Annotated in this window: 112 protein-coding genes and 5 tRNA genes (1 of these 117 running past the window's edge); 72 read left to right on the forward strand and 45 right to left on the reverse strand. The window is 39.6% G+C overall.

The annotated features are described in order from the left end of the window. The 11 genes from AC1M9H_RS07855 to AC1M9H_RS07905 all read left to right on the forward strand — a co-directional run. Window positions 1-515 (forward strand): EF-Tu C-terminal domain-related protein (locus AC1M9H_RS07855; RefSeq protein ID WP_481613126.1); only part of this gene is annotated, 515 nt, incomplete at its 5' end. Between the two features lie 47 nt (window positions 516-562). Then, window positions 563-638 (forward strand) — tRNA-Trp (locus AC1M9H_RS07860). A gap of 77 nt (window positions 639-715) precedes the next feature. Next, window positions 716-1,156: a preprotein translocase subunit SecE gene (gene secE, locus AC1M9H_RS07865; RefSeq protein ID WP_035265936.1), complete on the forward strand. Its 441-nt coding sequence runs from the start codon at window positions 716-718 to the stop codon at window positions 1,154-1,156. A 7-nt stretch (window positions 1,157-1,163) separates the two neighbouring features. Then, entirely contained in the window at window positions 1,164-1,697 is a 534-nt protein-coding gene (nusG, locus tag AC1M9H_RS07870) for a transcription termination/antitermination protein NusG (RefSeq protein WP_035265938.1), read from the forward strand. 115 nt (window positions 1,698-1,812) lie between these two features. Further along, window positions 1,813-2,241, forward strand: a complete 429-nt coding sequence (gene rplK, locus AC1M9H_RS07875) for a 50S ribosomal protein L11 (protein ID WP_004813566.1) — start codon at window positions 1,813-1,815, stop codon at window positions 2,239-2,241. Window positions 2,242-2,244: 3 nt separating this feature from the next. Further along, window positions 2,245-2,940 carry a 50S ribosomal protein L1 gene (gene rplA / locus AC1M9H_RS07880; protein ID WP_035265940.1) on the forward strand — a complete coding sequence of 232 codons (696 nt, stop codon included), beginning with the start codon at window positions 2,245-2,247 and terminating at the stop codon, window positions 2,938-2,940. Window positions 2,941-3,241: 301 nt separating this feature from the next. Beyond that, window positions 3,242-3,748: a 50S ribosomal protein L10 gene (rplJ, locus tag AC1M9H_RS07885; protein WP_035265941.1), complete on the forward strand. Its 507-nt coding sequence runs from the start codon at window positions 3,242-3,244 to the stop codon at window positions 3,746-3,748. 51 nt (window positions 3,749-3,799) lie between these two features. Next, window positions 3,800-4,171 carry a 50S ribosomal protein L7/L12 gene (gene rplL, locus AC1M9H_RS07890; RefSeq protein ID WP_035265942.1) on the forward strand — a complete coding sequence of 124 codons (372 nt, stop codon included), beginning with the start codon at window positions 3,800-3,802 and terminating at the stop codon, window positions 4,169-4,171. A 305-nt stretch (window positions 4,172-4,476) separates the two neighbouring features. Beyond that, on the forward strand, window positions 4,477-8,565 hold the full coding sequence (rpoB, locus tag AC1M9H_RS07895) for a DNA-directed RNA polymerase subunit beta (RefSeq protein ID WP_481590119.1): 4,089 nt from the start codon (window positions 4,477-4,479) through the stop codon (window positions 8,563-8,565). Window positions 8,566-8,709: 144 nt separating this feature from the next. Continuing rightward, complete coding sequence (gene rpoC / locus AC1M9H_RS07900; RefSeq protein WP_035265945.1) at window positions 8,710-12,903, forward strand: DNA-directed RNA polymerase subunit beta'; 4,194 nt, start codon at window positions 8,710-8,712, stop codon at window positions 12,901-12,903. Window positions 12,904-13,100: 197 nt separating this feature from the next. Further along, entirely contained in the window at window positions 13,101-13,457 is a 357-nt protein-coding gene (locus AC1M9H_RS07905) for a DNA transfer protein p32 (RefSeq protein WP_481613127.1), read from the forward strand. Window positions 13,458-13,518: 61 nt separating this feature from the next. On the opposite strand, the gene AC1M9H_RS07910 is transcribed toward AC1M9H_RS07905, so the two are convergent. Next, a complete protein-coding gene (locus AC1M9H_RS07910) occupies window positions 13,519-14,007 on the reverse strand; it encodes a DUF4442 domain-containing protein (protein ID WP_035265952.1) in 489 nt (162 codons plus the stop codon). A gap of 124 nt (window positions 14,008-14,131) precedes the next feature. On the opposite strand from AC1M9H_RS07910, the gene AC1M9H_RS07915 reads away from it, so the two are divergent. The 6 genes from AC1M9H_RS07915 (at window position 14,132) to AC1M9H_RS07940 (ending at window position 20,360) form a co-directional block, all read left to right on the forward strand. Next, complete coding sequence (locus AC1M9H_RS07915; protein WP_481613128.1) at window positions 14,132-15,010, forward strand: alpha/beta fold hydrolase; 879 nt, start codon at window positions 14,132-14,134, stop codon at window positions 15,008-15,010. Window positions 15,011-15,102: 92 nt separating this feature from the next. Further along, window positions 15,103-16,473 carry a Na+/H+ antiporter family protein gene (locus AC1M9H_RS07920; protein WP_092766629.1) on the forward strand — a complete coding sequence of 457 codons (1,371 nt, stop codon included), beginning with the start codon at window positions 15,103-15,105 and terminating at the stop codon, window positions 16,471-16,473. A 309-nt stretch (window positions 16,474-16,782) separates the two neighbouring features. Continuing rightward, entirely contained in the window at window positions 16,783-17,367 is a 585-nt protein-coding gene (locus AC1M9H_RS07925; RefSeq protein WP_092766630.1) for an OmpW/AlkL family protein, read from the forward strand. Window positions 17,368-17,498: 131 nt separating this feature from the next. Beyond that, the gene (locus AC1M9H_RS07930) at window positions 17,499-17,846 is read left to right on the forward strand and encodes a lysozyme inhibitor LprI family protein (protein WP_035265964.1); all 348 of its coding nucleotides are present in this window, start codon (window positions 17,499-17,501) and stop codon (window positions 17,844-17,846) included. Window positions 17,847-17,938: 92 nt separating this feature from the next. Continuing rightward, the gene (htpG, locus tag AC1M9H_RS07935; RefSeq protein ID WP_092766631.1) at window positions 17,939-19,858 is read left to right on the forward strand and encodes a molecular chaperone HtpG; all 1,920 of its coding nucleotides are present in this window, start codon (window positions 17,939-17,941) and stop codon (window positions 19,856-19,858) included. Window positions 19,859-20,078: 220 nt separating this feature from the next. Beyond that, window positions 20,079-20,360, forward strand: coding sequence for a hypothetical protein (locus AC1M9H_RS07940; RefSeq protein ID WP_481588578.1), 282 nt, complete (start codon window positions 20,079-20,081; stop codon window positions 20,358-20,360). 59 nt (window positions 20,361-20,419) lie between these two features. Here AC1M9H_RS07940 and AC1M9H_RS07945 read toward each other — a convergent pair whose 3' ends face one another. Continuing rightward, on the reverse strand, window positions 20,420-21,616 hold the full coding sequence (locus AC1M9H_RS07945; protein WP_481613129.1) for a hypothetical protein: 1,197 nt from the start codon (window positions 21,614-21,616) through the stop codon (window positions 20,420-20,422). Between the two features lie 428 nt (window positions 21,617-22,044). Continuing rightward, the gene (locus tag AC1M9H_RS07950) at window positions 22,045-22,758 is read right to left on the reverse strand and encodes a DsbA family oxidoreductase (RefSeq protein ID WP_481587402.1); all 714 of its coding nucleotides are present in this window, start codon (window positions 22,756-22,758) and stop codon (window positions 22,045-22,047) included. 298 nt (window positions 22,759-23,056) lie between these two features. On the opposite strand from AC1M9H_RS07950, the gene AC1M9H_RS07955 reads away from it, so the two are divergent. After that, entirely contained in the window at window positions 23,057-23,851 is a 795-nt protein-coding gene (locus tag AC1M9H_RS07955) for a hypothetical protein (RefSeq protein ID WP_481613130.1), read from the forward strand. 54 nt (window positions 23,852-23,905) lie between these two features. Here AC1M9H_RS07955 and AC1M9H_RS07960 read toward each other — a convergent pair whose 3' ends face one another. Further along, window positions 23,906-24,901, reverse strand: coding sequence for an Lnb N-terminal periplasmic domain-containing protein (locus AC1M9H_RS07960; protein WP_481613131.1), 996 nt, complete (start codon window positions 24,899-24,901; stop codon window positions 23,906-23,908). A 257-nt stretch (window positions 24,902-25,158) separates the two neighbouring features. On the opposite strand from AC1M9H_RS07960, the gene AC1M9H_RS07965 reads away from it, so the two are divergent. Next, complete coding sequence (locus AC1M9H_RS07965) at window positions 25,159-25,668, forward strand: hypothetical protein (protein WP_481593354.1); 510 nt, start codon at window positions 25,159-25,161, stop codon at window positions 25,666-25,668. Between the two features lie 95 nt (window positions 25,669-25,763). Here AC1M9H_RS07965 and AC1M9H_RS07970 read toward each other — a convergent pair whose 3' ends face one another. From AC1M9H_RS07970 to fadB, 3 genes are all read right to left on the reverse strand, one after another. Further along, complete coding sequence (locus tag AC1M9H_RS07970) at window positions 25,764-26,507, reverse strand: hypothetical protein (RefSeq protein WP_481613132.1); 744 nt, start codon at window positions 26,505-26,507, stop codon at window positions 25,764-25,766. Window positions 26,508-26,589: 82 nt separating this feature from the next. Further along, window positions 26,590-27,762 carry an acetyl-CoA C-acyltransferase FadA gene (gene fadA / locus AC1M9H_RS07975; protein WP_035265978.1) on the reverse strand — a complete coding sequence of 391 codons (1,173 nt, stop codon included), beginning with the start codon at window positions 27,760-27,762 and terminating at the stop codon, window positions 26,590-26,592. Between the two features lie 12 nt (window positions 27,763-27,774). Beyond that, window positions 27,775-29,928, reverse strand: coding sequence for a fatty acid oxidation complex subunit alpha FadB (fadB, locus tag AC1M9H_RS07980; RefSeq protein ID WP_481613201.1), 2,154 nt, complete (start codon window positions 29,926-29,928; stop codon window positions 27,775-27,777). 505 nt (window positions 29,929-30,433) lie between these two features. Here fadB and lpxO point away from each other — a divergent pair. Continuing rightward, window positions 30,434-31,348 carry a lipid A hydroxylase LpxO gene (gene lpxO / locus AC1M9H_RS07985; protein WP_481588586.1) on the forward strand — a complete coding sequence of 305 codons (915 nt, stop codon included), beginning with the start codon at window positions 30,434-30,436 and terminating at the stop codon, window positions 31,346-31,348. A gap of 129 nt (window positions 31,349-31,477) precedes the next feature. Next, the gene (locus AC1M9H_RS07990) at window positions 31,478-32,431 is read left to right on the forward strand and encodes a hypothetical protein (protein ID WP_481613133.1); all 954 of its coding nucleotides are present in this window, start codon (window positions 31,478-31,480) and stop codon (window positions 32,429-32,431) included. Window positions 32,432-32,463: 32 nt separating this feature from the next. Here the strand turns inward: AC1M9H_RS07990 and AC1M9H_RS07995 are convergent, their stop codons facing one another. Continuing rightward, a complete protein-coding gene (locus tag AC1M9H_RS07995; RefSeq protein ID WP_481613134.1) occupies window positions 32,464-33,513 on the reverse strand; it encodes an AAA family ATPase in 1,050 nt (349 codons plus the stop codon). Window positions 33,514-33,741: 228 nt separating this feature from the next. Between AC1M9H_RS07995 and uvrC the strand changes: the two genes are divergently transcribed. The 5 genes from uvrC to AC1M9H_RS08020 all read left to right on the forward strand — a co-directional run bounded on the left by uvrC (window position 33,742) and on the right by AC1M9H_RS08020 (window position 38,197). Continuing rightward, window positions 33,742-35,541, forward strand: a complete 1,800-nt coding sequence (gene uvrC, locus AC1M9H_RS08000; protein ID WP_481613135.1) for an excinuclease ABC subunit UvrC — start codon at window positions 33,742-33,744, stop codon at window positions 35,539-35,541. A gap of 115 nt (window positions 35,542-35,656) precedes the next feature. Further along, on the forward strand, window positions 35,657-36,451 hold the full coding sequence (locus AC1M9H_RS08005) for an acyl-CoA thioesterase (protein WP_481613136.1): 795 nt from the start codon (window positions 35,657-35,659) through the stop codon (window positions 36,449-36,451). A gap of 103 nt (window positions 36,452-36,554) precedes the next feature. Beyond that, a complete protein-coding gene (pgsA, locus tag AC1M9H_RS08010; protein WP_035265993.1) occupies window positions 36,555-37,142 on the forward strand; it encodes a CDP-diacylglycerol--glycerol-3-phosphate 3-phosphatidyltransferase in 588 nt (195 codons plus the stop codon). Window positions 37,143-37,197: 55 nt separating this feature from the next. Continuing rightward, window positions 37,198-37,566 (forward strand): hypothetical protein, encoded by a 369-nt coding sequence (locus tag AC1M9H_RS08015; protein WP_481590108.1) that lies wholly within the window; start codon window positions 37,198-37,200, stop codon window positions 37,564-37,566. Between the two features lie 124 nt (window positions 37,567-37,690). After that, the gene (locus tag AC1M9H_RS08020) at window positions 37,691-38,197 is read left to right on the forward strand and encodes a DUF4269 domain-containing protein (RefSeq protein ID WP_481613202.1); all 507 of its coding nucleotides are present in this window, start codon (window positions 37,691-37,693) and stop codon (window positions 38,195-38,197) included. Between the two features lie 3 nt (window positions 38,198-38,200). On the opposite strand, the gene AC1M9H_RS08025 is transcribed toward AC1M9H_RS08020, so the two are convergent. Continuing rightward, window positions 38,201-40,003 carry an ABC transporter ATP-binding protein gene (locus AC1M9H_RS08025; protein WP_481588591.1) on the reverse strand — a complete coding sequence of 601 codons (1,803 nt, stop codon included), beginning with the start codon at window positions 40,001-40,003 and terminating at the stop codon, window positions 38,201-38,203. Between the two features lie 135 nt (window positions 40,004-40,138). On the opposite strand from AC1M9H_RS08025, the gene AC1M9H_RS08030 reads away from it, so the two are divergent. Further along, window positions 40,139-40,762, forward strand: a complete 624-nt coding sequence (locus AC1M9H_RS08030; RefSeq protein ID WP_481613137.1) for an alpha-ketoglutarate-dependent dioxygenase AlkB family protein — start codon at window positions 40,139-40,141, stop codon at window positions 40,760-40,762. Between the two features lie 16 nt (window positions 40,763-40,778). Here AC1M9H_RS08030 and ruvX read toward each other — a convergent pair whose 3' ends face one another. From ruvX to recN, 3 genes are all read right to left on the reverse strand, one after another. Beyond that, window positions 40,779-41,222: a Holliday junction resolvase RuvX gene (gene ruvX, locus AC1M9H_RS08035; RefSeq protein WP_035266001.1), complete on the reverse strand. Its 444-nt coding sequence runs from the start codon at window positions 41,220-41,222 to the stop codon at window positions 40,779-40,781. Continuing rightward, the gene (locus AC1M9H_RS08040; RefSeq protein WP_035266003.1) at window positions 41,215-41,769 is read right to left on the reverse strand and encodes a YqgE/AlgH family protein; all 555 of its coding nucleotides are present in this window, start codon (window positions 41,767-41,769) and stop codon (window positions 41,215-41,217) included. The genes ruvX and AC1M9H_RS08040 overlap by 8 nt, the downstream gene beginning before the upstream one ends. Window positions 41,770-41,850: 81 nt before the next feature. Next, window positions 41,851-43,518 carry a DNA repair protein RecN gene (recN, locus tag AC1M9H_RS08045; RefSeq protein WP_481613138.1) on the reverse strand — a complete coding sequence of 556 codons (1,668 nt, stop codon included), beginning with the start codon at window positions 43,516-43,518 and terminating at the stop codon, window positions 41,851-41,853. A 316-nt stretch (window positions 43,519-43,834) separates the two neighbouring features. On the opposite strand from recN, the gene ppnP reads away from it, so the two are divergent. The 3 genes from ppnP to AC1M9H_RS08060 all read left to right on the forward strand — a co-directional run bounded on the left by ppnP (window position 43,835) and on the right by AC1M9H_RS08060 (window position 45,974). Next, window positions 43,835-44,158, forward strand: a complete 324-nt coding sequence (gene ppnP / locus AC1M9H_RS08050; protein WP_035266006.1) for a pyrimidine/purine nucleoside phosphorylase — start codon at window positions 43,835-43,837, stop codon at window positions 44,156-44,158. 136 nt (window positions 44,159-44,294) lie between these two features. Continuing rightward, on the forward strand, window positions 44,295-45,041 hold the full coding sequence (gene rlmB / locus AC1M9H_RS08055; RefSeq protein WP_035266007.1) for a 23S rRNA (guanosine(2251)-2'-O)-methyltransferase RlmB: 747 nt from the start codon (window positions 44,295-44,297) through the stop codon (window positions 45,039-45,041). A gap of 6 nt (window positions 45,042-45,047) precedes the next feature. Beyond that, window positions 45,048-45,974: a DMT family transporter gene (locus AC1M9H_RS08060; RefSeq protein WP_481613139.1), complete on the forward strand. Its 927-nt coding sequence runs from the start codon at window positions 45,048-45,050 to the stop codon at window positions 45,972-45,974. Window positions 45,975-45,990: 16 nt separating this feature from the next. Here AC1M9H_RS08060 and coaE read toward each other — a convergent pair whose 3' ends face one another. Genes coaE through pilB form a run of 4 tightly spaced genes read right to left on the reverse strand, consistent with a single transcriptional unit; the run spans window position 45,991 to window position 50,452 of the window. Then, window positions 45,991-46,593, reverse strand: coding sequence for a dephospho-CoA kinase (gene coaE / locus AC1M9H_RS08065; RefSeq protein WP_481613140.1), 603 nt, complete (start codon window positions 46,591-46,593; stop codon window positions 45,991-45,993). A 42-nt stretch (window positions 46,594-46,635) separates the two neighbouring features. Continuing rightward, a complete protein-coding gene (locus AC1M9H_RS08070; RefSeq protein ID WP_035266012.1) occupies window positions 46,636-47,496 on the reverse strand; it encodes a prepilin peptidase in 861 nt (286 codons plus the stop codon). Beyond that, entirely contained in the window at window positions 47,496-48,722 is a 1,227-nt protein-coding gene (locus AC1M9H_RS08075) for a type II secretion system F family protein (RefSeq protein WP_481613141.1), read from the reverse strand. Before AC1M9H_RS08075 ends, AC1M9H_RS08070 begins: the two co-directional genes overlap by 1 nt. Before the next feature lie 20 nt (window positions 48,723-48,742). Then, window positions 48,743-50,452 (reverse strand): type IV-A pilus assembly ATPase PilB, encoded by a 1,710-nt coding sequence (gene pilB / locus AC1M9H_RS08080; RefSeq protein WP_481592346.1) that lies wholly within the window; start codon window positions 50,450-50,452, stop codon window positions 48,743-48,745. A 261-nt stretch (window positions 50,453-50,713) separates the two neighbouring features. Between pilB and tpiA the strand changes: the two genes are divergently transcribed. The 15 genes from tpiA (at window position 50,714) to AC1M9H_RS08155 (ending at window position 62,566) form a co-directional block, all read left to right on the forward strand. Then, window positions 50,714-51,505, forward strand: a complete 792-nt coding sequence (gene tpiA / locus AC1M9H_RS08085; protein ID WP_481613142.1) for a triose-phosphate isomerase — start codon at window positions 50,714-50,716, stop codon at window positions 51,503-51,505. A gap of 13 nt (window positions 51,506-51,518) precedes the next feature. Continuing rightward, window positions 51,519-51,848: a preprotein translocase subunit SecG gene (gene secG / locus AC1M9H_RS08090; RefSeq protein ID WP_035266018.1), complete on the forward strand. Its 330-nt coding sequence runs from the start codon at window positions 51,519-51,521 to the stop codon at window positions 51,846-51,848. 53 nt (window positions 51,849-51,901) lie between these two features. Beyond that, window positions 51,902-51,986: transfer RNA gene (locus tag AC1M9H_RS08095), tRNA-Leu, on the forward strand. A gap of 48 nt (window positions 51,987-52,034) precedes the next feature. Continuing rightward, window positions 52,035-52,111 (forward strand) — tRNA-Met (locus AC1M9H_RS08100). A gap of 81 nt (window positions 52,112-52,192) precedes the next feature. Beyond that, a tRNA-Met gene (locus AC1M9H_RS08105) sits at window positions 52,193-52,269 on the forward strand. 91 nt (window positions 52,270-52,360) lie between these two features. Continuing rightward, window positions 52,361-52,437 (forward strand) — tRNA-Met (locus AC1M9H_RS08110). Between the two features lie 202 nt (window positions 52,438-52,639). Further along, the gene (rimP, locus tag AC1M9H_RS08115; RefSeq protein ID WP_035266019.1) at window positions 52,640-53,164 is read left to right on the forward strand and encodes a ribosome maturation factor RimP; all 525 of its coding nucleotides are present in this window, start codon (window positions 52,640-52,642) and stop codon (window positions 53,162-53,164) included. A 39-nt stretch (window positions 53,165-53,203) separates the two neighbouring features. Then, window positions 53,204-54,688, forward strand: coding sequence for a transcription termination factor NusA (gene nusA, locus AC1M9H_RS08120; protein ID WP_035266021.1), 1,485 nt, complete (start codon window positions 53,204-53,206; stop codon window positions 54,686-54,688). A 14-nt stretch (window positions 54,689-54,702) separates the two neighbouring features. After that, a complete protein-coding gene (gene infB, locus AC1M9H_RS08125) occupies window positions 54,703-57,417 on the forward strand; it encodes a translation initiation factor IF-2 (RefSeq protein WP_035266024.1) in 2,715 nt (904 codons plus the stop codon). Continuing rightward, the gene (locus tag AC1M9H_RS08130; RefSeq protein ID WP_035266025.1) at window positions 57,417-57,821 is read left to right on the forward strand and encodes a ribosome-binding factor A; all 405 of its coding nucleotides are present in this window, start codon (window positions 57,417-57,419) and stop codon (window positions 57,819-57,821) included. The genes infB and AC1M9H_RS08130 overlap by 1 nt, the downstream gene beginning before the upstream one ends. 151 nt (window positions 57,822-57,972) lie before the next feature. After that, on the forward strand, window positions 57,973-58,563 hold the full coding sequence (locus AC1M9H_RS08135) for a LemA family protein (RefSeq protein WP_481592271.1): 591 nt from the start codon (window positions 57,973-57,975) through the stop codon (window positions 58,561-58,563). A 24-nt stretch (window positions 58,564-58,587) separates the two neighbouring features. Then, complete coding sequence (locus AC1M9H_RS08140) at window positions 58,588-59,658, forward strand: TPM domain-containing protein (RefSeq protein WP_481608902.1); 1,071 nt, start codon at window positions 58,588-58,590, stop codon at window positions 59,656-59,658. Further along, window positions 59,652-60,212, forward strand: a complete 561-nt coding sequence (locus tag AC1M9H_RS08145; RefSeq protein WP_481587382.1) for a TPM domain-containing protein — start codon at window positions 59,652-59,654, stop codon at window positions 60,210-60,212. The genes AC1M9H_RS08140 and AC1M9H_RS08145 overlap by 7 nt, the downstream gene beginning before the upstream one ends. A 181-nt stretch (window positions 60,213-60,393) precedes the next feature. Then, complete coding sequence (locus AC1M9H_RS08150; RefSeq protein WP_481613143.1) at window positions 60,394-60,882, forward strand: pilin; 489 nt, start codon at window positions 60,394-60,396, stop codon at window positions 60,880-60,882. A 181-nt stretch (window positions 60,883-61,063) separates the two neighbouring features. Beyond that, window positions 61,064-62,566, forward strand: a complete 1,503-nt coding sequence (locus tag AC1M9H_RS08155) for a PglL family O-oligosaccharyltransferase (RefSeq protein ID WP_481613144.1) — start codon at window positions 61,064-61,066, stop codon at window positions 62,564-62,566. Window positions 62,567-62,602: 36 nt separating this feature from the next. Here the strand turns inward: AC1M9H_RS08155 and bfr are convergent, their stop codons facing one another. From bfr to gmk, 6 genes are all read right to left on the reverse strand, one after another. Next, complete coding sequence (gene bfr / locus AC1M9H_RS08160; RefSeq protein ID WP_035264352.1) at window positions 62,603-63,067, reverse strand: heteropolymeric bacterioferritin subunit Bfr; 465 nt, start codon at window positions 63,065-63,067, stop codon at window positions 62,603-62,605. A 229-nt stretch (window positions 63,068-63,296) separates the two neighbouring features. After that, the gene (locus tag AC1M9H_RS08165) at window positions 63,297-63,491 is read right to left on the reverse strand and encodes a bacterioferritin-associated ferredoxin (RefSeq protein ID WP_481613145.1); all 195 of its coding nucleotides are present in this window, start codon (window positions 63,489-63,491) and stop codon (window positions 63,297-63,299) included. A 153-nt stretch (window positions 63,492-63,644) separates the two neighbouring features. Then, window positions 63,645-64,028, reverse strand: a complete 384-nt coding sequence (locus tag AC1M9H_RS08170) for a RidA family protein (RefSeq protein ID WP_035264336.1) — start codon at window positions 64,026-64,028, stop codon at window positions 63,645-63,647. 75 nt (window positions 64,029-64,103) lie between these two features. Then, window positions 64,104-66,206: a RelA/SpoT family protein gene (locus AC1M9H_RS08175; protein WP_481613146.1), complete on the reverse strand. Its 2,103-nt coding sequence runs from the start codon at window positions 66,204-66,206 to the stop codon at window positions 64,104-64,106. Between the two features lie 204 nt (window positions 66,207-66,410). After that, on the reverse strand, window positions 66,411-66,692 hold the full coding sequence (rpoZ, locus tag AC1M9H_RS08180) for a DNA-directed RNA polymerase subunit omega (protein ID WP_035264331.1): 282 nt from the start codon (window positions 66,690-66,692) through the stop codon (window positions 66,411-66,413). A gap of 75 nt (window positions 66,693-66,767) precedes the next feature. Further along, window positions 66,768-67,388 (reverse strand): guanylate kinase, encoded by a 621-nt coding sequence (gene gmk, locus AC1M9H_RS08185; RefSeq protein WP_035264330.1) that lies wholly within the window; start codon window positions 67,386-67,388, stop codon window positions 66,768-66,770. Window positions 67,389-67,522: 134 nt separating this feature from the next. Between gmk and ispH the strand changes: the two genes are divergently transcribed. The 12 genes from ispH to rplS all read left to right on the forward strand — a co-directional run bounded on the left by ispH (window position 67,523) and on the right by rplS (window position 78,279). Then, window positions 67,523-68,473, forward strand: a complete 951-nt coding sequence (gene ispH, locus AC1M9H_RS08190) for a 4-hydroxy-3-methylbut-2-enyl diphosphate reductase (protein WP_481613147.1) — start codon at window positions 67,523-67,525, stop codon at window positions 68,471-68,473. A gap of 153 nt (window positions 68,474-68,626) precedes the next feature. Further along, complete coding sequence (locus AC1M9H_RS08195; RefSeq protein WP_481587375.1) at window positions 68,627-69,058, forward strand: pilus assembly FimT family protein; 432 nt, start codon at window positions 68,627-68,629, stop codon at window positions 69,056-69,058. Continuing rightward, window positions 69,058-69,576: a type IV pilus modification protein PilV gene (pilV, locus tag AC1M9H_RS08200; RefSeq protein WP_228143086.1), complete on the forward strand. Its 519-nt coding sequence runs from the start codon at window positions 69,058-69,060 to the stop codon at window positions 69,574-69,576. Before AC1M9H_RS08195 ends, pilV begins: the two co-directional genes overlap by 1 nt. Beyond that, window positions 69,576-70,613, forward strand: coding sequence for a PilW family protein (locus AC1M9H_RS08205; protein ID WP_481613148.1), 1,038 nt, complete (start codon window positions 69,576-69,578; stop codon window positions 70,611-70,613). The genes pilV and AC1M9H_RS08205 overlap by 1 nt, the downstream gene beginning before the upstream one ends. Further along, window positions 70,610-71,353: a pilus assembly PilX family protein gene (locus tag AC1M9H_RS08210; protein WP_081403224.1), complete on the forward strand. Its 744-nt coding sequence runs from the start codon at window positions 70,610-70,612 to the stop codon at window positions 71,351-71,353. The genes AC1M9H_RS08205 and AC1M9H_RS08210 overlap by 4 nt, the downstream gene beginning before the upstream one ends. Before the next feature lie 12 nt (window positions 71,354-71,365). Further along, window positions 71,366-75,037, forward strand: coding sequence for a PilC/PilY family type IV pilus protein (locus tag AC1M9H_RS08215; protein ID WP_481613149.1), 3,672 nt, complete (start codon window positions 71,366-71,368; stop codon window positions 75,035-75,037). Window positions 75,038-75,046: 9 nt separating this feature from the next. Next, window positions 75,047-75,544: a type IV pilin protein gene (locus tag AC1M9H_RS08220; protein ID WP_481613150.1), complete on the forward strand. Its 498-nt coding sequence runs from the start codon at window positions 75,047-75,049 to the stop codon at window positions 75,542-75,544. Next, the gene (locus AC1M9H_RS08225; RefSeq protein ID WP_481613151.1) at window positions 75,528-75,992 is read left to right on the forward strand and encodes a type IV pilin protein; all 465 of its coding nucleotides are present in this window, start codon (window positions 75,528-75,530) and stop codon (window positions 75,990-75,992) included. The genes AC1M9H_RS08220 and AC1M9H_RS08225 overlap by 17 nt, the downstream gene beginning before the upstream one ends. Before the next feature lie 144 nt (window positions 75,993-76,136). Beyond that, window positions 76,137-76,394, forward strand: coding sequence for a 30S ribosomal protein S16 (rpsP, locus tag AC1M9H_RS08230; protein ID WP_035264308.1), 258 nt, complete (start codon window positions 76,137-76,139; stop codon window positions 76,392-76,394). An 18-nt stretch (window positions 76,395-76,412) separates the two neighbouring features. Next, a complete protein-coding gene (rimM, locus tag AC1M9H_RS08235; RefSeq protein WP_035264305.1) occupies window positions 76,413-76,961 on the forward strand; it encodes a ribosome maturation factor RimM in 549 nt (182 codons plus the stop codon). A gap of 26 nt (window positions 76,962-76,987) precedes the next feature. Then, complete coding sequence (gene trmD / locus AC1M9H_RS08240) at window positions 76,988-77,728, forward strand: tRNA (guanosine(37)-N1)-methyltransferase TrmD (protein WP_092766672.1); 741 nt, start codon at window positions 76,988-76,990, stop codon at window positions 77,726-77,728. 179 nt (window positions 77,729-77,907) lie between these two features. Then, window positions 77,908-78,279 (forward strand): 50S ribosomal protein L19, encoded by a 372-nt coding sequence (rplS, locus tag AC1M9H_RS08245; RefSeq protein WP_004787066.1) that lies wholly within the window; start codon window positions 77,908-77,910, stop codon window positions 78,277-78,279. Between the two features lie 61 nt (window positions 78,280-78,340). On the opposite strand, the gene AC1M9H_RS08250 is transcribed toward rplS, so the two are convergent. The 7 genes from AC1M9H_RS08250 to AC1M9H_RS08280 form a co-directional block, all read right to left on the reverse strand. Beyond that, window positions 78,341-79,321, reverse strand: a complete 981-nt coding sequence (locus tag AC1M9H_RS08250) for a lipase family alpha/beta hydrolase (RefSeq protein WP_481613152.1) — start codon at window positions 79,319-79,321, stop codon at window positions 78,341-78,343. A 142-nt stretch (window positions 79,322-79,463) separates the two neighbouring features. Next, a complete protein-coding gene (locus tag AC1M9H_RS08255) occupies window positions 79,464-80,441 on the reverse strand; it encodes a lipase family alpha/beta hydrolase (RefSeq protein ID WP_481613153.1) in 978 nt (325 codons plus the stop codon). A 228-nt stretch (window positions 80,442-80,669) separates the two neighbouring features. Next, a complete protein-coding gene (locus AC1M9H_RS08260) occupies window positions 80,670-81,644 on the reverse strand; it encodes an esterase/lipase family protein (RefSeq protein ID WP_481613154.1) in 975 nt (324 codons plus the stop codon). 158 nt (window positions 81,645-81,802) lie between these two features. Beyond that, window positions 81,803-82,792, reverse strand: coding sequence for a lipase family alpha/beta hydrolase (locus AC1M9H_RS08265; protein WP_481613155.1), 990 nt, complete (start codon window positions 82,790-82,792; stop codon window positions 81,803-81,805). Between the two features lie 221 nt (window positions 82,793-83,013). Beyond that, window positions 83,014-83,997, reverse strand: coding sequence for an esterase/lipase family protein (locus AC1M9H_RS08270; protein ID WP_481613156.1), 984 nt, complete (start codon window positions 83,995-83,997; stop codon window positions 83,014-83,016). 282 nt (window positions 83,998-84,279) lie between these two features. After that, window positions 84,280-85,266, reverse strand: coding sequence for a lipase family alpha/beta hydrolase (locus AC1M9H_RS08275; RefSeq protein ID WP_481613157.1), 987 nt, complete (start codon window positions 85,264-85,266; stop codon window positions 84,280-84,282). Window positions 85,267-85,303: 37 nt separating this feature from the next. After that, a complete protein-coding gene (locus AC1M9H_RS08280; protein WP_481613158.1) occupies window positions 85,304-86,344 on the reverse strand; it encodes a lipase secretion chaperone in 1,041 nt (346 codons plus the stop codon). A 146-nt stretch (window positions 86,345-86,490) separates the two neighbouring features. On the opposite strand from AC1M9H_RS08280, the gene truB reads away from it, so the two are divergent. The 3 genes from truB to AC1M9H_RS08295 all read left to right on the forward strand — a co-directional run bounded on the left by truB (window position 86,491) and on the right by AC1M9H_RS08295 (window position 88,783). Then, entirely contained in the window at window positions 86,491-87,396 is a 906-nt protein-coding gene (gene truB, locus AC1M9H_RS08285) for a tRNA pseudouridine(55) synthase TruB (RefSeq protein ID WP_481613159.1), read from the forward strand. Between the two features lie 12 nt (window positions 87,397-87,408). Beyond that, entirely contained in the window at window positions 87,409-88,176 is a 768-nt protein-coding gene (locus AC1M9H_RS08290; protein WP_481613160.1) for a sulfite exporter TauE/SafE family protein, read from the forward strand. Between the two features lie 148 nt (window positions 88,177-88,324). Next, entirely contained in the window at window positions 88,325-88,783 is a 459-nt protein-coding gene (locus tag AC1M9H_RS08295) for a hemerythrin domain-containing protein (RefSeq protein WP_035264279.1), read from the forward strand. A gap of 37 nt (window positions 88,784-88,820) precedes the next feature. Here the strand turns inward: AC1M9H_RS08295 and AC1M9H_RS08300 are convergent, their stop codons facing one another. The 3 genes from AC1M9H_RS08300 to serA form a co-directional block, all read right to left on the reverse strand. Then, a complete protein-coding gene (locus tag AC1M9H_RS08300) occupies window positions 88,821-89,699 on the reverse strand; it encodes an EamA family transporter (RefSeq protein WP_481613161.1) in 879 nt (292 codons plus the stop codon). Window positions 89,700-89,800: 101 nt separating this feature from the next. Continuing rightward, on the reverse strand, window positions 89,801-90,682 hold the full coding sequence (locus tag AC1M9H_RS08305; RefSeq protein ID WP_481613162.1) for an EamA family transporter: 882 nt from the start codon (window positions 90,680-90,682) through the stop codon (window positions 89,801-89,803). A 135-nt stretch (window positions 90,683-90,817) separates the two neighbouring features. Beyond that, window positions 90,818-92,050, reverse strand: coding sequence for a phosphoglycerate dehydrogenase (serA, locus tag AC1M9H_RS08310; RefSeq protein ID WP_035264273.1), 1,233 nt, complete (start codon window positions 92,048-92,050; stop codon window positions 90,818-90,820). A gap of 352 nt (window positions 92,051-92,402) precedes the next feature. On the opposite strand from serA, the gene AC1M9H_RS08315 reads away from it, so the two are divergent. From AC1M9H_RS08315 to AC1M9H_RS08325, 3 genes are all read left to right on the forward strand, one after another. Then, window positions 92,403-93,812, forward strand: coding sequence for an FAD-binding oxidoreductase (locus AC1M9H_RS08315; RefSeq protein ID WP_481613163.1), 1,410 nt, complete (start codon window positions 92,403-92,405; stop codon window positions 93,810-93,812). Window positions 93,813-93,883: 71 nt separating this feature from the next. Next, the gene (locus tag AC1M9H_RS08320) at window positions 93,884-95,242 is read left to right on the forward strand and encodes an AbiH family protein (RefSeq protein ID WP_481613164.1); all 1,359 of its coding nucleotides are present in this window, start codon (window positions 93,884-93,886) and stop codon (window positions 95,240-95,242) included. Window positions 95,243-95,377: 135 nt separating this feature from the next. Beyond that, on the forward strand, window positions 95,378-95,749 hold the full coding sequence (locus tag AC1M9H_RS08325) for a hypothetical protein (RefSeq protein WP_035264384.1): 372 nt from the start codon (window positions 95,378-95,380) through the stop codon (window positions 95,747-95,749). A gap of 62 nt (window positions 95,750-95,811) precedes the next feature. Here AC1M9H_RS08325 and AC1M9H_RS08330 read toward each other — a convergent pair whose 3' ends face one another. Next, window positions 95,812-96,540 carry a YoaK family protein gene (locus tag AC1M9H_RS08330; protein WP_180028907.1) on the reverse strand — a complete coding sequence of 243 codons (729 nt, stop codon included), beginning with the start codon at window positions 96,538-96,540 and terminating at the stop codon, window positions 95,812-95,814. A gap of 305 nt (window positions 96,541-96,845) precedes the next feature. Between AC1M9H_RS08330 and AC1M9H_RS08335 the strand changes: the two genes are divergently transcribed. Continuing rightward, window positions 96,846-97,724: a pirin family protein gene (locus AC1M9H_RS08335; RefSeq protein ID WP_481613165.1), complete on the forward strand. Its 879-nt coding sequence runs from the start codon at window positions 96,846-96,848 to the stop codon at window positions 97,722-97,724. A 171-nt stretch (window positions 97,725-97,895) separates the two neighbouring features. Beyond that, the gene (craA, locus tag AC1M9H_RS08340; protein WP_481613166.1) at window positions 97,896-99,119 is read left to right on the forward strand and encodes a chloramphenicol efflux MFS transporter CraA; all 1,224 of its coding nucleotides are present in this window, start codon (window positions 97,896-97,898) and stop codon (window positions 99,117-99,119) included. Between the two features lie 29 nt (window positions 99,120-99,148). Here the strand turns inward: craA and AC1M9H_RS08345 are convergent, their stop codons facing one another. The 4 genes from AC1M9H_RS08345 to AC1M9H_RS08360 form a co-directional block, all read right to left on the reverse strand. Beyond that, window positions 99,149-99,439, reverse strand: a complete 291-nt coding sequence (locus tag AC1M9H_RS08345; protein WP_481613167.1) for a DUF3817 domain-containing protein — start codon at window positions 99,437-99,439, stop codon at window positions 99,149-99,151. 266 nt (window positions 99,440-99,705) lie between these two features. Further along, window positions 99,706-100,278: a superoxide dismutase [Cu-Zn] SodC gene (gene sodC / locus AC1M9H_RS08350; RefSeq protein WP_481613203.1), complete on the reverse strand. Its 573-nt coding sequence runs from the start codon at window positions 100,276-100,278 to the stop codon at window positions 99,706-99,708. A 126-nt stretch (window positions 100,279-100,404) separates the two neighbouring features. Continuing rightward, window positions 100,405-101,514, reverse strand: a complete 1,110-nt coding sequence (locus AC1M9H_RS08355; RefSeq protein WP_481613168.1) for an AI-2E family transporter — start codon at window positions 101,512-101,514, stop codon at window positions 100,405-100,407. Between the two features lie 126 nt (window positions 101,515-101,640). Next, complete coding sequence (locus AC1M9H_RS08360; protein WP_180028902.1) at window positions 101,641-102,285, reverse strand: ParA family protein; 645 nt, start codon at window positions 102,283-102,285, stop codon at window positions 101,641-101,643. Window positions 102,286-102,417: 132 nt separating this feature from the next. Here AC1M9H_RS08360 and AC1M9H_RS08365 point away from each other — a divergent pair, with 132 nt between their 5' ends. Then, window positions 102,418-102,885: a Holliday junction resolvase-like protein gene (locus tag AC1M9H_RS08365; RefSeq protein ID WP_481613169.1), complete on the forward strand. Its 468-nt coding sequence runs from the start codon at window positions 102,418-102,420 to the stop codon at window positions 102,883-102,885. A gap of 30 nt (window positions 102,886-102,915) precedes the next feature. Here AC1M9H_RS08365 and AC1M9H_RS08370 read toward each other — a convergent pair whose 3' ends face one another. Next, a complete protein-coding gene (locus tag AC1M9H_RS08370) occupies window positions 102,916-103,548 on the reverse strand; it encodes a class I SAM-dependent methyltransferase (protein WP_481613170.1) in 633 nt (210 codons plus the stop codon). Between the two features lie 243 nt (window positions 103,549-103,791). On the opposite strand from AC1M9H_RS08370, the gene AC1M9H_RS08375 reads away from it, so the two are divergent. Beyond that, window positions 103,792-104,358, forward strand: a complete 567-nt coding sequence (locus AC1M9H_RS08375) for a hypothetical protein (RefSeq protein WP_171076732.1) — start codon at window positions 103,792-103,794, stop codon at window positions 104,356-104,358. Between the two features lie 79 nt (window positions 104,359-104,437). After that, entirely contained in the window at window positions 104,438-104,875 is a 438-nt protein-coding gene (locus AC1M9H_RS08380) for a protease inhibitor I42 family protein (RefSeq protein ID WP_481613171.1), read from the forward strand. A 49-nt stretch (window positions 104,876-104,924) separates the two neighbouring features. On the opposite strand, the gene AC1M9H_RS08385 is transcribed toward AC1M9H_RS08380, so the two are convergent. Together AC1M9H_RS08385 and AC1M9H_RS08390 are read right to left on the reverse strand one after the other, a co-directional pair. Further along, window positions 104,925-105,500 (reverse strand): hypothetical protein, encoded by a 576-nt coding sequence (locus AC1M9H_RS08385; protein WP_481592251.1) that lies wholly within the window; start codon window positions 105,498-105,500, stop codon window positions 104,925-104,927. Between the two features lie 53 nt (window positions 105,501-105,553). Then, window positions 105,554-106,327 carry a class I SAM-dependent methyltransferase gene (locus AC1M9H_RS08390; protein WP_481613172.1) on the reverse strand — a complete coding sequence of 258 codons (774 nt, stop codon included), beginning with the start codon at window positions 106,325-106,327 and terminating at the stop codon, window positions 105,554-105,556. A gap of 121 nt (window positions 106,328-106,448) precedes the next feature. Here AC1M9H_RS08390 and AC1M9H_RS08395 point away from each other — a divergent pair, with 121 nt between their 5' ends. The 3 genes from AC1M9H_RS08395 (at window position 106,449) to AC1M9H_RS08405 (ending at window position 109,781) form a co-directional block, all read left to right on the forward strand. Continuing rightward, window positions 106,449-107,711, forward strand: coding sequence for a hypothetical protein (locus tag AC1M9H_RS08395; RefSeq protein WP_481592249.1), 1,263 nt, complete (start codon window positions 106,449-106,451; stop codon window positions 107,709-107,711). Window positions 107,712-108,016: 305 nt separating this feature from the next. Next, the gene (locus tag AC1M9H_RS08400; RefSeq protein WP_092766779.1) at window positions 108,017-108,757 is read left to right on the forward strand and encodes a TetR/AcrR family transcriptional regulator; all 741 of its coding nucleotides are present in this window, start codon (window positions 108,017-108,019) and stop codon (window positions 108,755-108,757) included. Between the two features lie 70 nt (window positions 108,758-108,827). Next, window positions 108,828-109,781, forward strand: coding sequence for a 2-hydroxyacid dehydrogenase (locus tag AC1M9H_RS08405; protein WP_481613173.1), 954 nt, complete (start codon window positions 108,828-108,830; stop codon window positions 109,779-109,781). A 110-nt stretch (window positions 109,782-109,891) separates the two neighbouring features. Here AC1M9H_RS08405 and AC1M9H_RS08410 read toward each other — a convergent pair whose 3' ends face one another. The 3 genes from AC1M9H_RS08410 to AC1M9H_RS08420 form a co-directional block, all read right to left on the reverse strand. Beyond that, window positions 109,892-110,524: a hypothetical protein gene (locus AC1M9H_RS08410; protein ID WP_481613174.1), complete on the reverse strand. Its 633-nt coding sequence runs from the start codon at window positions 110,522-110,524 to the stop codon at window positions 109,892-109,894. Window positions 110,525-110,897: 373 nt separating this feature from the next. After that, a complete protein-coding gene (locus tag AC1M9H_RS08415) occupies window positions 110,898-112,916 on the reverse strand; it encodes a CocE/NonD family hydrolase (protein ID WP_481613175.1) in 2,019 nt (672 codons plus the stop codon). 499 nt (window positions 112,917-113,415) lie between these two features. Beyond that, complete coding sequence (locus AC1M9H_RS08420; RefSeq protein ID WP_481613176.1) at window positions 113,416-113,955, reverse strand: TetR/AcrR family transcriptional regulator; 540 nt, start codon at window positions 113,953-113,955, stop codon at window positions 113,416-113,418. 96 nt (window positions 113,956-114,051) lie between these two features. On the opposite strand from AC1M9H_RS08420, the gene AC1M9H_RS08425 reads away from it, so the two are divergent. After that, window positions 114,052-114,585, forward strand: coding sequence for an HPP family protein (locus tag AC1M9H_RS08425; RefSeq protein WP_481596192.1), 534 nt, complete (start codon window positions 114,052-114,054; stop codon window positions 114,583-114,585). 195 nt (window positions 114,586-114,780) lie between these two features. Here the strand turns inward: AC1M9H_RS08425 and AC1M9H_RS08430 are convergent, their stop codons facing one another. Then, window positions 114,781-115,170 carry a hypothetical protein gene (locus tag AC1M9H_RS08430; RefSeq protein ID WP_481596193.1) on the reverse strand — a complete coding sequence of 130 codons (390 nt, stop codon included), beginning with the start codon at window positions 115,168-115,170 and terminating at the stop codon, window positions 114,781-114,783. A 9-nt stretch (window positions 115,171-115,179) separates the two neighbouring features. Then, window positions 115,180-115,343, reverse strand: partial view of a hypothetical protein gene (locus AC1M9H_RS08435; protein ID WP_481597540.1) — the final stretch only. It continues 1,048 nt past the right edge of the window; only the last 164 of its 1,212 coding nucleotides appear in the window; its start codon lies beyond the right edge, outside the window; its stop codon occupies window positions 115,180-115,182.

Consider the following 115,343-nt stretch of genomic DNA (forward strand, 5'->3'; position numbering starts at 1 on the left):
GTGGTACAGTAGTAACTGGCCGTGTAGAAGCTGGTATCGTGAAAGTAGGCGAAGAAGTTGAAATCGTAGGTATCAAAGACACAGTTAAAACTACAGTAACTGGCGTTGAAATGTTCCGTAAACTTCTAGACGAAGGCCGTGCGGGCGAGAACTGTGGTATCTTATTACGTGGTACTAAGCGTGAAGACGTACAACGTGGTCAAGTACTTTCTAAACCAGGTGCGATCAAGCCACACACTAAATTCGATGCGGAAGTATACGTACTTTCTAAAGAAGAAGGTGGTCGTCACACTCCATTCCTTAACGGTTACCGTCCACAGTTCTACTTCCGTACGACTGACGTAACTGGCGCGATTCAATTGCAAGAAGGCGTTGAAATGGTTATGCCTGGTGACAACGTAGAAATGTCAGTAGAATTAATCCACCCAATCGCAATGGACCCAGGTCTACGTTTTGCGATCCGTGAAGGTGGTCGTACAGTTGGTGCTGGTGTTGTTGCTAAAGTAACTGCATAATAGAAGTACAAACGAAAACCGAGAGTTTCGATTCTCGGTTTTGTTATAGGTCAGTAGTTCAATTGGTAGAGCGTCGGTCTCCAAAACCGAATGTTGGGGGTTCGAGTCCCTCCTGGCCTGCCAAATTATTTTTGATAAAAAGCTTGATGCTGGCTAAACTGGTCATATAATAAGTCGCGAATTCAACGACGAGTACAAAAATGTCGAATGATAAATCGCGTGACGCATTAAGCGACGCGCCAATTCCTCAAAGAAACAATTCCGCTGAAGTCGTTAAATCTGGTTCACCAGTTGACGTGATTTTATGGATTATTGCATTGGCATTACTTGCTGGTGCACTTATGGTAAATCAACATCTTCCAGCATATTGGGTTCCCGCAAACAATATTTGGGTGCGTGTGGGGGTAATTTTGGCTTGTATCGTTGTGGCTTTAGGTTTATTATACGCCACCCATCAAGGCAAAGGCTTTGTTCGTTTGTTGAAAGACTCACGCATTGAACTGCGTCGAGTGATTTGGCCAACAAAGCAAGAAACAGTAACTGCATCATGGCAAGTGTTACTTGTTGTTGTAATCACCGCTATTGGTTTATGGTGTTTTGATTACATTATTAGTTGGTTGATGAAGTTTATTATCGGGTAAAAGAGCTATGAAACGTTGGTACATTATTCATGCCTATTCAGGTTATGAAAAACAAGTGATGCGTTCGCTTAATGATCGAATCCAGCGTAGCGCTGTTGCCGATAGCTTTGGTGAAGTCCTTGTTCCTACTGAAGAAGTGGTAGAGATGAAGGATGGTAAGAAACGTAAGTCAGAGCGTAAATTCTTTCCAGGCTATGTGTTAGTTGAAATGGAAATGAATGACGATACTTGGCACATTGTTAAAGAATGTCCAAAAGTGCTCGGATTTATTGGTGGTACGGCAGAAAAGCCTGCTCCAATTACGCAAAAAGAAGCTGACGCGATTCTTGCACGTGTACGCAATACTGGCGAAGCACCTCGTCCTAAGACAATGTTCGAGCCAGGCGAAGAATTATTGGTTACTGATGGTCCATTCACAGACTTTAAAGGTGTGGTGGAAGAAGTTCAGTACGAAAAGTCACGCTTAACGTTGACGATTAATGTATTCAATCGACCAACTCAAGTTGAATTGGAATTTCGCCAAGTCGAAAAAACAATTTAATCTGAATTGGTTGAAAACGCCCGATTTTATTAATCGGGCATTGTTGTTGTAACGGTATCGTTACTTGTAAATATTGGGGAGCCTTAATCGGCGTTTGTACCCAGAGGTAATTGAAATGGCTAAGAAGATTGACGGCTATATCAAGCTGCAAGTTCCAGCTGGTAAAGCGAATCCATCTCCACCAATCGGTCCTGCACTAGGTCAACGTGGTGTAAACATCATGGCATTCTGTAAAGAATTCAATGCTGCTACACAAAAACTTGAAGCTGGTCTTCCGATTCCTGTAGTGATCACTGTGTACAACGACAAGTCGTTCACATTTATCATGAAAACTCCACCTGCTGCTATTCTGCTTAAGAAAGCTGCTGGTATCCAAAAGGGTTCAGCTGTACCTAACAAAACTAAAGTTGGTAAGTTGACTCGTGCTCAATTAGAAGAGATCGCGACTACTAAAGAACCAGATTTAACTGGTGCTGACTTAGACGCGCGTGTACGTACCATTGCTGGTTCTGCACGTTCTATGGGCTTGGAAGTGGAGCTTTAAGACATGGCTAAATTAACTAAACGTCAAAAAGCGATTGCAGCTGCTGTAGAAGCGAACAAAGTTTATACTTTGGAAGAAGCTGTAGCAGTACTTTCTAGCCTTCCAGCTGCTAAATTCAAAGAATCTTTGGATGTAGCTGTAAATCTAGGTGTTGATCCTCGTAAATCTGACCAAGTTGTTCGTGGTGCGACTACACTTCCTGCAGGTACTGGTAAAACTGTACGTGTAGCTGTGTTTGCTCAAGGCGCTGCTGCTGAAGCTGCTAAAGCTGAAGGCGCGGACGTAGTTGGTTTTGATGACCTTGCTGAAAGCATTCAAGCGGGTAACCTTGACTTTGACGTAGTGATTGCTGCTCCAGATGCAATGCGCGTTGTAGGTAAGTTAGGTACAATCCTTGGTCCACGTGGCTTAATGCCAAACCCTAAAGTGGGTACTGTAACTCCTGACGTAGCAACTGCAGTTAAAAATGCAAAAGCTGGTCAAGCACGTTACCGTGTAGACAAAGCGGGTATCATCCATGCTGCGATCGGTCAAGTAGGTTTCACTGCTGAAGCTGTTCGTCAAAACGTTGAAGCTCTTGTAGCTGACCTTAAGAAAGCAAAACCTGCAACTTCTAAAGGTGTTTATATCAAAAAGATCACTTTAAGCTCAACTATGGGTCCTGGTCTTACTATTGATGTAACTAACGTTTCTAACTAAGTTTAACTTAGACAGAATTTTAAAGCCCTGAGTAAGATTTGAAGCGCTGCTTCAAATCTTACGCAAGATACCGGTTTTGGATTTCTTGCGAACTTAGGCAAACTTTGAATTGGTAAATGAGAATTTATCAGCGTCAAAGACCTCAGGCGAGGGGAGTTTTATGCTTCGCTCTTAATATTCCAGCCTGCGTAGACGCGGTGGTGTGATTTAGTTCATCCTCCGCGTGTTGACTCAGTGATGAGTTAACGAACTGGGAGTGTACTTCGCGTGAGTACATAAATCACCGTTAGGAGGTTTTACAATGGCTCTTCTTATCGAAGACAAAAAACAGATCGTAGCTGAAGTTAACGCTGTTGCTTCTACTGCTTTCACTGCTGTTGTTGCTGACTACCAAGGTTTAACTGTTGAGCAATTAACTGCTCTTCGTGTTGAAGCTCGTAAACTAGGTGTTACTACACGTATCGTGCGTAATACTTTAGCTAAACGTGCTCTTCAAGATACTCAGTTCGATATCTTGAACGACAACCTTGTTGGCCCAACAATTTTAGCTTTCTCGACTTCTGAAGACGACATGGGCGCAGCTGCTCGTTTGTTTGAAGAATTTGCTAAAACTAATAAAGCATTTGAACTTAAAGCTGCTGCATTCGATGGCAAGGTTTATCAAGGTGCTGAAGTTAGCGTAATCGCGAACCTTCCGAACCAAGAAAAAGCGCTTACTATGCTTGCAAATGTTCTTCAAGCTCCTATTTCGAAATTGGGTCGCCTTATTACTGCGCTCAAAGAGAAAAACGAGTCAGAAGCTGCTTAAGCTTAATAAATCAATTTCCACACCATTCAATATCCATTTGGAGTTATTCTCATGGCTTTAACTAACGAAGAAATCTTAAACGCAGTTGCTGAAAAAACTGTTCTTGAACTTGTTGAACTTATCTCTGCTTTTGAAGAGAAATTCAATGTATCTGCTGCTGCTGTAGCTGTAGCTGCTGCTCCAGGTGCTGGCGCTGCTGCTGCTGAAGAGCAAACTGAATTCAACGTAGAGTTGACTTCTTTCGGTGCTAACAAAGTTGCTGTAATTAAAGCAGTTCGTGAAGCAACTGGTCTTGGTCTTAAAGAAGCTAAAGATTTAGTTGAAGGCGCTCCAGCTCTTCTTAAAGAAGGTGTTTCTAAAGAAGAAGCTGAAGAACTTAAGAAGAAACTTGAAGAAGCTGGTGCTCAAGTTACTGTTAAGTAATTTCGCCATGGGGTCAATATTAATTTGACCCCAAAAATTGGCTGATGGCTCTTGGGTCATCAGCCTTTTTGCGTTACAATTATCGGCTCGATTTTTGTTAACTTGGTGTAAAAATCATCAATACTAACTATAATTGAATAAAATCAAACGCTTACCAATATTTTTCCATGTTTAAAAATATTGTTAAGCGTTTTAATACCACTGAACATTGCAGCATTTGAACAAAGTGGTGGTCATATCGACCTGCGTAATTCCTTCTAGACCCGTTCTGCAGGCGGGTTTAGTTTACTTTCCGAGGACTCCAGATGGCATACTCATATACCGAAAAGAAACGGATCCGTAAGAATTTTGGTAAATTGCCCCAAGTGATGGATGCTCCGTACCTGCTCGCGATTCAAGTCGACTCGTACAGAACGTTCCTTCAAGATGGCAAAACACCAAAAAACCGCGAAGATATCGGTCTCCAAGCCGCATTTCGTTCAGTTTTTCCAATTGAAAGTTATTCTGGGAATGCTGCTTTAGAATTCGTTGAGTATAGCCTTGGTAAACCAGAGTTTGACGTTCGCGAATGTATTCTTCGTGGCTCAACTTATGCGGCACCAATGCGCGTAAAAATTCGTTTGATCATTAAAGATCGCGAAACGAAATCAATTAAAGACGTACGTGAACAAGAAGTGTACATGGGTGAAATGCCACTTATGACACAGAATGGTACGTTCGTGATCAATGGTACTGAGCGTGTAATCGTATCTCAATTACATCGTTCACCTGGTGTGTTCTTTGATCATGATAAGGGTAAGACGCATTCAAGTGGTAAGGTGCTTTATTCAGCACGTATCATTCCTTACCGTGGTTCATGGTTAGACTTTGAGTTTGATGCTAAAGATTTAGTATACGTTCGTATTGACCGTCGTCGTAAGTTACTTGCGACTGTGATTCTTCGTGCCTTGAACTATACAAACGAACAAATTCTAGACATGTTCTATGAAAAGGTTCCTGTATATCTAGACATGGGCAGCTATCAAATTGACTTGGTTCCAGAGCGTCTGCGTGGCGAAATGGCACAATTTGATATCACAGACAATGACGGTAAGACAATCGTTGAGCAAGGTAAACGTATTAATGCGCGTCATGTTCGTCAAATGGAAGCTGCAGGCTTAACTAAACTTCCAGTACCTGATGAATATTTATATGAGCGTATTACTGCTGAAGATATTACATTACACAATGGTGATGTGATTGCTGCAAACACGGTTCTTAGCCATGAAGTGATGGTTAAAATCGCTGAAGGCGGCGTTAAGCAATTTAACGTACTTTATACCAATGACATCGATCGCGGTTCATTCGTAGCTGATTCATTACGTGCTGATACGACTTCTGGTCGTGAAGAAGCGCTTGTAGAAATTTACAAGGTAATGCGTCCAGGTGAGCCACCAACGAAAGAAGCTGCAGAAAACTTATTCAATAACTTGTTCTTCTCTTCTGAACGTTATGACTTATCACCAGTTGGTCGTATGAAGTTCAACCGTCGTTTGGGTCGTCCTTACGAAGTGGGTACAGATCAGAAGTCACGTGAAGTTGAAGGTATTCTTTCAAACGATGACATCATTGACGTATTAAAAACACTGGTTGAAATCCGTAACGGTAAAGGTGAAGTCGATGATATCGACCACCTAGGTAACCGTCGCGTACGTTCTGTTGGCGAAATGACAGAAAACCAATTCCGTGTTGGTCTAGTTCGTGTTGAACGTGCTGTGAAAGAGCGTTTATCACAAGCAGAGACAGATAACTTGTCTCCACAAGACTTGATCAATGCAAAACCAGTAGCGGCTGCAATCAAAGAATTCTTTGGTTCAAGTCAGTTATCTCAGTTCATGGATCAAAACAACCCATTGTCTGAAATTACACACAAACGTCGTGTATCAGCATTAGGTCCAGGTGGTTTAACACGTGAACGTGCGGGCTTCGAAGTACGTGACGTACATCAAACTCACTACGGTCGTGTTTGTCCAATTGAAACGCCTGAAGGTCCAAACATTGGTTTGATCAACTCATTATCTGTATATGCGAAAGCGAATAGCTTTGGTTTCTTAGAAACTCCATATCGTAAAGTTGTTGATGGTCGTGTAACGGATGAAGTTGAATATTTATCAGCAATTGAAGAAGTAGGTACTGTGATTGCACAGGCCGATTCTCAATTGGATAAAGATGGCAACTTAACAGAAGAGTTCGTATCTGTTCGTCACCAAGGTGACTTCGTACGTATGCCGCCAGAAAAAGTAACGCACATGGACGTATCTGCTCAGCAGGTTGTTTCTGTGGCTGCGTCACTGATTCCATTCCTTGAACACGATGATGCGAACCGTGCATTGATGGGTTCCAACATGCAACGTCAGGCTGTTCCTACGCTGATTGCTGACAAGCCTCTTGTTGGTACAGGTATGGAAGCGAACGTGGCGCATGACTCAGGCGTGTGTGTGATCGCGAAACGTGGCGGGCGTATTGAATACGTAGATGCATCTCGTGTCGTTATTCGTGTGAATGAAGATGAAATGGTTGCGGGTGAAGCAGGTGTAGATATCTACAACTTGATTAAGTACACACGTTCAAACCAAAACACATGTATTAACCAAAAAGTGCTTGTGAACCTAGGCGACAAAGTTGGTCGTGGTGATGTACTTGCTGATGGTCCATCAACTGATGGCGGTGAATTGGCACTTGGTCAAAACATGCGTGTCGCGTTCATGACTTGGAACGGTTATAACTACGAAGACTCGATCTTATTATCTGAGCGTGTTCTTCAAGAAGATCGTTTGACGTCTATTCACATTCAAGAACTCTCTTGTGTCGCGCGTGATACTAAACTTGGTTCAGAAGAAATTACTGCTGATATCCCGAACGTAGGTGAGGCTGCACTTTCTAAGCTTGATGAATCAGGTATTGTCTATATCGGTGCTGAAGTAACTGCTGGCGACATCTTAGTTGGTAAAGTAACACCTAAGGGCGAAACGCAGTTGACTCCTGAAGAAAAATTGCTTCGTGCAATCTTTGGTGAAAAAGCAGCTGATGTGAAAGACTCTTCACTTCGTGTTCCATCTGGTACGAAGGGTACAGTCATCGACGTTCAAGTGTTTACTCGTGATGGTATCGAGAAAGACGAACGTGCTCAAGCGATTGAAAAAGCTCAACTTGATGCATACCGTAAAGATTTGAAAGAAGAATACAAAATCTTCGAAGAAGCTGCACGTGAGCGCGTTGTACGTTTGTTGAATGGTCAAGAGTCTAATGGCGGCGGTACAACAAAACGTGGCGATAAGTTAACTGATGAAGTTCTTTCAAATCTAGAACTTGTTGATCTACTTGATATCCAACCAGTAGATGAAGGCATCGCGGAGCGTTTAACTCAAATTCAAGTATTCTTGAAAGAGAAGAGTCTTGAAATCGATGAGAAATTCGCTGAGAAAAAACGCAAGCTTTCTACAGGTGATGAGTTAACAACTGGCGTATTGAAAGTTGTTAAAGTTTACCTAGCAGTAAAACGTCGTATTCAGCCTGGTGATAAGATGGCGGGTCGTCATGGTAACAAAGGTGTTGTATCAAACATCTTGCCAGTTGAAGACATGCCACATGATGCGAATGGTGTTCCAGTAGATATCGTATTGAACCCACTAGGTGTACCTTCACGTATGAACGTGGGTCAGATTCTTGAAACTCACTTGGGTATGGCTGCGAAAGGTCTTGGTGACAAGATCGATCAAATGTTGAAAGAACAACGTACTGTACTTGAACTTCGTGAATTCTTAGACAAGATTTACAACAAAGTTGGTGGCGAGCAAGAAGATCTTGATAGCTTAACTGATGATGAAATCTTGGCACTTTCAGGCAACCTCCGTAAAGGTGTTCCACTTGCAACACCAGTATTTGACGGTGCCGAAGAAGGTCAAATCAAAGAGTTATTAGAACTATCTGGTCTTTCACGTACTGGTCAGACAGTACTGTATGATGGCCGTACTGGTGAACGTTTTGACCGTCCTGTAACTGTAGGTTACATGTACATGTTGAAATTGAACCACTTGGTTGATGACAAGATGCATGCGCGTTCTACAGGTTCTTACTCGCTTGTAACGCAACAGCCGCTTGGTGGTAAAGCACAATTCGGTGGTCAGCGTTTCGGTGAGATGGAGGTCTGGGCACTCGAAGCATATGGCGCAGCTTATACGCTTCAAGAAATGCTGACTGTGAAGTCGGATGACGTTGAGGGTCGTACCCGTATCTATAAGAACATTGTAGATGGTAACCATTATATGGACCCAGGTATGCCTGAATCGTTCAACGTATTGACCAAAGAGATCCGTTCTTTAGGTATCAACATTGAACTGAAAAATGGTGACTAAATCCCCCTCAATCCCCCTTTGATAAGGGGGAGACTAACCCCTCTTTAAAAAAGAGGGGTTAGGGGAGATTACCAATTCAGTTAAAAAACAATATTTGTGACCCAGTTGTGAAGTGAAAATCTCCACAACACACGGAGAAAAAAATTGAAAGACTTGCTCGATATCATGCGCAAAAAGACGGATTCAGACGGTCATGCTCCTGTAGAGTTTGATCGCATCCGTATTGGTCTTGCGTCACCAGAAATGATTAAGTCATGGTCTCATGGTGAAGTTAAAAAGCCAGAGACAATTAACTATCGTACGTTCAAACCTGAACGTGATGGTTTATTCTGTGCCAAAATTTTTGGTCCAGTAAAAGATTACGAATGCTTGTGTGGAAAATACAAGCGTATGAAATACAAAGGTGTCATTTGTGAAAAATGTGGCGTTGAAGTAACAACTGCGAAAGTTCGTCGTGAACGTATGGGTCACATTGAGCTTGCTTCACCAGTTGCACACATTTGGTTCTTAAAATCACTGCCTAGCCGTATCGGTCTTCTTTTAGACATGACGCTACGTGATATCGAACGTGTATTGTATTTCGAATCTTACGTTGTAACAGATCCTGGTATGACTCCTTTCGAAAAATACCAACTTCTGAATGACGAAGAATACTTCACAGCATTAGAAGAGCACGGTGATGAATTCACTGCGAAAATGGGTGCTGAAGCAGTTCAAGATTTGTTGAAAGACATTGATCTTGAAGCTGAGATTTCTCGTTTACGTGAAGAAATTCCGAATACAACTTCTGAAACGAAGCTTAAGAAAGCATCTAAGCGTTTGAAGTTAATGGAAGCGTTCAAAGAGTCGAATAACAAACCAGAATGGATGGTGTTGACTGTACTTCCAGTACTACCACCAGATCTTCGTCCGCTTGTACCACTTGAAGGTGGTCGTTTCGCGACATCTGATTTGAACGATCTTTATCGTCGTGTGATTAACCGTAACAACCGTTTAAAGCGTCTTCTTGATCTAGCTGCTCCAGATATCATCGTACGTAACGAAAAACGTATGTTGCAAGAGTCTGTAGATGCATTGTTAGATAACGGTCGTCGTGGTCGTGCAATTACTGGTTCGAACAAACGTCCTCTTAAATCTTTGGCAGACATGATCAAAGGTAAACAAGGTCGTTTCCGTCAAAACTTACTTGGTAAGCGTGTTGACTATTCTGGTCGTTCGGTAATTACTGTAGGTCCTACTTTACGTCTTCACCAATGTGGTCTTCCTAAGAAAATGGCACTTGAGTTATTCAAGCCGTTTATTTTCGCGAAATTACAAGCGTCTGGCCAAGCAACTACCATTAAAGCTGCGAAGAAAATGGTTGAGCGTGAGACTCCAGAAGTTTGGGACGTTCTTGCATCTGTGATTCGTCAACATCCAGTGATGTTGAACCGTGCGCCAACACTTCACCGTTTAGGTCTTCAAGCATTTGAGCCTGTACTGATTGAAGGTAAAGCGATCCGTCTACACCCACTCGTATGTGCTGCGTTCAACGCCGACTTCGATGGTGACCAAATGGCGGTACACGTTCCATTAACACTTGAAGCTCAATTAGAAGCTCGTGCGTTAATGATGTCAACCAACAACATCTTGTCTCCAGCAAACGGTGAACCAATCATCGTTCCATCGCAAGACGTTGTCTTAGGCTTGTATTACATCACGCGTGATGCAATCAATGCCAAAGGTGAAGGCATGGTGTTCGCGGATACTCATGAAGTAAACCGTGCGCTTGCAACAGGTCAAGTTGATTTACATGCTCGCGTTAAAGCTCGTGTACATCAAACTGTGATCAATGAAAATGGTGAGCGTGAGCAACAAACGATTATCGTTGATACAACGCCAGGCCGTTGTTTACTTTGGGAAGTTGTGCCAGAAGGTTTAAGCTTCGAGCAAATCAACGTTGAGATGACCAAAAAGAACATCTCTAAATTGATTAACTCTTGCTACCGTAAGCTTGGTTTGAAAGATACTGTTATTTTTGCTGACCAATTGATGTACCTCGGTTTCCGTCAAGCAACACGTTCAGGCGTGTCTGTTGGTATGGAAGACATGGTGATTCCACCTGCGAAGTATTCAATCATCGAGAAAGCTGAAGTTGAAGTTCGTGAAATTGAGCAACAATTCGAACAAGGTTTCGTAACTGCCGGTGAACGTTATAACAAAGTTGTCGATATTTGGGCGCGTACAAACGACCAAGTAGCGAAAGCGATGATGGATAACTTGTCTTACACGACTGTTAAGAACAAACAGGGCGAAGATGAGAAACAAAAATCATTCAACTCCATCTACATGATGTCTGACTCTGGTGCCCGTGGTAGTGCAGCACAGATTCGTCAGCTTGCAGGTATGCGTGGTTTGATGGCAAAACCGGATGGCTCGATTATTGAGACACCAATTAAAGCGAACTTCCGTGAAGGTTTGACCGTACTTCAGTACTTCATTTCAACACACGGTGCGCGTAAAGGTTTGGCCGATACAGCATTGAAGACAGCGAACTCGGGTTACTTGACACGTCGTCTTGTAGACGTAGCGCAAGACTTAGTGATTACTGAGCCAGATTGCGGTACTTTTGACGGTCTTGTAATGACGCCATTCATTCAAGGTGGTGATGTTATCGAGAACTTAGGTACTCGTGTGCTTGGTCGTGTATTAGCTGAAGATGCGAAGCGACCAGGTTCTGATGAAGTAGTATTGCCACGTAATACACTCATCGATGAGAAACTTGCAAACTACCTAGAAGAGCAAGGTGTCGATGAAGTTAAAGTACGTTCAGTAGTAAACTGTGCATCTACTTTTGGTGTATGTGCGAAATGTTATGGTCGTGACCTTGCACGTGGTCACTTGGTGAATCCAGGTGAATCAGTGGGTGTAATGGCTGCTCAATCCATTGGTGAGCCAGGTACACAGTTAACGATGCGTACATTCCACGTGGGTGGTGCTGCGAGCCGAACTTCTGCTGCGAACAGTGTTCAAGTACGTAATGCAGGCTTTGTCCGTTTCCATAATGTGAAGACAGTGCAACACGCTAAAGGTCACTTAGTGTCTGTATCTCGTTCTGGTGAGATTGGTATCACTGATGACATCGGTCGTGAGCGTGAGCGTTATAAACTTCCTTACGGTGCCTCAATCTTGATTAAAGATGGTGGTGCGGTAGAAGCTGGCGGTATTGTAGCGACTTGGGATCCGCATACGCATCCATTGGTAACAGAAGTTGCTGGTAAAGCACGTTTCAGCCAAATCGCTGATGGTGTAACTGCAACATCGAAAACTGATGATGCAACTGGTATGACGACAGTTGAAATTTTACCTGTAACGTCTCGTCCCGCTTCTGGTAAAGACTTACGTCCAGCGATTGTATTAGATACAGTTGATGGTGGTGAACAGTTCTACTTCTTACCACAAAATACAATTGTGACTGTCCGTGATGGCGAAACAATTGGTGTGGGTGATGTAATTGGTCGTGTACCTCAAGAAACTTCACGTACTCGTGATATTACCGGTGGTCTTCCACGCGTAGCTGACTTGTTTGAGGCACGTAAGCCGAAAGAACATGCGATCCTTGCAGAAGTTTCAGGTGTTGTAAGCTTTGGTAAAGAAACTAAAGGTAAGAATCGTCTTGTGATCACACCGGATGATGGCTCAGAGATTTACGAAGAGTTAATTCCTAAGTGGCGTACGATTAACGTGTTTGAAGGTGAGCATGTTAACCGTGGTGAAACGATTTCTGATGGTCCGCAAAATCCACATGACATCTTACGTTTGAAAGGTGAAGTGGCGTTGACAAACTACATCGTGAATGAAGTTCAAGACGTATATCGTCTCCAAGGTGTAAAAATCAACGATAAGCACATTGAAGTCATCGTACGTCAAATGTTGCGTAAAGTTGAGATCATCGATGGTGGTGATACAAGCTTCATCAAAGGCGAGCAAGTGGATTACATCCGTGTTGTCCAAGAAAACCAAGCAGTACTTGCTCAGAACAAGTTCCCTGCGAAGTTTGAACGTCAATTGATGGGTATCACGAAAGCTTCACTTTCTACTGACTCGTTCATTTCTGCTGCATCGTTCCAGGAAACAACACGTGTGTTAACTGAAGCTGCTGTAACAGGTAAAGAAGATGATTTACGCGGTCTAAAAGAAAACGTGGTTGTTGGTCGCTTGATCCCAGCGGGTACAGGTTTGGCTTACCACTTAGAGCGTCGTCGTCAAGAAGCAGAAGCTGCTGAACACGAATTGGTTAATGACTTCTCTGAAGTTGACCAAGCGTTCTCACAAGCATTAAATGAAGATCAGTTTTAATCTAAACTGAATTAAGAAGGCACCTACAGGTGCCTTTTTTTATTGAATTTGATAATGTGAATTTGAGGCTAAATATCTATTTTGAAAAAAACTCTTTACAAATAGCATCATTTTCGCGTTGTCTTGTAACAGAAATTGAAAATTTTATTCTCTAGATCGCGATATGCTTATATAAATAGACAAAGAGGGACATCAAGATGAAAAAGTTAACAGCTGTCATGGCGATGGCAACCATATCTACAATGCTACTTGCAGGTTGTGAAAGCATGACGCCGAATCAACAGCGTATTGGTGCAGCTGCTGCAGGCGGTGCACTTGGTGGTGGTGTTGGTAATAATGTTGGTGGTGGTGTTGGTGCAACGCTTGGTGGTGGTGCAGGTGCCGCTGTAGGTAGTAAAGCTCAAGGGGGCTCAGATCGTAATGCCACTTATAGTGGTGTAGGCGGTGCAATCGGGTCTGCAGTCGGTAAAAGTATTTTTGGTGGTAACTCTGGCGCTGCAATTGGTGGTGCAATTGGCGGCGGTGCAGGAGCAGCGATAGAGCAAAAGCGATAGAACAAAATAATCGTTAATTTGCTAAAGTGATAAAAAAAGCGCTCATAGAGCGCTTTTTTTATTAACGGAAACGTGTGGCTTTTGCCTTCTTGCGACGGATATACACAGTTTTGTGAACTTCTGCGATCCGTAAGCCTGATTCATCCATAATATTCACAGTATAGTTACGGTAAACAGGAGCATGATTGCTAGCGAGCTCTTTGATGAGTTGTATTTCACTGGAATCAATGCGGATATCTGCATAAACAGTGCTACGACCAGGAGTTAAAAAATCGATGCTTGCAGCCTTATCCCAAACAATATATTTATCACCTAAGTGATACATGAGTAATGTCATATAGAATGGGTCAACCATAGAATAAAGGCTACCGCCAAAGTGGACACCCACAATATTTTTATTTTTTCGTGTAAGTGGCATTTTTACACGAATATGATGATTTTTTAAGTCGATTTTATCGATAGTAATGCCTGCGCCTTGAAAGGGTGCAAAGCTATTAAACATATACTTGGAGATTAACGGAATTGTCGTTAGCTTTTTCAAAATACTCATTTAGGTCAATTATTTTTATTTCATTAGTTAGCATACTAAAGTACAAAAAATATTCTGGCATTGATCGAAAATCATCGTAGACCAAGAAAACGGTCAATCAATAACAAAAAAGGTTGAGCATATTATGCAATTTGAATCGCATTGGATTAACACGACAGATCAACAAAAACTCTATGCTAAAACATGGGGAGATCGGAATAAGCCGGCATTGGTGCTTGTGCATGGTTATCCAGACAATCAAGAAGTATGGGAACCAATCATTTCGAATTTAATCGAAGATTATTTTGTTGTAACTTATGATGTGCGTGGCGCTGGTCAATCGAGCGTACCGAAAAAGATTCGCGCTTATGCATTAGCTCAACTGTCTTTGGATTTGGAGAGTGTGGTAAATCATCTGTTGCCAAATCGAAACTTTCATGTGGCAGCACACGATTGGGGCTCAATTCAAACATGGGAATCCGTAACAGAATCTAAATTTAAAGGTCGTATTCTTTCATATACCACTATATCTGGACCATGCTTGGACCATGCTGCTTATTGGATGCGTGAACAATTCAAACATCAAAAACCAAAGTTCTTTAAGCAATTGATTAAGTCTTGGTACATCGTACTATTTCAGCTACCCATAGTTGCACCGACGATGTGGAATTTTCTCAATCCAGATCGCTGGGGTAAAATATTTGAAATTCTTGAAGATACAAAAGGCTTACCTGTAAACCAAAATATCTCTAAGGATGGTGAGTATGGTGTGGCACTGTATCGGGCAAACTTTATTCCACGTCTAATGATGCCTCGTCAACGTCATGCGATTTGCCCCGTTCAAGCGGTAGTCTTAAAACGCGATAAATATGTAAGTCCAGAGTTGATTGACGAAATTCCAAAATGGGCGACAGGTTTTGAACGTGTTGAGCTAGATGCGAATCATTGGGCTGTTTTAAGTCGTGCCCAAGAGATCGCATCGTATATTAAACAATTTGCAAAAAAAAATGCGCAAGGCGAATAGAATCTGACGAGTGAAGGTATCAACCCCTGATGAGCAGATTTATTACAAACAAATTCTGATAAAATAGTTTTTTTGTCTGATTCCTATTTCTTATGTTTGCAATTCTTGCTGCCATTGGGGTCATGTTTGGCCTCTCTTTGGCTCGTGTGCCTGTGGTATTTGCACTGATCATTGGTGCTGTAACAGGAGGCCTATTGGCTGGTCTTGGTTTACAAGGCACTATGGAAGCGTTTAATGGTGGTTTGGGCAAGGGTGCCCAGATTGCTTTAGCTTATGGTGTACTTGGTGCATTTGCCTTAACTTTGGCTCGTTCAGGTTTGCCAGATCTTCTAGCATATAAAATGATTAATTCACTTAAAGGTGAGGCTAATCTTAAAATACAAAATCGTGTCAAATATGCCATCTTTGCAACGGTTGCAATAGCGGCTGTTTGTTCTCAAAACGTAATTCCCGTGCATATTGCTTTTATTCCTGTATTGATTCCACCATTATTGATGGTATTCAACCATTTAAAGCTTGATCGACGATTGGTTGCATGTCTACTCACATTTGGTTTATGTGCAACTTATATGTTGATCCCAGTCGGTTTTGGTGCAATTTTCCTAAATGATATTTTAGGTCAAAACATCAATACTTTTGGTGAACCACTTGGCTTCCAAATTGATTATGATCAAATCCCTTCTGCGATGGCGATTCCTGTGTTTGGGATGTTCGTAGGTTTATTAATCGCAGTGTTTTATAGCTATCGTAAACCACGAGAATATCGTGACATTCATGTCGAAGAACAACCACAAAGCATTTCGGGTGAAATGGGTGTTCAAGAAGGTTCTGCGAGACCGGAGGTTTCTAAATTTACGATTTATATGGCGGGGGGTGCTGTTTTAGCAACGCTTGCAGTGCAATTGTATTCTGATTCGATGATTTTAGCTGGTTTAGTCGGCGTGGCGATCCTAAGCTGTGCAGGTATTTTCAAGTGGAAAGAAGCTGACGATGTCATCATTACTGGTATGCGTATGATGGCACTCGTGGGTTTTATTATGATAGCAGCACAAGGTTTTGCAGCCGTGATCGGCGCTACTGGTCAGGTTCCAACGCTAGTTGAGGCTTCAGTCGCATGGATTGGTGATAGTCAAGGTTGGGCAGCATTCTGGATGTTACTCATCGGATTGTTAATTACACTAGGTATAGGATCATCATTCTCCACAGTGCCAATTCTTGCAATCATTTATGTCCCATTATGTATTCAGTTTGGTTTTAGTCCAGCAGCAACAATTGCGCTCATAGGTACTGCTGCAGCTCTAGGTGATGCAGGCTCTCCAGCTTCAGACTCGACTTTAGGACCAACATCAGGCTTGAATATGGATGGTCAACATGATCATATGAAAGACAGTGTGATTCCGACATTTATTCATTTCAATATTCCATTGATGATTTTTGGTTGGATCGCGGCAATGGTCCTATAACTACATTTAAAAAATGATTGAATAAAAGGCGATTAATATAATCGCCTTTTTTATTTTAAATCAGATTAAAATAGTAGGATTAAATAAAAAAATTCCGAGTAAAATAATATGATTAATAGGTTATTTAAAATAATTGATGGTTTTATAATTGACTAAATTGGTATGATTTAAAATAAATTATTATTATAATCAGTTATTTATAAATAAAATGTATTTTATTTAATTTTTGAGAGTTGCATATTAATTTTTGGCATGTTTATTATATTTAAATAGTGGTTTATTTAGATATTTCTTTCAGAGGTTATAATAATGTTAAATAAAATTGCACTGATTGTTTTAGTTGGGATGTCAGCAAATGCACTGGCAGGAGAATGGCAACTTAAGGTAGGTGCATCTGCAATTTCTCCAACGCAAGATACCACTGTGGCTGCTCTAGGAGGAGCTAAAGTGGAAGCCGATGATGAATTTGCTTTTACCCCTTCGGTGGAATATTTCTTTAATGATCAAATTTCTGCTGAATTATTATTAGCGACTCCAGTTCGCCATGATGTTTTGATTAATGGCGCTGATGCAGTGACGATTAAACATTTACCACCAACACTGACTGCGAAATATCATTTTAAAAATACCTCGGGATTTACACCTTATGTTGGTCTTGGTGCAACAGCATTTATTGCTTGGGATGAGCAAGGCGTTCAAAGTGTAAAAGAAGATTTTGGTTATGCAGCGCAGTTAGGTTTCAATTTCCAACCAGCTGATGCAAAAAACTGGGGTGTATTCGCTGACGTACGTTATGCAGATTTGAACCCTGAAGTGACTGTAGATGGAACAACAAAGTTCAAGCTAGATATAGATCCAGTCATCTACAGCATTGGTTACAGCTACAAATTCTAAAAATAAAGTTGCGCCTAGCCCTATTAATCAATAGGGCTTTTTTTATGTGTCGTACTATAACAGGTAGAAAATACCATATAAAAAAACAATTTTTTTCAATAATCTAGAAAGCTCATAACAGAGTAGTATGCATGAAGAACCAATTCATAAAACTCATCATTGTGCTGGCTGCATGTGGAAGTGTTCCAGTATTTGCAGCGAGTTTTGATTGCAAAAAAGCGCAGTCCGAAACTGAGAAAGCTGTTTGTGAACATCGTATCCTGAATGATGCAGATGTTAAAATGGCTGCCACTTATCAAATTCTTCGTCGTTTAGTACCGATGGGAATGCGATCAATCATTCAGAATGAACAAGTCAAATGGCTGGAATTACGTGATCAATGCCAAGCAAATTTGCAATGCTTAAATCATGTCTATCAAATGCGTCAGCAAAAACTAGAAATACATCTTGATCGAATTTACAAACAAGGTCCTTTTTAAAAAAAATTAATTTTGACCATTGAAAAAATTAGAAGCTACACCATTCATTAAGCATTCAAAAAAATTGTTTTGATGTGTTTAAGGAGTAGTTTATGAGCGAGCAGAATACACAAAAACATAGTTTCCAAGCGGAAGTTGCTCAGCTTTTACATTTAGTGACGCATTCACTTTATTCAAATCCAGAAATTTTCCTTCGTGAGCTAATTTCAAACGCTTCAGACGCATGTGATAAATTACGTTTTGAAGGGATTAATCATCCTGAATACTATGAAAATGATCCAGATTTACGTGTACGCGTACAATTGGATAAAGATAATAAAACCATCACCATTTCAGACAACGGTATTGGTTTAAGCCAACAAGAAGCTATTGATAATTTGGGTACGATTGCTAAATCTGGTACTAAAGACTTTATGTCTAAATTAACCGGTGATCAAAAGTCAGATGCACAGTTAATTGGTCAGTTTGGTGTCGGTTTTTATTCTGGCTTTATTGTCGCTGATAAAATCACAGTTGAATCACGTCGTGCAGGGGCTGAAGCTTCAGAAGGTGTACGTTGGATCAGTGGTGGTACAGGCGAATTTGAAGTTGAGCAAATTACAAAAGAAGGTCGCGGTACAGATATTATTCTACACTTGCGTGAAGACGCATTAGATTATTTGCAAAGTTATAAAGTAAAGCAAATTATCAATAAATATTCAGACCATATCAGTTTACCAATTCAAATGGAAAAAGAGGTATGGCAACAAGAAGAAGCGGCTGAGGGAGAAGAAGCCAAACCAGGCCAGTATGTCAAAACGGGTGAATGGGAGGCGATCAATTCTGCCAGCGCATTGTGGACACGTAGTAAGAATGACATTACTGAAGAACAGTATATTGAGTTTTATAAAAACTTAAGTCACGACTTTGAAGCACCGATTACTTGGGCGCATAACCGTGTAGAAGGGAGTACCGAATATACGCAATTACTGTATATCCCAAGTAAAGCACCGCACAACATTTTCTCACGTGAAGCGAAAGCAGGTATCAAGCTCTATGTGAAACGTGTCTTCATCATGGATGATGCAGATAATCTCATCCCGAACTATTTACGTTTCGTACAAGGTGTTGTGGATAGCGCAGACTTACCGTTAAATGTGAGTCGTGAGTTACTTCAAGAAAGTCGAGATGTTAAAACCATCCGTGAAGGCAACACACGTCGAATCTTAACAACTTTAGACACTTTAGCTAAATCTGAAGATGAAGCAGATCAAGAGAAATTTAAGAAGTTTTATGCTGAGTTTGGATCTGTCTTAAAAGAAGGTTTGGGTGAAGATTTCACCAATCGTGATCGAATTTTGAAGCTTCTACGCTTTGCAACTTCAAACAATGATGAGGTGACCACTTCATTGGCTGACTACAAAGCAGCAATGAAAGAAGGTCAAAAGGCGATTTATTATGTAACGGCGGAAAGCTTAGCGGCTGCTAAAAACTCGCCACAACTTGAGTTATTCAAGAAAAAAGGTATCGATGTTCTGCTAATGACTGAACGTGTAGATGAATGGGCAATGGAATTTGTTCATGAGTTTGACGGGACACCAATGCAGAATGTCGCAAAAGGTGCTGTAGACTTAGGTGATTTACAGGATGCTGAAGAGAAAAAAGCATTAGAAGCGGCAGCTGAGCAGTTTAAACCAGTGGTTGAAAAGCTGTCTGAGTCATTAAAAGACAAAACCAAAGAAGTGCGCGTAACCACTCGTTTGGTTGATTCTCCAGCGTGTCTGGTGACTGGTGAAGGCGAATTGTCTCCACAGTTGATTCGCATGTTAAAACAAGCAGGTCAAGCAGTCCCAGAAAGCAAGCCAATTTTAGAGATTAACCCTGAGCATCCATTAGTGAAAAAATTGGAAGGTTCAGCACAATTTGACGATCTTGCAAATGTAATTTTTGATCAAGCGATGATTGCGGAAGGTGGTTTACCAGAAGATCCAGCTGCATATTTAAAACGCATTAACAGCTTATTATTGAAATAAGCGCATATTTTAAATTGTGATCCAAAGCCTATCTTCGGATAGGCTTTTTTAATGCAGCGCCGTCGTAGGATGCAAAAGGAGCTATTTAAGCTTTGGGTTAAACTAGATAAATTTTTTCGATGTTGATGATAAAAAAATACGTCCAAGTTTCGATTTGTAAAACATATCAAAAAATAATAATTAATCTATAATAACGATCATTAAATATTGGGAATATTCTATGAAAACTTCAATGATGCTCGCATTTAGCATGTTTTGTTTGAGCTTAACCAATGTCACTTATGCAGAACAAGATGTGAAGAAAATTGTTCGAAATGATCGTGTAACCGTAGTGAAGCACCAAATTCCACAATTTGATATTAATCCTTTTGTGGATAGTAAACGTATCACACGCACAGATCGCGTCGGTTATGTTTTACCTAAAACTGAAGCTGAAGCATCTCCTAAAAAAACACGTATTACACGTAATGATCGTATCGTGATTCAAAAGCCTGTCATTTGAGAATCTAAGATCCAAAAAAGCCCATCAATGATGGGCTTTTTTATGACTATTATCGAGCGCTAAAATCTAGCTTCAAGACGAACTAAAGCACGAGGATAGTGTGATCGATCTTCACGCTTATCATTAAAATAGTTAAGATCACCTTGAACAAAGAACCATTCGCGGAATAAGGGTTGGCGCCACGAAACAAAAGGTCCCCAACTGTTCATACGTAAATCATCGTTGTTGTAATAACCACCCACATACATACCGTAGTTAAAGCGGTTATCATGGAAAAACTGATGTTGGCGATAGGTACGATTATCCCAAGTCCAATCATCATCCTGCTCATCTGCATAAGTTAGATAAAGCTGATTTGAAATAAACGCTTCATTTGGACGTGCGTGGGTGAGTTCCAAATTGGTTCTTAGATAATTTTCACTATCTATACCATAACGATAGATTTGTTCAGCATGAAAGGAAAAATCATTCCCGAGAGTCCAATCTTTTTTTGCCTTCAAGCGGGCATAAATGTCATCTCCAGATCGAATACCTAAATCAGCATCTAAATCGAAAGGTAACTTATCAGACAGTTGTGACCAACGTAAGGCGATCGAACTGTTATCTTCACGGATTCGCTTAGTGTCGACATTTTTGTCGGGATCAGCAGCGGGATTTTCATTGGTAATGGCAATATTGTTGTCAATTTCATTATCCAGTGAATCATCACCAAAGACTAAACTTAATTTACGCTCTAAGGTTGGTAAGTCGATTTTACCGCGTATACGTGGCTTGAATTCGTAATCATCATACTTATTCCATTTATTATCAAAGATTACACGTAGCGTTGCTTTGGCGGTTTCATCTTCATAACCTTCACCAAACCAACCATCGATTCGCTGAGCGGTTCGGTCTGCCCAGTGGCGAATCGATTTTTGACGTCGGTCAATCCATGATAAATCTTCAGTCGCTTGGGTCGGGGCGTATATTTTTTTATTGGATTGTTCAGGGAATAGAGTGGGGGTTGAATCTACCATGCGAGGAACGTAGTTAATCCAACCTAAGCTATTTTCATCCGATGTTGGCCAATCTTTTTGTTGAAATTCTAAAGGATAGTCTAAAGTAGAGAATTCGCTACTGACACTGATTTCATCTGTTTGATAAGGATCAGTCAAGTGATCTATCTGATCTTGGCTATACACGAAAGTACTTAAAAAGCTACAACTTAAGACAAGACTTAAGGTTGACGGTTTGAATTGCTGCATGATTCTTTTCATATTCGCTCTAAGTCATTTTCATTGTTAAGCCACTGAATTTATTTATAAAATTAAAAATGGGCTTAAGCATCGTGATATTATTAAAAATCAATGTTTGATCTATTCTAATGAATTGTTCAACAAAATTCACAATAAACAACAATGAATTTGAAGTGATTTAAAATTGGAACAGATAATGAGAAGACTTGAAACTAAAATAATTTTATTAAATGATTGTTTTATAGATAAAAAAAGACCTCCTTGGGGAAAGAGGTCTATAAAAATTTACCATGTATAGAGTCATGCAGTGAATCTATACATGAAGTATATTCAGTTCCGATTCACTTGAATAGGCTTGTTTATGCAACGCTGAATTCTATTTTTATAACAGTCTAAATATGGCTTAAGTCATGCAACCTTAAACCAGTATTTAGGTTGTCGAAGGTGTTTTATGATTTGCTTGGTGGTACTTCACAATGCTCATCAGTACAAGTTTCTGCATCTTCAACAGTGGGTTGATCTGTTTGTTCATTGGCAGTTGTTAATACTTTGTTAATCACATCTTGGAAGACTTCAGTCGGTTGAGCACCAGCTAAAGCTACACGCTGATCGAATACAAAGAATGGTACGCCAGTCACTTTCAATTGATCACGTGCAAGTTCTTCATCAAATTGGACAAAATCGGCATATTGATCAGAATCCAAAATATCATCCACTTCAACTGGATTCAAACCAATGCGCGAAGCAACATCTTCGAGGGTTTCACGCTCGCCAATGGCTAAACCTTGGGTCATATAGCTATAGAAAAAGGCTTCTTTTGCTTCCGAACCCAATCCTAAGCTTTGTGCATGATGAATAATTCGATGGGCGTTGAATGTATTTCCTGAGTTGGCATTTTCCCAATTGAACTCGATGCCTTCTGCTTTTGCCATTTCCGCAATATTGCGTTGCATTTCTTCAACTTCAGCGACAGTACGCCCATATTTTAATGCTAAACGTTCGCTATTTGAGACTTCTTGACGTGGCGGTGCATCAGGATCTAGCTGAAAACTGTGCCAATGGACTTCAAGTTCTACACCAGTTGCAGCTGCTGCTGCTTCTAAACGTTTTTTTCCGATATAGCAAAAAGGGCATACTACATCTGACCACACATCTACACGCATAAAAAATCTCTAATCATCATTTATGAATCTATAGTGTGGGCAATGACAACAAAATTAAAGGTCTAAATCTGAAACGCAGAGTTTCAATCCGATATATTTCTGTCGAAAATATGAATTTTGCGTAATAAATTATTGAAACTTGATCACAGAATCACGAATAAATCGACAAAATCACAGCAATATCCACTAAATTCATTCCTAATTCTGCTTAAAAAATATGCTATACAATACACATCATGTGCTTGTCATTGTTCGCAAGTAATTCATTACTCAAACAAAAAAAGGATAGGAGTTTGAGATGCGCGGAATTTTAGCGGTGGTTATCGTCATGGTGACCTTATTATTTGGTTATTGTGCCTACGCGCAAAATGAAAAAAATGATGAAGTGCAACGTCAACAATTTGATTTGGTGATGACAGAAAAAATTGAGCAGCTTTATGTTCAAGCGAAGGATTGGAAGACCCCTCTGAATTTTAAAGTTGAAGATAAGCGTTTGAATGGTGACTATAAAGTACTTTCTGAATTTATTTTGAAGTATTGGGTAGACAATATTGAATCACGAAATATGTATTTACGTGAGTTAGATCAAGCCAAGTGGGATGAGTTTCTGAACGTTCGTCGCCTAGAATTAGATAAAAAGAATAAATATCAAGACACCGAAAAGATGTTTGTCCAAGTGAAGAAAATTCAATCTGAATATCAAATGCGTGACCAACAAATTTATGCGACAGCTTTACAAGCGCTTGATGCTTTGGAGATGAAAGCAGACTTGCGTGAGCCAATGAAAGAAAAGTTAAAATTCAGCCGACAGCATAATAATGATCAAGCTTTGTTTGCTTTAGAACTTAAGATCACAAAAAAAGCTGAAGAAATGTTTGAGTTTTTGAAGAATCATGACTGGCAACGCCGTAACGAAATGATCCTATTTAAAAGTGATCTTAGTGTGAATCGTTTTAACGAGTTATATCGTGAATTAAATCAATTACAACGCGAAATTGATCAGTTAAAAAATCAAAATGCCGAAGTGATTGAAGCACAAACAGTGAATCAAAGTCCAAGTTCTGAACCCGTTGTTCAGGAAGAAACGCAATAAACATTCTTTCTTGGTTGTTTCTTTCAGCGTGGTTATAAAGAATGGACGCCTGTTTTACTCACGGAGTAAGGCAGAGAATGCTTTACTTGAAAGTAAATGTGCATCATGAACATGCTCAATTTTAGGATTAATGTGTGCTTTTTCTTTCCATTGATCTAAGGTGATACCATTATCGAGGACTTTTTTGTCATATAAATAGTTTGGAATTAAGCCTGGTAAGGTCACGCGATAATCTCGTGGAATTTGTCCTACTGCATGTTCTAATAAATCAAACAAGATGGTCGTACAATTACTGATATAGGTGTTATACCAAACTGGGGTATGATTTAGCCGATTGGCTTTGTTCAGGAATTCTAAAAACAACATCTGAATTTCGGTTTGATTCATTTGAATTGGATAAATATAGACATCTTCTTCGCGAATATTTGAGCGTGTATAAATCAAATCATTTTCATCACCTACGACCAGTGCTAATTCATACTGCCGAAAAAACCCGCCAATGGTGGAGAAACCTTCATCCTTTTCCTGACGAACCTCTAAAGAAAATGCGAGATGTTCGCCATCATCAAAACCAAATGTAATAAAAACATGCGCAATAGGACCTTGCATAAAATGAGATACCACTAAATCTATACGATCTAACTTTTCTAAATCGTATTGTCGTGTTTCCCATCGCGTCACGTAGTCTTTATCACTGTGCCAAATAAAATTTCTGACATTCTGTAATTCCACTTTGCCATCTTTGAATTGGAATTGAATAATTTTGTCGGTTTCATCCTGCCAAACGCGATCATTGCGCGGCTCTAAGGAAAAAAAGCTAATCATGGCAATCAAAAAAATAATCAAATACGCCCATGTGAAATAGGGCTTATAGCTGTGTTGCTTGAAATGGAATATCCCTGTAATGATGGCAAGTCCAACCCAAAACAAGATCAGTGCATAAGTGAAAATGGCATTAACAGGCTGATGTGTCCAAATGAATAAGATTGCCCAAAGTGATGTGAGACATAAAAATATAACGAGTAGGCTGTTTTTTATTTTAGTTTTCATGGCTGATGGATATGTATGAGTTTTCTATTTTTATAATGAATTGAAGTTAAGCTTTGAAGTCCATATTTGTAAAATCAGACCGAGTCTTGAAATTCAGTTGCTTAGCAAAACTTTTAAAAAACACTTGAAACCATTTATCTGAGTGCTGATGAATACGTAAATAAATTGGTGTAGTTTAATTAAAGAATGGTTCTATTTGTTTAGTTATTCTTGTTTCTTGATGCTCAATTTGAACGATGTATGTCAGAGTCTTACTTATGACTAATTCTAAATTATGTTTGATGTTTGGTGTGATCTCAGCCTTGCTGATGAGTTTGACTCATGCCGAAAATATTGCGAGCTTGCCTTCAATTCAATTGTTGGCGGACGATGACTTACGTGATGAAGTTGTGACGACTGTTACACCTTTTCAAGAAGATCAAAAGGTGCGTCAATCTTTGCAACATCAAGTGATCAAAAAAGAACAGGATATTCAAAATGCTGCTTTAGAGCAAAGTTCACCTGCACTGAATATTCAACCAAAAACCCCAGTGCCTGATATGAGTCATCTATCACCTTTACAGCAGCAGTATGTTTTGTCTGTTGCAGCAGGTTTACAGTCGAATGATCCGAGTTCAGGCATTTTTAGAATGTTGGAGCCTTTAGGGATTGATCGGGACAAAGCATTGAATCATATCCAACAGGGTGGAGGCGCGATTCCAATGACCTTTGATGAGCAACGTTTAAATCAGTTGTTGGGTGATGGATGGCGGAGTAATCTAAAATAAAATTTGATTTCTAAAGTATAAAAATTCCGCAAACAGCGGGATTGCTTCTAGTCACGTATCTAAACTTAAACACGTTTGATAATTTGCAAATTATCTTAAAGCCTAGGTAAATTATAGTAGATTAATTCACATGAATTTAAAGTGTTAAGATCTAAATTGATATTTTGTTGAGCAGATACATGGTTGCTCAAGTGTTGATTTTGTTGAGCACTAAAGCCCAAAAAAGAATTATAACCTTCAATTTGAATTTTATATTTCTGAATATTAAGGTTCAAATTTTGAGTTAAGCAATACTGCTTTAATGAGTATTCTCTCTTATTATCAGATAGCGTAAAATTTATCTTGTGAGTAACAGTATCAATAACATAAATAGAATGTTTGTGTGAGCCAATATTAATTTTTTGTTGATGAGTTGGATTAGCTTGTACCGTACCGTTAAATAGAAATTCTTTTATAACTGGCTTGCCAATGACTTCATTTATTTTGATCAGAGCGAAGTTTGAAAGCGTGATAAATTGCGGGAAAAATAACCTCCAAACAAAAAATAACACAAACCCTGTAAGAAGTATAAATATAAAATAATTCATGAATTTATTAATTTTTTTATAACGGAATTTTTTGCGATTCTCCTCAATTTCTCGGACATAAAACTGATTGATAATAACAAGAAAAATGGGAGTTAAAAAAGTAATAGCCAATCCATAAGCAATACTAGAAACTAATAGAGGATTAAAGAAAGGCAATTCATATTGATTTTCTAACTTCCATCCAAAATAGAAAATTATAAGACTGAGAACGATATAAAATACTGGATAGAAATATGTCTTTTTTTTCTTCATATTTATAAATTTTTTAACAAGATTTTTTTAAGAGAAAAAACCCCGCATTAAGCGGGGTTTCTTTTGGTCACGTATTTAAAACTTAAACACGTTCGATCACAGTTGCGATACCTTGACCAAGACCGATACACATCGTCGCAAGACCGATTTGTGTATCTTGTTGTTCCATCACGTTTAACAACGTCGTTGTGATACGAGCACCAGAACAGCCCAATGGATGACCAAGCGCAATCGCACCACCGTTTAAGTTCACGATGTCTTGTTTGTCATGTAAACCTAGACCTTTCAATACTGAAAGACCTTGAGCAGCAAATGCTTCGTTTAACTCAACAGTTTGAATGTCACCAATACTCAAGCCAGCACGTTTAAGCGCTTTTTGAGTTGCTGGAACTGGGCCATAACCCATGATCGCAGCATCACAACCTGCAACTGCCATAGAGCGAATTACAGCACGTGGCTTAAGACCGAGTGCTTGCGCACGCTCAGCAGACATCAATAACATTGCAGATGCACCGTCAGACAATGCTGATGATGTAGCAGCAGTCACTGTACCGCCTTTAGGGTCAAACACAGGACGTAACGCTTTAAATGCTTCAAGGTTTGCATCTGGACGAATCACTTCATCTACATCGCATAGGATTTTGAAGCCATTTGCATCATGACCTTCAACACCAATGATTTCGTTTTTGAAACGACCTTCTTGAGTAGCAGCCCAAGCACGACGGTGAGATTCAACACCAAAAGCGTCTTGCTCTTCACGGCTAATGCCATTCATACGACCTAACATTTCAGCCGTTAAGCCCATCATGTTAGATGCTTTTGCATAATGTTTAGATGCTTGTGGGTTCAAGTCGATACCATGCATCATGCCAACGTGGCCCATATGCTCAACACCACCAATGATGAAGATATCACCTTGGTTAGTCGCAATTTGAGCAGCTGCGGTATGAATTGCTTGCATTGAAGAACCGCAAAGACGGTTAACAGTTTGACCTGCAACAGTTTTTGGTAAGTCTGCCAATAACACGATGTTACGACCGATGTTCATGCCTTGCTCTAGAGTTTGGTTCACACAACCCCAGATCACATCTTCAACTTCGTTCACATCAAACTGGTTACGAGCAACCAATGCACGAACTAATTCAGCAGATAAGTTATCGGCACGTACATTGCGGAACATACCATTTTTGGTTTTACCCATTGCTGAACGTACGCCATCAACGATGACAACGTCACGTGGATTTAAAGTAGCCATTCACGTTGCTCCTTAACCGTAGAATTTTTTGTTGTTAGCAGCCATGTCACGCAACATTTGTGGCGCTTCATAAGCCTTACCTAAATGCGCATACTTGTCGCAAAGCGCAACATACTCAGCTACACCAGTTTGATCGATGTAACGGCATGGACCACCACGGAATGGAGGGAAGCCTACACCCATGATCATCGCCATATCTGCTTCGTTTGGTGTTGCAACGATGTTATCTTCTAAGCAACGAACAGTTTCGTTACAGAAAGCAATCATCATACGGTCAATGATCTCTTGAGGATCAAATTCACGTTTTTCACCAGTCACGACAGAAGCAATCACGTCATACGCTGTTGGATCAACAGTTTTTGCTTTCTTGCCTTTCTTGTCCAATTCATATTTGTAGAAACCAACATCATTCTTTTGACCAAGACGTTGTGCTTCATACATTGTTTGGATTGAACCTTTGAAATCAGGCTTCATACGGTCAGGGAAACCTTCAGCCATCACTTCTGCACCGTGAACGCCAGTGTCAATACCGACAACGTCCATTAAGTATGCAGGACCCATTGGCCAGCCAAATTTTTCCATTACTTTGTCGACTTGTTGGAAGTCAGCGCCGTCTTTAAGAAGAAGGTCAAACGCACCAAAGTAAGGGAACAATACGCGGTTTACAAGGAAGCCCGGGCAGTCATTGACAACGATCGGGGTTTTACCCATTTTTTGAGCGAGTACGACAGTCGTTGCAATCGCTTCAGCTGAAGTTTTTTCACCGCGGATCACTTCAACCAAAGGCATCATATGCACTGGGTTAAAGAAGTGCATCCCTACAAAGTTCTCAGGACGTTCAAGGTTTTCAGCCAAACGCGTGATTGAGATCGTAGAAGTGTTTGATGCAATGATCGTGTTTTCACGTACTTTAGATTCAGTTTCTTTGAGTACGATGCCTTTCACTTTCGGATTTTCTGTTACCGCTTCGATCACGATATCGACTTCTTTAAACTCATCATAGCTTAATGTCGGACGGATACGTGCAAGCGTTTCACCCATTTGAGCAGGCTTGATTTTCTTACGTTCAACTTGTTTAGTCAGAAGACCGTTTGCTTCTTTCATTCCTAAAGCAAGTTGTGGGTTACCAATATCTTTCATGATAATTGGTGTGCCTTTGCTTGCCGCTTGATAAGCAATACCACCACCCATGATACCTGCACCAAGTACTGCAGCTTGATTTACAGGGTGAGCGCCTTGTTCATATTTTTTCGAAGTTTTCTTCACAACTTGGTCGTTGATGAATAGACCAATCAACGCGCCTGCTTGTGGCGTTACCGCTGCTTTTGCAAAGTGTTCAGCTTCTTGGCGAAGTGCACCAGCACGATCTAAGCTTGAACCTGCTTGCATAGAATCAAGCAATAATTTTGGCGCAGGGTATTGTGCAGGATTAGCTTTCGCAAGCACCACACCTTTAGACGAGTTGAAAGCCATCATTTGTTCTAATGGATTCAACTTAATTGGATCTAATTTTTCTTGACGCTTCGCTTTCCAGTCTAAACGACCTTCGATTGCTTGTTTAACGATAGAAATCGCAGCATCTTGTAATTTATCAGCAGCAACCACCGCATCGACCGCACCATCTTTAAGTGCAGCAGGTGCTTTTTTCGGGTTCGCCATTGCCATCCATTCAACAGCGTTATCGATACCGATTAAACGGCTTAGACGAACGGTACCACCGAAACCAGGAATGATCCCAAGTTTAATTTCTGGAAGACCAACTTGTGCTGATTCTGACATCACGCGATAGTCACACACCAAGCACATTTCGAAACCGCCGCCCAATGCCATGCCATTGATTGCAGCAACTTTAGGAATATTTAAATCTTCGAATGAATTGAAAATTTCATGAACAGGCATTGCCCAATCTACAATGACTTGTTCGCCTTGCGCAAAGTTTTCACCAAACTCAGTGATGTCTGCACCAACGATAAATGTAGATTTACCAGATGTAACGATAAGACCTTTAATCTCAGCGTTTGATTGAACAGCAGCAATTGCAGCTTTAAAGTCGTCAATTGTTGCGCGGTTGAATTTATTAACCGACTCACCTTGTAAGTCAAAGCGGAATTCTGCAATTCCGTCCGAAAGCATTTGGACGGTAATGGCATTGCCAGCGTGGATCATGCCCTGATCTCCTTTTTTTTGGAGGACTTCTAAGTTGATGTTGTGAAGCAAGTGCGTATTTCCTGCGCACATTAAAGCTTCGCTAATCTTACGATAACTATATCGAAAAAGAACATAACAAGTTGTATCAAGCCGTGACGCAATGGTCATCTATTTATTGCACCAGCATGCGTTATAAAACAGCAGATGCGAATGTAGAGTTTGTTCTTCTTACAATAAAGCGATTGTTTCAATTGGCATTTTATTTAAAAACACTTCAACTTATATCTGGGGTAGGTAGGTAATTTCAAGTTATTTTGCACTTTAAATTTCGTCATAAAAGTCAATAAACTGAAATATAAAGCCATCAAAAGTCTATTTGTAGAACACAATGTTTCGTTGTTTGGGGTAGTCGTTATACAATTTACGTGATTATCTATACATCTAAATTGGAACAATTCATTTCCAATTTAGGTGCAGCATCTCCTCATTTAACCCGCTAACCAAAGATAAACCGAGTCACTCAATGATCAAGTGGATTATTCTCGCGATATTCATCATATCGGCACTGTATATTCAACGTCGTGGAAAAGTACGACATTCGTTCTATCGTCAATTCTTTGATCATTCGACCATTTTGGCACCTATTAATTTTTTGATGTATATGTTCTCTAAGGTGCCAAACCAGCCTTATATCGACACACAGCATTTTAAAGATTTAAAAGTGTTAGATGAAAATTGGGAAATGATTCGTGATGAAGCCAAAGCTTTATATGAGCAGGGTGGGATCAAAGCCTCTGAAAAATATGATGACCTAGGCTTTAACTCATTTTTTAAAACTGGTTGGAAGCGTTTTTATTTAAAATGGTATGACTCTGCACATCCTTCTGCAGCAGAACTGTGCCCTAAAACGACAGCATTGCTTAAAACATTGCCAACCATTAAAGCGGCGATGTTTACTGAGCTTGCTCCTGATAGTCGCTTGGTTCGTCATCGTGATCCTTATGCGGGATCTTTACGCTATCATTTAGGGTTGTTGACGCCAAATGATGATCGTTGCTTTATTGATGTAGATGGTCAGCGGTATTCATGGAGAGATGGTGAAAGCGTTGTGTTTGATGAAACCTACATCCATTATGCAGAAAACACGACGGATCAAAATCGTATTATTTTCTTTGCTGATGTAGAGCGTCCTTTAAAGACACGTTGGATGGAACGGTTTAATCATTGGTTTGGTAAAAATGTAATGACTGCGGCAAGTTCACCGAATGAAGCAGGGGATCAAACGGGTGGTCTGAACAAAGCATTTGGTTATGTTTATCGCTTACGTGTGAAAGCAAAAGCACTGAAAGCGAAGAACCGTCAGTTATATTACTTTTTAAAATGGTTCTTGATGTTAGGGATATTCTTCCTGATTTTTATTCGACCTTATGTGTTTTAAGAGCATTCAGATCAAAATGCGCCTCAGGGCGCTTTTTTTAATTTTACTTAAAATGATGTAAATTAAAATTGAGAATTGGTTCAATAAAAGCTATGCTTTTGTCTGTAAAATACACAAAAGAAAATTCAAATGAATCTCAAAAAAACAATATTGGCTCTCAGTGTTTTACCGTTTTTTTTAAGTGCCTGTGGCGGCGGTGGGTCGGGAGATTCGTATGAATCATCACCGAGTACACAATTTCGAAACGGTGATCAACTCTATTCAATTCACTATAATTCCAATGATCGATTCGGCTTAAATTATATTGAATTTCAAAATGGACAATTTACTTATACGGATAGTTTTAAACCGTTGAATAGTGTGATTGTGACGCGAAATCGTATCTATCAAACCTATGATCAAGCCCAAAATACGCTTAGTGTGAATAGTCCTAGTCATTGGACGATGAATATCATTGGTGACATCCAAACGGATATCGAAATGGAGCGTGTAAACCTATCGGGTAAAAATGTTTTTGATACAGTTTTACCAGGTTATCGCAACATTGATCGAAATGATTTGAGCCCTAATGTGAGATTGTTTATCGCCAAAGATGGTCTTAAAAATTTTTCTTCAGGTAGCTATTGTTATAGAAAGAAAGCAGAACAAAACCGAGTAGATTATTTACAACTCTATCCAAACACCAGTGAACCATTGGAAGAGAGTTTTAACCAATTTTATGAAGATAACTTGCTGTATCTTGATCTTTTAAATCAAAAAAATCCAATAGTTAAATTTCAACTTGCTAAAGATCGTTGGATGGGTATGAATTTTAGCAGTATTTTTGACACCAGTATGAAGATTAGTTTAGATGATTCAACAGCCATTGAATTTGAAAGCAAACTATATCCTGCTGAATATCATCAAACTTTGAAGCGTACGACTGATGATGAATATAAGCTCTATGAAAAATTGCTAATGAACGATGATGTTGCAGAAAATAGACAGCGTTATCAGTTATTAATGGCAAATATTGAAAAAGGGTGTACGTATTATAATAAAACGGCAGCAGAATCCTTTGTCACGATTCCTGGTTTAAGATGATTTGTTTAAAAAAAGCCCATAATGGGCTTTTTTTATTGATTGATGATCGAGAGCTGACCGTCTTTGCAATCCAGCTTGAGATGAAGTTGATCTGGATGCTTTAGAAAGTAGATCGCAATAATGGGTTCTAGTTCAGTTCTTATTTTACGTGCTAAATGACGTGCCCCAAAGCGGATATCATGACCCTGATAGAAATATGCTTTGGCAAGGTCTGATAAATGAACCTGACGTTTTTGATGTTGCAAACGAATATTGAGTTTTTCCAGTTCAATATCTACCAATTTAGGGAGTGCATCATCTTGAACAGGTTGATAATGAAGGACACGATCAATTCGATTCAGAAATTCGGGATCAAAACTGCGATGCAGTATTTTTTCAATAATGGCTTTCGTGGGTAAGCGTTTTAAACATAGATTCTGAAGTTTTTGCGGTAAAACATTTAATTTATCTAAATATTGTTGTGCTGCGCGTGCTCCTGCATTACTGGTCATAAAGATCATACAATTACGAAAGTCAATCGTTTTTGTTCCAGCAGTAAGGGTTAGGCGACCTGTATCCAACACATTCATTAAGCCACGAATCACTTCGGGAGAGGCTTTTTCAAGTTCATCAAACAGCATAATGCCAGGACGGGTATGAGAGCCATTAATCGCAGTTTCATCGAATAAACTGTGACCTTCTTTCGAACCGACATATCCAGGCGGAGCGCCTGTTAAAGCGGCTGCATAATGTTCTTGAGCCAGTGTATTCATATCGATACGACAAAACGCATCAGGACGACCATAAATCGCTTCAGCAATCAAACGAACAGTCTCTGTTTTACCAACACCTGTTGGTCCAAGCATCAAGGTGACGGACAAGGGGCGTTCAGGACTTGAAAAGTCAGCTTTGACCACGTGAAGCATTTTTTCGATTTCATCTAAGGCTGGATTTTGCCCAATGATACGATCACGCAATAACTGCATCACTTTGGCTGGTTCAAAATGAAAGCGCGACTTTCCAATGAGTCGATCTTTTTCTGAAGGACTATGGGATGAGAGTGCAGGTTGTATGGCGTGAAAAGCACGATCGGTCGCAGTCATGTTGGCGCATCCATGAATGAATCAGTTGAAAAGCATATCAAACTTGAATTTAACAACTCAGACTTTTTACCAATCAGCTGATTATAAAATCTGCGATCATTACCCTGAACTGTTGGATCAACAAGGTTTTAAAATCGTCTACCGAAATGCACTTGAAATAGAGCGCATTACCATCACAATAAGCTCATGCTGTTGCATGAATGACTGACTCTACATTAAAGGCTGCTTGTGAACGAAAACGCACGTGAACACATTGAAAAAATCTTAGCCAATCTTACGACTTTGCCTGGTGTCTATCGCATGTTAGGTAAAGATGGAGAGTTGTTGTATGTGGGAAAAGCCAAGAATTTAAAAAATCGTGTTTCTAGCTATTTTGTTAAAACCATTGAGCATCCCAAAACACAGGCTTTAGTTGCCCGCATTCATGATATTGAAACCATGGTGGTCCGCTCAGAAACGGAAGCATTACTTCTTGAACAAAACTTAATTAAGCTTCATCGACCGCCGTATAACATCATGCTGCGAGATGATAAATCTTACGTCTATATTTTTGTGTCCAGTGATAAGCCTTATCCACGTATTGCAGCAGGTCGTGGTAAGGGGAAACATCAAGCAGGTAAATTTTTTGGACCTTATCCAAGTGCTTTTAATGCACGTGATACATTGGTGGTCTTACAAAAATTATTCAATGTCCGCCAATGTGAAAATAGTTATTTTGCGCAACGTAAAAGACCGTGTTTGCAGTATCAAATTAAACGTTGCTCAGCTCCATGTGTGGGCATGATATCACCTGAAGATTATAAAGAGGATGTCGATAACTCTATTCGTTTTTTACAAGGGGATACACGTGAGCTTAATCAAGAATTAATTGCCAAAATGGAAGCGGCAGCAGATGCTCTTGAATTTGAAAAAGCCGTTTTTTATCGTGATCGGATGGCATTATTGCGTGATGTACAAACGCAACAAGCGATTTATAAAGTCAAAGGTGAAGCAGATATATTGGCGATCGCATACCAAGCGGGGGTAACGTGCGTTCAGATTATGCATGTGCGTAATGGCAAGATGTTGGGAGGAAAAAGTTATTTCCCAGATATGTTGGGCGATGATTTGGGACAAATGCTGGCAGATTTTATCGCGAACTTTTATTTCCAAGTTGCCGATGAGATTCCAACAGAATTAATCGTCAACGTGGAGCTGCCAGACAAAAAAGACATAGAAGAGGCACTACAACAAAATTTTGGCAAAAAAATTCTGATTAAATCAAAAGTTCGAGAAACCCGTGCAGAATGGCTCGAGCTTGCGACCATGAATGTACAGCATGCCATTAAAGGACAACTTGCTAACCATTATGAATTGAATGAACGTTTTCATCAGTTAGAAGAGGTGGTCGGACGTCCAATTGATCGTATCGAATGTTTTGATATATCCCATACGATGGGCGAAGCAACGATCGCTTCTTGTGTTGTCTTTGATAGTGGAGGGGCTCGCAAGCGCGATTACCGTCAGTTTGCTATCGAAGATATCACTGGCGGTGATGATTATGCTGCCATGCGTCAGGCTTTGACACGACGGTATAAGAAGGCGATGCTGCCAGATTTGCTTCTCATCGATGGTGGTAAAGGGCAATTACATATGGCAATGCAGGTCATGCAAGATCTTGGATTGGATGCATTCATGGTGGGGGTTTCAAAAGGGGAAGGACGTAAGCCTGGTTTGGAAACCTTACATTTCACTGATGGCACAAAGATTCAACTGCCTGAAGACCATAAAGCGCTACATTTAATTCAACAGGTTCGTGATGAGGCGCATCGATTTGCCATTACTAAACATCGTGCCAAGCGCGATAAACGTCGTGGGCAGTCAGTTTTAGAAGCCATTCCAGGGCTAGGACCAAAACGCCGCCGTGATTTATTAACACATTTTGGTGGGATTCAAGGGGTATTAAAAGCCTCTGAAAAGGATCTGAATTTAGTCCCAGGTTTTGGTGCAAATCTCGCTCGGACTGTGTACAAAATCTTGCATGAGTAATCATGCATATCAATTTGCCAAAATGATCATTGACCTGTGAGTCATTGATCATTTACCTCAATCTGAAAATTCAGCATGCTAGCGCGATAAGAAATTTAAAATAAAAGGGTTGCACATGTCATTTGGACAGGTATTTCAAGAAATTGATCAACAAGAATGGGTAGGGATCCCTGAGGGTTGGTTGCAAGGTCGTACCATTTTTGGTGGTTTAACCACGGCGATGATGCTACACAAAGCAACACAAATGATTCATGACCCTCAAAAAAGATTATTGAGCACCAGTGTGGTATTTGTGGGTCCTGTTCAGGAAAAGCCAGTCAAAGTGACAGTGGAAATTTTAAGGCAAGGTAAATCTGTGACTAATATTGAGGCTCGGATTTGGCAGGATGATGCTGTACAGGGAATTCTGCTGGCAAGTTTTGGTTCAGACCGTGAATCAGTTGTGAATATGGATCAAACTCGCACAGCACCACGGTATGATTCGCCTGAAAGTTTAGTTAAGTTGCCTTATCATCCTCTTATGCCGCAATGCTATCAGAACTATGATCTGATTTGGGCTGAAGGGAAATACCCTTGTACGGCTGCTGAAAAGCCAGATTTTGGTGGGTGGTTTCGATATGCAGAATCTAAATTTGAAGCAGGTCCGCTGAGCATGCCTGAATTTATAGCAATGTTAGATATTTGGCCTGCAGGAATTTTTCCTATATTAAAAAAACCAGCACCGGGCAGTTCAATTTCTTGGTATGTGACGCTGTTAGAACCTATTCAAGCTGACCGACGAGATTGGTTTAAATATAAAGTATTTACAGATCATTCTGCGCATGGTTATTCTACTGAATATGCCCATATTTGGGACCATAATGACCGTCTCGTTGCAATTTGTAGACAGACTGTCGCGATTTTTGCCTAGTCGACAGCGGGTAGTGAATCGTTTAAAGTAAGCGGATTAAAGAATCAAAGCTCAAGTTTTTATTGCAAATTTTAGCTGTAATTGGGGCAAACTGGCGGTGTCTATGTCTACAGGTCGCATCCTGAATATACCAAATATCTTGACGCTAGCACGTATTGCGTTAATACCTGTTTTTTTAATTATTGCCTATTGGCCTCCTGCGATTGGTGTGGGTGGGCATGAAGGGGGTATGACGCGTCATATCATTCTGACTGCAATTTTTGTGATTGCTGCTGTCACAGATTGGTTTGATGGTTACTTAGCAAGAACATTGAATCAGACTTCTGCATTCGGACGTTTTTTAGATCCTGTTGCGGATAAATTAATGGTCGCAGCAGCATTGATTGTTTTGGTGCAATGGCAACCTACAATTTCGATGGCTTTTGCTGCGATTGTGATTATTTCACGCGAGATTACCGTTTCTGCTTTACGTGAGTGGATGGCTGAGCTCGGTGCACGTACCAATGTAGCTGTATCAACGGTTGGCAAATATAAAACAGCTTTTCAGATGATTGCTATTTCCGTGTTCTTACTCAATTGGAAACCACTTGAATTAGTTGCATATGGTTTATTGTATACCGCTGTAATTTTAACACTGTGGTCCATGTTTATTTATTTAAGAGCGGCATGGCCATATCTAAAACAACCCTAATGTATTTAAAGCGCCAAAAGGCGCTTTTTTATTGTGTTGAGAAAGTGATTTAAAAATGAGAATTAAATTTGCTATTGGTTTAAGTATCTTGTTGAGTTCAAGCATTTATGCGGATGATTTATCACGGGCACAAGAGTATTTGCATAATGATGGGATCGCGTATTGTCTATCTCATTCTGAGATTTATGCAGCTGAAGCAAATATTGCGAGAGGTGGATATTTTCAACTCGGTGAACATAGCCATGAGGCGGCAAAACAAGTGCAAAATTATATTGATCAAGCGCTCAAAGAAGCGTTAGGCAGCTATCAATATTCAAAAGAGAAAGCATACCTTATGCGTTGTTTGGAAATCTCTTATTCAACGCAGTATCGAAATTATATTAAAACTGTTTATGCGTTAGATGTTATCGAAAATCAAAAATAACCTTAATTGCTTAAGCTTTTCTGCTGAGGGTTAAAGTAATTCATATTGGGAGATTCAACCGCTTTAAAGTTGAATCATCTTAGAGATTAAAAATAACAATGAAAAAATACACTTTCAAAAAGTCATTGATGACTTAAACCTTTTGGAAATACTCAAGCGGTATCAAGTTACAGTGGTCGGTACGCCACCTTTAGGAATTGCAATAGCACAAAGTGATATCGACCTCATTTGTAGTTATCCGATTGAGCAAGAGAATCATTTGATTGAAACACTAAAATTATTTCAAACCTATAAGGCATGGTGCATTGAGCGAAGTTATTTTGAACGTGATACTTGGATTTGCCGATTCGAATATTGTGCTTGGTCAATTGAGATATTTTGTTCTACAACACCAATTCATCAGCAGGCGGGATTCCAGCACTTCTACGTTGAACATAGAATATTAGATTTGGCAAATGACCAATTTAAACAGGAAATCATTCGCCTTAAGCGAAAAGGTATAAAAACTGAACCTGCATTTGCACAGATGTTAGCGCTCGATGGTGATCCTTACACGAAGTTAAGTCAGCTCTATGAAGCAGATGACTGTGTGTTGATTCAACTGCTTCAATGCCAAGGTTACCTAGATTAAACTTTAACTATGGGTTTCCTCATCCCCATCGTCTTCAAAAGTTTTTGCAATTTTTTCGATATTCAAACTTTTAGCCATCGCATCAAAAATTTGTTTATATACACCGTCTTGATGGTAAAGAGCATCATGTTCTCCATGCTCGGCAATTTCGCCTTCTTTCATGACATAGGTGTAATCCGCATCAATAATTTGTGACAGGCTGTGCGAGATAATAATGACAGTACGTCCTTGTTTAATCTCATCAAGGCTTTGTTTAATTTGTTCCGAAGCAATGGCATCCAAACTCGCTGTCGGTTCATCTAAAAAGATAATCGGTGGATTTTTCAAGAACATACGAGCAATAGCAATACGCTGTTGTTGTCCTCCAGAGAGTTGCAATGCATCGGAATGATAGCCATCTGGAAGTTGTAAAATTTGCTCATGAATGGATGCTTTTTTAGCAGCAATGATCACGTCTTCTTCAGTAGCATCTGTTTTACCATAGCGAATATTTTCAAGAATAGTCCCTTGGAAAATATGATTTTTTTGTAGGACTAATCCAATATGATCTCTCAAATATTGTGTATCAATTTGATTGAGATCGATGCCATCGAGTTCGATACACCCCTGATTAGGTTCATAAAATTTATCTAAAAGACTGATTAAGGTTGATTTTCCCGCACCTGATAAGCCAACTAATGCAGTAATTTTATTGGGTCGAATCTCCATATTGATATTCTTTAGTGCGTGGTGACCATTTGGATAAAAGAATTCAACATTTTTCAGCGTAAATTTTCCTTGAATTTGCGGTTTGAGTTGACCTGTAGGTTCAATTTGATCATCTGCTTCTAAAATTTTAAAGAAGCTTTCTGAATAGATCATGGCATCATTCACTTCATCATATATACGATGTAAGGAGCGAATTGGCGCGGATACATTATTGAACAACAGTACATGAAACATGATCATACCGATGCTCATCTGACCATCAAGCACAAAATACGCAGTTAGGATGATGATTAAAACAATACCTATTTGTTCAATAAAGGTTTTTAACCCATCAAATAAAAAGCTGACTTGACGGGTTTGCATTTGATTATCTGTGAGTTCTTTTTGTAGTTTGAGTTGTTTGGTTGATTCTATTGACTCGCGGTTGAAAGATTTGATAACCGTAATTGAATTAATAATTCCGAGGATACCTTGGCTTTTCTTTTCTCGACCATCACGTAAATTTCGACGCCAGCCTCCGAGTTTTTGTGCTTGTTTATAAGTTAACCAGAAGTAGATTGGAACGATAGTGGTCGCCACCAAGCCAACATAAAAGTTGGCGTAGTACATTAATCCTAAAGCCACGATCGCACTGGTAAATAACGGCAAAATGTCAATAAAGAATATTTGAACTAGACGAGTCAGAGAGCCAATACCACGATCGATTCGTGTTTGTAATTTTCCCGCCTGATTATTCTCTTCGTTGAAAAAAGCTAATCTATAGGTCAGAAATTTTTCAATGATGCCTTGTGCTAGATCTTGTGAAATAAAAATTCTAAGTTTTTCACCATAAAACTTTTGTCCGAATTGCACAAAAGCATTAATCACTTCTTTACCCAATAATATCGCTGTAATGGTAATCAGGATATTCCAGCCTTCGGCTAAGCCAAAGCCATTCTCAACCAGCGCATTAATTTCATCAACTGCATATTGCAAAGTGAGTGCATTCACTTGAGCTGTGAATGAGCCGATGAGCGTAAGAAAAAGAGTGGCAATCACTAAAAAGCGATAAGGTCGAACGAAAGGTTTAAGTTTTAGAAAAAGTTGCCATAAATTCATAAGCGATTGTTTTTATTGTCTAGATTTATGCCAGTCTAAGCTTGATTGTCCAGTGTCACAAGCGTTCACAATGTTTCAATTTGTCAGTTGAAATATTCAGCTAATATACGGTTATATTTTCATGGCAAATTGGTTATGAACTTCGAGCTGTTTGCACCCGAACCCAATTCAAATCTCCTACCTTATGATGGGATTGTAGAAGATTACGGTCTTATACTTACTCATGCTGAATCACAGGATTATTTCGATTATTTTTTAGAAGCTTTGGCTTGGAAACAGGATGAAGTGATTTTATACGGCCAATATTTTAAGACGGGTCGTAAAGTCGTATGGTATGGTGACCAAAACTATCAATATCACTATTCAGGGATGGATAAACAAGCACAGATTTGGGATTTGAAATTATTAGTACTCAAGCAAAAAATTGAACTTATAACAGGAGTTCAATTTAATTCTTGTTTGGCCAATTTGTATGAAGATGGAACTCAAGGTGTAGGATGGCATAGTGATGATGAAGCTGCATTAAGAGATCCTGAACATGGCGAGACCATCATTGCCTCACTGAGTCTCGGCGCAACCCGAAAATTTAGATTTAAACATCGTGATAAAATTCATACTGCGGAAATGTATCTACAATCAGGACAGTTGATTGTGATGAAAGGTCAAACACAGCGTTTTTGGAAACACACTTTAGCGAAATCAACCAAAGTATTAGAGCCTAGAATCAATTTAACCTTTCGCTATTTTTATCCTAGATGAAGTGGCAAATATTCTATTAAGGTTGAATACCTTGAGGATTACGATACCAACTTTCAATAAATAAAGCGGCTGCCAAGCTGTCTGCGGACAACTTTTTTCCACGCCCTTGCGCCTGATAATGATCGAGTTCATCACGCGCTTCGCGAGTTGTTAATCGCTCATCCACCATCCATGTTTCTATATTGGTTTGGTGTCTTAAACGACGAGCAAATTTACGTGCTCGTGTTGATAGTTCCGATTCGCTATCATCCATATTCAGTGGTAGCCCGACTAAAAACAGATTTGGAGAATGCTGTTTTACAATTTTGAGTAGATCATCCCAATTGGGAATGCCATCTTTCATCGGTAAAAGTGAAAGTGGCGTAGCACTTTCAATAATGGACGATCCTACAGCCATTCCTGTTTTTTGTGTGCCAAAGTCAAAGGCCATAATGAGTTGAGCGGTAGTTGAATCAGGCATGTCCAATCTCAGATGAAAGCCATGTACGATCGACCCCCATTTTTCTATAGGCAGCGTCCCAGCGATCGTCATAGGGTAAGTTAAAAATCAAATCCATATCAGAGTCACAAATGAGCCAGTCACCTCGAGCGATTTCTTGCTCCAACTGGTTTTTACTCCAACTTGCATAGCCTAAAGCAATTTGATAGCGACCAACACCTTCATTGTGTGCGATTGCATCAAGAATATCCTTTGAAGTTGTTAAACAGAGATTTTCACCTACAGCGATGGACGCATGCCAAGTAGGTTGACCCGTATGAAGTACAAAACCCGCTTCTGGTCGTAAAGGACCACCTTGTAAGACATCATGTGGGTGAACATGATCTGCAACGATATCAAGATCTGTTAAGAGTTCTTTAACCTGAATCCCAGCTGGACGATTGATCATAATTCCCTGCGCACCTTCATGATCATGACGAGCAATATAGACCACACTATTTGCGAAGAAATCATCTGCTAAATCAGGTGGGGCAATCAGGCAACGGTGCGTTAGAAATTGTTTACTCACCTAATGGCTTCTCCTATGTTTGAGTATCACTTTACGTCAACATACTAGACTTATGGGTTTTCAACAATCCTTTTAAAATAATCAAGATGTGCTGGTCTGAAACTTTAATTGTCTTAATTGTTTTGCATGTTGAAGGGTGGTCTCGCTAATTTCGACACCACCAGTCATGCGAGCAAGCTCTAATATCCGCTGATCTTCATCAAGCTCAACGATAGTGCTGATAGCAGGGTCTGTTTGCAATTTTTTCACTAACAAATGTTGGTCCGATTGCGCTGCAACTTGGGCTTGATGTGTAATACATAGAATTTGAACATGTTGACCTAATCCAGCCAATAAGCGACCGACAATCTCAGCTGTTCCACCACTGATACCCACATCAATTTCATCAAAAACGAGTACTTCAGCTTCGGTTTTTTCTGCATTCATGACTTGCATGACCAATGCAATACGTGACAATTCACCACCAGAAGCAACCTTCGCAAGCGGTTGAGGTGGAATCCCTTTGTTTGCTGTGAACAATAATTGAATAAAACTAAACCCTTCAGATGAAGGTTGCTCCAGAGGATCAAAACGGAATTCAAAATGAGCTTCTGGTAAAGCCAGTTGCTTGACTTGTTCTGTTAAGAGTTTGGCTAAGGGTTCTGCTGCTTTACGACGGATATCATCTAGATATTGAGCTTTCTCTATAAACTGTTGATGTGAAATTTCAACTTGTTCAGCCAAAGTCTCTGGATCTTCAAGCTGATGTAATTGTTCTAGCTCGGCCTGCCAATGTTCGTATTCTGATTTTAAATCTTCGGGTTGTACTCGATATTTGCGCGCTAAACGATGGAATATTTCCAGTTGTGTGTTTAACTCTTCCATTCGTTCAGGATCAAAACTCTGACGGTCAATGAATTGTTTTAAATTAGCACTGGCATCATCGAGTTCACTTTGCGCATTTAATAATGAGTTATAAATTTCAGAGAGTAAATCACTACGACCTGCATGAGATTCAAGCTTGCGAATAATACTTGAAATTTCCTGAGTGATATTTTGATCAGACTCATCTAAAACGTTGATTGCATAACTACAATCTTGCATGATGTGTTCATGATGACTTAAGCGATCGAACTCTTGTTCAATTTCTTTATAGTCAAGTCGAACCACTTCTTCTAATTCTTCTAATTGAAGATTAAGTGTCTCAATGCGTTGAAGGCGGGTGGTCTGTGCATCAAGCGCAGCTTGATGCTGTCGGATATTTTTTTGCCATGCGTTATAACTGTCTTTGACAGCAAGCGTATGTTGACCAAAGTTGCTGTAACGATCTAACCAATGTTTTGGATAGGGCGGTTCTAACAATTGTTGCTGACTATGTTGGCTGTAAAGTTGGACTAAGAGTCTGCCAATTTCCTTTAATTCTGACAGACTACTTGGACGTCCATTGATCCAAGCTTTACTACGACCTGTAGCAAAGATTACCCGTCTTAGGTGAATTTCACCCGATTCATCTGCCAGCTCATGAGTGCTTAACCATTCAGCTTCAGGACTTTGATCTTGATAACTAAATACGGCTGTAACATCAGCCTTATCTGAACCATAACGAACGTAATTCGTATCAGTACGCTCGCCTAAACACGCTGATAATGCATCGAGTAATAAAGATTTACCTGCACCAGTTTCACCCGTAAGAACATTGAAACCTTGATCAATATCAATGGCTAAGTTATCGGCTAAAGCAAAGTTGATCAGATTAAGGTGTGTCAGCATAAACGCATCCGAGCTGCGAAAGTGTGGATTCTAAGATAGAGAAATTTTGTTTTAGTCTCAAGTCACGACATTTGAATATGAGAACTTTTAGTTTGCATTTTAACTGAAATTAGGTTGATTACTAGTGACTGAATATATTCTTTTACCTGTGTACAAAAGATATATAGAAGAAATCAAAAAAATCTTTAAATTTCATCATTAGGGAACAAAAGTTGCTTATAAAAACCATTGCAAAACACTGATTGATTAGTTGCTCGAGCGCAATTAAACTACGGCAATTAAAATTTATAAAATGCGCATTATTTGGAGAATACGCATGTCATCACAATTTGATCATGTATCTGTTGTAAAAAAATCAAATGTTTATTTTGGCGGGACGTGTATTAGCCACACTGTTCAATTTGAAGACGGTACGAAAAAAACACTTGGGGTTATTCTACCGACGGAACAACCGCTTATTTTTGAAACACATGTACCAGAGCGTATGGAAATTATTTCTGGTGAATGTCGTGTCACAATTGCAGACAATGAAGAACATGAGCTTTTCCGTGCAGGGCAGTCGTTTTACGTGCCTGGTGAGAGCCGTTTCAAAATCGAAACAGATGACGTATTAGACTACGTTTGTCATTTCGAAGGCTAATTACCCAAAAAAAATTTGACCAACATTCAATGGTCAAATCGGTTAAACTATTCGCTATATAAAATCCTGTAAAGTTGGCTTTGCGGGATTTTTCTTTTCTATATTATTGTATTGTCTTAGTGAGTTGAGGTCGTTCATGGCTAAACCCGAATATTATTATGGCGTTCATTCTGTGGAGTCATTGTTGGAGTTAGAACCTGAACGCGTTTTGACTCTATTTGCACTAAAAGGTCGTGAAGATCAACGTTTAAAACGTATTTTTGAGTTGGCTGAACCTTTCGGAATTAGTATTCAAAAAGCGAGCCGAGACAGCCTTGAAAAACTGGCTGGACAACCTTTTCATCAAGGTGTCGTTGCTGCAGTTCGTCCTCATCCAACGCTGAATGAAAATGATCTTGAGCAATTAATCAAAAGTACAGACAATGTTTTTTTACTGGCGCTTGACCAAGTGACGGACCCGCATAATTTGGGTGCGTGTATTCGAACTGCGGCAGCCATGGGCGTACACGCGGTTGTTGTTCCTCGTGATCGTTCTGCGAGCTTAACACCAACGGCTCGTAAGGTTGCTGCTGGTGGTGCAGAGAAAGTTAAATTTATCCAAGTGACGAATTTGGCTCGTACTTTAGCCAAAATCAAAGATGATTTTAATGTACGAGTGATTGGCACGATGTTAGATGAGCATGCTCTACCTATTCACGAATGTGATTTGACTGGTCCTGTTGCAGTGATTATGGGTGCTGAAGATACTGGTTTAAGACCGATTACACAGGCGCAATGTGATCATAAAGTTTATATTCCAATGAGTGGCAATTTACAAAGTTTGAATGTGAGTGTGGCGACAGGCATGGCACTTTACGAAGCGTGTAGACAACGTCAAGCCTAATTAGAGATGGCACTTTCAGATCGAGCCCAAGGCTATTTTTTTCTTATTACTACCATGTGCATCTGGGGGGGATTTACCCTCACTGCACGATTAAATGCGCTATGGCATATCAATACGTGGGACATTGTGGCACTGCGTTTTTCACTGGCTTTTTTGATCTTAATGCCGATTCTACTTTATCGTAGAGAAGCCTCTTTTTTAATTAAAAAAGAACCATTTATCTTGGCAATGATTGGTGGTGTGATCTATTGTTTGTTGGCTTATAGCGCATTTCACTATGCACCGACTGCGCATGCTGCAATTTTTCTCAATGGTTGTATTCCTATTTGTACTGCCATTGTGGCTTTTATATTGATGAAGCAGGCTTTTGATCGTCATACATGGGCAAGTTTGATCATTATGATCACCGTGCTCGGTATTATGAGTCTCCTGATGTATCGTGAATCAGGCATTCCTTTTGGTGCTGGTGATGGATTATTCTTCTTGAGCGCCATTTTTTGGGCAATATTTACCGTATTACTGCGTAAATTCCAACTGAGTGCATGGCAGGCGATGTGTGGAGTTGCCATCTGGTCAGCCGTGATTTATGTACCCATTTACGTGTTATTTTTACCCAAAAATCTTAGTACTCCTGAGCCTCAGCATTTACTGTTTCAAACAATATTTCATGGCATATTCGTGGTCATTATTGCAACATTAACTTATGTGGAAGCGATTAAAAGACTCGGGGCTTTTAAAGCAGGGAGCATTACCAATTTAGCGCCTTTTTTAGCTGCAATTTTGGCAGTGCCTTTGTTAAATGAACCTTTAAGTATTGCAATGTTATTTGGGTTGTTGGGTATGGCGATAGGCGCATTACAACCATGGCGATGGCTGGGTCGCCAAGATGCACTAAGCCAAAAACTTGAGCAACAAAAAAAGCAGTCTTCTTAGACTGCTTTTTTTTAATCTAAGCTTGTTGTGCAAGACTAAGATAATATTGGTGTTTTAGAGCGAGTTGTTGATAGAGATGATCAAGCTCACCATCATTTATAACAACATCGTCTGCACGTTTTAATTTTTCTTCACGAGACATTTGCGCACTCATTATCTTTTTAATTTGCTCAATGTCTTGATGATCACGTTGCGAAGCACGCAAGATTTGTAATTCTGTTGATGCATCGATCAGTAAAGTACGTTGAGTAAGTTGGTGTTGATTGGTTTCAAACAAGAGTGGGGAAACTAAAATGGCATAAGGACTGGTCGCCCGTTGTAGTTGTTCAATAATCGATAGGCGAATTGCAGGATGCGTAATATTTTCTAATATCTTTCTAGCTTCAGGATGTTTAAAAATATGGTCTCTTAACGCTCTGCGGTCGAGTGCGCCATCTTCCAATAGCACCCAATCCCCAAAATGATCTTTAATTTTTTGTAGTGCAGGTTTTCCAATTTCAACCACTTCACGTGCCACGATATCTGCATCAACAACGGTAATCCTTTGTTTTTCAAACCACTGACTTGCAGCAGTTTTTCCACTACCAATACCACCTGTTAAGCCCAAAATAAAGCGCATGTAAAAAAACCTTGTAATTATCATAATGGGGCTTATTTTAGCTTAACCCCCTAAATAAACCTTCATAATTTCGTTACCCCATAAGAATGCAATCCATCCAGCAATCGCAATATAAGGTCCAAAAGCAAAGGGCTGATTTTCTTTTTTGACTTTCATCAAAATGATGCCGATGATTGCACCGACTAAGGATGAAAGTAGGACAATGAGCGGTAATAAAAATGGACCCATCCATGCACCAAGCGCGGCCAGTAATTTGAAGTCGCCATATCCCATTCCTTCTTTGCCTGTCACGATTTTAAATAAATAGTACACCACCCATAAACAGAGGAAACCAATCAAATAACCCCAAATGGCGGAGGTAGGTGAGGTGTAGAGTGCATAGCTATTTACCGCTAAACCAAGTGCAGCCAAGGGGAGAGTATATCGATCGGGTAAAAGTTGTGTATCGAAGTCGATGAATGTGAGTGCGATCAATGTCCACGTTAAAATTAAGCCAAAAAGCATTTGTAGGCTTGGACCAAATACCGCGACGACCACTAATGAGCAAACAGCAGTCAAAACTTCTACCAGTGGATAACGAATGCCAATTGGATTTTCACATTCACCACATTTTCCACGTAAAAATAACCAACTTATCACGGGGATATTTTGATACCAACGAATAGGTGTTTTACATTTTGGGCAGGTCGATGCAGGTTTACTTAGCGTGAGCTTATCTTCATCAATTATGGCTTGGTCGGGATGTAAAAACATCTGACAGTCTTGACGCCATTCTTGCTCCATCATTTTAGGTGTGCGGTAAATGACAACATTTAAAAAACTGCCGACACATAAGCTGATGATTCCCACAGTTAAATAGAGTGCTGTAGGCGATTGAATTAAATACGCAATTATTTCGTTCATTACACCACAGAACCCATTTGGAAGATTGGAAGATACATTGCGATGACTAAGCCACCGACCAAGACACCTAGAATGGCCATAATCAAAGGCTCCATCATGGAGGTTAAGCCATCGACAGCATTGTCGACTTCACTTTCATAATGGGTTGCAACCTTATCTAGCATAGCATCGAGTGAACCCGATTCTTCACCAATCGCTACCATTTGCACAGCCATAGATGGGAATAAATTGGTCGAGCGCATAGCGAAATGAAGTTGTTGACCAGTCGCAACGTCGTCACGAATACGCATAACTGCTTGCTCATATACCACGTTATTCGTTGCGCCAGCTGTTGATTGGAGTGCATCGATTAAAGGGACGCCGGCAGCAAATGTGGTTGAAAGTGTACGGCTATAACGTGCGATAATTGCTTTATAAACCAAATCACCAAAAATAGGCAGCCTTAAAGCCGTGCGATCTAATGCATCCGCAAATTTTTGACTACGTTTTTTGGTTTCAATAAAGCCGATAATGGTCAGAGCGATACCAATAATTAAAATAAACCAATATTTTTGCACCCACTCAGACATTGCCACTACGAGTTGCGTGAACGCAGGTAAGTCTGCGCCAAATGAGCTAAACATCTCAGAGAAGACAGGAACCACTTTGACCATCAAAATAATGGTCACAATAATTGCAACCACAATGACAGCAATTGGATACTTCATCGCTTTTTTAATTTTTTGTTTGAGAACTTCACTTTTTTCTTTATAAATCGCAACTCGATCGAGCATGGTTTCAAGCGCACCTGATTGCTCACCTGATTCTACCAATGAGCAGAATAACTGATCAAAATGCTGAGGATATTTGCGTAGTGCACCTGCAAAAGTATTACCACCTTCGACCTCAGTTTTAATACCCAAAACCACTTCACGCATTGCAGGATTATCTAAGCCTTCTGCAACAATTTCAAAGCTTTGAACAAGTGGTACACCTGCTTTCATCATGGTGGCAAGCTGACGCGTAAAGATGGTGATGTCCAAAGTAGACACTTTCTTCTTCATTAAGCCTTCAAGAATATTCTTGCGCTTCTCGCGGATACTACGCACCGTAATGCCTTGTTTGCGGAGCATGACTTTTGCAAGTTGAATATTACGCGCAGGCATTTCACCTTTAACTTTGGTACCCTTGCGATCCACGCCGTCATATACAAACGTTGGCATCATCTGTGCTTTTTTCACCGCCATAATGATTTCCTTATTTTTAATTATTCACTGGTCACACGATTCACTTCTTGTAAAGAAGTGAGTCCGTTCATGACCTTAATTAAGCCCGAACGTCGAAGATTCTTAAACCCCAGTCTTTCAGATGCAGCTGCAATCTCTAATGCATTGCCATCATCCATAATAATCTTCGAAATTTCAGGTGTCACTTTCATGACTTCATAAATACCGACACGTCCTTTATAACCATCACGGCACTCAGGACAACCGACAGGTTGATAAATTTTAAAATCTGGATCTGCTAAATCCTGTTCTGTGAATCCCATTTCTAACAAACTTGGTTTAGGAATATCAGCAGGTACTTTGCAGTGCACACACAGTCGTCTAGCAAGTCGTTGAGCAATGACGAGATTCACCGAAGTTGCAATATTAAAAGAGGGAACCCCCATATTGCGCAAACGGGTTAAGGTTTCAGGAGCACTATTGGTATGAAGTGTAGACATCACCATGTGGCCTGTTTGTGCTGCCTTAATTGCAATTTCAGCTGTTTCGAGATCTCGAATCTCCCCGACCATAATAATATCAGGATCTTGACGCAGGAATGATTTCAATGCGACTGAGAAGCTTAAGCCCACTTTATAATTGACGTTGACCTGATTAATGCCTTCTAAGTTAATTTCTACGGGATCTTCTGCTGTAGAGATGTTGGCATTTTCAGTATTTAAAATATTCAATCCTGTATAAAGCGATACTGTTTTACCAGAACCTGTTGGGCCCGTAATCAGTAACATGCCTTGAGGCTTCTCAAGTGCCTCAAGAAATAAAGCTTTCTGATCTTCTTCATAACCTAATGCATCAATACCAAGCATTGCACTAGAAGGATCCAAAATACGTAATACGATTTTTTCACCAAATAAGGTTGGTAATGAGTTAACACGAAAATCGATCGCTTTAGTACGAGATAATTTAAGCTTAATACGGCCATCTTGCGGAATACGCTTTTCTGAAATATCCATTTGAGACATAACTTTCAAGCGTGAAGCTAATCGATTCGCGAGTTGCAATGGTGGATTTGCAATAGTTCTTAAAACACCATCAACGCGGTATCGAACTCGGTACGTTTTTTCATAAGGTTCGAAGTGTAAATCTGATGCACCCATGCGAATGGCGTCAACCAAAAGCTTGTTGATGTACTTAACAATCGGGGAATCATCACCTGAAGGACCATCATCGTTATTATTTTGCGGTGTATCGTTCTCGACCACGTTAACGTCAAGATCTTCATCACCGAAATTGAAATTCTCATTTTCAGAAAAATGCTTTTCGATCAGTTTTTCAAGTTTATTATGTTCTACAGTAATAGGAACGACGTTTAATTTACTATTAAATCGAATTGCTTCCAATGCTTCGATATCTGTAGGATCACTCGTCGCTACAAATAAAGATATACCTCGTTGATATAAAGGTAAGATTAAATGTTTTGTAACAAGATTTTCTGCAACGATATCTTTGGGTAGTAACTCAACATTATATGCATCTAAATCGAACAATGGCTCCCCAAACTCTTGAGCAACCATTTCAGCAATCGTACTTGCTCGTATTTTGAGATGTTCAACGAGGTAAGGTACTAATTTTTGATGAGATTTTTTTGAATTAATAATAGCATTTTGCATTTGCTGGGAGGTCAAAATGCCTTCATCAACCAAACGACGACTTAACCCAGAAAATTTTGGCCCACTTTGATCTAAAGTCATCCCCAATACGCCTTAAATTCATTTTATAATTCGAATATTAAAATTATACGGTTATAAGTAGAAAATTCTATACTTAAAATCATTAATATTATCCGAAAACTATGAAAAAATTGAATTTTTTCACTTATTCTGTTGGATATTGTGTCTTATGTTGTCTTTTTTTAAAGAATTCTAGGTGCTGAATCTGTATCCATTGAATTTTTACGTTAATTTTTTAAAATCCGTGTAGAATGTGCGCATTTTTGATAGAAGGTTAGATCTATGTCGGGTTCGACAATTACTCCGTGGGTTGTAGGCAATTGGAAAATGAACCCAATGCAGGCTAACACGCAACAGCTTTTAGCTGATTTGAAACAACAGCTTGAGCAAGCTTCAATCGCTCATGATGTTTGTAAAATTGGTGTTGCGCCAACTTTATTGGCTTTACTCCAAGTAAAAAATGAACTTGTAAAAGATGCTCATGAAGTGTTTGTGGTTGCTCAAGATGTATCTCGTATTGCGGGTACTGGTGCATTTACAGGTGAAGTCAGCGCAGATCTTTTAAAGGATAGCCAGGTCGATTATGTATTAATTGGACATTCTGAGCGTCGTGAAATATTTAATGACACGCCTGCGATTCTTAATGAAAAAATAAAAAATGCTTTAGCTGCTAACTTACATATCATCTATTGTGTGGGTGAAAGCCTTGAACAGCGTGAAAGTGGGCAAGCTGAGCAAGTGGTGTTACAACAAATTTGTGACATTGCAGGTGTTGTGAATCCAGAGCAATGGGTGCATATTACCGTCGCCTACGAGCCAATTTGGGCAATTGGAACTGGTAAAACAGCTTCCCCGGATGATGCACAAGCAATGCATGCTAAAATTCGTGAAGGATTGAGTCAAATTACACCTGAAGGTCAAAACATAGCAATTCTTTATGGTGGTAGTGTAAAACCTGAGAATGCTGTTGAATTGGCAGCATGCCCTGATATCAATGGTGCCCTCGTAGGCGGTGCATCACTCAATGCAGAATCATTTGTTCAAATTGCGCAAGCATTTGCCCAATCAAAATAATTAGGAGTTCATCATGCAATCTTTTGTACTGGTGCTACACATCATTTTAGCGTTATTGATGATTATTTTAATTCTAGTACAGCATGGTAAAGGTGCAGATGCAGGTGCGTCTTTTGGCGGTGGCGGTGCAGCGACTGTATTCGGCGCTTCTGGTTCTGGTAACTTCTTAACTCGTTTAACCGGGATACTTACTGCTTTATTCTTTATCACAAGTATTAGCTTGGCTTACTTTGCGAAGCAGCAAACGACAGATGCTTATGGTTTGAAAACGATTAACACAACTGAGCAAGTTGATCAAAAATCGCCTGAAACTTCATCAACTGCACCAAAACCAGCTGAATAATTGAATATTTCGCTTTCAATTTTTCATTGAAACCACTAGAATGCGTCACAGCTGCGGTGGTGGTGGAATTGGTAGACACGCTACCTTGAGGTGGTAGTGCTTTCGGGCGTGGGGGTTCAAGTCCCCCCTTCCGCACCAACTTATAATCCAGAAGTTTAAGTTGGTGTTTGCAGCAAAATCTGTTGATGCGGGATGGAGCAGTCTGGTAGCTCGTCGGGCTCATAACCCGAAGGTCGTTGGTTCAAATCCAGCTCCCGCTACCAATCAATCCTATAATTAAGATGCAAACTTAAAATAGGCAACTTAAACAAAGTTTGAGTTGAGATATACTTTTTGCACGTTGATGCGGGATGGAGCAGTCTGGTAGCTCGTCGGGCTCATAACCCGAAGGTCGTTGGTTCAAATCCAGCTCCCGCTACCACTTTTGATTAAGGTGCAACTTAATCAAGTCTAATTAGAAAATTTTTCTGATTGAAAAATGATTCAAATTTAGATATAATTTTGCACGTTGATGCGGGATGGAGCAGTCTGGTAGCTCGTCGGGCTCATAACCCGAAGGTCGTTGGTTCAAATCCAGCTCCCGCTACCAAGTTTCTAAAGAGGCTCACAACTAGGTGGGCCTTTTTGCACAGTGGGCATTGCTTTTCTGTGCAATAATGGGGGCGAATGCGCCCTTTTTTGTTATCTATCGTGTAGTGTGGACATCAATTGGTCAAATAATCATGCTATCACTATAGTTAGTCTGTGTCGGTCTGTTGGCCGATTGAATCGCACATAAATGACGAGAGTAAATGAAGTTATCAAATAAAACCCAAGCATTGTATGAACTGATCGCACCCGCTGTTGAGGCGTGCGATGTTGAACTATGGGGTTTAGAATTTACACCTCAGGGTAAGCGTTCGCTAGTACGTATCTACATTGACAAGCCTGAAGATCCAAACAAAGAACCTGTTATTTCCGAAGACGGTGAAATTGATCTTGGTCGTGGTGTGGGTGTGCAAGATTGTGTACGTGTTACCCAACAAGTTGGTGCAATCCTCGATGTTCATGATCCAATTTCTGGTGAATATGCATTAGAAGTTTCATCACCAGGTTGGGATCGCACTTTCTTTAAACTTGAACAGATGCAAGCATATATTGGTCAACAAGTTGCTTTACGTTTGATTTCTGCAGTGGATAACCGCCGTAAATTCCAAGCGAAACTGGTTGCTGTAGATGTAGAAAATGAAATGATCCAAGTTGAAGTTGAAAAGCAACAAGTGCTCGAGATCGATAGTCACAATATCGATAAGGCCAACTTGATCTACCAAGACTAAATTAATCTTAACTAAAAGAATTTGAATAGTAGGTGACTTATGGGCCGTGAAATTCTTACCGTTGCTGAGACGGTTAGTAATGAAAAAGGTGTTAGTCGTGAAGCGATTTTCGAAGCGCTCGAGCAAGCTCTAGTTGCTGCAACGAAGAAAAAATTCTACGAAGGCACAAATTCTGAAGAAGCACAGTTGCGCGTTGAAATCGATCGTAAGACTGGTGAATACCGTACTTTCCGTCAATGGACTGTAGTAGCAGATGAAGATCATGAAATGCCTGCATGCCAAGACGCGATTTCTGATGTAGACCCAGCGAAATGGTCAATCGGTGATGTGCGTGAGCTTGAAGTAGAATCAATTGAATTTGGTCGTATTGCAGCTCAAATCGCGAAGCAAGTTATTGTTCAGAAAATTCGTGAAGCTGAACGCGCGCTTATTGCAGATGCATATGAATCTAAAGTTGGTGAGTTAATTTACGGTGAAGTAAAGAAACAAACTAAAGATGGTTTCATCATTGACCTCGGTGAGAATGCGGAAGCATATCTTGCACGTGAAGAAATGATCGCAAAAGAAATTTTACGTCCTAAACAGCGTGTAAATGCGATTTTATTTAACGTAAACCGTGAAGGTCGTGGTGCGCAGCTACAACTTTCTCGTGCTAAGCCAGAAATGTTAATGGCATTGATGAAAAAAGAAATTCCAGAAATTTCTGAAGAAATCATCGAAATTAAAGCTGCTGCACGTCAACCGGGTGTTCGTGCTAAAATTGCAGTGAAAACGAACGATCATCGTATTGATCCAGTTGGTGCATGTATTGGTATGCGTGGAACACGTATCCAAGCTGTACAGCAAGAATTGAACGGTGAGCGTATTGATGTTGTAGTTTGGTCAGATGATCCAGCTCAATATATCGCAAGTGCTTTAGAGCCAGCAGATGTATCGGGTATTGTGATTGATGAAGAAGAACGCACAGCAGATATTATTTTTGCTACAAGCGATCAATTGGCGCGTGCAATTGGTTCTCAAGGTCAAAACGTACGTTTAGCTTCTGAGTTAACTGGTTATAAGCTCAATATGATGCTTGAAGAAGAGTACCGTGCTCGTCAACAAAATGAAGCACAGCAATATCTCGATATGTTTGTAGGTCGTCTTGATATTGAAGAAGACCTTGCGATGGCATTGGTAGAAATGGGCTTTACTTCACTTGAAGAGATTGCTTACGTTCCAGCTGAAACATTTGATGAAATCGAATTAGATGCAGAAACGGTTGAGCTTTTACAAAGCCGTGCGAAAGAAGTTGCATTAGCAGATGCACTCAAAGAGCAAGAAAATATTCAAGAACCGAGCGAAGAGCTTCTAGCGATGGAAGGAATGAGTTCAGAGCTTGCTTATGCATTAGCGGCTCGCGGTGTAATCACAGTAGATGATTTAGCAGATCAGGCAACTGATGATATCTCTGATATCGAAGGTTTAGGTGCTGAGAAAGCAGGTCAATTGATCATGAAAGCACGTGAATCATGGTTTAATTAACGAGGAGGTCATACATGACGGATAAGTCAATTAAAGAGTTAGCAGTCAGCGTAGGTCTTCCAGTTGAAAAACTATTAGATCAGGTGCGAGATGCTGGGTTGCCTCAATCTAAGGCAGAAGACACAATCTCAGTAGAACAGCAAGACCGTTTAGTCGCTCATTTGAAAAAAGCGCATGGGCAAGACAGCGGCAGCGCAGGAAAAATCACGTTGAAACGTAAAACTACGAGTACTGCAAAAGTGGCAAGTACATCAGGTAAAGCTAAAACTATTAACGTAGAAGTTCGTAAGAAGCATACGTTCACTAAGCCAGATCCTGAACAAATTAAAGCTGAAGCATTGGCAAAAGCAAAAGCTGAAACTGAAGCAAAAGCACAGCAAAAAGTTGAAGTTAAACCAGCTCAAGCTGAAGAAAAGGCGCAACCTGCAGTAAGTAAAGCGAAAGCGAACTTAGATGCAATGCGTGCTGCAGCGAAACAATCGAGTGAGAAGCAAGAAGTTGCTAAAGCTGCGGTAGTGGTTAAGCGCAAGTCAACAAATAAACCGATTGTTAAACAAGCAACTAAGCCAACTGAAACTGCAGAACAGAAAAAAGCACGTGAAGCTGAAGCTGCTAAATTAAAAGCAGTCGAAGAAGCAGCACGTCGTAAAGCAGCTGAAGAAGCACAACAACGTACGCTTGAACAAATGCGTCAGATGGCTTCTAAGTACTCTAATGAAGATGCAACTGCAACGATTCGTGTGGTCGATGATTCTCCATTGGCTGCTGGTCTTGTTGGTCAAGCATACGAAGATTCATTCGCGAAAGAAGACCGTGACATTAAGCGTGGTAATAACACACCAGGTGCACGTTCTCCTAAGAAAGGTGGTCGTCGCGGTCAAGAAGAGCAATCTTTCCGTGACAACTCTCATAAACGTGGTTTGAAATCAAGCCAAGCTAATAAACATGGTTTCGAGAAGCCAGTTAAAAAGCAAGTTTATGATGTTGAAATCGGTGCAACTATTGTTGTTGCTGACCTTGCTGCAAAAATGGCGATTAAGGTTCGTGAAGTAATTAAAACACTCATGAAAATGGGTGAGCTTGTCACTCAAAACCAATCAATCGACCAAGATACAGCAGTTCTAGTTGTTGAAGAAATGGGTCATAACCCAGTTCTAGTATCAGATACTCAAGCGGAAGATAACTTGCTTGAAGCGGCTGAAGAAGCACGTGGTGCACAAACAACGCGTCCACCAGTGGTTACTATCATGGGTCACGTTGACCATGGTAAGACATCGCTTCTTGATCGTATTCGTCGTGCGAAAGTAGCGCAAGGTGAAGCGGGCGGTATTACCCAGCATATCGGTGCTTATCACGTTACAACGGATAAAGGTATTATCACTTTCTTAGATACTCCGGGACACGCAGCATTTACTGCGATGCGTTCACGTGGTGCGAAAGCAACTGATATCGTTGTATTGGTGGTCGCAGCTGATGATGGTGTTATGCCACAAACAGCGGAAGCGATTGACCATGCTCGTGCAGCAGGTACGCCAATCATTGTTGCAATCAACAAGATGGATAAAGAATCTGCTGATCCAGATCGCGTATTGAATGAATTGACAACTAAAGAAATCGTGCCTGAGCAATGGGGTGGTGATGTCCCTGTCGCGATGGTTTCTGCGCACACGGGTGCAGGTATTGATGAACTTCTTGACTTGATCTTGATTCAATCTGAACTTCTAGAGCTAAAAGCTTCTGAAGAAGGTGCGGCACAAGGTGTTGTAATCGAAGCACGTGTTGATAAAGGTCGTGGTGCGGTTACTTCGATTCTTGTTCAAAATGGTACATTAAAAGTAGGTGACCTCGTTCTTGCAGGCGCATCTTACGGTCGTGTACGTGCGATGACTGATGAAAATGGTCAACGTATTAAGTCTGCAGGTCCATCGATTCCAGTTGAAATCTTAGGTCTTCCAGAAGCGCCAATGGCAGGTGACGAAGTTCTTGTTGTAAATGATGAGAAGAAAGCACGTGAAGTGGCTGATGCGCGTATGGATCGTGAACGTCAAAAACGTTTAGAGCGTCAATCTGCAATGCGTCTTGAAAACTTAATGGCTTCTATGGGCAAAAAAGATGTGCCAATTGTGAATGTTGTTCTGAAGACAGATGTTCGCGGTACATTGGAAGCGCTTCATGTTGCATTGGCTGAACTTTCAACTGATGAAGTGAAAGTGCGTGTCATTGGTTCAGGTGTTGGTGCGATTACTGAGTCTGATGTCACACTTGCAGAATCTTCAGAAGCATTTTTATTAGGCTTTAATGTTCGTGCAGATAATACAGCGCGCCAAAAAGCTGACGCAGATGGTATCGACATCCGTTACTACTCAATCATTTACCAATTGATTGATGATGTGAAAGATGCAATGAGTGGTAAGCTTGCACCAGAACATCGTGAAACAATTCTTGGTGTGGCTGAAGTACGTGAAGTATTCCACTCGAGTAAGTTTGGTGCTGCAGCAGGTTGTATGGTTCTTGAGGGCTTATTACACCGTAATAAACCAATTCGTGTCTTACGTGATGACGTGGTTGTGTTCCAAGGTGAACTTGAATCACTTCGCCGTTATAAAGAAGTGGTTGAAGAAGTTCGTGCTGGTATGGAATGTGGTCTTGCAGTCAAAGGCTATAAAGACATCAAAGTGCTCGATAAAATCGAAGTCTATGATGTTCAATTAATTAAACGGAGTCTTTAATGGCGGGTAGTCAACGTCTTAAGCGTATGGCGGACACGGTTCAGCGTGAATTGTCTGAACTTATCCGTCAGGAGCTGAAAGATCCACGCTTAGGTGGTCTTGTGACCATCTCAGCGGTGAAAGTGAGCCCAGATTTAGGCTATGCTGAAGTTTACGTCACTGTCATGGGGCGTGAACTTGGTGATGAGCAAAGTGAAGCAGCAAATAAAGATACTCTAGATGTTTTAAATAAAGCATCAGGTTTTCTGCGTCATGAGCTGAGTCGTCGTATTAAGACACGTATCACACCTCGTTTACGTTTCCATTATGATAAAACTAATGCATACGGAAACTACATGTTTGGTCTAATTGCTGAAGCTGTGAAGGACTTACCTCCAGCTGACGATAAAAAAGACGAAGAGTAATTTCAAACAAAAAGCCACCTTAGGGTGGCTTTTTTTATCTTAATGTTTTTATATAAATTAAAGCCATAAAATAAATGCTACATTCAATTTTGAATTTGCGTATACAATATTTTTAATTAAACAAATACAAATAAATAATGAGGTTGATGTCATGCAAACTTTAAAAAAATCAGCTGTTGTGCTCGCATTATCAAGTACCTTGCTTTTTACAGGTTGTGGGTACAATACACTTCAAGCGAAAGATGAAGCCGTGACTGCATCATGGTCTGAGGTACAAAACCAATACCAGCGTCGAGCAGACCTTGTTCCGAATTTGGTGAATGTAGTTAAAGGATATGCAAAACATGAAGAACAAGTTTTAACTGAAGTCACAGAGGCACGTGCAAATGTTGCAGGGCTCAAAGTTGATAAAGAAGTCCTTGAAAATCCTGAACTATTCAAGCGTTATCAAGAAGCGCAATCGCAAATGACAAGTGCATTATCACGTTTGCTGGCAGTGACTGAAAACTATCCAGATCTTAAAGCGAATGAGCAATTCCGTGATTTGCAGGTACAATTAGAGGGTACAGAAAACCGTATAGCAGTTGCGCGTAATCGCTATATTTCTACCGTCCAAGATTACAACACCTATGTTCGTCAATTCCCACAAGTTGTAACTGCGAAAGTCATTGGCATGGATGCAAAAGAAAACTTTAGTGCTGAAGCGAGTGCACAAAAGACACCTAATGTTTCTTTTGATTAAATCAATGATTATAAGTTGATGAATATGAGCATGAGAACTCAGCATCTTAGACAAAATAGTATGAAATTGATTTCATGGCTATTTGTCTTTGTGATGACCTGTACATTGCAAACGGTTCATGCAGAATCTGCAACAGCAGTAGATCATGAGTCTGACGCGATTGTGCTGGGAAAAGTGATTCAATCCAACTCAACAAATCCATCAACAAGTGCTCAGCAAAATAAACCAACACCAGTATCTCCAGTTACTGTCTCAAATGATATGCAGGAAGGAGACACACAACGTCAACTTCCTACATTAAATGAACCTGTGATAGATCAGGCGAATATACTTTCTCCTCAAGAAAAGTCAGAACTCGATACAATAATTCGTGGTCTGTATAACGAGGGTAAGGCTCAAATTGGGATCGTCATCGTTCCAACAACTGGTCAGGAAGGTATCTTTGATTTTGCAATGCGGACTGCACAGACTTGGGGGTTAGGTTCTGCTCAACAAGATAATGGTTTATTAATCGCAGTGGCAATTAATGATCGAAGATTACATATCGCAACAGGCTATGGATTGGAAGGTGTGATTCCAGATATCGTTGCGAGTCGAATCATTCGCGAACAAATCACCCCTTATTTTAAAGCCAATGAATTTGGACAGGGTTTAATTGCAGGGGTTAGAGAAATTGAACGAATTGTTAACCTTGATCCTGAAATTGCCCAACAGGCTGCTGAAGAGCTGAAACTTAGACAAGAACAAGCCTTAAAAGCGCAATATGCAAAGGAAAAGACATTTAACACGGTATTATTTATTTTAATCGCTGGTGTGATTGGTTCTTTTATTATTGGTAATCGTTTAAGTGCTTCGGTCGCGGGCGTTACTGCTTTTGCTGCGAGTATGATTTATGGTTCAGGGATTTTAATCAGCTTGATTGTGGGCATTGGAATTTTCTTTTTATTATTTACATCCATCGCACAGTTGATTTTCCAAGCATTTTTATCTGGCGGAGGACGCGGCGGCAGTGGCGGTCGAGGCGGATTTGGCGGTGGTGGATTTAGTGGCGGTGGTGGTGGCTTTGGTGGGGGAGGTGCGTCAGGCTCATGGTAACAAAAACTGAAACGACAGAAATTATCACTGAACCAAAGTTGCAACAAGCATCTCAACCGAGCTTCAAGCGTTGGATTAAGCATTTTTGTTATTTGCCTGCGTCTAAACGTTATTTTTCCAAAATGGATCAAAATGCGATTGCAGAGGCAGTGAAACAAGCGGAGCAAGGTCATGTTGGAGAGATCCAAGTGGTCATAGAGGGATATATTCCATGTGCCTTGGCTTATTCAATGAATACTCGTCAGCGAGCAGAACAACTTTTTGCTGAATTAGGTGTATGGGATACAGAGTTTAATAGTGGTGTACTGATATATTTAAATCTATGTGAGCAGAAAGTTGAAATTGTGATTGATCGTGGAATTCAAAAGGCCACAACGCAACAGGATTGGCAAGCAATTTGTGATCACATGATTAATGAGCTAAAAAATAAAAATTATAAACAGGGTGTTATTGTTGGCGTGATGGAAGTCGGCGAAATTTTGAATCGTTTTTATGATGATAAAGTGCAAGATTTGGAAAATGAGCTCAGTAATCAGCCAATTATTTTAAATTGATTTAAGAAAAGTGACAAAAAATGTCACTTTTTTACATAAATTAACATTAAAAATAAATTTGAAAAATATTTATTGGCAACTTTGAAGCGTTATCAGAAAATAGCATCAGTTAGTTAGCAACAACAAAATCTATATTGGGGATAGGTTGTTAACTTTGAACTTAAAAATTAGGAGAGATGTTATGAACGCTCAAAAAGGTTTTACTTTAATCGAGTTAATGATTGTTGTTGCCATTATCGGTATTCTTGCTGCGATTGCGATTCCTCAATATCAAAATTACATTGCTCGATCACAATTTGCTGAATCACAAACACTTTTAAATGGTGTTAAAACAGCAGCTCAAGAAAAAATTGACCAAGGGACAGCATTTACTTCCTCAACTGGTGCATCTACAGCAGAAACAAATGCTTTGGGTATCCAATTGAATGGTAAGTATGGAACGATTGGTCCTAATGCAACTCCATCCGCACCAGCTTGGGATGGATCAGCTAGTACTTATGCTGTAGAGTACTTATTTAATAATACTGTTAATAAAAACCTAAGAACTAAAAAGGTAATATTCACATATAATCAAGCTACTGGTGAGTGGGCTTGTACTACAGACGTTCCACAGCAATTTGCTAACAATTGTGCAGCTGCTGAAGCAACACAACCACCAGCAGGTTCTTAAAACAAAAAAACCCTCACCTAGTGAGGGTTTTTTTGTTAAATTGATATTTTTTGATGCCTTTATGATTTGTTTTTGCATAGCTCTCATACTTTTAATTCTTTCTTTGCTCCTCCCATACCATCGCTCGCCTTGGCCGACTTTTGGCTCAGAAATACTAACTTTTATTGCAGCATCATTTTTATTGTTAGGCTTAGCAAAGTTTAAACTAAACATACCAAAACCACAGCTCCTGTTGCTGCCTTTCTTAAGTATTCCACTTATTCAATTTATTTTCGGACAGAACATCTATTTCAGCAATGCTTTATTTAGTTTTGCTTATATTCTGTTCTTTATGTTGATGGTGATTGCTGGATATCAACTTTGCCTCGAGCAGAAAAAGAGAGAACAAGTATTTAAAATTACCTGTTTAACATTTGTTTCAGTCGGAGTTATCTCAGCTATATTTGCTGTGCTACAGTGGTTGGATATGCATACCTTCTTTTCAGGTATTATTTATTCATTTAACGGCAATCGCCCGTATGCGAATTTAGCTCAGCCGAATAATTTAGCGACATTACTCATTCTAAGTTTATTAAGTAGTATTTATCTATTTGAAAAGAAAATAATTTCTAGTTTTTTTCTTGTGCCAATGTCTTTAATCACACTGTTTGGTGTGGTGTTAGCACAATCTCGAACAAGTATTATCGTTTGCGCTTTTATTGTGATCTATTGGTTAATCAAACAAGTCAAAAAACAGAATCGATTTTCTCATATCCATCTCGCATTATGGGTTGGCTTATTTATATTACTTTCATCCAATTTAGCATCTCTTGATCAATGGCTTTTTGCTGTTACAGATACTCAAACTGCTGTTCAAGGCTCAGCAATAGTGGCAAAAGGTGCAGGTGATATTCGGCTAGATATGTGGCAACAAATGATAGCTGCAATTCTGCATCAACCATGGTGGGGGTATGGATGGAATCAAACAGGCTTAGCACAATACTATATTACTGATACCTTCCAAGTTTCACTTTGGTATAAAAGTGCACACAACATGATTCTAGATCTGTTGGTCTGGAATGGTTTGATTTTAGGTGGGTTTATTCTTCTGTACTTTACAGCTTGGCTACTGTGGCTCAATAAAGGGGTGAAGGATAATATCTCGATCATTGCAACATTAATGGTATGTGCAATCCTCATTCATGGCATGTTAGAGTTTCCTTTGCATTATGCTTATTTTCTACTTCCAGCAGGTTTTTTACTGGGCATCATTCAGGCGCAATATACAAATTTGCCTTCATTAAAAGTTAATGGTCGAGTGTTCGCAGTGATTGGTCTTATCACGATTGTTGGGGCTTTAGTTACGACACGAGATTATTTTTTATATAAAGAGCAAAGTGTACTCGCATCAAAGGCTGAAGCTTTAACAGCAGATCAACAACACACCATGCAAAAGAAAATTTGGTTGATTACTCAATTTAAAGAGCGCGTGTGGTGGATTGGACTAGATCCTAAAACTGAAATGACAGAACAACAACTTGCTGATATAGAGCGAATGGTTGCAAACTTGGCATCAAAATATGATTTACATAAGTATGCACAAGTGTTGGCTTTTAATGGGAAGGAACAAGAAGCGAAGCATCAATTATGGATTTTAGAAACATTGCATAAGCAGCATATTGAGTATGATGATTTATTGAAATAAAAAAATCCCCGAAAGGGGATTTTTTTATTTCAATCATTAAATTTGGCTTTGAATATAATTCTCTACACCAACTTGATCGACAAGATCGAGTTGAGTGGTCGCCCAATCTAAATACTCTTCTTCTTTTTCTAAAATCTCTTGTACCAAATCGCGCGTAACATAATCGAGTTGTTCTTCTGCTAATTTCACAGCAGTTTGAATCGTTTCAATATTTTCTTTGACTTTCCGAACATCGCATTGCAGCACTTCAATGGTGTGTTGACCAATATAGAGCTTACCCAGATGTTGCAGATTTGGAAGACCTTCTAAAAATAAAATGCGCTCAATGATTTTATCTGCATGCTTCATTTGACGGATAGATTCTTTATATTCCGCTGAACCGAGTTGTTCGATGCCCCAATCATTAAACATACGTGAATGTAAGAAATATTGGTTGATGGCTGTAAGATGGTGGTAAAGCACCTGATTTAACTGATGAATAACGTCACGGTTGCCTTTCATGATCTTAGCTCCAAACTCAAAATTCAGCCTATCATAGAAGGCTATCGATAGAGATTATCTTAACCCAACTTGCTAAAGGCTGACGAGTAATTTATTGAACAGCAAATGAAAATCGCAATCAAATACACTTTTGCAAAAAATAACCCCGCTGAGTCAAAGCGGGGGGAGAAATTGGAAATCTGAATTATAGTTATAGAATGAGTTGTTATTATTTTTAGCACATTCTGAATTAAGCGGCGATTGAAATTCTGGCAGCTATTTCAGCAAGTTCTTCATTAATAATACTGCGTGCTTCAGGAGCACAGCGTCCGCAACAAGTGCCTAGATCGAGCAAGTCACGAATTTCACGATAAGATTCAGCGCCATTTGCCATAGCATCTTTAATATCTTGATCTGTAATTCCACGACATAAACAAACGTACATTTCTGCTCAACCACAAGGATAAATGCGATAGTTGATATTATTGATAATTATTATCGTTTGTCAATGAAATTCATTTAAAAATGCTGTTTAATTCATCGATTTTCTAGATAAAAAAATACCACCTCATAGGTGGTATTTTTTAAGATATTGAAATTATTTAGAAATAATCACAACACCATCCATTTCAACCAGTGCGCCTTTAGGTAAACTTGCAACGCCTAATGCTGCACGCGCTGGATACGGCTGAGCGAAATATTCACCCATAATTTGGTTTACCAATTGAAAGTGAGATAAATCAGTGAGGAAAATATTCAGTTTAGCAATATCAGCTAAAGAACCACCAGCAGCTTCACAAACTGCTTTTAGATTATCAAATACACGACGAATTTGGGCTTCAATGCCTTCAACCAATTCCATGCTATATGGGTCTAATCCAATTTGTCCTGAAAGATAAAGTGTATCGCCGACAAGAATGGCTTGAGAGTAAGTACCAATTGCAGCAGGTGCATTTTCAGTATGAATGACTTGGCGGGACATCTATTTCTCCATTATTCAAATCTAGCTTCATCATAAAGGATGAACACTATAGGTGAAAGCTCTAATCTGTATTCTTTAGCAGGCTTGTGAGACTTCTTCAACCGCAAGAGGAGCTGACATGCGTGAAATACGCGGAAAACCAAATTGCATGCGGAGTTCACGAATGATTTGCGCAATTTGCTGACGACTATGAACAACAATACTCAGATAGGTTTTTGAATCGTATTTTCGAACGGACTCGACTCCTATTTTTGATTTACGGCAGATATAAATCAGTTCTGAAATTTGCTCATCAATTAATAATAGATCGATACACAAGTAAGCATTGAAGTTGATTTCTGATTCACCTTCATCTTTCCAGTGCAACGGCATAATATTTTCAGGGTGTAACTGTTGTTCGTGTAGAAGATTCTTACAGCGAGCACGGTGAACAATAAGACCGCGGCGAGATAAATGTCCCTGAATAGGATCGCCTAGCACTGCATTACAACAATGGGCATATTTTACATCTACACCATCAGTACCTAAGATCAGGCGACTTGATGCTTGATCTTGATGATGATCTTGAGCAAAGAGATGGTTCGCTACAAGTTGTGGGAGCAAATCACCTACAGCAATTTGTTCAAAAAGTTGATTCTTGCTTGGAATATGGCGCCATTGTAATAGTTCAGTCCAATTTTGATCGGTTAAATCATGAATAGAGGTATTAAATAACTTTAATGCACGATTTAAGGCTTGTTGACCGACAAGGCGCTGTTCATCAATATCTTGGTCTCGCAAAATATTTTGAATAGAGCGTCTGGCTTTTTGAGTGTTGATAAAGCTCAGCCAATCGGGGTTGGGTGAAGCGAGAACATCTGTAATCACCTCAATGACTTGCCCACTTGAGAGTGGTGTAGAAAGTGGTTTGATTTCTCCATCAATTTTACAGCCGACTGCATGGTTACCTAAGAACAAGCTTGCAGAGTAAGCGAAATCTACTGCTGTCGCTCCTTGTGGTAACTCATGTAAGTGACCTTGAGGAGTATAGACCCATATTTTTTCTTGATGTAGATAATCTAATAGATCATTAAACGTGGTCTTTGCACAGTCGCCACCGACTAAGGTGTGCAAATTCTGCATAGATGCTTGAATGGCAGATCGGCATGTTTGAGGAGCATTTTCACCTAATACCACACCAAATCGCGCAGCCTTACGCATAAGTTCAGTTTGTATGGTGAGCGAAAGCGTTGTTTTCTCGCCTTTCAAACGCAGCATTAAGGATTGATTGCCACCTGGAAGAGGGCGGCGGATATGATCTTGGTAATTTAAAACTTGGAAGTTATCTTTTAACAACTCAACTAAACGATCGCAATCGGCAATGGTCTGGAGAACGATTTCAAACGCATGACTATGTGTGAGTTCTTGAAGGTTAATTTCGTTTTTAACAAAGTGGCGTAGCAATTCAATGTTATTGTTTTTCTTTTTGATCCGCCCGGGAATATTGAAGTTTTCCAAGAGGTCACTCAAATGCTTTTCCCAAATGGCTTGGTATTTACAGCGTTGAGGTTTGGTTTGCGCCAAAGCATCTTGAACATCATTGAACATATCTAAATCAAGATTTTGATAGCAGAGGTGTTCAAGGTTGTCAGCCATTTCATTCATGCCGACCAAACGCGCCATTGGCACGAATATATCAAAAGTTTCTTGCGCAATACGGGCACGTTTATCCGGTCTTAAAGCTTCCAAAGTCGTCATATTGTGGTAACGGTCTGAAAGTTTAATGATGATCACACGAGGATCTTGCAATGTGGCTTGTAGGATTTTTCGGAATGAGGCTGCTTTATTATATTCTTTGTCACTAGAGTGGCTTAATTTCGTAACACCATCGACCAGCTCAGCCACTGTTTTGCCAAATTTTTCAGTAATGTCTTCTTTGCTAAAGTCGGTATCTTCAATGACATCGTGCAGTAGTGCTGCCATCAACGTTTCTGGGTCTAGGCGCATATGCGCCAGAATACAACTTACGGCTATCGGATGCAGAATATAGGGTTCACCGCTTTTGCGTGTAATACCATCATGTGCCATGTCAGCATAATCGCAGGCCACAAGCACTCTGTCGACGTCCTTTTCAGATAAATACGCGTCGATGATGACTTTTAGCTGTTGCTTAGCTTGGCTGACCAATGGGCCTGGCATACTACACCTTTGAATCCGTGGAAGAGAGTAAAAAGTAAAAGACTTTACTAAAAATTCATATTGCTACAATGCTCTATTTTTAAATAGAGAATAGCTCTAATTTTTTTAACAAATTTTTTCAATTTTGTCGAATCATTCTCTAAAAAAATTCAATAAAAAAGCCTAGTCACTGGACTAGGCTCTTTTAAATGCAGGTCTTAAAGCTTATTGGAAAGAAAAACCATCTAAGTTTAAGTTATTTGCAGAAAGTGCTAAATCTAAGCTAGACGTTTGATAATCTTGCTCACGCTGTTTCAAGATATCTTTAGTGACATGACCTTCAGCGATTTCACGTAAAGCAACCACTGTTGGTTTGTCATTGTCCCATTCTACAGTTGGTTCGATACCTTGACGAGCAAGTTGACGCGCGCGTTTGCTTGCCACTAGTACAAGCTCAAAGCGGTTGTCTACATGGTCTAAACAATCTTCAACGGTTACGCGTGCCATAAGAGTTCTCGTATGTATGAAATTTTTTAACAGACTGCGCAGTATAAAATGCTTTGTCTATAGACTCAAGTTTAATCACGAATTCGGTGTGATTAATTTTTGAATTAAATCTTTATGTCGGTGAGCCTGTTGTGATAATGAAAGACGGTTCGCATTAATGACAGACTCAAGATCATGTAAAGCTTTATTAAAATCATCATTCAGGATGATGTAATCAAAGTTTACGTACTGTTGCATATCTTCTACTGCACAACTTAAGCGATGTTCAATCACTTCAACAGAATCTGTACCGCGGTTTGATAGGCGTTGGCGAAGATCAAATTGAGTAGGTGGAAGAATGAAAATTTGTTTTGATTCAGGAAAAAGTTTGCGAACCTGTTCTGCACCTTGCCAATCAATTTCAAGTAAAACATCATGACCTTTTGCAAGTTGTTCTTTTACAGTCGCTTGTGAAGTGCCGTAGTAGTTACCGAAAACTTCTGCGTATTCGATGAAACCACCTTGATTCACTTGCTCAATGAAAGATTCTTTGCTGGTAAAGTGATAATGAACACCATCTAATTCACCAGGACGTTGACCTCGAGTAGTGTGTGAAACAGAAACGTGTAAATTGCTTACGCGCTCAAGTAGGGCTTTAACTAATGATGTTTTGCCAGTTCCAGAAGCAGCTGAAACGACAAACAAGAGACCCGACATGATATTTTTCCTGATATGATAAAATATCTTCTCTATTTTAGAGCAGAGTGCTTTTAAACTAAATAGCAATTCGCATTTGTTTTAAAAAATATTCTGATTCATTGACCAAATTTTAGCGATCGTTTGAGGGTCTTATGGAAATTGTTTTAGCTAATCCACGTGGTTTCTGTGCTGGTGTAGACCGCGCTATTGCGATCGTTAATCGTGCACTTGAAAGCTTTAATCCTCCGATTTACGTTCGTCATGAAGTGGTACATAACAAATTTGTTGTGGACGATTTACGCCAACGTGGTGCAATTTTTGTAGATGAATTAGATGAAGTTCCTGATGACAATATCGTGATTTTTAGTGCACATGGTGTATCAAAAGCTGTACAACAAGAAGCTGAGTGCCGTGGATTAAAAGTATTTGATGCCACATGTCCTCTCGTGACAAAAGTGCATATCGAAGTCACAAAATATGCGCGTGAAGGGATTGAAGCCATTCTGATTGGTCATGAAGGGCACCCAGAAGTTGAAGGCACCATGGGTCAATATGATCTAAAAAATGGTGGTGCAATTTATCTGGTTGAAGATGAAGATGATGTTGCTGCTTTACAGGTGAATAATCCTAATAAGTTAGCATTTGTCACTCAAACGACACTTTCAATTGATGATACTGCAAAAGTCATTGATGCTTTACGTGCTAAATTCCCAGCGATCCAAGGGCCACGTAAAGATGATATCTGCTATGCAACTCAAAACCGTCAAGATGCTGTCCGTGATTTAGCGACTCAATGTGATGTCGTTTTAGTGGTTGGCTCTCCAAACTCCTCGAACTCTAATCGTCTTCGTGAATTGGCAGAGCGAATGGGTAAGCATGCTTATCTCGTAGATAATGCGGATGAGCTGAAAAAGGAATGGTTTGCTGAAACCACTAAAATTGGTGTTACCGCAGGTGCTTCAGCACCTGAAATTTTGATTAAACAAGTGATTCAGCGTCTACAAGATTGGGGCGCTACGTCACCACAGGAATTAAATGGGCGAGAGGAGAACATAACCTTTAGCTTGCCTAAAGAATTGAGAATTCAAGTTACTCAAGCTTAATAATGAGTTATCAATGACATAGCAGGATAAGTGAACAAATTGTAAAAGTGTGATCTTATCCTTATTTTAATACCATTTGTCACAACTGTGTTGGATTTATTATTATAAAATATTACTTTTGTAACATTAATAAATAAATACAAAAGTTTGAATATGAAAGACTTACAACGGGGCTTTACCATTATTGAGCTGTTGATTACCACAATTGTGCTATCAATCACAGCAACCATGGCTATTCCATCTTTTAAAAATCTTGTTGCGCAATATCGCCTAAATTCAGATGTGCGTGAATTATCAAGCGTGCTGATGATGGCGCGTAATCAAGCAACATTGTTAAGAAAAGATGTGACTGTAGATCTTAAGTCGAATCAATCAGATAGCAGTACAATCTTTCATTGGACACCCAAAGCGCAAAATAAATTGACTTCATCACAAGAAAAAGTCACATTCTGGATGGATGGGGGAATTTCTGACTTTACATCTGACATAAATTTTTCTATTTGTAATAAGGTGTTAGGTGTTTCTAAAACGATAGCAATTACAAGAATGGGAACACAATATTTAAAAGCAGAGGGGACATGCTAATGCGTGCTGCGCAACAGGGGGTAGGAATGATTGAAATTCTAGTTGCCTTATTGGTTTTGGCCATTGGGGTATTGGGGTTTTCATTTTTACAAATGCGCGCAATTGATGCTTCACATGAAGCAATGTCTAAATTACAAGCCATGAATTTAGCGCGTGACTTATCTGAGAAGATACGTGCGAACTCAAATGCTTATACTCAGTATCAAGCCAGAATAAATGCAGAAACACAAACAACTACAGCCAAATCATGTGTGCAAAAAGGAACGACGAATCCATGTGTTCAAGCAGCCGATTTTGCCCATTATGATGCTGCCCAGATAATAAAAAATGCCAATGGTCTTGGTATGAGTATCAAAATGCCGAATTGCCAAGTCAGTAATAATTTGCAATCTCGCCGATGCATTTACGTAGCCTGGGGAAAAACAAAACCTATCGATGATGCTTCTGCAAAAGATGCATGTACCCATGGTGGAAGTTATTTACCAAAAGCGCAATGCATCGTTATGGAGCTTTATTGATGCAGCATCTTAGGTATACACAAAAAGGTTTGACGCTAGTCGAGCTTATGATCGCTTTGGTGCTTGGATTATTGATTACCGCTGCTGCGGTACATCTGTTTTTTACAGGGCAGATGGGATTCACGATGCAGAAAGGGATGTCGGAGGTTCAAGATAACGGCAACTTTGGTCTGCGCTTTCTTACTTATGAAATTCGTAAAGCAAATTATGGTCAAGTAAATATCATTAATGATCGTTTGACGCATGGTGGCATTGTTATCACTTCAGCTCAGTCTCCAGTGGTGCCTACATCTGGTGATTTGGCATTTAATGCGACCAATATTCCCGTCAATATTTCACGAAATATTCCAAATACGGAGGTTGTGCCTGTATCGCAATCTGGTATGCCGAGTAATATAGAGTTGGTTTCAGCTGAATCTTCACAACCTGCTCAAGCGGGAATGAGCGACCAATTGGTCATGCAGTTTTATGCTGATACACAAGGTGTGGATTGTGAAGGTAATAATTACGATGCTGGACGATATATTGTTCAACGTTTTTTTCTACGTAAAGATGCAAATGCAAATATTCAAAAAGAACCACACGATGCATTGGTCTTGGCCTGTGAAGCAGGGTGGTACACGCGTAACAGCACTCAAATTTTAAAAAATTTTAATAATAAACAGACTGTCTTTGGAACAACGAATGGTGAAATTTTGATGCATCGTGTTGATCACTTTCACTATCTGTTGGGGATTTCTAATGACGATAATACGGCACAGCAAAGATATATAAGTATTGAAGATTATAAAAAGCTCAATGTTTATCCACGTCCACGCATCAATTCAATACAGGTCGGTTTATTAGTAAGGTCCTCTGAAAATGTAGGTCAAAATCAAGCAATTTCTCCTCATCAAGAATTTGAAGTTCTTGATCAAAAAGTAAAATTAAAAAAAGCACAAAAAACCGTCGCGACTAAATTTATTCGACAAGTCATTACACAAACGATCGCGATTCGAAATGGTATGAGTGTGATGGATTCAGCGGAGGGCTTATGATTCAACATCAACGTGGTGCAACGCTGATTGTGGTACTGATTATGTTAGTTCTGCTCACCATTATTGGTACTTGGGCGATTCGACAAAGTATGGTGAGTTTGAATATCACCACCAACAGCCAAGCGCAACAATTGTTAATGCAATCTTCCGATACTGTTTTTTATCGATTGGGGCATGGCGGCTATGCTGCCTCCAGTGGTAACCCTCTGAGCTTAATTGGTTACTCGATTCAGAATGAAGGTGACGAAGTCGTATTCTGTTTTAGAAACCAATCCAATAGTGCGATGTTTAATGTTTCCAATAGTAGTGTATTGCGTTGGAATGAAGCAATGAGTGATGTCTCAGTCGATGGTGTTTCTGGGTTTTGTTCCTTATCAAATGATGGGGATTATGCCAGTGCTCGTAAGGCGCAATTAACTCAGGTGTCTGTAATCGTAAGCCCTCCATCAGACAGTGATCATGATATCCCACTTTCAAACGCAAACGTTGGAACTGACACTGAAAGTATAGGACAACCTTCTGATACTAAAAAAATAACAGTCTATTCAACATCGCTCTTACCCGCATTGTCTTCGACAGATTTAACGGATGAAATCCATCTTTGTTTGCGCCGACCACATACAGCACCATTGGTGGGTAATGCACAAACCATTTCATCTTGTTTAAAGGATATTGGTGTGCCGTATAACACCCAAATTCAAAGTTACATTTTTGATGCTTATCAGCGCGCTGAATCTTAATGGGGATGTGTTGTGAATAAAAAGATAAAGAATCATTTTACAAAAAAGATGATTGCGCAAAGTATTGCAGTCGTGATGGCATTGGGTGCGATCCCAATGCAAATGAACGCCAGTGATCTACAAATTTATCAAAATCCTGTAGCAAAAAATAATCCGATTATCATGTTGGCGATTGATAACTCGATGAGTATGAGTGCAGTAGATGCAACTTATAAAGGTCAAAGTGTTAGCCGTTTAAATGCCTTAAAAAACTCATTGGTAGATGCCTTAAATGCAAAGGACTTATCAGGAAATTATCGTATTCCAGATAATGTTTATATTGGGGTGTCGGTGTTTACGTCAACGGGTGAAATAGGGACAACAGAAGATTGGCTAAGCTATGGTGAAAATGCTCGTTCATCTAAAATCTTACTAGAAGCAAAACAACTTACACCTGCTCACCGTACGGATTTAATCAATAAAATTAATAGTATTGGAGCCGTAGGTAGTACGCCCACACCACTATTACTCTCAGAAACTTATGCGTATTTACTAGGAAATCGTACCTTTGGGGCTAACCTAAAAGGCATCGATTTACTTCCTTCATCTAAATATTCTAATTATAGCCGTGGTTTATCTGGAGCATCATTTGCGCCAGCGGACATTCGCAAAGCGGATGGTAGTTATAGAGCGCCACTCAACAAGTTGAATAACAGTGATGCCCAATGTAGTACGCAAGGTGTTTTTTTCTTAACAGATGGGGCGCCAGTTGGTTTGAGACCAAAGACGGTACTCCCTGTCATGCAAAATGCGTTGGCAGATGACAGCTTTACTTGTGAAGGCTCGCCCTTAAAAGATGTCTATTACAATTACGGTAATGCCAAAGGTGCCAGTGGTGCCGCGACCTTCAATGGCGAGTTTAAGGAAATGGCGACGCAGCCATATCGTTTTTATGAAGATGATATTGGTAATGCTGTGTCAGCCAATCAAACCACCTGGCAAAACCGTAGTTCATGGGCTTGTGTGGGTAAGATGGTTCAGCGTTTGGCAAATCAAACACAGATGACCAGCGATGCGAATCAGAAGCGTGTTTATACATCTACTGTAGGTTTTGGTCCCTTATTCCAAAAGCATCCACGAGAAACCTGTCGTGATTATGACAATGACGGTCTATACGATCATTGTACTTTTGATAGTAGCTATACAGGTTCTGGAAATGACATTTCCAATAGTATGAATGCTCAAGCATTAAAACAGTTGGGGAATGTGATTGGTAAAGGGGATACCTACGGGACTCGCCAAGAAATTGGGGGGTATACCCAAGCGACTTCTGGTGAAGATATTCAGAATGCATTGAATACCTTCTTGGTTGCCGTCTCTCACGGTAACTTTGAGGCTGCTAGTTTTGGTACTTATGTGGTGCCATTTGACCGTTTATCAACAAGTTCAGCATATCCTTATGTGTTCGCACCGCAGTTTCAACCACAGGTGAGCACAGCAAATTCGGTATTGGCTTCCACACATCAATTATGGTTAGGGAACTTAAAGAAATACAGTATTAACGCTCAAGCTGTGATGATTGATCGTGGGGGGAAAGAGGTACTTGATCGATCAGGTGCAATACGAACCAATACGCAGGATTTTTGGAACAATACTGGAATAGATGATGGTTTGAGTGCAATTCAAGGGGGCGTGTTCTCTCGGATTGCCACACCTTCACCACTAGCAGGTGTTACTGCTACAGACAAAATAAAAACGCGCCCTTTATTCACCAATGCAACGATTGCCACAACGGGTGATCAAGCAAAACGATTGGTAGGTTCTGAGAATGGACAACTGACGAAATTAACGACACAGAATGTGCTAGCCGCGACCTATATTGATTCATCCAAGTCGGGGTGGCGACAAAATGTATATCAACCCTATTTACTGTCGGCTTTGGGTTATCGAGTTGATAAAAACTACTTAAGTAGCTTACCTGCTGGATACATTTGGAATGATCTAAATAAGGTTAAAGATCTGAAGGTGATGCAGCAAATGGGAGGCGTTGTTCACTCGGAACCATTGTTGGTGACGCTCGAAGCAAAATATAACGCGGGGTCTGGTACCATTTTAGCGAATACCCGTAATGCGACTCATCGAAAAGATTACGTGGTATTTGGGACGATGCAAGGATTATTGCATGTTGTGGATCAAGAAACTGGTGAAGAGGCATTTAGTTTCTTACCTCATGAAATGGTTCAAGATCCAAGTCGACGAGACGCGTTACTTGAACAGTCCAATACATTATTGTCATCTGCGCATCCTATTTATGGCATGGATGGATCATGGACTTCAGATGTTCAATATAAGATTGATCAGAACAACAATAAGTTTATTGCTGCGAAAGCCAACATTTATGGTGGTATGCGCATGGGTGGGCGTAGTTATTATGCCTTGGATATGAAAAATCCGAACCAACCTGAATTACTTTTCCATGTTGATCCAAGTTCTGGAACGATAAAGAGTAAATCAACATCAGTGAGTGGCACAAATCAATCAGATGCCTTAAAAGCTATGGGATATAGTTGGTCTAAACCTACCATTGCTAAAATTCGTTTTGACGGCAAAGTTAAAACGGTCATGATTGTGGGTGGTGGCTATGATATGGCCTATGAAACGGATGGTTATCAGCCTCAATCTGCATTAACTGGTCAACGAGCTAATCAAGGGGCGGGCGTCTATATTTTTGATGCTGAAACGGGCGAATTATTGTGGAATGCACGCTATGGCAACCAATCGAATCAAACCAGTGTTGATGTTAAGCATGCTGAGATGAAATATAGTGTGGTCAGTCAAATTAAAGCATTTGACCGCAATACGGATGGTTTGATCGATCACCTATATTTTGGTGATTTAGGTGGGCAAGTGTGGCGCGTCGATCTCAATAATCGTCTTGGAACGAATACAACCGCGTTTGGACGAGTGACACGTCTTGCTGATTTTAGTGCGTATCACCAACGTTTTTATGAAATGCCTGCTTTGACCATCCATGATCTGAATGGTGAGCGATTTGGTGCGGTGAGTATTGCGTCAGGAAATCGCAGCTTTCCATTAAATACCAGCAATATTTATGACAATCGAGTCTATGTGTTACATGATTATGACTTGGCACAACCGAATTTGTTTCAAGCGAATTTTGCTAAAACACAAAACCTTACCGAAGCTCATTTAACTGCATGGTCTAATTTATCAGGTACAACAGTGCCACATCTGATGAACCGTAATAAGCGTGGTTGGTTCTATGTGTTGCAACGAACAACGGCTAAAAACGAAACAGCGAATACTGGTACAGTTAAAGCATTAAATGGTTATATTGCGATCGCAAATAGTCCAAGTCATTCAGATTTATATGTGTCTTTATACAATCCAAATGATGCATCGTCACAACAACCGAACCAATGTACTGGGGGCATTAAAGGAGCAAGTCGTACCTTAAAGCTTTGCTTGCCGTATGGTGTTTGTGGAGATGCTGGATCAACGTCTAATCTTCAAAATAAAATTGTGGCAGAAATCTCAGAGACTAAGTCTGATGGGATTAGTAAGCTAAACAGCGTACCTATTGTCCAGAATGGTAAAAAGAAAACGACTTTGCTGGGCGGTGGTTATACCAACTACATCACAACCAAAGTGCTGAAAGCTTATAACTGGTTTGAGCGTCAGTAGGTGGTTACCATGAATCAAAAAGGTTTTACGCTGATTGAGTTGATGGTTGTTGTGGTGATGATTGCCATATTGATGACAATCGCAGTGCCATCTTACCAAAGTTATTTAAAACGTAATGCTGCTGCACAGGCTCAGCAAGAAGTATCCAAAATTATTGAACAACTTGAACGCTATAAAAGTCGCAGTTTTTCCTATCGAGGTTTTGATGCGAAGTATATTTACGATCAAGATACTTCAATGACGAGTATTTCCCTACCTGATGCGAAGAAACCAAAATATGTGATTAGTATTGCCGATATCAGTGAAAAAACACCTAAAACCTTATTAAGTTCAGATCAGGGCTTGGGACGGGCATGGGGGATTCGAGCTTTACCAACGCAGACAGGATATGATGCGTTTTTGGCGACGAGTCAGGGTATTCGTTGTAAAACAGAATATTTGGTGGAAAATGACTTAAAAGAAGTCAATGCATATACAGGATGTGGTGCAAATGCAAAACAATGGTAATTCAGGATTTACTTTAGTAGAGATTATGATTGCAGTGGTCATCATTGGAATTTTAGCCATGATTGCCTATCCGTCCTACCAAGAATATGTTCGTAAAACTAAACGTGTCGAAGTAAAAACCACATTGGCAGATATTGCAGCTCGACTTCAGCACTATCAGGTTGCGAATTACAGTTATATTAAACCGGATGGCAAAGCAGTCACGTTGGCTGAATTAGGATTTCAGACCAATGCGCAAAATCGAGTTGAAGTTCCGTATTATGATCCTGTCTATACGGTTGGTATATCAGATGTAACCAACAACAGTTGGGTGTTGAGTGCGGTGCCTGTGAGTGGAAAATTGATGCAAACAGATGGTCACTTTGTCATAAATGAAGCCAATGAAAAATGTTGGGTGAAAGCAGCTTCTTGTATGCCTTCTTCAAGTACAAACTGGGATGGAAAATAAATTTAAATTCAAAAAAGTGGATAAATAATTTTTGAGCTTTCAATCGGATCAAAGTTCACGTAAAATACTGCCCTCTATGAAAGGGGTTTGAAATGTATCGATGGTCGGTGCAGGGATAATCCGTAAAAACTATAAGGTTCTATCATGGTTGTTATTCGTCTTGCACGCGGTGGTGCTAAAAAACGTCCGTTCTATCAAATCATCGTGACTGATAGCCGTAATGCACGTGACGGTCGTTTCATCGAACGTATCGGTTTCTTCAACCCTACAGCTCAAGGTAAAGCAGAAAAACTTCGTTTAGATGCTGATCGTTTCGCTCACTGGGTTGCTCAAGGTGCTCAACCTTCTGAACGTGTTGCTTCATTAGCTGCTCAAGCTAAAAAAGCTGCAGCTGCTGTTTAATACGGTAGAAGCTAGCCCATGACACCAACACAGAATGTTCCCGAAGATCGTATTCAGATTGGACAGCTACGTTCAGCTTATGGATTAAATGGGTGGCTCTGGGTCTATTCGAACACAGAACCTATGAGCAACATATTTGACTATCTGCCTTGGTACATCGAGACCAAAGCAGGTTGGCAAATTGTAGATGTGAAACGTTGGAAGCCACATGGTAAAGGCTTAGTTGTTTCGCTGAAAGGTGTGAGTGATCGTACTGCAGCAGACAATTTAGTTGGCGCAAATATCTGGATTTCTAAATCGCAACTGCCTCAACCAGGCGTGGACGAGTATTATTGGTCTGATCTAAAGGGTCTAACAGTGTTAGGTCTGGATGATGAAGAGCAAGAAGTCAATCTTGGTCAAATCCACGAATTGTTTGAAACAGGTGCTAACGATGTGATGGTAGTTCGCGCAACTGCTGACAGTGTCGATGGCGAAGAGCGAATGATTCCATGGCATAAAGATGTGGTGCAACGCGTTGATCTCGAAACTGGTCGTATCTATGTCAATTGGGGCGTAGATTACTAATATTTTCGGAAATACGGGAGTCTGCGATGTTTTTTGCAGTCATTACGCTTTTTCCTGAAATGTTTGAAGCGATTACAAGTTTTGGTATTAGCGGTCGCGCAGCGAAACGCGATTTAATGCAAATTCATTGTATTAATCCTCGTGATTTTGCAACAGGGAACTACAAACGAGTGGATGAGCGTCCATTTGGTGGTGGTCCTGGTATGGTGATGATGGCTGAGCCACTGGCAAAAGCAATTCATCGTGCCAAAGAGCTTGCAACGCAAGCAGGTGCTGTTCATGTACCTGTGGTGTATATGTCACCACAAGGTAAAACCTTAAATGAACCTTCAGTACAAGATTTCGTGCAATATGACGGATTAATTGTATTGTGTGGTCGTTATGAAGGTGTTGATGAGCGTTTGATCCAAAAATATGTTGATCAGGAATGGTCCATAGGGGATTACGTTTTATCTGGGGGAGAACTGCCTGCGATGGTTTTATTGGACAGTATTATTCGGAGACTTCCGGGTGCAATGTCTGATGAACAATCACACGTTCAAGACTCATTTGTGGATGGTTTACTCGACTGTCCGCAATATACAAAGCCTGATCATTTTGAAGGTTTGGATGTGCCTGAGGTACTAAAATCAGGTCATCATGCAAATATTGAAAAATGGCGTTTTTTGCAGCGCTATCAACGAACGCTTGAACGTCGACCTGAATTGGTTGAAAAAGTTGAGTTGACTAAGCAGCAAAAGAAATGGCTCAAAGATTCGCAAAAATAAATCTTTTAGATTTATTTAAGCAAATATGACCTCAAGCATATTGCTTGAAGTATTAAATAGGCTCTTTATGCATTGAAGCGGTCAAGCATGAAGGGAAAGTCAATCGGGTCTATGCGCCTTAGCCTCTAGCCCCAGTGGATATCAGACCTCTTCTGACCCACACATATTGGAGATACCCCATGAGCGGTAAGCATCCTTTAGTACAAGCTGTAGAAAATGCTCAGCTTAAACAAGACATCCCAGCTTTTGCACCAGGTGACACAGTAGTTGTCCAAGTAAAAGTAAAAGAAGGCGACCGTGAACGTCTACAAGCGTTCGAAGGCGTTGTAATCGCTAAGAAAAACCGTGGTTTGAACTCTGCGTTCACAGTACGTAAAATTTCTAGCGGTGTTGGTGTTGAGCGTGTTTTCCAAACTCATTCACCAATCGTAGCTAAAATCGAAGTTAAACGTCGTGGTGACGTTCGTCGTGCTAAACTTTATTACCTACGTGAACTTTCTGGTAAAGCTGCACGTATTCGTGAAAAGTTACCAGCTCGTAAACAAGGTTAATTTTAGCCTTGCTTCGAAGCAAAAAAATGCGCCTTTTGGCGCATTTTTTTATGATCAAAACTTACAAACCTTGAATCTTCAAACGATTGGCATGTTGTCTAAAGATTGATACTGGATCAGGAGCAAAGAAGCCTTTAAGCCCAAGTATTTGATTTGCTTCATCAAAATGATTTAAGTTGTAATTATCACGAATTACTTTGCCGTATTTAGCACTACAAATAGGCACGAGACCATCGTGATTGCGTTCATTAGGCATAATCGCTGTCCCTAAGACAACAATTGCGGTATCTAAAATATCGAGAACATTGGTCACCTTTGAAGAACCAATCCAAGAATAATGATATACGCCGTTAGCCGTTTGTGATGAACCGTTAGAATTACAGTCTTTCGGGATCGCAGCAGAAGGGAACTTTTGATTAAATTCTAAAGAACCTTTTATAGAAAGATCATACATGGATTGTTCGTAATTAACGCTAAGACTTGGATTACCTTCCATAATTGAAATTGCAGGTGCCAAAATATCACCAATAACTAATTTTGCTACACTATTAAGCACTTTACTATTTACGAAAGTATCTCCTAGGGGAGAGCCCTTAATGCTGCCTGCAACAGCAGTTAGAGAAGCAACTTTCTTAGGAGCAATGGCTTCAACGTAACGTACAGTAGGTCCTCCATGACTATGGCCGATCAAATTGACCTTGTCTTTACCCGTAATAGCTAAAGCTGTTTCTACTTGTTGTAACAGCTGCTCACCACGAACCACAGTTGATTCGACAGGAGACATTTGAGCGACAAAAACACGTGCACCATTTCGTGCGAGGTCAGGGGTAATTTGATAGAACTGATCTAAACCGAAATGTTCTGTACCAATGCGGCTAAAACCTAATGCAAAGCCATGGGCCATAACAATAGGGTACTTAGTTTGCGCATAATTGGTATTTACGTATTTAGCTTCGACATCGATCAGGCCGGAAGCATATGTAAGTTGAGATAATCCTACCAGACTTAGCAGAAGTGCTGGGATCATTTTTTTTGTTTTCATTTTTTCTTCCTTAAAAAGACAATATTTATTGTCAAAAAATATTGTAAAGAAAAACTAAACAAAAATAAGATAAATCCGACTAAATGTTAATCATTATTAAACTGAAAGAAAGGGTGAAAAGCTCACCCTTTGTGTTTAGGTTTTATAGCCCTTGGAGTTTAAGTCGATTTGCATGCTGACGATAAATATCTACAGCACTTGGTGCAAAAATGCTTTTTAAACCGAGTAGATGGTTAATTTCATCTAAATGATTCCATTTATAATTATCACGAATGACCTTGCCAAATCGAGCGGAGCAACGCCCTACAATTCCATCTCCATCTTTTTCAGCCAAAAGAGAAGAAGCTAACATGCCATAATCAGATGGATCTAAAGCGGTATTAAATGGAGAGTTACCCATAAATGAATAATAATGAGTATTGTTGACACGATAAGTCCCTTCGCCACATTGGGTTGTAGGTACACCATTTGGAAAATTCTGACTAAATTGGAGTGATTCTTTCGTTCCTAAACTTTGTAGGGCTGCTTTAGCATCATAAGGAAAGACTTTTGGATCAAGACCAGATGCGAATGTAATCACTGGCGATACCAGATTGTCAAAAATCGCGCGAGCAGGTGCTTCTAAAATATTACCTACCAGAACACCTTCTAGTATATCAGCCATTCTTGCTCCTTGATTTCCAGAAGCAATTGTCGTAACAGATGCGACATGATCAGGTATAACACCTGCAATATATCGAACAGTCTGACCACCATGACTATGTCCGATTAAATTCACTTTTTGCTTGCCGGTAATGGCAAGTATCTCTTCAACTTGACTCAGTGCTTGTTCGCCTCGCACTTCACTTGAGTTCATCGTTGAAACACGTGTTTGCCAGATGTTTGCACCATTTCGAGCAAGATCAGGAGTGATCTGATAAAAGTAGTCAACACCGACCATACTACCAAAGCCAAATAAGCCATGGGCAAGCACAATAGGGTATTGGGTTTGTGCATAATTTGATTTAGGTGTTTTGACGGTATGGTTAACGGCTAAATCTTTAATTTGCGTTGAGGCTTGTGCAACAGGAAGAAAACATGAACCTATGCATAGGCTCATGACTATTTTTTTTAGTTTCATTTTCGATACTCATTCAGTGATTCGTTTATTTTTATGATTCAGGCGATATCCATCGCCATAATTTAAGATACTAAAATTGTGACTTAAGTCTATAAAAAAGAGATAAAGTGCAAATTTATTGATATAAATTGGATGGGTGACTCATTTATAGGATAGATATGTCATGCTAATGAGGGCTATTTAAACAGTCTGGACCCATCTAGAGATGAGTGCAGACAAAAAAATATATTAGAGACCTTGTTGTTTAAGGCGATTTGCATGTTGACGATACATCGAGACTGGATCTGGCGCAAAGACACTTTTTAAACCAAGCACTTGATTGACTTCATCTAGATGATTCCAATTGAGATCATCACGGATGGTTTTACCGAATTTCGCACTACAGCGTGAAACTAGTCCATCATTCTCTTGACCACCGTCAATTAATAGACTGGTAATTTTTAAAGCTGAGTCTAGATCAAGTGGGTTTGTGGCCGTTCCGATACCCGTAAAGGAATAGTTATATATTCCTTGTTCACGATATAAACCTTCAGAGCATGAGTTTTGAGGAACGCCTATAGGATATTTTTGATTAAATATTGCTGATCCTGCTAAGCTCAAACTATTGGCTCCCGCAAGTGAGTCATGAGGGAAGGATGCTGGATCAAGTCCCTGTGCCCAAATAATAGCTTTAGACAGTAGATTGACTACAGCCACAATTGGTGTTTCAAGGATTGGTGCTGTATCACGAATTTTTAATATAAAATCAGACACTGGTGAGCCTTGATGTGGCGCCCCAATCGTTGTCATTGATGCGACTAATTCAGGTCTTACACCTGCGACATATCGAATTGTGGGCCCGCCGTGAGAGTGACCGATTAGATTGACCTTAGGCGATCCAGTGAGTGCAATGACTTCTTCAACTTGATGTAAAAGTTGCTCACCCCGAATTTCTGATGAGTTAAATGGCGATACACGGGAAGCCCATACATTTGCACCGTTACGGGCGAGATCAGGTAAAATTTGATACCAATAATCTACACCGAGTGGATCAGTGCCAATACGGATAAAACCAGACATTCCGTGACTAAATACGATTGGATACTGGGTTTTTGCATAAGTAGTTTGAAATTTTGAAGTCACTTGTTCAGGTGCTGTAGCAGCGTAACTCATGCCAATTAAACATGCGAAAGAGAGGCATGTCCCCAAAATAAATTTTCTCATCTCTATTCCTTAGATGGATTGAAATACTCGACAATTTCCGTTGTCACAATAAGAGTATAGCGAAGCAAAAGGAAAGAAAAGTGGATTTAAACTTTAGGGAACAATTTTTAAGATAAGCCTCCATAATTTCGTGATGAGCGTATGGAGGCTTGAGAAGATTATAGTCCTTGAAGTTTCAAACGATTTGCGTGTTGTCGATAAACCGATACTGGATCTGCTGCAAAAATGCTAGTCATCCCCATCATTTGATTGACCTCATCTAAATGATTCCAACGGTAATCATCCCGAATCGTTTGTCCGAAGCGAGCACTGCAAACTGGGACTAAACCATCATTTGCACCTTCCTTAGATACAATGAAAGATGCCGCTTGCATTGCATAATCCGATGGATCAAGGGCATTGGTAAACGGTGTATTACCAGTAAATGAATACATACGCATGCCATTGACTTGATATGCACCCTCACCACATTTTGTGGTTGGTACACCCGCAGGGAAACGTTGTGTAAATGCTAATGAGCCTGCTGTAGATAAACTTTTAGCCGAGGCAAGCGAATCATGTGGTAGGCTTTTCGCATTTAATCCTTGTGCCCAAACAATTGCTCCCGAGACAAAATTCATCGCTGTCGCAAGCACAGTATCAAGTCCTGTTCCTTCTGAACGCAAGATAAAGTCTGCCATAGGTGATCCTTTATTCACACCAGCGACAGTGGTCATGGATGCCACATGTTCAGGAATTGTTCCACCAATATAACGGATTGATGGTCCACCTTGACTATGCCCAATTAAGTTCACTTTTTGTGCACCAGTAATGGCTAAAATATCTTCAACTTGTTGAAGCAATTGCTCTCCACGAATTTCGTTGGAGTTGAATGGAGATACTCGTGTAGGCCAGACATTGGCACCATTACGCGCTAGATCTGGCAGGATTTGGTGCCAATAATCTAAACCAAAACTCTCTGTACCAAGACGGACAAATCCAGTTAGTCCGTGTGCAAATACGATTGGGTATTTAGTTTTTGCGTAGGTATTGTATTTGCCGAGTGTCGAGGTTACAGGTTTCACTTCTAATGCAGAAGCATTAGATAATTGAGTCGTTAAGCAAGCTGCAGACGTAAGTAGGCACGCCATAATTTTGTTGTATTTCATCATCATCCTCAACTTTTTATTATCAAACCCTAATCCTAGAGTTAAATTGATTATAGTGATGTAAATCACATTTTAAATATCGAATAGATGAATGGTAAATTTTTAAGGTTAAAAAAGAGAGGTAGATTTGATCAATGAACTATCTTGATGAAGATTTGAATCTGCTTTCAAATCCAGCCTAATGAATTTGAAAGCAATTACTCAATTAAAGAGCTAGAGATTTAAAGTCCTTGTAATTTAAGGCGGTTGGCGTGCTGTCTATAAACTGCAACTGGGTCAGGAGCAAAAAATCCTTTAATTCCGAACAGCAAGTTCACCTCATCTAAATGATTCCACGGAAAGTCATCACGAATAGTTTTACCAAAATGGGCACTACAAACTGGAACGATGCCATCATTTTTTCCTGCTTTATGAACCGACAAACGGTCAAGTAGAACCATGACAGGGTCACCTAGATCCAAGGCATTCGTAAAAGGCTTGTTTCCTGTCATTGAATATAAATGAATTCCTTTTTCTTTATAAGCACCTTCGCCACAGTGGGTTAATGGTAAACCGAGAGGGAATTTTTTATTAAACAAGGCAGTTCCTTCAACAGATGTACTCACACCAGCGGCCATCGCATCATGTGGGAACGTATCAGCAGGAAGACCTTGCGCCCACATAATGACTTTACCAAAAGTGCTGATGAGAACATTCAGTAGCTCTGATGTTCCTGTTTTATCTGCGATTTTTAATACATCTGACGCGATGATTGTGCCTTTGTTGGCACCGGCTACAGTCATCACCGATGCAACATGTTCAGGTATTACACCTGCGGCATAACGAACAGAGTTTGCACCATGACTATGACCAATCAGATTGAGTTTGTCAGCACCAGTAATCGCCATGACTTCTTCAAGTTGTTGAACATATTGTTCACCTCGGACTTCAGAAGAATTGAAAGGAGACATTCTAGCCGCCCATGTGTTTGCACCGTTTCTCGCTAGATCAGGTAAAATTTGATACCAGTAATCCATGCCTAGACTTTCAGTGCCCAAACGTATAAATCCAACCATTCCATGAGCGAATACAATAGGATATTTAGTTTTGGCATAGTCAGATTTGACACTTGAGACTTTGATCTGTTGAGCTTGAGTAGCATAAGTTGTCGTAGATGTTAGACATAGCGCTGTCACCAGCGAGCCTAGAATGTGTTTTATTTTCATTATTATTCCTAGTTTTTAGTGAATCTATGATGTTCTTCCAGATGAACATACAGAAGACCTTAAAAGATGTTATTGAATGCAACAAGATACAAAAAATGCCAATTTAGCTTGCCGAATTAACATATAAAAAGCAAAAAAGAATCAAAAGTTGAAATAATTAAAGGATTTAATCATTAGCAAATGTGTTCAAAAAGCATTATTTAAATTTTGTCGAGAGTCGCTGATGGTCGGAAAAGCTATTCTGATGAATAGCTTTCCATTTAACTGCGCTATTTTGTGCGTCTAGAGTCCTGTCAGTTTCAAACGATTGGCATGCTGGCGATAAAGTGAAATAGGATCTGGGGCAAATAAACCTTTGAGACCGAACATCATATTAGCTAAATCGGTATGATTTAGTTTGTAATCATCACGAATTACACGTCCTATATGCGTGCTACAGCGCCCAACCATGCCATCATTATCTTTATTGCCATACGCTAAAGGCCCTAGCTGCATTAAAATGGTATCGATATCTAAGAGGTTGGTGGTTTGTGCAACACCAGTCCAAGAATAATAAAAGATTCCGTTGTCTATTGGGCTGCCTAAACGAGTACAACTTGACGCGAGAGCTTTTGTTGGAAAACGTTCATTAAATGCAGCAGAGCCTGTTTCAGTTAATGATTTCATCGAAGCATCAAAGCTGATCGGCATATCAGGACGACCTTGTGCATAAGCAATTAATGGGGGAATGATGTAATCCCCTAAAATATTAAATATTGTTCGAGTTGCTTCATTATTTTGAATTTTATCTGCGACCATAGAACCTCTGAAAGTCCCTCCTACACCAGTAACAGAAGCAACATAGTCGGGTTTTACTGCTGCAACATAACGCACAGTCGGTCCGCCGTGCGAATGACCAATCAGATTGACCTTTTTCTGCCCAGTGATCGCAATTACTTCTTCAACCTGAGAAATTAATTGTTCTCCTCGAAATTCAGTCGTATGAGCAGGTGAGAGTTGTGCTGCAAAAACGCGTGCACCATTGCGCGATAGATCAGGTAAGATTTGATACCAATAGTCAATATTGAATGTTTCATTGCCTATGCGAGACCAGCCTAACCAACCGTGTGTCATCACAATAGGATATTTGGTTTTTGCGTAACTACCGATCTTTGTCTCATTTACTTCGAGTAATCCCAGACCTGCGTGGGCAGTGAATGAGCTTGATAAGCATAGCGTTGTGACGAATGCTAACGTCGTAGGTATCAATTTAAGTTTTAAGTTTTTCATCGTTCTTCCCTGTGAATGAATGTGTTCCTTGAAAAGATTAATCGGCAAAAGGAAGTTGACCGCCTTGATCATGAACTTGCTCGAATGTTTCTACCCGAAGTTGCTCTTGTGAATTATTAAAATGTTGAGAACGGAGGCGTTGTACAGCTTCCTGCTTTGCACTAGGGCTCATATTACTTTTTACAATGCTGTCACGTTCAGATAAATATTGATTGACCTTGCTTTTCCAATTTGAGCGCTGTCCATCAAGATTTTCTAGACGTTGTGTTGCTTCAGGACCCACTAAGCTGAGACGCATTTGACGAATTTCTTCTGCGCTACCACCACGAGCTTTAATTTCTGCAGTTAATTGGCGCAGATCTTCAAGTTGAGAAAGTTGTTTTAAATTTTCTTTCCAATCTTCAGGTAGATCATTGAACAGTTCTTTTAATTTATCGGCTTTTTGTTTTTCAGATAAATTTTTATCTTCAATGACACTCATGCGAGCCAAGGTATAATCATGATATTCATCTTCGATACCAAATAAACCTTCAATTTCATAGTCTGAAAAAAATTGTTTACGCAATGATTTCATCTGATTAAAAATAGCTTTGTAATACTGCGCACTTTCTTTGTCATGGTTTGGTGGTGTTAGGTCACCCATTTTTTCACGATATTGAACATAGCGTGACCATAAATCTGTCAGTTGACCTAGTAATGGTTCTTGATAGGTGCTTTGAGCAAATTTAATAAAATCAGCCTTGATTTGCGGAATCTCTTTTTCGCCGTATTGGGTAATAAAAAACTCAAAACAGTTCTTAGTATTTTCATTCACAATCAAACGGTTGGCGTTATCGGTTAGGATTTGACAATTGATTTGAATATCTTGCTGACTTTTACTTGCAAAGCTAGAACCATTCACGGTTGTACTTTGTTGTAGCGCCATATTTTCTGATTGAATTTCGGCATCTTGTGCTGCTCGTTGTGAGTTTTCAGCAGATTCAGCTGAGTCAGGTTTCAACCATTGAAAGAGAAGGAATAAAACGATCAGACACGCCACAATCAGCAGTGTAATTTTCAATTTAGCTTTTGAATTCATTTCACATCCTATGAAATCATTTAGTTATTATTAATGGTGTAGAATAATTTGCCACAAATGTCACATTTTATGCATAAAAATTTAATCAATATTCGATAAATGGATTTGATAAAATAGCAGTATTTTACTGATCTGAATATTATCTAATGTCTGCTAAATCTCCAAAAATTACTCGACGTCATATAAGTGGTGTATTTCTACTCAACAAACCTTTGGGGATTAGCTCAAATGCAGCATTGCAAAAAGTGCGTTGGCTCTATCGTGCTGAAAAAGGTGGTCATACTGGCGCTTTAGATCCATTAGCATCAGGCTTACTCCCGATTTGCTTAGGTGAAGCGACCAAGTTTTCACACTTTTTACTGGAATCTACTAAACGTTATCAAACGACGATTCAATTGGGAAATAGTACAACTACAGGTGATGTCGAGGGTGAAGTTTTGCTCGAGGCACAACCGATTGAACTTAACGAAGATAAAATTCAAAGCGTGATTCAGCAATTCGTTGGAGACATTCAACAAGTTCCTCCAATGTATTCTGCTTTAAAGAAAGAAGGTCGTCCTTTGTATGAGCTGGCGCGTAAAGGAATTGAAATCGAACGTGAGGCTCGTCCAATTCATATTTCCGCGATTGAACTGATGTCTTTCACTCAAGATTCAATTACTTTGGATGTGACATGCTCAAAAGGAACGTATATCCGAGTATTGGGAGAGGATATTGCTAAAGCTTTAGGAAGTTATGGGCACTTAACATATTTACATCGTATTCAAACTGGACATTTTGGTATTGTGCCAGAGTACACCATTGAATACTTAGAAAGTCTAACTGAACAACAACGTGAAGCATTGTTGTTACCTGCTTATGCGCCTGTGGATCATTTTCCAAAAGTTCAAGTACCAGAAGGTCGTGCAGAATATTTTTGTCGTGGGATGGAAAGCAATATTGATCATCCTGCCGAATCTCAAGTCCTCGTTTTTGACGAAAAAAAGTGTTTAGGTTTAGCTGAAATTACTGATAAAAAACGTCTAGTTCCTAAACGTGTATTAAATTTATAAGCGAACTCAATTATGGAATTAGAAATCATCCTCACCCTGATTTTTTTTGCATTTTGCGCAGGCGCAATTGATGCAGCAGTCGGTGGTGGTGGTCTCATTCAGATTCCAGCATTGATGAGTGCTTTTCCTCATATGGCGCCAGCAACATTATTTGGCACCAATAAGCTAGCTGCGGTTGTTGGAACAGCAACATCTGCGTGGACTTTCGCTAAAAAAGTTAAGTTTGAATGGAAGTTATTACTGGTGGTGGCGATATGTGCTGCCATCAGTTCTTTTGCGGGAGCTGCCAGTGTTTCCATGATTCCGAAATCAATCTTGCAGCCCTTTGTCTTGGTGATGCTGATTGTGATGGCAATTTACACATTGTCAAAGAAGGAGTTTGGACAGGTTCATATTGCACAAACGGTAAACACTAAAATTCTGATCTTGGCTGGAATAGGAAGTTTGGCGATTGGGTTTTATGACGGATTATTCGGTCCGGGAACGGGAAGTTTTTTTATTTTTTATTTTATTCGATATTTACAAGTCGATTTTTTGCATGCAGCAGTTTTGGCCAAGATTGGTAATGTGATGACCAATTTAGCCGCTCTTACATTCTTTATTCCTGCAGGCCACATTTTATTTGCAGTGGGTGCTATGATGGCTTTTGCTAATATGATTGGTTCGATTGTCGGGGTGAAATTGGCGCTTAAATACGGTAGCGGTTTTATTCGTATTCTGTTTTTAATTCTAGTATCTATTTTAATTGTTCGATTAAGTTATCAGATGTTCTTAATGTAAACCATTCTCAACATTAAACTTTTTTATACAAATCACTTCTTAAACCTATCTCCAAGTTATCGCCTAAGCTCTTATAGTAAGTTGAGTGTTTTGAAGATCATTCAAGTTTTTCTTTTTTCAAATCATATTTATAAGACAGGATAACAAGATGAATATTTTTGAAGCTTTACGTGAAAGTCATGATGTTCAACGTGAACTTGCTGAGAAGCTGGTTCAAACTTCAGGGGACACGCCAGAACGCCGAACATTATTTGAGCAGCTAAAAAATGAATTGTTTGCTCATGCAGTGGCAGAAGATCGATACTTCTATATTCCACTGATGATGACCGATTCAGGTTTGAATATTACGCGTCATGCATTAGCTGAACATCATGAAATGGACGAATTACTTGAGCAACTCACCGAAACTGAATTCAGTAATCCAGGATGGTTAGCCATCGCGAAAAAATTGTCAGAAACCGTGCATCATCATCTTGAAGAAGAAGAGCATGGCTTTTTTCAGCAAGCAGGAAAAATTCTAGAGGATAAACAAAAGGAGAGTTTGGCTAAAAAATATCAAACTGAATATAAGAAATATAAGAAATTAGATAAAGACAGCTTGGTTTAACCCCATGATAAAAAAAGATGGCATGTGCCATCTTTTTTTATGTTTCTATGCCATGTGATTTCATTCTAGCAGCGCGATAAGTAACACCAATTGATGCAATCATAATACAACCCAAAGCAACGGCTTGTAATAAGGTAATGTGTTCATTCAACAGTAACCAACCTGTCAATGCACCTAATGCTGGTGACAAACTTGATAGCGTTCCATAAGACATTTTACTTAAATTCTTTAATGCCAATAAATCCAATGCATAGGGAATAGCAGTAGCCAAAAGCGCAATGACGATGGCTTGTGGCCAATATCCAAATTGAACTAATGCGGATGGATTATGAACCATACTGATCGGTAATAATGTCAATGCTGAGAGGACGATCGCAATGCTGAGAGCATGCATGCCGATATTCTGCCGAACGACTTTCTGTCCAAAATAAATATAGAATGCCCAACAAATGCCTGCACCAATGGCCATAGCAGCACCAAGATATGAAAAGTTAGTCGTATTGGCATCTTGCCAAGGCACCATCAGCACTACACCGAAAATTGCCATGATGACCCAAATGTAATCACTTCGTTGTTGAATTGACAGTAAAGCCAAGGTGAGTGGTCCTAAGAACTCAAGTCCTACTGCAATCCCTTGTGGTAGTTTTCCTAATGATGCATAAAACAAGACATTCATCAAAGCGACTGAACCACTATAAAAGAGAAGATCTTTCCATTTTAAGTAAGGAAGGCGACGAAGAATTTTCCATGAACGGAACATCAATACAACCATAATTGATGCAAAGCATAGACGTAAAGTGACCACAGTAAATGGATCTAAAACTTCAAAAAGCTGCTTTGCGAAGGATGCACTAATTTGATAGGCGATCATGGATAAGACCATGAACAGCACGGCAGTGAGTTGAGCATTTGGCATTGGGAAAACGAAGCCGAATTAAAAAGAGTGAGACTGCTCAAATTTTAACATTATTATGATGACCACAGTGCTTCAATCCATCATGGAAAATGTAGTTTAAATTAAGTATGAGATAATTTTTGTTTGGCGTGTTGAGTGGTATAGGTGCAGCCAACTGAGGCACAAATGATGGTAAACAATGCTAGCCATTGATTCCATAACAATTGCTCACCCAAAAATACAAACCCAGATAATGCGGCAACAGCTGGTTCAATACTCATCAAGGTACCGAAACTTAATGCTGTTAGATTTCGTAGTGCAATCATTTCTAAAGTAAAGGGTAAGGCACTGGCGAGTATCGCTAAAGTGATGAATAACATTAGATGATTAATTTCAAATACGCTTGCTGGCAAACCGATACTGAGGGCAATCGGCATAAGAATGATACTTCCAACAAACATGCCTAAACATACGGTGTGATTACCTGAAACTCCCGAAGGCCGCTGACCAGCAATAATATAAAGTGCCCAACATGCGCCAGCTGCCAACGCAAAAAATACACCAAGTAAATCCAAAGGTTGTTTGGCTTGGTCAAAGGGAAATAAAAGGATCAGTCCAATAATGGCCAAACTAACCCAAATAAAATCAAACTTTTGACGCGCATAATATAAGGCCACACTGAGTGGACCAATAAATTCAAATGAAACTGCTAAACCGAGTGGAAGACGATCAATGGCAAGATAGAACAACATATTCATACCAGCTAATGCGACACCATAACTGACAATGGCTTTCCATTTAATTTGTTTAAATTGAATTTTCCAAACTTGAAAAATAAGCGCCAAAATCACAGCACTAAATGTCAGACGTAGAGCTGACACCGTAATGATCGGGAATTGTTCAAACAAAACTTTTGCTAATGAACCACTACTTTGTAGACTGATCATGGCGATCAATAACAAACCGAGTGCTTGTAACTGCGGGTTTATTTTTAACAAAGACATGGTTTTAAATGTATGGTGGTTAGATTAGAAAGGGATATCTTTCATCTAAGTTGGCGGAGCTAACGTCAACTCAGATGAGACACCATAAAAAAACCACAGCTCGAAAAAGCTGTGGTTTTCCAAACGTATTAGAGATTAGAACAATACGCGAGCGCGGATTGTACCTTCTACGTTATGAAGTGTATCAAGTGCTTCAGCAGAAGCTGTAGCATCAACATCCATGACTAAATAACCCACATCGCCTTTGGTCATAAGAGACTGACCAGAGATGTTAATGCCGTGTTCAGCAAACAGGTTGTTGATTTTAGACAACACGCCTGGAATATTTTTGTGAATGTGAAGTAAACGGTGTTTACCTTCAGTCAACGGAAGCGCAATTTCAGGGAAGTTAACTGCTGACAATGTCATACCTTTATCAGAGTAAGCAACGAATTTCTCTGCAACTTCTAGACCGATGTTTGCTTGAGCTTCCATCGTAGAACCACCCACGTGCGGTGTTAAAATCACGTTCGGGATATTACGTAGTGGAGAGATAAACTCTTCACCGTTCGCTTTAGGCTCTTTCGGGAATACGTCAACAGCAGCACCAGCCAAATGACCTGATTTCAGAGCATCAGCTAAATCTTCAATTACTACACATGTACCACGTGCAGCATTGATGAAGATTGAACCTTGTTTCATCTGAGCAAATTGCTCTTTGGTCATGAAATTACGTGTAGAAGGGACATCTGGCACGTGTAGTGATACAACATCAGCATTGGCAAGAAGTTCGCCCATTGAGCCAACTTGGCGAGCATTACCTAAAGGTAATTTTGTTACTGTATCAAAGTAAATCACTTTCATACCCATGCTTTCAGCAAGTACAGAAAGTTGTGAACCAATTGAACCGTAACCCACAATACCTAAAGTTTTACCGCGTGTTTCAAATGAACCTACTGCAGATTTGTTCCAACCACCTGCATGTGTATCTGTAGATTTTTCAGGTACACGACGAAGGAGAAGAATAGCTTCAGCTAATACAAGTTCAGCAACAGAACGAGTATTTGAGTATGGTGCGTTGAACACTGGAATACCACGGCTCATCGCAGCATTCAAGTTCACTTGGTTTGTACCAATACAGAAACAACCGACCGCGATCAATTTATTCGCAGCTTCAAAAACTTCTTCAGTTAATTGTGTGCGCGAACGAATACCGATGAAGTGAGCATCTTTAATCGCTTCTTTCAGCGCTTCACCTTCAAGCGCAGTTTTACGATAGTCGATGTTGGTGTATCCAGCAGCATTCAAAGTGTCGATTGCGTTTTGGTGAACGCCTTCTAACAATAGGAAACGAATTTTATCTTTAGGCAAAGAGAGATGTTGGCTCATTACGGCTCCGCTACAAAGGCCAAATTTAGTGGCAGTATGATAGCATACGTGAGCGTGCTATATACATTTCCTTTATGACTTGAGCTATGGATATTTTTGCAAGATATAGTCCTTATCAGACAAACAGCGGTTGAATTAACTGCATCATATCTAAGTAACATTCGCAAAATGTCTGATTTTATCGGGGTTTCATGGGAAAATGCTTTATAATGCACAATCGTGAAATTGACTCATCCAGTCGTGGTGATATTTTCTTCACATTCGCTTAACAAATACGCTTTTAAAATCTTGATTAAAGGTTTGTTTTTTAAGCAATCTACAACTTGTATCTTTCTTGCTAGGTCTGCAAACGATGAATGCTCCAGTTGCTTTAACCCCAGAGTTATTGACTCAATTAACGTCAATTGTTGGTGAAAACCGTATCAAAACTGATGCGGACAGCCTACAAAATTGGGGACGCGATCACACTAAACATTTTGATCCAAACCCATCAGTCATCGTTTTTCCTTCGACGACTGAACAAGTTCAGGCAATTGTGAAACTAGCAAACCAATTTAATGTTGCTGTGACACCATCAGGTGGTCGTACTGGTCTTTCTGCAGGTGCTGTCGCTGCTAACGGTGAAATCGTAGTCAGCATGGACAAGATGAACCAAATTTTGGAATTCTTCCCAGCAGACCGTATGGTGCGTGTACAAGCAGGTGTGGTGACTGAGCAACTTCAGAATTATGCTGAAGAGCAAGGTATGTATTATCCAGTTGATTTCGCTTCAGCTGGTTCATCACAAATTGGCGGTAACATCGGTACTAATGCAGGCGGTATTAAAGTCATTAAATACGGTATGACACGTAACTGGGTACTCGGTCTGACTGTGGTCACTGGTAAAGGTGATGTGCTGCGTTTAAACAAAGGCATGATTAAAAATGCGACAGGTTATGCATTGCAACACTTATTTATTGGTGGTGAAGGTACGTTAGGCTTAGTGACCGAAGCGGAAATTAAACTTGAGCGTCAACCACAAGATTTGCAAGTGATGGTGCTCGGTGTACCTGACTTTGATGCAGTGATGCCAGTTCTTCACGCGTTCCAAGCGAAAATTGATTTAACTGCGTTCGAGTTCTTCGGTGAACTTGCGATGCAAAAAGTATTGGCAAATGGTCACGTGCAACGCCCATTTGAAACCGAATGCCCATTTTATGTATTGCTTGAGTTTGAAGCGCCATTTGAGCCAATTATGGACAAGGCAATGGAAATCTTTGAGCATTGTATGGAACAAGGTTGGGTACTTGATGGCGTGCTTAGTCAAAGCTTAGACCAAGTAGAAAGCTTATGGCGTCTGCGTGAAGATATTTCTGAGTCAATCGCACCATTTATCCCATACAAAAATGATATTTCAGTGCTCATTACACACGTACCTGCCTTCATTAAAGAAATTGATGCAATTGTTGCTGAGAATTATCCTGACTTTGAAATCTGCTGGTTTGGTCATATTGGCGATGGTAACTTGCACTTAAATATCTTAAAGCCTGAAAATTTAACCAAAGATGAATTCTTTGCGAAATGTCAGGTGGTGAACAAGTATGTATTTGATACTGTGAAAAAGTATGATGGTTCAATTTCTGCGGAACATGGTGTGGGTATGACGAAGAAGCCATATCTTGAGTACACACGCTCAGCTGAAGAAATTGAATATATGAAAGCACTCAAACAAGTATTTGATCCAAATGGGATTATGAATCCAGGGAAGTTGTTCGATCTTTGATTTGATTAAAATTAAAACTTCTTGTAAAAGCGTATCTTAGGATGCGCTTTTTTATTTTGGGGAGATAATGAGTGAATAGTGAAATGACGAATATTTTAATTGTGGGAAATGGATTTGATCTCTCTCATTTTTTACCCACAAAATATGATCATTTTATGATAGCGATGAAAAATATTGCAAAATGGGAACAATATAATTCTATGACCTTTGGTGAAATATTTAAAGAAACCAAAGAAGAATTATTTTTTAGTCAATGTAAAAGATTCTATAAAACTAAATCAATCGAAATAGATTATCAGGAAGTAATAAAATTGCAGAATCTATTAAAAAGTAACGTTTGGTATAATTTTTTTCTAAATCACACAGAGGAAGTTAAGACATGGATTGATTTTGAGTTGAAAATTCAAGAGGCTCTATCCTATGTTTCCAAATTTATTTTAACTGTTGAGGATATATGTGAAAAAGAAGGTGGTTTTGATTTAGATATCCTTATATCAGATTTTAAGAGTGGTAGTTCGAAAGCATTGAAAATTCATAAAGCAGAATGTGAAATTCTTTCTATTTTACAAATAATGATTAAAAATAATAATTTTGGAAAGTTTGAAGAGCTGTATCAAGATATAAAATTTGCAACAATCCAATCACAGTGGTTGAATGTTGAAAATAAAACCGAATATGGATTTTTTAGTCAAAAATATATTAGTTTTCTTTACCAAGAGTTAGTCAAATTTACAGATATTTTTAATTATTTTTTATTCAAAATAATTATGAATCTTGAGCCAAGGGAAAAGCTTAAAATTATTTCAAAAGAGTGGAGGCATCCTCATAAAATTTATTCTTTTAATTATACTGATACATTTCAAAAAATATATGAATGTGTTGATTTAGAATACTTACATGGAAAGTCTGGTAGTACTCATAATATCGTCCTCGGAATATCTGATTTAAAAGAAGAAATATTAATTAGATTAAAAGCATATGGTTTTACAAAGTATCATCAAAAAATATTTAAAGAAACAGACTATATGTTTATTGAAGAATACAAAACTAAAATAAGAAAAGATAAATGGGAGATTGAGGAGCTACGATATTTAATCTCAACTGCAGTTCCAACTGCTACTAATAAAGCATACTTATCAAAATTGAATACTTTAAAAAAATCACAAATGCTGGATTTACTTATACAGTTTTGGGGCCATTCACTAGACTTATCTGATAGTGATTATATAGAAGATATTTTTTCTTTAAATGATGATGTTGACAGAAATGTTAGAGTAACAATTTTCTTTTTTAATCAGGATGCAAAATTTTCTATACTTAACAACCTATTAGCAATTCTAGGTAAGGGTAAGATTGAGGAGTGGATTAAGAAACAATGGCTGAAATTTGAAGAAAATCCAACAATAGAAACCATTGAAAATAAATTTTAAACTTTATATTTATTAAATTCTCACATTTCCGTAAATGAGATCCTGAAAAAAATAGCATACATATCTGTTCTTTTTTGTCACAACAGTTCAGAACATCATATGTAAAAGATCAATGGCGAACTGAGTAAAACAATGATGATGAAAATAATGACCACAGTTGGTCTAGTTAGTATGATGCTCACGGGGTGTGCTACTACGAAAAATGTTATTTCTAAAGTACATGGGAATGACACTCCTTTAGAGCAAGTCTTGAAGCTACATCCTGAATTACGCAATGAGCTTGCGACTGTTGAATTACGTCAGTATTTTAATCGTGCCGAAGCACCGACCGTAGCCGAAGTCAAAGTGACACAAACAGGCTTGATGGATGACTCAATTGCTGCCGAGCGCTTTATCTATAGTTTTAAATTGAACGATGGTAAATGGCAGCAAGTTAATAAGAAAACGGAATACAAATGTGTGCGAGGAAAAAATACAAAATCTTTCCAAACTGCGCTTTGTCCATGACATCAGACCAGAAATTCGGTTTAAAAAAGGCATAGTGAGTTATGCCTTTTTTATTGCATGCACTATTGAGTCGAATAAGGATGAGTAGACGAGAAGCGCCACTCACGATAGCAAATATAGCCCATCGCTAAAATGGGAAAAATCATACATAAGAAGCCAAACAACATATAAGTAATCGCACCTAATATTGCACCTGAACTGAAGGATAAAATAGTCGGTAAGATTTTTAGAATATTTTGTTTGGCAACTTGTTTGCGTTCTTCTGATACATGAGGCGCCCCATAAGCAATAGTACAATCAATGGTTAGTTGAGCAAGATTGCCCGTCATTAAGGTTGAGGTAGCCATTGTAGATAGTAATGTTCGGATAATGGCATTTCGAATTCCCATTGCAGCAATGCCCAATGTTGCGGTAAGTATTGCGCCAAATTCAGCCAAAGTATAAAAGGGGCTGAAATTAAGTCCCGCCAGCATGAAGAGCGTTAACAGTATTGTCTCTGCAATAAAGAACCCCAGTAAGATGTTCGGATACTTGTCTTTCCAACGTTGTTCACACCACGCAGTAATACCAATCGTAACTACGAAAATGCCAATAAAAAGAGCCCACAGTCCTAATCCTCCCAAGATCGTTTCTTTGCCTGCAGTCACGATATAGCCAGTAACATGATTGGTATAAATGCCAAATAATGAAATAAATCCAACGGTATTTAGCCAACCACCGACGAGCGATAGAATCGAAGCTTCATGATGATGTCGCCAGCGATTTTTAATTGGTATGTAGCATTTTGACATAGTTCTAAAAGCTCAAGGTGTACTGAGAGATTACATCGACAAAACAAGTGTTTTACCGAGTCTGCAGATCCTTTGCTTTGTGGAATTAATCCACATGAACATTAAGTAATTAAAAGTTTTATATTGATCAGTGGTGAATGTTGAGATTAGATGATTTCTAACATTTTATATGTTTCAAATTGCATCAAATTTTGATGACAAAAATATTTCAATTGATAAAACACAACTGAAAGCATCATAAAATTAACGTAGAGGGAAATCTAAAACCCCATTAAACTATAGTTATTCAATAAATAAGATAAAAAATGAAAACACTCGCTTTTATCCATCGTAACGACAGTCATTTTTCAGTTGGAGACTTTAATCCGGTTGTATCTGTTTTTTCACACTATGAACTGGGAAATACAGTATCCCCATTTTTGCTTCTCGATCATATTGGTCCCGGTACGTTGAAGCCCTCTCAACTGCGTAAAGGTGTTGAAGAACATCCACATCGTGGTTTTGAGACAGTCACGTTCGTGTATGAAGGTGAGTTAGAGCATTGGGATTCGCAAGGTGGTGGAGGTGTTATTCAGAAAGGTGATGTACAGTGGATGACTGCTGCATCAGGCATTATTCATAAAGAAAAATTTAGTGAGTCATTTTCACGAGAAGGTGGACGATTTGAAATGATTCAGCTGTGGGTGAATTTGCCAGCAACTTCAAAAAAATCGAATCCGCGTTATCAAAGCTTACTCAAATCTAATATCCCGGTTGTAGATTTAGCTCACGCGGGTACTGCGCGTGTCATTGCTGGAGCCTTTATGCAAGTGCAAGGACCAGCATTAGTCCATAGTCCTTTGCTGGTTTTGGATTTGGATTTAAAAGCAGGTCACACACTCACATTACCAGCAGGACATTTGGATACCACACTGATGTATATGCGCCGTGGTAAAGTTGAATTTGGCATAGATGATGAATTGCTGACTGATCAGGGAATGGCGGTGTTTTCAAGTCATGGTGAAAACGTTGAATTCACCACATTGTCTGATAGCAAAATTTTATATCTCATGGGGCAGCCGCTGAACGAACCTTTAGTCGGGCGTGGTTTTTATGTCATGAATACGCAAGATGAGATTGTTGAAGCGATTGAGGAAATGAAGCATGGTACTTTTTTGAAAAGCCATGCAATTGATGCCAAATGATGTGAATGTTTGGGTGAGAAATTGATTAAGATAAAGGCTAAATTTTCGTTTAATTTTCAGACTTTCTTTCTCAATTCAGGGTTACAAAAACGCAAAACTTTGTCATGGCATTGTGATGCATTTCACGTAAACTACGCTTCCAAAAAATATTCAAACATGTGAAAAAAAAACATGCAAAAGGTGAGTAAAGCAACCTTAAGTCGGGCAACAATTATGTTTCCTTTGGCATTGGTGCTCTTCGAATTTTCAGTCTATATCTGTAATGATCTTGTACAACCTGCGATGCTTACGATTACACGTGAGTTTGGTGTAGGCAGTGAGTGGGCGCCATCATCCATGTCTTTCTTTTTATTGGGTGGAGCATGTTTGGCGTGGTTTTTAGGTCCGTTATCAGATCGCTTAGGTCGTAAAAAAGTACTCCTTGGAGGTGTTTTCTTTTTTGTGGTCTGTTGTTTGCTCATTTTATTCACCCAGTCTATAGAGCAATTTCTTGCATTTCGTTTTTTACAAGGGATTGGGCTGACCATTATTTCAGCTGTGGGTTATGCTGCCATCCAAGAAATTTTTGAGGAAAGAGATGCGATTAAAGTCATGGCTTTAATGGCGAATATTTCATTGATCGCACCATTACTTGGTCCTGTGCTAGGCGCATTTATGATAGACCATGTGTCTTGGCATTGGGGTTTCATTGGGATTGCCTTTTTAGCAGCCTTAAGTTGGTTTGGTCTTAAAGCAAAAATGCCTGAGCAGCATTTGAGTATTCCTAAGCAACCATTAAGCTATGTATGGGATGACTTCAAAGCCATTTTTAAAAATAAAAAATTTATGGGCTTGGCTTTGTCAGTACCCATGGTCTCAATTCCACTGATTTTGTGGATCGCTATGTCACCTGTAATTTTGGTCGAACAGCTCGGTCTGACCAATATGCAATATGGCTATGCACAGGTGCCTGTATTGGGTGGTTTAATTATTGGAAATATTGTCCTTATTCGCGTCATTGATCGCTATGCGGTAGGAAAGACCGTGCTAGTTGCATTGCCGTTGATGTTGGTTGGAACGCTTATTGTTTTGGCAGGTGTGATTTGGCAGGATTATTTGTTATGGTGCTTAATTATCGGTATGACCTTAATCAGTTTTGGTGAGGGCTGCAGTTTTTCTGTGCTTTATCGTTTCAGTTTAGATGCATCTGAGGTATCTAAAGGAACTGTTGCTGCCGCAGTAGGTATGATTATGATGATTGCATTCTTTGTTGTGATCGAAATTGTACGCATTATGTATGAATCTTACGGCACGATGGCATATGCATTGGCTTGTTTTATCCTTATTGCACTGTGGTTTAGTGCTCCAAGAAAAATTGTTCATCAGATCATGCAAGAAAGAGCCACTTCAGTATAAAAAAATCCTCCTTGTGGAGGATTTTTTAATCATTGTATTTGTTCGAGATGTTTGAGTTTACGATCAAAAATAAAAGGGGCAAAGGGTAGAACGGAAGCTATCAGCCCAAGAATAAATATATTGATAGACCACTTTTGCTTCTCGCATACCACAAATAATACGACTAAAAACAACACAAATAGAACGCCATGTCCCATACCAATATATTTCACATAAATAGGCTGATCTAACATATATTTCATTGGCATGGCAAAAAAAAGCAGTAGTAGGAATGAAATCCCTTCAAGTAAACCAATAATACGTAAGGACTTAATATTCATTCTAAACCCCACAAAAGAAGACATCCTATTTTACCTAATCGTTGTTGTAGCAAAGTTAGAATCTATGTGGACTAGATCGCATTGTTTAAGGGAAATATAATTTATAATAATCGTTTTTTATGATAGTAGATTTAAAAATAAGCTAATATGTCAATCATGTCTATAAAGATGGATATGAAGTGATACTCACAACATTTTATAGATCATCAGCGAAATAAAAAAGGACTAAGCTAGAGCTTAATCCTTTGATGAGTCTTGGGTGTAGCTTAGCGTATAACACCACATGCTACACGATCACCCCCACCACCTAGTGGTTTAGGTTGGTCTGAATAATTGTCACCACCTGCATGTACCATGATGGATAGACCTTGAATATCTGCAAGTGTAAGACGTGGTGCAATCACTTGTGTTTTTGCATTACCTGACGCGTCAACGTTCAATACAGGTAAGTCACCTAGATGACCATCGTTTGGCGTACCATGCCCAGGCGCTTGATTTGGATTGTAATGTCCACCAGCGGCAAGCGCAGCACCCATTTTTCCATCTTTTTCAGCAGGCTCACATGAGCCTTTTTCATGGATATGGAACCCGTGATATCCAGGTGATAATTTAGTTAAGTCCGTTGTGATCAAAAGACCTTTGTCACTATCTTGGAAGCTAATCGTTCCAATTTGATCATGAACTCCTTGAGCACTCACCGCATTTACAGGAATGGTTTGGATTTTAGTGTTGGATTCTTTGGATGCAGATGTATTTTGCGTTGCTGCACATCCCACAAAGCCTAAACTCAGCAATGCACTGAGCATAGAAACTTTGAATGCTGAAACTTTCGATTGCATTTGCATGCTGTTCTATCCTTGTTCCATGTAAGTGATAACGCATTGAAACAAATTTGGCATTTAGCAACAAGAACGATTTAAGTATTTGATTGTATAGATTTCTTATCAGTAAAAATAAAACACCACTTATGAGAGTGGTGTTTCATTGTCTTGATCGTAGGCCATCGTGGCTTTAGGCACGGGTTCTGGTTCCAGTGTTTCATGTAACCATTCACGCCAAATGGCTAAAAGAATGGCGAGAATTACAGGACCAATAAAGAGTCCAACTAAACCAAAGCTCGCTAAACCACCCAATACACCAAACATGATCAATAAGAACGGAATTTGAGTAGCACCTGAAATGACCAAAGGACGGATGACATTGTCGGCTGTACTCACCACACAAACGCCCCAAGCTATTACGCCAATCGCCTCAACGGTCTGACCTTGTGAAAATAACCACAGTGAAACAGCACCATATGCCACTGGAGGACCAAAAGGAATTAGCGCCATGATAAAGGTCATAATGGTTAAAAGCATTGGATTTGGAACACCAGCAACGTAATAGCTGATTCCTGCCAATATCGACTGTGCAACGGCAGTCAAACCAACACCATATACCACTGCACGCGTTGTTTCAGAGATCGTGTCGATATAATGTTGGATACGTGGACCAATGACTTTCTCCATCGCTTTACTGACCTGTTGAACAATCGTTTGTCCATCACGGTAAAAGAAAAATAGAGAGAGCATGGCGAAACCAAGTTTGACTAAATTTTTGGTAATTTCGCTAATCACGAATTTACCGTAATTTAAATGTCCTTGAATCCATACACTAATGTTACTAAAAAGTGCATTTGGGTCGGCATTGATGTCACGTACAATTCGAGAAACTTCTTTACCTACAATGGGTAATTCACGTATCACATCAGGAACGGTGATATGACCAGAAGCCAGTTGGCGCTGTAAATCAAAGAATAAGTTTCGACCTTCATGTTGAAGTAAGAAGATAGCAAAAGTGAACGGTAAACCGACAACGAGTGCCAATAAGAACGTCATAACAGACGCACCCAATGTAGGTCGATTACCACACCAAGCGAGAATACGTTTGTATAAAGGCCAAGTCATATAGGCGATAATACAAGCCCATAACACAGGTACGATAAAGTATTTGACAATGTCATATCCCAAATAAAGCAGAATAAAAAACAAGCCAAATAAAAGTACACGCTGTAAAGTTGGATTAAAATCTTGCACTAAAGTCTCTGATCTATATTCTTGATTTTCAAACGTATCTGCCGCACATCTGATTCATTTCGAGTATGCATTTAACATCATATATGAAAATGAAAAAAAAGTGCGACGACAATCTGGATTCTTTATTTAGAACCAATCACTTGGATCATCAATTAAAACATCTAACAAGGGTTGCCATTGTTGTTGTATTGATAAATAAGTTTTTTGATTTTTATCAAAAATGTTGAGACCCTGCATCGCCAATTGACCATAAGCTGTTCGTTCAGAAATCCAAGCAACAGGTTGTTGATCAATCTTGGCAAAGAACTGTTGAATCTCTTGAGCACTCTGACTATTTGGTTTGACACGATTTGCCACCAAATGAACTTGAACTTTACCTTTCCGAATACGTTTAATGTCATGAATGTGTTTTAAGAAACGACGCGTGCTGTCGATATCAAAAAAAGAAGGTTGCAGAGGTGTGACCACTGCATGACATTCTGCAATTAATTGTTCTGCGTGTTCGCCTGTTAATGCACCTGGAGCATCAATAATCAGATAATCAAGATTCTTCGGTGCATCACCAATCGATTTTTCATGGCGCCAATCTAAACTTTGAATGTGTGTTGCTGATTCTGGGCGCTGCTTTAACCATTGTAATGCAGATTTTTGATTGTCCGCATCCGCCAATGCAACTTTATAACCTTTCTGTGCGAGTGCTGTCGCCAGCGTAATCGCAGAAATTGTTTTTCCACAGCCACCTTTTTGGTTGGCAATCAGTATCGTTTTCATGAGTTTAAAATTATACATGCTTCAAATAAGGTCTGATCTTAGCTTAGCATTAAAATCAGCCAAAACGCGCATACATGACAAAAGTTTAGTTCTTGTTTAAATTGTCCGCATAACAAGTCATAGAGAACGTCAATGTCCATTTGGATGTCAATGTTAATAGGCGCCTGTATTGGCGTGGTAATCACCACAATGATGTTGAGCTCAACCCGCAATGGCCGTATCAAAGCAGAATATGAACAATATATTGCAGAGCTTGAACTTGAGCATCAACACGCATTAGCTGCTGCTCAAAAACGCAGTGTAAATACCAGTCGTGCGGTGCTGAAAGGTAAAATGGCTGAACAGTTAGCACCGATTATGCCTGAATTTCAATATTTACCCAGTGATGCTAAATTCTTAGGTGATCCTGTCGACTATGTGGTATTTGATGGATATACAGATTTCCGTGATGGTGATGGCGCGGCAGAAGATATTGAAGTTGTATTGATTGATATTAAAAGTGGTGGAGCACGGCTCACCAAAGGTCAGACGGCAATTGCGAATGCAATTGCCGAAGGGCGTGTGCGTTTTGAGACGATCCGTATCGACTTTCAAGACTAGCTTGGATCAATAATCCACTATGTGAAGTGGTCAGTTGGTTTTAGTCGCACGAGCAAGCATCATGCGACGACCTACTTTGGGCACTTCTTCTGCTTCGAAATAATCGAGTTCAGAAATTTCAAAGCCAGCATCAAGCAGTGCTTGCTCGATATTTCTGTTCAAATGACAACCATCAGCAATCACTTTCTGCACTGGCGTTAAAAGATCTTGAAGACGCTTTAAACTCTTTTGCTGTTGTGCATCGTAAGCAACATGTTCAACCAAATGCAAAGTGCCGCCGATGCGTAATACACGTTTAATTTCATGTAGAACTTGTTGAACATGACTCACACTACACAATGTCCATGTGCTGACGACATGTTGAATAGATTGATCTTCAAATGGTAAATTTTCCGCTTTAGCATGAACATGTTCCACATGGAACGGTGCATCTTGAATACGTTGTTCAGCTAATTTGTATACATCTAGGCTCGGTTCAAGCGCATAGAGACTGTCCACAGCTTGATAAAATGGCAGGTTAATTCCTGTACCAAAACCAATTTCTAATACCTCACCTTGAATCGGAAGCAGAAGACGACGTCTGCTATCCATCATACTTGGTAACTGCATGACTTGATTCAGAATATGCGGGAATACTCGGTGCTGATAAAATTTATAAATCATTTTTGTTCTTAACATCTTCCGTTATTCGATTATTTTACACGTTCAATACACTTTTAACAGTAGACAAAATTGTGACTAAATCACGATAGATTGTTACTGTTCATCAATTTCCTTTTCAGAATGAAGTTCTAAGATAGATCCTATAGATTTAGGTTAAATACAATTCAGTCGGATGTTGTCCATAGTTGATGTATGTGCTGCTGTTGAGTTGTTTTGACACTTAGAAAGAAGGATGGATGTCTGTTGAAAAAGTTAGTTCTCGCATTATGTATCGCCCTTGGTGGTGTTTCGGCTTATAGCTCTGCCAGTGTGAAGTCGAGCGACTTTAATATTGCCAATGGTTTGCCGCCAGCTTCGGCAGATCAAAAAATTTCGGTATTGGAACCTTTTGAAGGGGAATTTCGTATTCTTGGTTCAAAAGAATATACCGATGATCCGCAAGCCCAATTTTCACCCATCGATTATGCAGTGACCCGCGGTATTTTCACAGAACCTGAAATTGCACGACAAATTTCGATTAATCAGTATGACCGCTACTTAAATTGGAAAATGGCAAAACCACCGATTCACCCACGCTTAGCAACACAGTTGGTGAGTAACATGCACATTATCCCAGCTAATCCAGAAATTGCGAAAGAGATTAAGAAAGTTCAACGCGGTGATCTGGTGCGCTTAGAAGGGGAATTGGTGCAAATCAATGCCAAAGATTTGGTGTGGAAGTCAGCTTTGGATTGGAATGGTATCGGTGATGGTGCATGCAAATTAATTCGCGTCGAATCAATTGAATGGTTAGAAAAGCGAAATATTTAAATATGATTTGAGATTGATAAGTTTGAAATGATTTTCAGCTCAAAGTTTTGATCATTAGATAAATGAGAGAGTGTGGATCATGAGCGTTGGCAAGACATCCTTATGGATAAGTTTATGTATTGGCGTACTCGGGAGTAGTCTTGCTGCATGTCAAAACTCAGTCTCTGAAGTGCAAGCGGAGTCCCATCACTATACTGATCAGCAAAATTGTCCTGCACTATTGGTGATGAAAGTGGGTGAAACCTTAGAATTTAATGCAGCAGAAAATCCAAGTACGGGTTATCAATGGCAAATCATGCAACCGCTTCATCTCTTTAAAGTTGAAGAACAATATTTGGCGACTGAAAAATCAAAAGCGATGGTAGGCGTTGGAGGTGAAAAGACAGTGAAGCTGACTGCGCTAAAGCCTGGTCAGGAACTCATTGAATTGGCGTATGTGCGACCTTGGGAAGTTGCTCAAGACCGTACTCAAACAGATGCCCCAACATCGTGGCAATGTCGAGTACGTATTTCTTAAGCAGGCAGAAGACTGTTTCTAAAATTGTGCTGTACTTTTACTATGTACGCTATTGTTCTTTCGTGACACTAGTATTTTGACTCCAATGTTGGAGTTGGGCTTTCGCAGTATAATAATCACTCATATTTCGAATTGCATCTTTAGGATTTCGAAGCTCATCTTCGGGAGACTGTTCGAGCTCTTGATAGACCTCAATCTGATTTTCCCAGTATTGATAAAATAAGCCTTGAATATATCTACCTTGTTCCGTCTTAAGATCTAATTCTTTCAACATATTGAGGGAGGACTGAATGAGATCTCGTTTACGCTGAAACTCCATATCCGCATTTAAATTGCCATCTGCTTTTAATTGCTGAAGTTCTGCGTCTAGCTCATCACTTAATTGCTCAAAACTTTGATCATATTGATTCAGCAAAGCAACGTCATGTGCGTCATTTGGAGTGGATTCAAACGATTTGATCGGCTGTGCTTCAATTTGTGTTTTCAATTCAACAGATGGATCAACGGATTCTTTTTGTTCGGTCTGAGGGTTTTGTTCTGTTTTTTGACATCCAATGAGCATGAAAGGCATACTCAAGCAGAGTGCAAATATCGAAAGTCGAATAGGGTGAAGATTTGCCGTCATGAGAGTCAATCCTCTGTTGGTTTTTTTAATGAATGATCGAGATTAAGTTTAGTTTATCGCGCACGATAGTGATAGGCATAAGTGATATAAGGAAAGGAAACTTCATCATGGAGCATGAGTCCCGTATGTTCAAATACGATCGATTCAAATGCTGTCTTCATTTTTGCTTGGTCTGCCGCTGACATTGCCGCAATAAAACTGGTAGATAAGAGTCGTTTGCTGATGACCTGTTCAACACTGCCGACTTGATGCTGAGTGAAGGTGCTTAAACTTTGGAATTCAAATAATTCTTGCTGCTGAAATACATTTTGCCATTGGTTGCTATGAAAGCGTGGCGTATCGGACTCAAAAGGTGCGATGTAATCTGCCAATGCTTTGACCCAATCCACTGAGATATCTCGTTGGTTCCAGACTAGACCTAAATGCCCTTGGGGTTTAAGAAGGCGATGCATTTCTTGCAATGTTTGTCGTTCAGCAAACCAATGAAATGACTGTGCGCATAAAATAGCATCAACACTATGCGTTGATTGCGCAATTTGATGGCTTGATGCTTGTAGTGTCTTCACCTCAGGATGTACTATTTTCAATTGTTCGAGCATTGCTGGAATCGGTTCAACGGCGATTATGTGCGAGGTGACTTGTTTTAGATAGTGCAGGAATTTTCCTGTCCCTGAACCTAAGTCAATCGCAACTGCATCAGGATGAAGATTCAATTCATCTTTCAACCACGTGACGATAGCCTGTGGATAATTTGGTCGGACTTGTTGATAAAGTTCAGCCGCAGAACTAAACCCATTTTCAGCAGCAGGATGAAGTGAATGTGTCATATTTTGCGCTTTTTAATCTGAACAGTATCTATAAAATATGACACCGACAATGTGATGTAAGCAAGTGAACGATTGATTCATTTTGCAAACCAGATGATGAGAACCCTTTTTTGGAATTGCAATGGATAAGCAAATAGTATTTGAAGACGAACACATCAGAGCAATTTATTTAAAAGGAACAACAGAAACATTGGTTCTCTCTTTTGGTGACTTGATCAGTCGTGCCAAAGGCAATGCCATTAATGCTGAAAAATCCTTAGCCAAATATGACTACAATGTCATAGGTATCATGCCAAAACAAAAGTCATGGTTCCCATCACAGAGCATGCACGCTTTAATCGAGCAAATATCACCTTTGTTGAATCAATTTCAGCGTGTCGTGGCTTATGGTGGTTCTATGGGTGGCTACGCAGCGATTAAGTACAGTAAGCTATTGGGCGCAGCACGTGTGGTCTCTATGGTGCCACAATATTCAATTAATCCTGCTGAAATTGAAGACCGCCGTTATACTGATTTTTACGATCCTAAGGTCAATGCTGACATGCAAATTGACGCGACAGATATTGCGTCCGATGCAGAATATATCGTGGTTTATGATCCTTACTTTGATCTGGATCGCGAGCACTATGAAAAGATTAAGCCACTTATTCCTCAACTCAATACACTACATTTACCTTATACAGGCCATGATGCGGTTGCTGTATTAGCAAATTCTGCGTTATTGCATGATTTTATTGAACATGAATTTGATGTAACCTACTTTTATCGCCAGATTCGAGCAGTTAAAAAGAACAGTAAATTTTACTATCGAAGCGTGATCGCACATCTGCTTGGCACCCACAATGAAGCATTAGGTAATATTTTAAAAACCATCGATCTACAACTAGACAGTAGCTTTTTTGATGCCAGTCTTAAACAGACGATTACCCGTATTTTACTGACCAACAAACGAGTAGATGAACAAGATCTACAAAAGCTCGGTATTTCGATTCATTTGCCGTTTGAAAATAAAACACAACTTCATGACAGCTTTGGCAAAGTGTTGGTCTTTAACGTGATCACCCAAAAACTAGAAAGCTATGAACAACATGTGATTGATATTAATGGTAAATATATTATTCCATTACATGTGGAAAGTACTGGATTGGCCCAGATTGAAATTAAAAAACAGCACTATCTCATTTGTATGAATGATCGCCGTGTCACCAAATTGATCAAAATGGATGATGCGCTCAGTGCGGATATGAGCCCTTTGATTGTGAAAAAGGGCGAAGGTTTCTTTAGCATCAGTTATAAGCATCTCTATATGCACTGCGATGAGTTAGGAAACTGTATTTTTGAATCAGATACTGTTGGTGAAGCAGAAAAATTTTCAGTGGAGTAAGGCTGAATTTTTCATAGTTATTGATCAAAGCGCTTCGGCGCTTTTTTTATCTTTAAGTAAAAAAGATAGAGTGTGTGATAGGTCTCAATCTGTCATAAAAAGTGATATTGTTTAAAATTTACCCGTGTTTATTTTGTAACGAAAGCGACGGAATGACTCTGTTTCGTTGCTAAGATCAGGCAATATATAACGAATTTGAATGATTCAAATGATGATGTATTCATGAATATCGGAATATTCATGCATCTTTCACGTGTCTACTTGAGCACAAAAAAACCCATATAAATGGAATTTAGGTGGGACAAATGAATAAAAAGAAAATTGCAAAAACTGAAACAGGAATGAATCCTCCAAAACAATCGCGTACACATCGTCGTGTTATGCAGGTGATTCAAACCGCTGAAAAACTTTTAGTTAAAATGGGCTTAGAGTCAATTTCAATTCCTGAAATTGCCAATGCTTCAAACATTCCAAGAGCGAGTATTTATCAGTTCTTTCCGACAAAATATGATCTGTTGCATCATATGGCACAGTTGCATTTGCAGAAACTAGTAAGCTTGCTCAAGGAAGCTGGTTTAAACGTCATACGCGAACATCCGCACGAAAGTATGGCGGCTTATGGTCGAATGGTGGCTGCAGCTGTGATTGAAACCACTGCCAAGTTTTATAATGAATCTGCTGTGGCACGATTATTAATATTGTCAGGTCCACTGAACCGACAAGTGTATTTACGTCATCAAATGGAACTCAAACAGTTCAGTCAAGATTTAAGAGATGCACTTAAAGCAATTCGGGTAGATGATTATTTACCGCAACAACCTGACAGTATGTTGATCATTATTGAAATGATCTTTACTTGTATGAAACATGGTTATTACACAGAAGATCGGATTTCTGAACGTATTTGTGAAGAGGCGTATCGTTTGGCGACTGCATATTTAAATGCACTAAAAGAAGATCAATTTTCCCTAAAAGCACAGCGTGCAGCAACGACGCAATCTGAGACAAAAAACCAGTCAAATCAGCTATTGTTGACCTACAATTAAGCTTACAATCAGTTGAATTATCATGAAAATCTTGCAGTCGAAATGCAGATCAATATTGCTGAGGTTCAACGTGAAAGCTGTTTTTTTGGATCAATTCTCTCTCGATCAGAATGATTTAGATTTTTCGGGGTGGTATCAAGTCTTTGATGAGGTAACATTCTTTGAGCGCACTGATCCAGATCAAGTGCTTGAACGCATCGCTGATGTAGATGTGGTGGTGACCAATAAAGTGGTGATTACGACAGACATGATGCAACGACGACCGCAGCTTAAATTAATTTTAATTTCGGCCACAGGCACCAATAATGTCGATTTAATCCAAGCAAAAGCACAAAACATTGTGGTATGTAACTGTCAGGCATATGGTACTGCCGCTGTAGCTCAACATACCATGATGTTGATGCTCAACTTGGCAACGTCTTTTATTCAATATGATCGTGCAGTTCGTGCGGGTGAATGGAATAAAGCATCACAATTCTGTTTATTAGATTTCCCCATTGCTGAATTGAATGGTAAGACCTTAGGGATTTTGGGCTATGGTGAACTTGGTCAAGCCGTAGCGAAATTGGCTGAAGCCTTTGGTATGAAGGTGATTGTGGCTCATTTACCAGGACGACCTGCAGCCGCTGATCGTGTCAGTTTAGAAAGCTTGCTGCGTCAATCAGACTTTATTAGCTTACATTGTCCATTAACTGAAACAACACGCGACTTAATTGATGCAGAAGCATTCAGTCTAATGAAAGAAAGTGCATATTTAATTAATTGTGCTCGTGGTGGCATTGTGAATGAACAAGCATTGGCGGAAGCACTAATCAATCGGAGAATCGCAGGGGCAGCGACTGATGTATTGAGTATAGAACCGCCTCAGCAAGGCAATGTGTTATTGAATTCGGATATCCCTAATCTCATTATTACACCACACAGTGCATGGGGAAGCGTTGAAGCACGTCAACGCATTGTGCAACAAGTACAGGAAAACGCAGCTGCATTTAAAGCGGGTCAACCGATCCGTCACGTCAACTGAAGTTAAGCAATAAAAAAGGTGCTGTGAGAAGCACCTTTTTTATTGAAGAGATATAAATAAACTCAACCTAATAAATAAACTCCACTTAGGTTTGAATAAAACGACATGGGTTAACGTGGGACACCTGCATCACTGTCATCTACAGCTGGACTAGAGGTGGTAGCTCCACTATTAGGTAAAGCAACACTTTGACGCTGAATGGTCGGTTCTGCTTCAGGTGCTTGATTTTGACTTGCTAGCGTGGTGTTGGCTGATTGCGCAGTTTCAAGGTTGACTGAATTTTCTTGAACGGGTAAAGCGACCGATGCAGTAGTTGGAGCAGGGGAGGCTGTGACAGCAGGTGCTGTCGTTGGGTTGGGTTGACTCAAACTGCCTCTTTCGATGGGAACACCACCTGCACCGACGAGGTTCTGTTTAGCATGCTGCACAGATTTAACAGTTGTATCCACGCCTTGACGAGCACCGTCACGTAATGCAATCGCTTTTTCATTGGTGAATTCTTTGGTGTTTTGCCAAGCTGAATCGACGGATGGTTTGATTTTAGCAATACCACGCTTGGTCGCATCATCAACAGTGTTGGCTGTATTTTGCAAAGTCTCTTGTGCTTTGACTGCAAGTACTTTGGCTAAATTTGGATTGTCACCGTAAGCAGGATTGTTGCCTGTTAAAGTAGAGTCTTGAGCAAATGTAGTTGCTGAGCATAGCGTAATGCAACTTACCAGCATCGTTTTCATTATGTTCATGAAGGATCCTCTTCTCAGTTCTGTATGGGTGGCGCTGTGACTCAATCGCCTCATCTGTACAAAACTTTTGAATTTTTTATCAGTTTCCAAGCAAACTACATGAGCGATGGGGCTGTTTCAATGTTGAAATGTATCTGTGACGTTGTGCTTCGGCAGTTTTAATGATTAACGCTACAATTTTTATTCATCTTGCATCGCTTAAAGGCTTTTAGGATACAACACTACATTGTGTGCATTCGATCGTGGACAATAAAATTAAAAGTAAAGTTTATCCTCCGATTCTAAGACAAGTGTTGATCAAACCAATATATTCAACATAAAAAAAGTCTGAGCATGGATTCATGCTCAGACGCTGTTTATAAGAAATCTAAAATTAATGCTTCAGATATTGAGTCGGGACTTTTGGTAAAACCACGCTTGATGGGTATTGTGAATTCGAATAGATCGAAATCGATCCCAAAAGCGATGAAGTTAAACTTGGTAATGGGGCAACGCCTTTCCATACATCACTGGAAACCACCGAAATTTGAATACGATGTCCTTTAGGAATAAGCGCAGCAGTTGCTGGAATCTCAACATTGACCAAGACTGGCTTGTTTTTGTCTAAAGGCTGAATATCCGATGCTTTAAATGTATGCCAAGGTTGAATCATTTGTCCTTTGATATAACGAGAACGTGATTCGTCAACTTTACGCATGGACGCTGTGATAATACCCGTGCTTAATGTTTTAGCATTGCCCGTTCTTGGGTCCACATCGGATACACGTACGACTAAACCACTGTCTTTAGAGCTGGATGAAATCCACAAGTCAGCTTGCATCGGCCCATTTAAATAATAGTCTTCAGTTAAAGGTACTGAGTTAAAGACCGAAGCAGGAATATTCGCTAAGTTGCTATTTTCCAGACATGGGAAAGGTAGGATAGACGTTGCACCAATGAGAACTTGTTCAACAGTACTTGAGCATAAACCGAAAGTTGGGGCTTGTAATAAGTAGTTTTCACCAGAGCTTGACGTTGGTCGATCTTTTGCAAGATTTCCACGTGTATTTAAGAATAAACGATCTGGTTCTAATGCTACATGCGGCCAATCCGTACTGACGACATAATCTTCATAACCATGTACCCATTGTGTGACGTTAGGTAGAGTTTCAGCGCCAGTGTTGATACCTTTTAAATATTGATCAAACCATTGAAGTTGCATTTTGTCTAAACGCGGTACATTACCTTTAGGCAAACTTGGGAAAAGTTGTGCGGCTTGAATGTGTGCCCAAGGTCCAATAAAGGTTTTTACTGTGGTATGACCTTTTAATGCTTCATGCCAAAGCGGTTCACTGCGTTGGAACAAATCACGTGTTCCCCCGACAATAAAAGTCGGAACTTTAATATTATTGGCTTGTTCTAACAGCGATCTTTCTTGCCAAAAGTCATTATCAAAAGCATCAGCTTTGCCTTTTAGAGCATTGGCAAAAAGCGGTATTTGGAATTCTGTACTGTTAATAATTTTATCGAGTGCGGTCAGTTTTCCAGTAATCGGGTCTTGCACCAAGGTATCAATCGGTAAAGTACCCAACAGTGTAATTAAACTCATCCAAAGTGGAATGAAGTTAGTATTTAGCTGCCCGCCATTGAAAAGAATATCGCGGTACGCATCACCCATAGGTACGATTGGGAACGCTGCCTTGATTGCTGGATGTTGTGTCGCTGCACCCAGCATCGCCGTGATTCCTAAATAAGAAACACCATATAAGCCGACATTTCCATCAGAGAAGCTTTGTTTACTTGACCAGTCAATAATTTCATAAGCATCTTGTTGTTCGACTTTGCCAAAAGCTTCCCACTTGCCTGTAGAGTTACCTGTTCCACGAACATCTGCAACGACTGTTGCGTAGCCACGTTTCACCATTTCAGGGTCTGCACCACCTGCTATTGCTGAAACCTTACCTGCAACCCCTGCGCTATAAGCCGTTTGAATAACAATCACAGGGAATTTTGCATTGATAGGACGACCTGACTCATCCGCAGGGAGCGTGACATAAGTGGCGATTCGCGTTCCATCACGCATGGTAATCCACTGTGCTGGCAAGGTCACCGACTTAGGATATTCAGCAGGTCGATCATACAATTGCCATTGAGCATTGGCATTGGAAAGTGATGGGACTTGAGGTTGACTCGGAGATTGTCTAGTTCCGAGTCGGGTGTTTTTTAATGCAACGGTAGTACCTGGGAGCGTGACATCTGGGGAGGTCACTGGGTCGGGTTGAGGACTTAAATAGCTTAAGTCTGACGTAACGTTTGGTGTTGAATTAATTGTTTTATTTGCTATGCCGATGGTGGTTGCAAGTATCGTGACACCAATGCCAACAGCAGCATAGAAAGAATTTAGCAACTTCATTACATAATTCCTTTTTGTTTTTCATTTTTTTAGTCGTGCTTGAGTGAAGAATGAAATATGCATAAAGCAAAATCGTTCCATTCATTTTATTTTTATGTCTCCTAATCTGATCAAAAAAGATAATTCAGACCAAGCCTCAATGTTGTATCACTGTTTAGTTTAACTAACAAGTCTGGGTCTTGCTGTTTGTCGGTTTGGCAATGATGTTTTAATTAAGTGTTTTATTTTTAATATAAAAAAATGTTGATTGGGTCAGTAAAAAAAATACAACTGTATATAAATTAATCATAATTTAGAAGATATTTCTTCTATCTGATTTCTAAAGAAAATTATGAATTGTGAGCATTTATGCCAATCAGGTACTTCTATTGAAAATGCAGAAACTCAGCGCTATGTGAAATTTTCACCTTTATGAAAAAATAGTGATTAATAAAATTTTTTACTCTGATATCTGAAGCAATAATGATTTAGGCAAAATATGCGTAGCTGTAAATTAAAGTCATTGCTCGAATAGATCATTTATATTTTTCTTAATCAGAGCACCAAGTTGAGGATCAAATCCATCTACCAAGAATCGGCTAATTAATCCTTCTATTAATGTGTAAATTAATTCGGATAAGTCTTGCCGGCCCATATTCAAGCAATGTGTTGATATTAATTCTTTTATCCATTGCTTATGATTTTGAGCAACTGAGATTATAGATTTATCGTCTTGGTTCGATTCAGCGACAGCTCTAACAAATAAGCATCCTTTAAAGGAGTCTTGTTGAAACCACTGCATATGCCAATCAAAAATTTTGTTTATTGCAGCAATACCTTCTGATTTGCCGATATATTGAAACAAACTCGCTTTAAATTTTTCATCACGAGCTTTGAGAACGGATTTAACCAACTGCATCTTATTTTTGTAGTACGTGTACATCGTGGTTTTCGAACACCCTGATTGATCTCGAATTAAGTCTACACCTACGCCAACAAAGCTATTTTGGTTAAATAGTTTTTCTGCTGTATCAAGAATTTTTAATGCTGATTTTGACATCCATAAAATCCTGAAAATAAAAATAGTACAGATCTGTACTATTTTTATTTTATCTGTATTATGCTTTTAAAACAATATTAAAAAGGCGATATCAGTATGCTTTCAATTTTTGAAGGAAAAGAAAAACTTACTGCTTTTCCTAAACCGCACGAAATGATTCGGAGCTTTATTGGAGGAACAATTAGTATTTTTTTGCTACTTTTGTTGAGTAAATTAACGGGAAATATTTATATCATGGCGCCTTTTGGCGCAACCTGTGTAATTCTTTATGCAGTATCACAGTCGCCATTAGCTCAACCTAGAAATGTGATTTTCGGTCATTTTATTTCTGCTTTTATCGGTCTATTTTTTCTTAAGCTCTTTCCTGATTCGATTTTGACTATAGCTTTATCAGTCGGGTGTGCGATTGCCTTAATGCAATTTTTTAGATGTGTGCATCCTCCAGCAGGAGCAAATCCATTGGTCATTTTATTAACAGCAGATTCAATCAGCTATGGATGGAATTTCCTCATATTTCCTGTGCTTTTAGGATCTGTGGCTTTAGTATTGATTGCGATGGTTGTGAATAATATTAAACCTAATCATAAATGGCCACTTTACGGTTTAGGTATAATCAAATCCAAGCCATGATTGAAATTTGCATCATTCGTTTTTTAATCTTATGTAAAACAACCTGAGATATCCCCTAATTCAAACCTATCTTTTGTGAGACTTGGCACTGGTCGAGTCACTTTATACTCCCCACTTATAAAAAAAAGCACAGTTGGTTTTAGCCAATTGTGCTGTCGTAGTTTATGAGTGATCAGATGAATGGTTTTTAGCATCTTAGAAATGTTCACACTGTTGAAGATTTTGCGCGTTAAAGTGGTTTTTTAGCGCGTTAAAGTTGGATTGTTTCGTCGAATCTTGAATATCAAATACGGTTTGTTTGTTCTCGACATCTGCATCTAAATTTGAATGTGCTGAAATCAGTTTTTCCCCTTGGAAGAACCAGTATTCAGTAGCTTTGCCTGTCTCAAAGTTGCCTGTAAATTCAATGAGGCAGTTGTCTTTTTGTTTAATGAGGCGAGCAATATTGTGTTGAGTTTCAGGTTCAACAGCGATGTTTTTGTGTTGTTCTAATACGATAGGGGCGTTTGGATTCGTTGGTGTAGTTGAACAGGCTGTAAGGGTTAAGCTACTTGATAATGCAATAACAAAATTTAGAAATTTCATTTTTTACTCTCAGATGTTAAAAATATGACCTTTTAAGACGATTTCAACAATATTTAAAAGATCGGCTAATGGTTCCGATAAATAGGTCTCAAAATAAGAGTCATAGTATGAGCTATCAGATAGGTGAGGGGCTTTTCCATGAACAATAGAGCCTCTAATATTTAGTAAATGAC

Source organism: Acinetobacter sp. ANC_7512 (assembly GCF_056779935.1).

What these genes read in the sequence shown, in the direction of transcription:
- secE (WP_035265936.1), top strand. Translation starts at nt 716, where the DNA reads ATGTCGAATGATAAATCGCGTGACGCATTAAGCGACGCGCCAATTCCT.
- nusG (WP_035265938.1), top strand. Translation starts at nt 1,164, where the DNA reads ATGAAACGTTGGTACATTATTCATGCCTATTCAGGTTATGAAAAACAA.
- rplK (WP_004813566.1), top strand. Translation starts at nt 1,813, where the DNA reads ATGGCTAAGAAGATTGACGGCTATATCAAGCTGCAAGTTCCAGCTGGT.
- rplA (WP_035265940.1), top strand. Translation starts at nt 2,245, where the DNA reads ATGGCTAAATTAACTAAACGTCAAAAAGCGATTGCAGCTGCTGTAGAA.
- rplJ (WP_035265941.1), top strand. Translation starts at nt 3,242, where the DNA reads ATGGCTCTTCTTATCGAAGACAAAAAACAGATCGTAGCTGAAGTTAAC.
- rplL (WP_035265942.1), top strand. Translation starts at nt 3,800, where the DNA reads ATGGCTTTAACTAACGAAGAAATCTTAAACGCAGTTGCTGAAAAAACT.
- rpoB (WP_481590119.1), top strand. Translation starts at nt 4,477, where the DNA reads ATGGCATACTCATATACCGAAAAGAAACGGATCCGTAAGAATTTTGGT.
- AC1M9H_RS07905 (WP_481613127.1), top strand. Translation starts at nt 13,101, where the DNA reads ATGAAAAAGTTAACAGCTGTCATGGCGATGGCAACCATATCTACAATG.
- AC1M9H_RS07910 (WP_035265952.1), bottom strand. Translation starts at nt 14,007, where the DNA reads ATGAGTATTTTGAAAAAGCTAACGACAATTCCGTTAATCTCCAAGTAT.
- AC1M9H_RS07915 (WP_481613128.1), top strand. Translation starts at nt 14,132, where the DNA reads ATGCAATTTGAATCGCATTGGATTAACACGACAGATCAACAAAAACTC.
- AC1M9H_RS07920 (WP_092766629.1), top strand. Translation starts at nt 15,103, where the DNA reads ATGTTTGCAATTCTTGCTGCCATTGGGGTCATGTTTGGCCTCTCTTTG.
- AC1M9H_RS07925 (WP_092766630.1), top strand. Translation starts at nt 16,783, where the DNA reads ATGTTAAATAAAATTGCACTGATTGTTTTAGTTGGGATGTCAGCAAAT.
- AC1M9H_RS07930 (WP_035265964.1), top strand. Translation starts at nt 17,499, where the DNA reads ATGAAGAACCAATTCATAAAACTCATCATTGTGCTGGCTGCATGTGGA.
- htpG (WP_092766631.1), top strand. Translation starts at nt 17,939, where the DNA reads ATGAGCGAGCAGAATACACAAAAACATAGTTTCCAAGCGGAAGTTGCT.
- AC1M9H_RS07940 (WP_481588578.1), top strand. Translation starts at nt 20,079, where the DNA reads ATGAAAACTTCAATGATGCTCGCATTTAGCATGTTTTGTTTGAGCTTA.
- AC1M9H_RS07945 (WP_481613129.1), bottom strand. Translation starts at nt 21,616, where the DNA reads ATGAAAAGAATCATGCAGCAATTCAAACCGTCAACCTTAAGTCTTGTC.
- AC1M9H_RS07950 (WP_481587402.1), bottom strand. Translation starts at nt 22,758, where the DNA reads ATGCGTGTAGATGTGTGGTCAGATGTAGTATGCCCTTTTTGCTATATC.
- AC1M9H_RS07955 (WP_481613130.1), top strand. Translation starts at nt 23,057, where the DNA reads ATGCGCGGAATTTTAGCGGTGGTTATCGTCATGGTGACCTTATTATTT.
- AC1M9H_RS07960 (WP_481613131.1), bottom strand. Translation starts at nt 24,901, where the DNA reads ATGAAAACTAAAATAAAAAACAGCCTACTCGTTATATTTTTATGTCTC.
- AC1M9H_RS07965 (WP_481593354.1), top strand. Translation starts at nt 25,159, where the DNA reads ATGACTAATTCTAAATTATGTTTGATGTTTGGTGTGATCTCAGCCTTG.
- AC1M9H_RS07970 (WP_481613132.1), bottom strand. Translation starts at nt 26,507, where the DNA reads ATGAAGAAAAAAAAGACATATTTCTATCCAGTATTTTATATCGTTCTC.
- fadA (WP_035265978.1), bottom strand. Translation starts at nt 27,762, where the DNA reads ATGGCTACTTTAAATCCACGTGACGTTGTCATCGTTGATGGCGTACGT.
- fadB (WP_481613201.1), bottom strand. Translation starts at nt 29,928, where the DNA reads ATGATCCACGCTGGCAATGCCATTACCGTCCAAATGCTTTCGGACGGA.
- lpxO (WP_481588586.1), top strand. Translation starts at nt 30,434, where the DNA reads ATGATCAAGTGGATTATTCTCGCGATATTCATCATATCGGCACTGTAT.
- AC1M9H_RS07990 (WP_481613133.1), top strand. Translation starts at nt 31,478, where the DNA reads ATGAATCTCAAAAAAACAATATTGGCTCTCAGTGTTTTACCGTTTTTT.
- AC1M9H_RS07995 (WP_481613134.1), bottom strand. Translation starts at nt 33,513, where the DNA reads ATGACTGCGACCGATCGTGCTTTTCACGCCATACAACCTGCACTCTCA.
- AC1M9H_RS08005 (WP_481613136.1), top strand. Translation starts at nt 35,657, where the DNA reads ATGTCATTTGGACAGGTATTTCAAGAAATTGATCAACAAGAATGGGTA.
- pgsA (WP_035265993.1), top strand. Translation starts at nt 36,555, where the DNA reads ATGTCTACAGGTCGCATCCTGAATATACCAAATATCTTGACGCTAGCA.
- AC1M9H_RS08015 (WP_481590108.1), top strand. Translation starts at nt 37,198, where the DNA reads ATGAGAATTAAATTTGCTATTGGTTTAAGTATCTTGTTGAGTTCAAGC.
- AC1M9H_RS08025 (WP_481588591.1), bottom strand. Translation starts at nt 40,003, where the DNA reads ATGAATTTATGGCAACTTTTTCTAAAACTTAAACCTTTCGTTCGACCT.
- AC1M9H_RS08030 (WP_481613137.1), top strand. Translation starts at nt 40,139, where the DNA reads ATGAACTTCGAGCTGTTTGCACCCGAACCCAATTCAAATCTCCTACCT.
- ruvX (WP_035266001.1), bottom strand. Translation starts at nt 41,222, where the DNA reads ATGCCTGATTCAACTACCGCTCAACTCATTATGGCCTTTGACTTTGGC.
- recN (WP_481613138.1), bottom strand. Translation starts at nt 43,518, where the DNA reads ATGCTGACACACCTTAATCTGATCAACTTTGCTTTAGCCGATAACTTA.
- ppnP (WP_035266006.1), top strand. Translation starts at nt 43,835, where the DNA reads ATGTCATCACAATTTGATCATGTATCTGTTGTAAAAAAATCAAATGTT.
- rlmB (WP_035266007.1), top strand. Translation starts at nt 44,295, where the DNA reads ATGGCTAAACCCGAATATTATTATGGCGTTCATTCTGTGGAGTCATTG.
- AC1M9H_RS08060 (WP_481613139.1), top strand. Translation starts at nt 45,048, where the DNA reads ATGGCACTTTCAGATCGAGCCCAAGGCTATTTTTTTCTTATTACTACC.
- coaE (WP_481613140.1), bottom strand. Translation starts at nt 46,593, where the DNA reads ATGCGCTTTATTTTGGGCTTAACAGGTGGTATTGGTAGTGGAAAAACT.
- AC1M9H_RS08070 (WP_035266012.1), bottom strand. Translation starts at nt 47,496, where the DNA reads ATGAACGAAATAATTGCGTATTTAATTCAATCGCCTACAGCACTCTAT.
- AC1M9H_RS08075 (WP_481613141.1), bottom strand. Translation starts at nt 48,722, where the DNA reads ATGGCGGTGAAAAAAGCACAGATGATGCCAACGTTTGTATATGACGGC.
- pilB (WP_481592346.1), bottom strand. Translation starts at nt 50,452, where the DNA reads ATGACTTTAGATCAAAGTGGGCCAAAATTTTCTGGGTTAAGTCGTCGT.
- tpiA (WP_481613142.1), top strand. Translation starts at nt 50,714, where the DNA reads ATGTCGGGTTCGACAATTACTCCGTGGGTTGTAGGCAATTGGAAAATG.
- secG (WP_035266018.1), top strand. Translation starts at nt 51,519, where the DNA reads ATGCAATCTTTTGTACTGGTGCTACACATCATTTTAGCGTTATTGATG.
- rimP (WP_035266019.1), top strand. Translation starts at nt 52,640, where the DNA reads ATGAAGTTATCAAATAAAACCCAAGCATTGTATGAACTGATCGCACCC.
- nusA (WP_035266021.1), top strand. Translation starts at nt 53,204, where the DNA reads ATGGGCCGTGAAATTCTTACCGTTGCTGAGACGGTTAGTAATGAAAAA.
- infB (WP_035266024.1), top strand. Translation starts at nt 54,703, where the DNA reads ATGACGGATAAGTCAATTAAAGAGTTAGCAGTCAGCGTAGGTCTTCCA.
- AC1M9H_RS08130 (WP_035266025.1), top strand. Translation starts at nt 57,417, where the DNA reads ATGGCGGGTAGTCAACGTCTTAAGCGTATGGCGGACACGGTTCAGCGT.
- AC1M9H_RS08135 (WP_481592271.1), top strand. Translation starts at nt 57,973, where the DNA reads ATGCAAACTTTAAAAAAATCAGCTGTTGTGCTCGCATTATCAAGTACC.
- AC1M9H_RS08140 (WP_481608902.1), top strand. Translation starts at nt 58,588, where the DNA reads ATGAGCATGAGAACTCAGCATCTTAGACAAAATAGTATGAAATTGATT.
- AC1M9H_RS08145 (WP_481587382.1), top strand. Translation starts at nt 59,652, where the DNA reads ATGGTAACAAAAACTGAAACGACAGAAATTATCACTGAACCAAAGTTG.
- AC1M9H_RS08150 (WP_481613143.1), top strand. Translation starts at nt 60,394, where the DNA reads ATGAACGCTCAAAAAGGTTTTACTTTAATCGAGTTAATGATTGTTGTT.
- bfr (WP_035264352.1), bottom strand. Translation starts at nt 63,067, where the DNA reads ATGAAAGGCAACCGTGACGTTATTCATCAGTTAAATCAGGTGCTTTAC.
- AC1M9H_RS08165 (WP_481613145.1), bottom strand. Translation starts at nt 63,491, where the DNA reads ATGTACGTTTGTTTATGTCGTGGAATTACAGATCAAGATATTAAAGAT.
- AC1M9H_RS08170 (WP_035264336.1), bottom strand. Translation starts at nt 64,028, where the DNA reads ATGTCCCGCCAAGTCATTCATACTGAAAATGCACCTGCTGCAATTGGT.
- AC1M9H_RS08175 (WP_481613146.1), bottom strand. Translation starts at nt 66,206, where the DNA reads ATGCCAGGCCCATTGGTCAGCCAAGCTAAGCAACAGCTAAAAGTCATC.
- rpoZ (WP_035264331.1), bottom strand. Translation starts at nt 66,692, where the DNA reads ATGGCACGCGTAACCGTTGAAGATTGTTTAGACCATGTAGACAACCGC.
- gmk (WP_035264330.1), bottom strand. Translation starts at nt 67,388, where the DNA reads ATGTCGGGTCTCTTGTTTGTCGTTTCAGCTGCTTCTGGAACTGGCAAA.
- ispH (WP_481613147.1), top strand. Translation starts at nt 67,523, where the DNA reads ATGGAAATTGTTTTAGCTAATCCACGTGGTTTCTGTGCTGGTGTAGAC.
- AC1M9H_RS08195 (WP_481587375.1), top strand. Translation starts at nt 68,627, where the DNA reads ATGAAAGACTTACAACGGGGCTTTACCATTATTGAGCTGTTGATTACC.
- pilV (WP_228143086.1), top strand. Translation starts at nt 69,058, where the DNA reads ATGCGTGCTGCGCAACAGGGGGTAGGAATGATTGAAATTCTAGTTGCC.
- AC1M9H_RS08205 (WP_481613148.1), top strand. Translation starts at nt 69,576, where the DNA reads ATGCAGCATCTTAGGTATACACAAAAAGGTTTGACGCTAGTCGAGCTT.
- AC1M9H_RS08210 (WP_081403224.1), top strand. Translation starts at nt 70,610, where the DNA reads ATGATTCAACATCAACGTGGTGCAACGCTGATTGTGGTACTGATTATG.
- AC1M9H_RS08220 (WP_481613150.1), top strand. Translation starts at nt 75,047, where the DNA reads ATGAATCAAAAAGGTTTTACGCTGATTGAGTTGATGGTTGTTGTGGTG.
- AC1M9H_RS08225 (WP_481613151.1), top strand. Translation starts at nt 75,528, where the DNA reads ATGCAAAACAATGGTAATTCAGGATTTACTTTAGTAGAGATTATGATT.
- rpsP (WP_035264308.1), top strand. Translation starts at nt 76,137, where the DNA reads ATGGTTGTTATTCGTCTTGCACGCGGTGGTGCTAAAAAACGTCCGTTC.
- rimM (WP_035264305.1), top strand. Translation starts at nt 76,413, where the DNA reads ATGACACCAACACAGAATGTTCCCGAAGATCGTATTCAGATTGGACAG.
- trmD (WP_092766672.1), top strand. Translation starts at nt 76,988, where the DNA reads ATGTTTTTTGCAGTCATTACGCTTTTTCCTGAAATGTTTGAAGCGATT.
- rplS (WP_004787066.1), top strand. Translation starts at nt 77,908, where the DNA reads ATGAGCGGTAAGCATCCTTTAGTACAAGCTGTAGAAAATGCTCAGCTT.
- AC1M9H_RS08250 (WP_481613152.1), bottom strand. Translation starts at nt 79,321, where the DNA reads ATGAAAACAAAAAAAATGATCCCAGCACTTCTGCTAAGTCTGGTAGGA.
- AC1M9H_RS08255 (WP_481613153.1), bottom strand. Translation starts at nt 80,441, where the DNA reads ATGAAACTAAAAAAAATAGTCATGAGCCTATGCATAGGTTCATGTTTT.
- AC1M9H_RS08260 (WP_481613154.1), bottom strand. Translation starts at nt 81,644, where the DNA reads ATGAGAAAATTTATTTTGGGGACATGCCTCTCTTTCGCATGTTTAATT.
- AC1M9H_RS08265 (WP_481613155.1), bottom strand. Translation starts at nt 82,792, where the DNA reads ATGAAATACAACAAAATTATGGCGTGCCTACTTACGTCTGCAGCTTGC.
- AC1M9H_RS08270 (WP_481613156.1), bottom strand. Translation starts at nt 83,997, where the DNA reads ATGAAAATAAAACACATTCTAGGCTCGCTGGTGACAGCGCTATGTCTA.
- AC1M9H_RS08275 (WP_481613157.1), bottom strand. Translation starts at nt 85,266, where the DNA reads ATGAAAAACTTAAAACTTAAATTGATACCTACGACGTTAGCATTCGTC.
- AC1M9H_RS08280 (WP_481613158.1), bottom strand. Translation starts at nt 86,344, where the DNA reads ATGAATTCAAAAGCTAAATTGAAAATTACACTGCTGATTGTGGCGTGT.
- truB (WP_481613159.1), top strand. Translation starts at nt 86,491, where the DNA reads ATGTCTGCTAAATCTCCAAAAATTACTCGACGTCATATAAGTGGTGTA.
- AC1M9H_RS08290 (WP_481613160.1), top strand. Translation starts at nt 87,409, where the DNA reads ATGGAATTAGAAATCATCCTCACCCTGATTTTTTTTGCATTTTGCGCA.
- AC1M9H_RS08295 (WP_035264279.1), top strand. Translation starts at nt 88,325, where the DNA reads ATGAATATTTTTGAAGCTTTACGTGAAAGTCATGATGTTCAACGTGAA.
- AC1M9H_RS08300 (WP_481613161.1), bottom strand. Translation starts at nt 89,699, where the DNA reads ATGCCAAATGCTCAACTCACTGCCGTGCTGTTCATGGTCTTATCCATG.
- AC1M9H_RS08305 (WP_481613162.1), bottom strand. Translation starts at nt 90,682, where the DNA reads ATGTCTTTGTTAAAAATAAACCCGCAGTTACAAGCACTCGGTTTGTTA.
- serA (WP_035264273.1), bottom strand. Translation starts at nt 92,050, where the DNA reads ATGAGCCAACATCTCTCTTTGCCTAAAGATAAAATTCGTTTCCTATTG.
- AC1M9H_RS08315 (WP_481613163.1), top strand. Translation starts at nt 92,403, where the DNA reads ATGAATGCTCCAGTTGCTTTAACCCCAGAGTTATTGACTCAATTAACG.
- AC1M9H_RS08325 (WP_035264384.1), top strand. Translation starts at nt 95,378, where the DNA reads ATGATGAAAATAATGACCACAGTTGGTCTAGTTAGTATGATGCTCACG.
- AC1M9H_RS08330 (WP_180028907.1), bottom strand. Translation starts at nt 96,540, where the DNA reads ATGTCAAAATGCTACATACCAATTAAAAATCGCTGGCGACATCATCAT.
- AC1M9H_RS08335 (WP_481613165.1), top strand. Translation starts at nt 96,846, where the DNA reads ATGAAAACACTCGCTTTTATCCATCGTAACGACAGTCATTTTTCAGTT.
- craA (WP_481613166.1), top strand. Translation starts at nt 97,896, where the DNA reads ATGCAAAAGGTGAGTAAAGCAACCTTAAGTCGGGCAACAATTATGTTT.
- AC1M9H_RS08345 (WP_481613167.1), bottom strand. Translation starts at nt 99,439, where the DNA reads ATGAATATTAAGTCCTTACGTATTATTGGTTTACTTGAAGGGATTTCA.
- sodC (WP_481613203.1), bottom strand. Translation starts at nt 100,278, where the DNA reads ATGCAATCGAAAGTTTCAGCATTCAAAGTTTCTATGCTCAGTGCATTG.
- AC1M9H_RS08360 (WP_180028902.1), bottom strand. Translation starts at nt 102,285, where the DNA reads ATGAAAACGATACTGATTGCCAACCAAAAAGGTGGCTGTGGAAAAACA.
- AC1M9H_RS08365 (WP_481613169.1), top strand. Translation starts at nt 102,418, where the DNA reads ATGTCCATTTGGATGTCAATGTTAATAGGCGCCTGTATTGGCGTGGTA.
- AC1M9H_RS08370 (WP_481613170.1), bottom strand. Translation starts at nt 103,548, where the DNA reads ATGATTTATAAATTTTATCAGCACCGAGTATTCCCGCATATTCTGAAT.
- AC1M9H_RS08380 (WP_481613171.1), top strand. Translation starts at nt 104,438, where the DNA reads ATGAGCGTTGGCAAGACATCCTTATGGATAAGTTTATGTATTGGCGTA.
- AC1M9H_RS08385 (WP_481592251.1), bottom strand. Translation starts at nt 105,500, where the DNA reads ATGACGGCAAATCTTCACCCTATTCGACTTTCGATATTTGCACTCTGC.
- AC1M9H_RS08390 (WP_481613172.1), bottom strand. Translation starts at nt 106,327, where the DNA reads ATGACACATTCACTTCATCCTGCTGCTGAAAATGGGTTTAGTTCTGCG.
- AC1M9H_RS08395 (WP_481592249.1), top strand. Translation starts at nt 106,449, where the DNA reads ATGGATAAGCAAATAGTATTTGAAGACGAACACATCAGAGCAATTTAT.
- AC1M9H_RS08400 (WP_092766779.1), top strand. Translation starts at nt 108,017, where the DNA reads ATGAATAAAAAGAAAATTGCAAAAACTGAAACAGGAATGAATCCTCCA.
- AC1M9H_RS08410 (WP_481613174.1), bottom strand. Translation starts at nt 110,524, where the DNA reads ATGAACATAATGAAAACGATGCTGGTAAGTTGCATTACGCTATGCTCA.
- AC1M9H_RS08415 (WP_481613175.1), bottom strand. Translation starts at nt 112,916, where the DNA reads ATGAAGTTGCTAAATTCTTTCTATGCTGCTGTTGGCATTGGTGTCACG.
- AC1M9H_RS08420 (WP_481613176.1), bottom strand. Translation starts at nt 113,955, where the DNA reads ATGTCAAAATCAGCATTAAAAATTCTTGATACAGCAGAAAAACTATTT.
- AC1M9H_RS08425 (WP_481596192.1), top strand. Translation starts at nt 114,052, where the DNA reads ATGCTTTCAATTTTTGAAGGAAAAGAAAAACTTACTGCTTTTCCTAAA.
- AC1M9H_RS08430 (WP_481596193.1), bottom strand. Translation starts at nt 115,170, where the DNA reads ATGAAATTTCTAAATTTTGTTATTGCATTATCAAGTAGCTTAACCCTT.